Raw genomic sequence first — 84,419 nt, forward strand, 5'->3', positions numbered from 1 at the left:
TGCTCTACACCGGTGAAGGCGGGCTGGTGGCGCACGAGTGCATCCTGGACCTGCGCGAACTGACCGCCCGCACCGGGGTTACGGCCGAGGACGTGGCCAAGCGCCTGATCGACTTCGGTTTCCATGCCCCCACCCTGGCCTTCCCGGTGGCCGGAACCCTGATGGTGGAGCCCACCGAGTCCGAGGACCTGGCCGAGATCGACCGCTTCATCGAGGCCATGATCACCATCCGCAAGGAAATCGACCAGGTCGAGGCCGGCGACTTCACCCTCGCCGACTCCCCGCTGCGCAACGCACCGCACACGGCCGCCGCCGTCGTCAGCTCCGACTGGGACCGCGCCTACCCGCGCGAGCAGGCCGCGTTCCCCACACACCACGAGCAGGACAAGTACTTCCCGCCGGTAGGCCGGATCGACGGCGCAGCCGGCGACCGCAACCTCATCTGCTCCTGCCCTCCGCTGTCCGAATTCGAGAACTGATAATCGGTGGTTGAGCTGGCCGAAACCGGGTTTCGACCAGCTCAACCACCCGCCGCTCCCTTAAGGACTTCCCATGACTGAGAACTACACCGCCCTGTACAGCGAGCACCAGAAGCTTGGCGCGTCCTTTACCGACTTCGGCGGCTGGCAGATGCCCCTGAAGTACAGCTCCGAGCTGGCCGAGCACCACGCCGTGCGCAACGCTGCCGGCCTGTTCGACCTCTCCCACATGGGCGAAGTCTGGGTCACCGGCCCGGACGCCGGCGCCTTCCTGGACTTCGCCCTGGTGGGCAAGATCTCGGCCATGCCAGTGGGCAAGGCGAAGTACTCGCTGATCTGCACTCCGGACGGCGGCATCATTGATGACCTCATTACCTACCGCCGCCCATCGCCGGCGGAGGGCGGGGACCGCTTCCTGGTGGTTCCGAACGCAGGCAACGCCAAGGTGGTGGCCGAGGCTTTGCAGGAACGCGCCGCCGGCTTTGACGTGACCGTAGTGGATGCCTCGGCGGAAACGTCGCTGATCGCGGTCCAGGGACCCAACGCGCAGGACCTCCTGCTCCGGCTGGTCCCCGCGGCCCAGCACTCGGACGTCACCGGGCTGAAGTACTACGCCGCGGTGGAAGTCACGTTCCTGGTCAACGGTGCCGGCCTCACCCTCCTGCTGGCCCGCACCGGCTACACCGGCGAAGACGGCTTCGAAATCTTCGTCCCCAATAGTGACGCCGTCGGACTTTGGCAGGCACTCCTAGCGGTCTCCGACGTCGGTGAGCTCACTCCGGCGGGCCTCGCATCCCGGGATTCGCTCCGACTGGAGGCCGGAATGCCCCTCTACGGCAACGAACTCTCCCTGCAGGGCGACCCGTACTCCGCCGGGCTCGGTCCCGTCGTCGCGCTGTCCAAGGAAGGTGACTTCGTCGGCAAAGCCGCCCTGGCTGCAAAGAAGGAGGCCGGCGCAGGATCGACCACCGGCCGCCGCCTGGTGGGCCTTAAGGGAATGGGCCGCCGCGCCGGCCGCGCCCACTACCCTGTCCTTAAGGACGGGGCAGTGGTTGGTGAGGTCACCTCCGGGCAGCCTTCGCCCACCCTCGGCTACCCGGTGGCGCTGGCCTACGTCGACGTCGAACACACCGAAACTGGCACCACCCTCGACGTCGACCTCCGCGGCAAAGCCGAACCGTTCGAAGTCGTCGCCCTGCCGTTCTACCGCCGCGTCAAGTAGGCCATCGCGGTGGTTGCTCCCGCGTCGGCGGACCGGACATTTTCACGCGTGCTGCTCGTTCCTCGCTTTGACGCACGCTTTCGAAAAGTCCGGCTCCGCCGACGCTCAGCCGGTTCCCTCACTTTGGTGAGCGGCTTTCGCGACTGGACGGATTCCGGAGGCGTGCGTCTAAGGGAGCGTCACGTCCGCGCAGCGGGCGTCTTCGCGACCGAGCACGCGGAGGAGTCCGGTCAGCCGCACCCAACCCCGCCACGAAATCTCTAGTTAGGAAACCCCGTCATGGCTGTTGGCGTCTTTGATCTGTTTTCGATCGGTATTGGGCCTTCGTCTTCTCATACTGTGGGGCCGATGCGGGCCGCTGCTGTTTTTGCGGAGGAGCTCAAGCGCCTTGGGGTCCTGTCACGGGTGGCTTCGTTGCGGGTGGATTTGTATGGGTCGTTGGCGGCGACGGGGCATGGGCATGGGACCATGACGGCGGTCCTGCTGGGGTTGGAGGGGTTCCATCCGGAGCTGATCCTTCCCGAGGAGGTGGAGGAACGGCTCGCGGCGATCGCCGAGACCGGGACACTGACCCTCGCCGGTGCCGGTGGTGAGGGTGTGCCGTTGCCGTACGGGGTGAAGGACATGGTGCTGCGGCCGTTGACGGTGCTGCCGCGGCACACGAACGGCATGACCTTCACCGTCTCGGACAGCGGCGGGGCGGTGCTGCATGCGGCGACGTTCTTCTCCGTCGGTGGCGGGTTCATTGTCCGCGAGGGCGAAGAGGACGCCGCGCAGCAGGAGCTGGATGCGTCCAAGAAGGAACTGCCGCTGCCGTTCCGGACCGCCGCGGAGCTCCTGGCCCATTGCGCCGATACCGGGTTGGGGATCGGCGACGTGATGCTGGTCAACGAGAAATCCTCCCGCACGGAGGAGGAGATCCGGGCGGGGCTGCTGCACATCTGGTCCGTGATGGAAGCGTGCGTGGCCACGTCCCTGAAGCGGGAGGGGGTGTTGCCGGGCGGGTTGAAGGTCCGCCGCCGCGCCCCGGACTGGTTCGACCGGTTGAAGAAGGAATGCGCCCGCCCGGGCGTCGACAGCCAGGACCTGGACTTTACCGGCTGGGACTTCCACGACCCGAAGTACTGGCAGGAATGGGTGAACCTGGTGGCCCTGGCCGTGAACGAGGAGAACGCCTCCGGCGGGCGGGTGGTCACCGCGCCCACGAACGGGGCGGCCGGGATCATCCCGGCGGTGCTGTACTACGCCCTGCACTTCGCCCCCGGGATGGATACGGCCACGCAGGAAGACCGCGACGCGGTGGTGGCCAGGTTCCTGCTCGCCGCCGGTGCGGTGGGGGTGCTCTATAAGGAGCAGGCGTCCATTTCCGGGGCCGAGGTGGGCTGCCAGGGCGAGGTCGGGTCGGCGTCCTCGATGGCCGCGGCGGGACTGGCTGAGGTGATGGGCGGCACCCCGGCGCAGGTGGAGAACGCCGCGGAAATCGCGATGGAGCACAACCTGGGCCTGACGTGCGACCCGATCGGCGGGCTGGTCCAGGTCCCGTGTATCGAGCGGAACGCGATCGCCGCGGCGAAAGCCATCAACGCGGCGAAAATGGCGCTCTGGGGCGACGGCACCCACCGCGTCAGCCTCGACGAAGTCATCATCACCATGCGCGAAACCGGCAAAGACATGTCCGACAAATACAAGGAAACCGCCATGGGCGGCCTCGCCGTCAACGTCGTCGAATGCTGACAAGCACGCCCCGGTCCGTCGTGGCCCGGGCCTGCTGCGGCTCGGCGGACGCTAATTGTTGATGGCGGCCCACACGTTCAGCGTGGAGGCATACACCAGCCAGGCCACGTAGGGCAGCAGCAACAATCCCGCCGTGCGACTGATGGGGCCGAAGTACAGGATGGTGACGACGACGGCGACGATCAGCGCCAGGATGATCACCAGAGCCAGCCACAGCGCGGGAGTTCCCAACGTGGGGTAGAGCCCGAAAAACATCGGGGTCCAGGCGAGGTTCAGGACGAGTTGGACGGCATAGGCAATCATGGCCGGGCGCGTGCGCCCGGTGCGCTTGCGCCATACCAGCCAGGCGGCCACGGCCATGGCCGTATACAGCACTGTCCATACGGGGCCGAACACAAAGTTAGGCGGTGTCCAGGGCGCTTTCTCGGCCGTGGCGTACCAGCCGTCGACGTTGCTGGTGGAAGCGAGTCCGCCAAGGCCGGCCACCAGGAAGGACGCCACCAGGAACCCTGCCAATCCGGCCACCTGGACCGCCGGCCGGTACGGGCGGGACTTTCGCTCCGACGGCAAGGTGGACTGTCCCGTATTTGGCTCCATCTCACCACCCTTGCGAATGGGGGTGCGCGAGTCAAGGCAGGCGCGCGGCGGCGTCCAACGCCTGCGGGACTGCCGTCCGGCAGAGCCCCGGGCCGGTCCCCGGGCGCGGCCCGGACCGCCGCAGGCTTTAGACTTGAGGCTGCATGTCCGCGCAGGAACGGCAACAGCAGCACCGAGAACAGCACCGAGCATCAACCCCGATTGGACACGGCCCCCTTGCGAGAATTCACCGCACGTTTTGCCACAGCCGAGGAAATTGAGAACTGGGACAAGCACGTCACGGCCAACCCAAACGGCGGCAACATGCTGCAGTCGGCGGCGTACGCATCCGTGAAGAACGGCAGCGGCTGGAAGGTCCGCTTCCTGGTGCTGGAAGGCAGCGAAACCACCAGCTACAACCTGGTCCTGGAGAAGGCCGTCCCGCTGCTGGGACGGCTCTGGTACCTCATCAAGGGCCCTGACCTCACCGACGCCGGCCACCTTAAAGCGGCGCTGGAGTCCTGTGCCGCCCTGGTTCGCGGGCACAAGCTCAACGTGTTCACCATCAAGATCGAGCCGGACATCGTTGATTCCGCTGACACCCGCGCCACGCTGGCCGCGGCCGGCCTGGCCAAGGCCCCGAACATCCAGTCAAACGACTCCACGGCACTGCTGGACATCTCCGGAACGGACGAGGAAGTCCTCAAAGCCATCTCCTCCCGCGCCCGCAACGCCGTCCGGCGCGCCGAACGGGAAGGCTGCGAGGTAGTGCGCCGGGAACCTGGGCCCGAAACCTACCGTGCCCTCTACGACCTCATGGCCGACACCGTCAAGGCCAAGGGATCCATGCCCTTGCGCAGTTACGAGTACTACGCGCAGTTCTGGGACGAATTCTGCAACCGCGGCCAGGGAAACTTCTTCTTCACATACGAAGACGGAAAACCCAGCGTCGGTGCGTTCGTCATCAACTACGGCGCCAAGGCAACCTACAAGGACGGCGGCTCCACGCAAAACCGCAAACAATACGGCGACTCACACCTGGTCCAGTGGTCCGCCATCCGCAGGATGCAGGAACTGGGCTGCACCGAATACGACTTCTGCGGCACGCCGCCGGCATCCCGAATCAAGGACAAGAGCCACAATCTCTACGGCATGGGGATGTTCAAGACCAGCTTCACCAAGACCGTCACCGACTTTGTGGGGTGCCACGACTACGTTCTTTCTCCCCTCCGGCACCGGCTGTGGGTCAAGGGCGGTGAGCGGGTATTCCGCCGTATAGAAACTGCGCGCACCGGCCAGCAGTTCTACTGACCACCTCCGCCAATCCGCTGCCCGGTAATCCACTGCACGGAAGACGACGCTCCCGCCCCAGCACCTGCCAGGCAGGCCCGCGACAAGTTCCAGAAAAGGTAATCCCTTGAACCAGGTTTCCACCACCACCGCTCCCGAATACTCGGTCCTCAGCGAAGACGAGTTTGAGGCCTTCGCCCTCAAGCACCCACAAAACAGCTTCCTGCAGTCGGCCGATTTCACCCGCTTCCAGCGGGCCCGCGGACAGCAGGTGGAGCTGTTCGGCATCCGCCGCAACGGAGAACTTGTTGCCGCCGGGAAACTGAACTTCACCCCCACGCGCCTCGGGTACACGGTGTGCGACTGCGCCAAGGGACCCCTGATGGACTACACGGACCCTGCCCTGGTGCGTGACGTCGTCGTACTTCTCCGCAAGCGCGCGGCCGAGCGCAAGGCGGCCGAACTGCGCATCTCGCCGAACCTGAAGTACATTGCCCGCGATGAAGACGGGGCCGAGCACCCGGAAACCGTGGACAACCGGCCGCTGGTGGCGCGGCTGGGCGGCCTGGGATTCCGGCACCAGGGCCTGGAGATGAACTTCGTGAACGTCAACTGGATGTTCGTCAAGGACCTCCAGGGCATCGCGGACCCCGAAGAGCTGATCATGGGCACCAGCTACCGCACCCGCAAAGCCATCCGCAAGGCCGAAAAGAACGGTGTGTTCCTGGAACAGGCCACGCTGGAAACCCTGGACGACTTCTACGGCGCGCTGAGCCGGGCCGGGGACGAGAAGGGCTTCGTCTACCGGGAACGGGAGTACTACGAAAACCTGCTCCGCACCACGTCGCCGGAATTCACCAAGCTCATGATGGCCAAGATCGACATCCCGGCCTACCGCAAGTCCATCACCGAACGGCTGGACGCCGAATCGGCCACAGCCGCGGAGCTTCGGCGCGAGGTCGAGGAGACGGGCAGCAAGAAGAAAGCCAACCGGCTCAAAGTGGTCCAGGACCTGGTGGACAGCTACGAGCGCAGCCTCAAGGACATCGAACGCTTCCCGGACTCCGTGGGCGTGGCCACCGTGGCCGCCATCCACTTTGTCTGCTACGGCGACGAAGTGGTGTGCGTCATCGGCGGCACCGTGCAGGACTACATCTACTTCAACGGCGCCACGTCGCTGTACTGGGGCATGATGCTGCACGCCCTCGAGAAGGGCTACCCGAGGTACAACTTCTACGGAACCTTCGGCATCTCCGGGCAGGACCAGGAGGGCCACGGCGGCTACGAATTCAAGAAGGGCTTCGGTGGAGAAGTGGTCCAGCTCGTGGGCGACTTTGTGATGCCTGTCCGCCCCGCCGCCTTCCACGCCAACAGGCTGGCCAGGTCCGCCGCCGGAGCTGCCCGCACCCTGCTGGGCAAGCTTCCGACCAGGCGCGCCTGACCCACATATCCGAACCAGCGCACCACACCAGCGCATCAGGGAGGAGGAGATCATGGCCGACCGGCGCGATCATCCCAAAGCTCAACCAACCGGCGCCAAGGACCGCCCGCCCACGGCGCCGTCCCGGGCATTGCCCAGCACCGAAGCCCTGCCCAAAACCGAACCGCTGACGGCCGCCCAGGTCCGCCAGAACGCTGCGGCGAAGAAGATGCTGCGCCGCCTCGTCCAAGGCGAGAATCCTCCCACCGCGCCGATGAGCATCGTGGACAGGCTGACCGGGAGCCCGTACGCCAACCCCACCATCCAGGTCAGTGGCGTGGACGCGTCCGCCCGCAAGACCCTGGACTTCGTCCTCCACCTTGCTGAAACAATGTTCCGCTACGGTGCCGGCGCCCTCGAAGTGGAGACCAGCATCATCGCCGTCACGGCGGCGCTGGGGCTGAAGTACGTCGAGGTGGATATCACCAACCAGTCCGTTGGCATCAATTACGCCCCCAAGGACCAGCCGCCCATCGCACTGCTGCGTGTGGTCCGGTCCTGGACCAACAACTACGCCGGCCTGGCCAGGGTGCACCAGTTGGTCACGGATATCGTGGCCGGGGGAGTGGGCCGCGACGAAGCCATCAGGCGGCTCAACGAGATCATCACCAGCCCCAAGCCCTTTCCGCGCTGGATGGTTACCTCGGCCTTCGGTGTCTTCGCGGCCGTGTTCGTCGGCGTGCTCGGCGGCGGGCCGGTATCGTCCGCCATCGCCTTCGCAGCGAACATCGGCATCAGCCTCCTGGCCCGCCAGCTGGGACGCTGGCGCGTTCCTGACTTCTTCATCACTGCGAGCTGTTCCTTCGTGGTGACCCAGCTGGCTCTGCTGCTCTGGCAGTTCGGCCTCACCAAGTCACCGGCCATCGTGGTGGTGGGCGGCATCCTCCTGCTGCTGCCCACGGGCCGCCTGGTCTCCTCGGTGCAGGATGCCATCAACGGCTTCCCCGTCACGGCGGCCGGACGGTTCCTCTCAACGCTCCTGACGTTCGGCGCCATAGTGGCGGGCATCGCCGTCGCCTTCGTCGTGGGTGAGCTGACCGGGGCGCAGCGGATCGATGTCACCGAAACATTCCCGCCCGCCTACGACCTGTGGGTCCTCATCATCTTCGTGGCGGTGGCCGTCATGGCCATCGGAGTCACCGAGCAGACCAGCTGGCAGCTGCTGCTGCCCACTGCGGCTGTGGGAGTAATCGGCTACCTGGTGCTGCTGGGCGGTGGCCTGCTGGGCATCGGCGACCGGTTCGCGCCCGCCCTGGCGGCCGTGGTGATCGGCCTGCTGGCCCGGGTGCTCGCCCTGCGCATGGGAGCCCCGCAGCTGGTGGTGGCAGTGCCCGCAGCGCTGATCCTGCTGCCGGGCCTGACGATCTTCCGGTCCATGTACGTGCTCACCATCGAGGAGTCGGAAATCCTGCTCGGTGCCGGCGGGATGCTCAGCGCCGGGGCCATCGTTCTGGGCACCGCGGGCGGCATCGTCCTGGGCGACACCCTGGCCCGCCCGTTCACCCGCAGCCTGGCCAGCAACGAACGCCGCCGCGCCCGGCGCCGCTAGGCTCCGGAAGGTCCAAAAAACGCGCCCCGGGCTCCTGCCCGGGGCGCGCTTTTGTTTCTCGGTTCGGCCTAAATGCTGCCGCTAGATTTTACCTACGGGGAGCTTCTTCTCCGCCTGGAAGACATCCTCGACCCGGCCCTGGGCCCAGTAGCCGGACAGCGATACCTGGCTGCGCTCAAGTCCGCGCTGGGTGAAGAAGACATCCCGCAGCGCCTTCATGTAGCCGCGCTCTCCATGGGCAAAGACGTCCACTGTCCCGGAAGGCCACTCGGCGCCGGCCACGGCGTCCACCAGCAAGCGGCTGGCACCTGCCGGTTCCCCGTTGCGGGCCAGCCACTCGACCCGCACGCCGGCCGGCGCGGAAAGGGGCTGGATGTCGGCCTGGGTATCCACTTCAAGGAACGCCAGCCCCGTGGCGTCCGCAGACAGGGCTTCCAGGCTCGCGGCGATGGCCGGCAACGCGGCCTCGTCACCGGCGAACAGGTACCAGTCGGCGGCCGGGTTGGGGTTGTAGGCGCCCCCGGGACCGGTGAACGTCAGCGTGTCACCGGGTTCCGCTGCAGCCGCCCACGGCCCGGCCAGCCCCTCATCCCCGTGGACCACGAAGTCGATGGAAAGCTCGCGTGCCTCAGGATCAACCCGGCGGATGGTGTAGGTGCGGGTGGTGGGCCACTGCTCCCGCGGCATGGTTTCGCGGATGGTGGCCAGGTCAAAGGGCGCGGGGTATTCCACACCGGGCTGCGGGAAGATGATCTTGATGTAACGGTCGGCAAAGCTGTTGTTCACGAAATCCGCGAAGCCGTCGCCGCCGGCCACAATCCGCACCATGTGGGGGGACAATGACTCCCTCCTCAGCACCGTAAGGGTGACCTGGGGGCGGCTCTTTTTCGGGGCGCCTGCAGCGGCGGGAACAGTGCTCATAAGGCAAGCCTAAGCTAGGGCAACGGCGGGAGTTCCCAGGTTACGGCTTCCGCCCCCTGCTCTTGCAGCAGCCGGCTAACCTCACTGAAAGGCCGGGAACCGAAGAAGCCCCTCGATGCCGACAGCGGGCTGGGATGGGCGCTGGACACGGCGGGCCGTCCACCCAGCAACGGGCGCACGGCCTCGGCGTCCTTGCCCCACAGCACCGCAACCAGCGGCAGGGGTGACCCGTCCGCTGACGTGCGGGCCGCGAGGGCGGTGACGGCCGCCGTCGTAATCCTCTCCCAGCCCTTGCCCCGGTGCGACCCCGCCGCCCCGGCGCGGACACTCATGACCCGGTTCAGCAGGAGGACGCCCTGGCCGGTCCAGGCGGACAGATCACCGTGGACCCTTGGCGGCAGGCCAAGATCGGATTCCAGCTCCCGATAGATGTTGGCCAGGCTGCGGGGGAGGGGACGGACGTGCCCGTCCACGGCAAAGGAGAGACCGACGGCGTGTCCCGGCGTGGGGTAAGGGTCCTGCCCCACGATCAGCACCTTGACGTCGGCCAGCGGTTGGCTGAAGGCGCGCAGGACGTTCGACGGCGCCGGGAGGACGTGGTGCCCAGCGGCCTCCTCCGTACCCAGGAACGCGAGCACCTGCCGGAGTTCGGCTTCGACTCCGGAGAGGGCGGCCGCCCAGTCCGGGGCAACGAGCCGGTCCAGCGGCAGCCCGGCAAGTTCAGCGAAGCCGCCGTCCGGCTGGGGCTCCGGTTCCAGTTCGAACAACGCATCTGATTCAGCCACCGTCCCATTCTTGCAGGGTGCCTGGAGCGCGGAACGGGCCTGTGGCCGGAGGGGGATGCCAAATGACAAGGGTGTTATTCGTCCGTAGCATAGGGGTGAGACATTTTCCGTAACCAGTGAAGGAGTGCGCCGTGGCTGAACCGGCCCGGGAACATCTGACCGGTTACCTGCCGGAGGGCGGGGGAGACGGCGGGGCAAACTCACTGTTGGCTGACTTCACCCTCAAAGATTCGCCCCTGACCGAGCGGGAGCAGCAGATCCTCGCCCTGGAGCGGCAGTGGTGGAAGTACGCCGGAGCCAAGGAACAGGCTGTCAGGGAGCTCTTCGACCTCTCCGCGACCCACTACTACCAAGTGTTGAATGCCCTGATCGACAGGGAAGATGCGCTGGCCCACGATCCCATGCTGGTTAAGCGATTGCGTAGACTACGTACGTCGCGCCACCGTGCACGCACCGCGCGGCGCCTGGGATCCGACGCCTAGGACGCCCGCCTTTTCAGCAGCCACCAGCAAGGATCCATCCCACCATGACCAAATACGCCCGCGATGAATTCGACAAGGTCCCGGAGACAGCGTCGCGACAAGGTGTCCACCGGACGGCAACCGCCCCGTCCCGCGTCCGGCTGTGGCCCATCCTTGCCGTTGGCGTTGCGGCCCTGGCCATCGGCCTGGTGTCCTTCCTGATCCTTCCCAAGCTCGGCCTTGGCGGGACCGAAAACCAGGCTTCGGCCGTCGTGTCCGAGGCGCCGCTTGCCGGCACAGGGGCCACGCCCTCCGCCGCTGCGGACACGTCAGCCGAACCGTCGGCAACGGCCCAGCCCTCCACGGAGCCCAGCGCCGAAACCACCACCGAGCCGGAACCCGTGCCCAGCGCCACAGCGTCCGTTGGGCCGGAGCTGGACAAGTCCCAGCCGGTAGCCGTCTACAACGCCGCCGGAACATCCGGACTCGCCGGCCGGGTGGGCGGAACGGTGAAGGCGGCGGGATGGACCCTGGGGCAGGTTGGCAATTGGGCCGGCGCCCCGCAGCAGGGCTCCACGGTGTACTACTCCGGAGCGGACCAGGCGGCCAATGCGCGCGAGCTGGCCAACCTGCTGGGCGTGTCCACCGTAGTGGCAAGCACCGAATTCCAGGTCCCGCTGGTAGTAGTCCTTGGGCCGGGCTACCGCTAAACCCGGACACGCTGCCGGCGGTCACGCCTGAATAACGTTTACCGCCTCCGCTGCCGGCCGCCTACAGGGCGGGGCAGCCTTTGGCTAGAGTGAAATCCAGGCTCCTGCCGGTTCCCTGCAACGCAAGTCAACGCCGCGGCACCGCAGCAGGGGACCTCCGGTCTCAACGGAAAGAGTGGGTCATCATGGCACTGGGAACCGTCAAATGGTTCAACGCCGAAAAGGGCTACGGCTTCATCACCGTAGACGGCTCCGGGGACGATATTTTCGTGCACTGGTCGGCAATCCAGGGTGAAGGCTACCGGGCGCTCGATGAGGGCCAGCGGGTGGAACTTGAAGTGGGGGAGGGCGAAAAAGGCCCCCAGGCCGAAAGCGTCCGGCCCGCCGAGTGATGCATCCTTTCTGCCCAGCGGCCCGCCGTCGACCGGTGTTAGCCGCATCCCTTGCTGCCGTCCTGGCCCTCACTGCCTGCTCCGGGGTCACCGGCAATGCCCGCGTGGACACCGTTGAGGCATCCGGGGACGGAGTCCTGCGTGTGGGCCTGATCCTGGACAACACCGGGGACGGCAGCTTCCTCAATACCTCCCAGCTCGCGGCGGCCCAGCTCGCCGTCCGGGAAATCAACGCCGCCGGCGGCCACAAAGGCCGGCCCGTGGAACTCCTTCCCATCCAGGCCGGCGGGGACACCGCCGCGCAGGCGCACGCTCTGGTCTCCGACAAGGCGGACGTGGTGATCGGTCCCACCGATTCAAGCCACGCCACCGAGGCCATCGATGTCCTGTCCCGGGCGCGGACCCCACTGATATCGCCAGCCAACACCGCCGCAGGCCTCAGCAGCGCCGAGTCGGGCGGCTACTATTTCCGGACCACGGCCGCAGACGTTGCACAGGGACCGGTCCTGGCCAAGCTTGCCAAAGACGGCGGCGCCAGGACCATCGCCATTCTCCACCAGGAGGGAACCTACGGCAAGGAAGTAGCTGCGGCAGTTGCCGACGCCGCTGCCGGTACCGGGCTGCAGGTCCTGGACAACGCCGGGTTCGCCGCCGGGGAGGCCGGGGACGCGGCCCGGAAAGCCGGGGCCGCGAAGCCTGATGCCGTCGTCGTGGTTGCCCGCGACGGGGCGCAGGGGGCACTGGCCGAGCTCAACAACGCGGGGCTCTCCGGTGCCAGCCTGCTGCTGAGCGATGGAGCGTTCGCGCGCTACGGATCGAAACTCGGTAGCAAGGCGCTGGACGGTGCCAGGGCCGTGGTGTCCGGGCAGCTTCCCAGCGCCGCCTTCCAGGCCCGGCTGTTGGGCGTGGACGAGGGGCTGAAGGATGTCTCCTACGCGGCGGAAACCTTCGCTGCGGTGACCCTTGCCGCCTTGGCGGCGGCGCGTGCGCAGGATGACGCCGGTCCTTCCATCGCTGCCAACCTCGTGGCCGTCTCCGGCGGGACCGCCGTGGAATCTGAAGCCACGGAAGCGGCGCCCTGCACTACGTACAGGGACTGCCTGCCCGCCCTCGCCGCAGGGGGCAGCATCAATTACGACGGCGAGTCAGGTCCCATCGCATTCGACACGAACGGCGACATCACCTCCGCCACCTTTACGGTGTTCACCTATGGCAGTGACAACATTCCGACGGCGACCGGCCGCGAAACCGCCGGCCGCAGCGGCAGCTGATCGCCCTCGGCGAATACGGGCGCTCGGCGAGTATCCGGGGGTCTCTTTCGCTTGCACTCTCACCGGGGGAGTGCTAATTATTGAGTTAGCACTCTGACGCATCGACTGCTAAAGGCAACGCCCGGTTCAGCCGGCGGCGCCCGGCACCGGCCGAGGAGCGAAGAAACACCTTACTGGAGTGAGGTTCCCACGCGGAGGCATACAGAGGCCGCCGTTCAGGAACCGTCCGTCGCGGGCACTGCAGCTGAGGTTCATTCTTAACGACTGTCCCGAAAGGACTACTGCCGTTATGGCCAAGATCATTGCATTTGATGAAGAGGCACGCCGCGGCCTTGAGCGGGGCCTGAACACCCTCGCCGACGCCGTTAAGGTCACCCTCGGCCCGCGTGGACGCAACGTCGTCCTCGAAAAGAAGTGGGGCGCCCCCACGATCACCAACGATGGTGTTTCCATCGCCAAGGAGATCGAGCTGGACGATCCTTACGAGAAGATCGGCGCCGAGCTGGTCAAGGAAGTTGCCAAGAAGACTGACGACGTCGCAGGCGACGGCACCACCACGGCAACCGTGCTGGCCCAGGCCCTCGTCAAGGAAGGCCTGCGCAACGTTGCAGCCGGCGCCGACCCGCTGTCCCTCAAGCGCGGCATCGAAAAGGCCGTTGACGCCGTCACCGCCGAACTGCTGAACTCCGCCAAGGAAATCGAAACCAAGGAAGAGATTGCGGCCACCGCCTCCATCTCTGCCGGTGACGATGAGATTGGTGCCCTCATTGCCGAAGCCCTGGACAAGGTTGGCAAGGAAGGCGTCATCACCGTCGAGGAATCCAACACCTTCGGCCTGGAGCTCGAACTCACCGAAGGCATGCGCTTCGACAAGGGCTACATCTCCGCCTACTTCGTCACCGACGCAGAGCGCCAGGAAACGGTCCTTGAGGATCCGTACATCCTGATCGTCAACTCCAAGATCTCCAACGTCAAGGAACTGGTTGCTGTCCTGGAAAAGGTCATGCAGTCCAACAAGCCGCTGCTGATCATCGCTGAGGACATTGAGGGCGAGGCCCTGGCCACGCTGATCGTGAACAAGATCCGCGGCACGTTCAAGTCTGTTGCCGTCAAGGCTCCCGGCTTCGGTGACCGCCGCAAGGCCCAGCTCGCCGACATCGCCGTCCTTACCGGCGGCCAGGTCATCTCCGAGGAAGTCGGCCTCAAGCTGGAAACGGCTGGGCTGGAACTCCTGGGCCAGGCGCGCAAGGTTGTCGTCACCAAGGACGAGACCACCATCGTCGAAGGTGCCGGCGACGCCGACCAGATCGCCGGCCGCGTTTCCCAGATCCGCGCCGAGATCGAGAACTCCGACTCCGACTACGACCGTGAGAAGCTGCAGGAACGCCTGGCCAAGCTGGCCGGCGGCGTTGCAGTCATCAAGGCCGGTGCCGCCACGGAGGTTGAGCTCAAGGAGCGCAAGCACCGCATCGAAGACGCAGTGCGCAACGCCAAGGCTGCCGTTGAAGAGGGTATCGTCGCCGGTGGCGGCGTGGCCCTCATTCAGGCCGGTGCCAAGGCATTTGCCAACCTGCAGTTGTCCGGCGACGAAGCAACGGGTGCGAACATCGTCCGCGTTGCCATCGACGCCCCGCTGAAGCAGATCGCCTTCAACGCCGGCCTCGAGCCCGGTGTTGTGGTCGACAAGGTCCGCGGCCTGCCTGCAGGCCACGGCCTGAACGCAGCAACCGGCGAGTACGTCGACCTGCTGGCTGCCGGCGTCAACGACCCGGTCAAGGTAACCCGCTCTGCACTGCAGAACGCAGCTTCCATCGCCGGCCTGTTCCTCACCACCGAGGCAGTCGTTGCCGATAAGCCGGAGAAGAACGCTGCTCCCGCCGGTGGCGACGACATGGGTGGCATGGGCGGAATGGGCGGCTTCTAAGCTTCCCCCCGCTGACACTCAAAATGCGGCCCCCTCTTTTGAGGGGGCCGCATTTTTCGTTTTTCCTGTGCTGCTGGAACTTACTTCTTCGCGCTGGCGAGCATTCCTTCGACTTCCTTCTTGAAGGCGTCGGCCGCTGCCTGCGGAGTTAGCCGGTCATACAGCACTTCGTCGGTGTAGCGCTTGATCACGTTCTGCACGCTGCCCGCACCCACTGGTGGAACAGGAGGCGCGTCCTTGATATCCGGCGCGATGTCCTTGAGGAAGGACACCACGGTGGTGTCTGCCGGCTTAAGGCTTGGCGTGATGCTTTCCACGATGGCAGCGTTGGTGGGGACGCCGCGGTCCGTCATCAGGATGGCTCCCGCTTCCGGGCTGTTGGTGAGGTAGTCGATGAAGGCGGCCGCTTCCTTGGGATGCTTGGAGCGCGACGACGCGGACCAGAACATGGTGGGTTTGTAGTACATTCCGTTCTTGGCTGAAGTGCCGTCCTGGCTGGGTGCGCGCAGCATCTTGATGGGGCTGCCCGTGGTGGACTCAAGGGAGCCGAGCTGGTTGGTCCACCACCAGGCCATGCCCACACGGTTGGTGCCGAAGAGGCTCTCTTCCAGGCCCGCGCCGGAGTCTTCGGTAGCCACCGTGGCCGGCGGGCTGGCTTTCGAGTCCCGCTGCTCTTTCAGCCGCTCCCAGAACGACGCGGCAGTAGCAGTGTCAAAGTCCAGTTTGCCGTCCTGTGAGTACAGGTTCTGCCCGTGCTGCCTCAGCCAGATGATGAGGTCTGCTTCGTTGCTGCCATAGGCAGCGCCGTACGTCTTCCCATCGCCGGAGGCGCTGATCTTGGCTGCAGTGGTCAGGAATTCGTCCCAGGTCCACTTCGTATCGTCCGGGACCGGGACGTTGGCCGCCTCGAAGACCTTGGTGTTCGCCATGATGACGTAGGCGTTCTGGCCCGTGCTCAGGCCGTACTGGGCGTCATCGTACTGTCCCGAGGCGAGAGCCTCCTCGTCCAGCTTCGAGGTATCGATTCCCTCCTGCTTCGACAGGTCCAGGAGCGCGCCCCGGCCGCCGTATTCCGCGATGTACTTCTGGTCCATCTGGATAACGTCCGGGGCATCATTGGCGGCGGTCTTGGTGGCCAGCTTGTCCCAGTAGCCGCCCCATTCGCCGGGCTCGGACTCGATCTTGATGTTGGGGTGGCTGGCTTCGAAGGCATCAATGACCTTCTCAGTCTGGGCGTTGAGGTATTCGTTGCCCCACCAGGCAAACCTCAGGGTCACCTGGTCGCCGCTGCCTGAACTGCCCGCGGCGCCGCAGCCTGTTGCCAGAAGCGTAATTGCCAGGGCTGCAGCTCCCAGCTGGAACCTTCGCCGGCTTACGGTTGGAATCGTCATCGATGTGCCTTCCTTAAAATCTTGGGCGCCTTCCCGGCGGCTGCATAGGCATCCTTGCCGCTCCGCCAGAACGAGAAAGCGTTTTCTCATTCGATACAGTGATTCTGTCCCTGTTGGAGGCGGGCCGTCAATACTTTTGGGTAAACGTTTTCCCGCACCAGTTTTTCTCAGCCGGCGGGGAACGGTGTCCGTCTGTAAAGCCTTGATGCCTGCCACCGTTCAGGCATTGTCGGAGAGGTCTGGCAGGATGGACCGGTGACGATTACTGCAGCGGCTGACGGTTCGGCCTTGGGAAACCCCGGCCCTGCCGGATGGGCCTGGTACGTGAATGACGAATGCTGGCGAGCCGGCGGATGGCCGCACGGAACCAACAACCAGGGCGAGTTGATGGCAGTGCTGGATTTGCTGCGCGCAACCGCGCACGTCCGGCAGGAGGACCTCCACATCCTGTGCGACAGCCAGTACGTCATCAACTCGATCACCAAGTGGATGCCCGGCTGGAAGCGGAAGGGCTGGCGCAAGGCGGACGGCAAGCCGGTCCTTAACGTTGAGCTCCTCAAGGAGCTCGACCGCGAGCTTACGGGGCGCAAATACACCTTCGAGTGGGTGAAAGGCCATGCCGGCCATGACCTCAACGAGGCCGCCGACGAGCGGGCCAGGGCGGCAGCCACGGCCTACCAACAGGGGGTTGCTGCCCGGTCCGGGCCGGGATTCCCGGGCCACCAGCACGGAGCCGAAGGCGGCGCAGCAGCGCAGGCCGGCACCCGGACGGCCCCCACGCAGGTTGCCGAAGAGCAGACTTCCACCGATCAGGGTGCAGCGTCGCAGCGTTCGGCGGGGCAACCAGCCGCCGCACGGCCTGCCGCCAAGGCCGAGCCGGATCTGTTCACTGACCCCGGGCTCTTCGGCGACCCGAAGCTCTTCAGCGAACCGAACCTTTTCAGCGAGCTGGGCAGCGAAGCCTTCGACACGGATCCAGCCGCAGCTGAGCCATCCGCCGAAGCCCAGGTGGAGGAACTCGAACGCGAGCTCCTGGGCCCCCTGGTCCGCGGAGACATGGGCCGCACAGCCGTCCTGCTGCACCCCGACTTCATGGAAATCGGCAGCTCGGGCCGGGTCTGGGCCCGGGATGCCATGATGATGGCCCTCGAAGAAGACCCGGGGGAGCGGACCGACATCGAGATCCTGGGGACCGACCGCATCGGCACCAGCGCTGTGCTGCTGACATACCGAAGCTTCGCCCGCTCCGGCACCACCCTGAGAAGCTCACTGTGGGTCCTCGACGGCGGCCGCTGGCGGTTGCGGTTCCACCAGGGCACGCCGGAGGCATAAGGGGCCTAGCTGAAGCGCTGCGTGTTTCCCTGCTCCGCCTTGGCGTAGGTGGCCGCCGCGGAGGCCAGCGCCGCGTTGATGGAAGCAAGCGAGGCCTCCACCCTGCCCTGCGTGATGGTCCACTCGGTGATCAGGGCCTGGAAGTTTGTGGCCGCGGAGCCCCGCCAGGACCCTTGGAGCTCATCGAGGCCGCGCTTCATGGACTGGACGTCGGTGCTGATCCTGTCCACGGTGGCTTGAACGCTGGCTGACTTCAGTTGCAGCAGTTCGGTATCGACGGAGATGATGCTCATGGCTGTGCCTTTCGCTCGCTGCGGGGCAACGCAGGTTGCCCTGGCCCGGCTGGTCCGGGCCGCTGAAACGAGCCTAGGGACGGGCAGTGCGGCGGGCCACGGCCACAAAGCTATATGTGGATAACCTTGCCGTCGCTGACCGCGTCCTCGCTGCCTGCCGCGGCCTCGTCACGGTAGGGCAGGCTGACCTCCATGGTGGCGCCGCCGCCCTCGGTCTCCTGTACGCGGACCGAGCCGCCATGTGAACCAACAATCGCCGCCACGATGGCCAGGCCAAGGCCGCTGCCGCCCGTGTCCCGTGTCCGCGACGTGTCTGCGCGGTAGAAACGTTCAAAGACCTTTGACGCGTCTTCCTCGGAGATGCCCGGGCCGTGGTCCCGTACCTCAACCACGGAGCGTGGCTGCCCGTCCACCGTCCGCACGCCAACAGCCAGTTCGATGGGGCTGCCTTCGGGGGTGTAGCGCAAGGCATTTCCCACGAGGTTTCCCAGCACCTGCCGTATTTTGGCCTCATCGCCGAGTGCCGGTGCGGGCTTGGCCGGTCCGTCGTCGAGCCCGGCCAGCGTGATCGCCCGGGAGCGGTCGCTGGCCTGGGTGTCCACTACGGCATCGTGTGCAAGGAGCTGGAGGTCCAGGGGTTTTTGCTGCAACGGGCGCTGCTCGTCCAAGCGGGCAAGGAGGAGGAGGTCCTCCACCATGGATCCCATGCGCTTGGCTTCGCTTTCGATCCGCCCCATGGCGGTGGCGACGTCCTCGTCCGTGGTCAGGGCTCCGTGGCGGTACAACTCGGAGAAGCCGCGGATAGTCACCAGCGGGGTCCTCAGTTCGTGCGACGCATCGGCGGCGAAGCGCCTCATCCGTGCTTCGGAGGCTGTGCGGGCCGCGAAGGCCGTCTCGATATGCGCCAGCATGGCATTCAGCGAGCTGCTGAGCCTGCCCAGCTCGGTGGCCGGGTTTTCGACGTCCACGCGGCGGGACAAGTCTCCGGCGGCGATGGCGGCGGCGGTCTTTTCCACCCTCGCCAGTGGGCGGAAGGAGCGCGAAACAGTCCAGCTGGCGATCAGTGAGGCGAGCAGGAGCGTCAGCAGGCCGACGCCGGTGACCACCAAAGTGGCATGTTTGAGGACATCGTCAACGCCCTCGAGCGGAAGGCCGATGAGCACTACCGCGGGCTGGTTGTTGGACAGGACGGGCACCGCCACAACCCGCCAGTTTTCGCCGTCCGTGCCGCCTACCTGGAAGGGCACGCTGTCGCGGGCCCGTGCTTGCTCCGGGCTGATGAAACTGACGGCCGGATGGTTGTCCGGGTCGCCGCCGAGCCTGAGTGGCTCCTGGCCCTGCCTGAAGAGAAGAAGGGAGTAATCGGTGGGGACTTCGGGGCTGGTGGCCTGAAGCTGCGAGAACGACTGCTGCTTGACTGCAAGCCCCACGGCGGCGTTGAGCTTGTCGTCAACCTGCCCCTGCAGGTAGCTGTGCAGCAGCGCCAGTGTCCCGGCCCCGGTCACCGTCAGGGCGACAATGAGCAGGGCCATGATCATGGCTACCAGTTGTGTCCTCAGGGACGAGGACTTCCACCGTTTCAGCAAGGTCAGCGCTTTTCGGCCGTTCGGAGCACGTAGCCCACGCCGCGTTTCGTCTGGATCAGGGCAGGGGCGTCGGGATCGATGTCCACCTTGCGGCGCAGGTAGGAAATGTAGGACTCCACGATCGAGGCGTCGCCGTTGAAGTCATACTCCCAAACGTGGTCCAGGATCTGCGACTTGGACAGCACGCGGTTGGGGTTCAGCATCAGGTAGCGGAGCAGCTTGAACTCGGTGGGGGAAAGTTCAATGACCGTGCCGCCGCGGCGCACTTCGTGGGCGTCGTCGTCGAGCTCGAGGTCACCCACCCGGATGATGGCGTCGTCGTCCAGCAGCGGCTGCGTGCGGCGGAGCACGGCGCGGATGCGCGCCACCACCTCGTCGAGGCTGAACGGCTTGGTGACGTAGTCGTCCCCACCCACGGTGAGCCCGGTGACTTTGTCTTCCGTGTCGTCCTTGGCGGTGAGGAACAGGACCGGGAAGTGCTTGCCCGAGGCACGCAGCCGGCGGGTAACGGTAAACCCGTCCATGTCCGGAAGCATGACGTCGAGGACAGCCAGGTCGGGGGCGTGGGCGTCGGCGGCGGCCAGGGCATCGCGGCCGTTGGCCGCGGACACCACCTCGAAGCCGGCGAACCTCAGTGACGTGGACAGCAGCTCACGGATGTTGGGTTCATCGTCAACAACGAGGAGCTTCGCTTCGGGGCCGTTCTTGTTCATGTTCCCATCATGCTCCCAGTCTCTGGGAGTTGTCTGGACGTTCCATGGATGAACGTTGCGTATCTTTGGCAGTACCGCGGGTGGGGTCACCCTGGCCCGAAACAGGGGGACTATGATCCCTCTTGCCGGACGTGCCCACAAGGGTGGAGCACCCCCTCCCGACCGCCGGTTTCCCCCTCTTTCGCGGGCGGGCCCGCGGCCTCCTACCCGTCCGCACTGGCGTTCCCCGCGTATCTCCGGCGGCTGTTTACAGTGCCTTAAACGCCGCCGTATGGTGCATCTAAGAGGGTTGCCGGAAGCCTTGGGCAAGGAAGGGTAAGCACGATGAAGAGCAAATTTGCCACCATGGCCCTGGGCGCCGGGGCACTTGTCTTCGCCCTGCTGGCGGGTGGTCCCACGCAGGCCGCACAAGCAGCCGACGAACCGCTGGTTGGACTGACGTTCGACGACGGGCCGTCGCCACAGCGTACGGCTTACGTCCTGGATGTCCTCAAGGCGAAGAATGTAAAGGCAACGTTCTTCCTGCAGGGGGCCAACGCACAGCTGTACCCTGACCTCGTGCGCCGGATCAAGGCCGAGGGACACGTCATCGGTAACCACTCGTGGAACCACGCCGACTTCCTTAAGATCAGCCAAGCGAACCAAAAGCAGCAGATAGACAGCACGAATGAGGCCATCCGGGCTGTGACAGGCGAGACCCCCCGCCTCATGCGTTTCCCGTTCGGCAACAGCACCCCGTACGCAGCGAATTACCTGCGGACCATTGGTATGAGCGGCGGGGTCCTCTGGCGTTGGCACATCGGCCAGCCCGGTGACTTTGAGTGCCCGGGAGCAGCCGGCGTCCAGAAGTTCGTCATGGATGAGGCAGCGCCGGGGGCGATTATCCTGCTCCATGATGCCGAAGACGTCCTGGCCTGCCCGGCCTCACAGTGGACATACCTCGCATCCACCATTGACGCCCTGCGTGCCCGGGGCTATGAATTCGGGGTAGTGGCTCCCTCCGCCACCCCCAACCCGCTCAACGAGGGCTCACCCGCCGTCGTGGTTCCACCGGCCGGCTCCTAGCCGGTGATCGACGCGCCGGAGCTGCCCGTCCCCAGCCTGCTTCGCCAGGACCTCCCGGCAGTGGTGGACGCTGCCCTGGGCCGGCACGGCATGGTGGTCACCGGGGCGAGGGCGGAGAGCATCATCCCTCCCGGGGCCAACATGACCACGGGCGGGCTCTGGCGGATCCAGGGGACGGCACAGGAGGCAGGCGACAAGGCGGAGGAACCTGTCCCGTTCAGCGCGATTGCCAAGCTCACCCAGTCGCCGCTGCTATGGCCGGGCATACAGGCTGTACCACCGGAGTTTCGGGAGCAGTTGGCGGAGCGCTACCCGTGGCGCACTGAAGCGCAGGCGTACGCCGACGGGGTCAGCACAGCATTGCCCTTGAACGCACGGATGCCCGGGGCTTTCCGCATCACCGAGGTGGATGCGCAGCGGATCCTTATCTGGATGGAGGACGTGGACGACGGCGGCGCCCAGGAGTGGAGCGACGAGCACTTTGCGGACGCCGCCTTTGTCCTGGGCGGCCTCGCCGGCAGCCCGGACGTGGATGCATGCGTCACAGCAGTGCCGGATGCCACCACATCGCGGCGCCTGGAGTTCTTCCTTGAGGGCGTTGGAACGCAGCTGCTTATCCCGGCGATCATGGGCGACGATGTGTGGCGGCACCCCGTGGTGGCCGGTGCAGCGGACCCCGCGGTCATCAGCGGACTGCGTAGCCTGGCAGGGAGGGCCCGGGACCTGGTAAACGTGCTCGTGGCCCTGCCCCAGTACCCCATGCACGGCGACGCCAGCCCCCAGAACCTGCTGGCCGGGGCCTCCGCAGGCGGGGACCGCGCGTTCGTCCTCATCGACTGGGGAAACTTCGGCCGGGGGCCTGCGGGCTTCGACCTGGCGCAGCTGCTGGCCGGACGGGTAAATGACGGCTACATGCCAGGCAGCGGCCTTGCCCGGTTGGCGCCGCTGTGCGTGGACGCCTACTGCACAGGGATGGCAGAGGCCGGAACCGAACCCGATGAGTCGGCAGTCGCCCGTGGCCACGCTGCCGCCATGGCCGTGTTCACAGGGCTGCAGGCCCTGCCGCTCGACCAGCTGGAGTCGCCTCGCCCCGGGCTGGAGGACGTGGTGGCAGGAAGGCTGGACATGCTCCGGTTCATCCTGGGACGGTTGGACACGCTGGGAATGTAGGCTCACGTGCCCCTTGCGTCAGGCTCACCATCCCAGCGTGCCGGGCTCACCCTTGAACGGACCCACGACCCGGTCGGTGACCCAGCCGCCGTAAAAACCTCCCGCTTGGGGGCGGGCAACTTCGCCGTCCACCTCGCAACGGTCCATTGGCCCCGCATAGACTGCCACCCGGCCCGCCAGTTCCGCATAGCCGGGAAGGGGTTGCGGGTAGGACCAGGCGGCCCGCTCCGCCGACCTGCCGCCGCCGCGAACGGTGAAGTATTGGGCCTGTCCCTTGAACTCGCACCAGCTGGATCCCTGGGACGGCTCCAACGCACCGGCAAGGAACGCAGCACGTGGAAGGTAATAGACCGGCGGATGGCTGGTTTCAAGGACCCTCAGCGATTCCGTGGTCTCGGCAATCAGTTCCCCGCCCAAGTAGATCCGGATCTGTCCGGAGCTTGGTTCCACCCTTGGCGGGCGCGGATAGTCCCACACGGACTCCTGCCCGGGGCCGGGCACAGCCGGCACGATGCGTTGACTCATGTGTCCAGTGTGCGTCGGGGAGCCCGATTTAGCACCCGGGAACCCAAAACGCGGTAAGAACGTTCGGCGTCGCGCATCTTCCCCGGCTACCGAAGCGGGAATACAGTGATGCTTGCCGGGCGTAATGCCGGCACCAGCTGTTTAACGGACCACCGCGTGCTGTTTTCATTGCTGCCGGTGGCCCCTTCCACCGGTAGTACCTGTTAGTTCCTGGCCATCGAAGGGGATAGACCAACATGACCGATCTGAACGCCACCGAAAACGCAACTGCGGGCGAACGCACCATCCGGGATTGGGCGGACCTTGCCGAGGAGATGTGGTCATATCTCACCGGCAAGGGAGCCGCAATCAACTATCAGTTCATTGACATGACCGTGGAGGTCCCACGGGACATCGGCCCCGATGCTCCACGCGCCACGTGGAAGCTCAACGGATCCCTGCGGGTGACCACCAGCGACCGGGATGCCGCCGGGTCGGACGCGAACCGCGGCTGACGGCATGCCGGAGAACCGTTTGGACATCGATCTGGACTTCACCTTCACGGACGAGTCCGGGGCGGTCACCACGGGACGGGCCCAGGCCGCCGGGACAGAAGTCACCGTATCGCTGGACGGCCTGGCCCCATTGTCCGGTGGCGGAATGCCTTCGGTGGAGGCGATCAAGCCGCTGGCCGACTTCCTGGCCCGCAAGGGGTTGAGCGTCACCGTGGCCGGACCGGATGGAAATGTCGTCAGCCTGGGCGCAGTGGACAGTCCGGCCACGCAGCGGTTGGTGACCCGGTCGCCCCACATCAAACTGGGCAAACTGGGGTCCCTGCTGCCGCTGGTCCGGCACGGCCGGCGGGCGCCCAAGGGCGGGGGATTGCTGCCGCCTTTTACCCCCATGCCCCTGTTTCCCACGGTGCAGCGGAAGGTGGTGCGCCGCATCACCACAACGCATTACGCCCGGGGCGGGGGCCGGCCGCGGCTGATCTTCGTCCAGGACGCAGCAATCTGGACCGGCCAGGTTCCCCGGGAAGTGGCACTTACGGACGATGTGACGACCATTGGCAGCAGCCCGGAATCCGGCCTCGTGCTGGAAGGCCTTGAAGAACTGCACGCCGAGATCCGGCACGACGACCAGGACGAGTACGTCCTGGTGCCGCACGGCCCCGTCAGCGGAAGTGTTGCCAGGTCCGGAGCGTCAGTACTCCGGACCGGAGCGCGGATCCAGATGGGGCAGTGGTGCCTGGCGTTCTTCCGGGAGGAATTCGCCGACCACGGCCGCCCCTTCGGTGGCCGCAGCGGCGGCGAATTCGCCTATGAACGCCCGCAGCTCGATCCTCGGACCGGGACCCTGGAGCGGGACAGCAACGAAGGGATTACCTAGCGCGCACGCTGAAGGCTACTCCCCGGCATCCACGTCCTTGGCGTCCATGATCCGGTAGGCGTACCCCTGCTCGGCCAGGAACCGTTGCCGTTTGGCGGCGAATTCCTGGTCCAGCGTGTCACGGGCCACCAGTGAGTAGAAACGGGCTGCCCGGCCGTCCTTTTTGGGGCGCAGCAACCTCCCGAGCCGTTGCGCCTCTTCTTGGCGTGACCCAAACGAACCGGACACCTGGATGGCCACCGAGGCCTCCGGCAGGTCGATGGAAAAGTTGGCTACCTTGGACACCACGAGGGTCTGGATTTCTCCGGCACGGAAGGCGTCGAAGAGCCGCTGCCGCACCTTGACCGAGGTGTCCCCCTTGATGACCGGTGCCTGCAGGCGCTCGCCGAGGTCGTCGAGCTGGTCGATGTACTGGCCAATAACCAGAAGCTGCTCGCCGGCGTGCCGTGCCAGCAGCTGTTCCACCACCAGGGATTTGGACTCGGAAGTAGAACACAGCCGGTATTTGTCCGCGTCGTCGGCCATGGCGTAGGCAACCCGCTCGTCCTTCGGCAGGTCCACCCGCACCTCAACGCAGTCCGCCGGTGCGATGTAGCCCTGGGACTCGATGTCCTTCCACGGTGCGTCGTATCGTTTCGGCCCGATCAGGCTGAAGACCTCGCCCTCACGCCCGTCCTCGCGGACCAGGGTGGCGGTCAGGCCCAGGCGGCGCCGCGCCTGAAGGTCGGCCGTCATCCGGAAGATTGGAGCCGGCAGCAGGTGCACCTCGTCGTAGATGATCAGCCCCCAGTCGTGGCCGTCCACCAGTTCCAGATGGGGGTACAGGCCACCGCGTTTAGTGGTCAGGACCTGGTACGTGGCGATGGTCACGGGGCGCACTTCCTTCAGCGCACCGGAGTATTCGCCGATTTCGTCCTCCGTCAGCGACGTGCGCTTCAACAGCTCGTCCTTCCACTGCCGCGCGGCCACGGTGTTGGTCACCAGGATCAGCGTGGTGGTGGATCCAGTAGCCATGGCCGCGGCGCCCACCAGCGTCTTGCCGGCACCGCAGGGGAGCACTACCACGCCGCTGCCGCCGGACCAGAAGTTTTCGCTGGCCAGCCGCTGGTAAGGGCGCAGCTGCCAGCCGTCCTCGTTCAGCGCGATGAGGTGCGGGGTGCCGTCAACGTAGCCGGCAAGGTCCTCAGCCGGCCAGCCGATCTTTAGGAGCAGCTGCTTCAGCTGGCCCCGCTGCGAGGCGTGAACCACCACTGTCTCGCCGTCGATCCGCGGCCCAAGGAGTGGCTGGATCTTCTTCGCCCGGATGACCTCCTCCAGCACCGGGTAGTCGTCAGTGCGCATTACCAGCCCGTGCTGGGGATCCTTCTCCAGGCGCAGCCGGCCGTACCGCGACATCGTCTCCTCGATATCAATGAGGAGCGAATGCGGTACGGGAAAGCGCGAATACTTCAGCAGCGTGTCCAGGACCCTCTCGGCGTCCAGCCCGGCGGCGCGCGCATTCCACAGCCCCAGCGGCGTGAGCCGGTAGCTGTGCATGTGCTCGGGTGCCCGCTCCAACTCCGCGAACGGCGCGATGGCATGGCGGGCCTCGGTGGCGAGTTCGTGGTCCACCTCGAGCAGGATGGTTTTGTCACTCTGGACAATCAGGGGTCCGTCGTTCACGCAGGACAGTCCTTTACTGGTGCAGTTCCTCTGCAGCCTCGATATCGATGATCCGGTGGATGGACAGGACCCGTTCCGTGTCCTTGGCGGGGTCGAAGACACGGACGCGTCCGCCGCTTACTGAAAGCGGAACAACGGTTTCCAAGGTGGCATTCCCCAGGCTGTCCACCACGTTCATGCTGATCCGCTGCTTGAGCCGGATGGCGCGCTGCAGCGCCTCCAGCCCCAGCTGGGTTGCCGCTTCCGCCTCATGGCCGGCCGCACCGTGGCGGCCGTGCGGGCCGTCTTCCTGGCGCAGCACGGCGAGTTGGGCGTCAACGTCGTCGGCTGCCGGAGCCAGGCGGGGCGCGGTATAGACGGGCCGCGGGCTTTCCTGCGGTACCGGCCCGCGCCGGAGCCGGACGGCAGAGTCCTCCACGCCATCCACCGACGGCGAGAGGCCGAGGCCGCGCAGGATCTGCACCGCTTCGCGAGGCGGCAAAGAGGACGTTAGGACGGTGGGAGCGAGCCGGACCAGGCCGAGTGCGGCCGCCCGTGGCCCGGAGAGGAGCTCCTGCAACGCTTCCTCGTCATCGCTCTGGATGAAGCTGGCGGCCGTCCCCACCCGAATTTGCCCATGGCGGGTGGCGGTGTCCTGGATGAGGTATTCGAGCGGCTGCGGCACCGCGGTGGCGGAATGCTCGCCCAGGAATTGCAGCAGGCGGCCGGCGTCATACCCGGCGTCCAGTGCGCGCCGGACGGAGGCCTCGGAGAACCGGTAGATCGTGGCTGGTCCCTGGCCTTCGGCGTCGGCCATGGCCAGCAGCTTTTCAGCCAGGCCGGGTGCCAGGTAACCAGGTGCCACCGCTGTCAGGTCGGCCTGGAGCAGCACATGGTTCAGGGCGGCCGGCAGGTGCTGGCCCAGGAGTGTCATGGCTTCGTCGGGGTTGTCACCGGCGAAGGCGGCTCCCAGCTGGGTCAGGGCTCCGGAGCCCACCAGTCCGAGCAGCTCGGCCTCTGCGAGGACCCCGCGGATCAGTGAGCTGAAGCGCCGCGCCATCCGGGGCTGCGCCCACTCGGCGCGCTGAAGGACTGCCGCCGCGTCCAGGACCGGCGCGGCGCCGTCGGTTGCAGCCGCTTCGGTGGTCAGCTCCAGCAGGATTTCCAGGATGCGCTTGCGGATGACGGGGGCATCAGGCCGTTGCGCTTCCGCAGACAACGGGACGATGGCCCCGCCGGCACCCGACCGGTGCGCAGCCGGAACTCCAGAGGTCCCGTTGGCAGGTTGGCCCACCAGCGACGGAACGCGTTCGCTGGACAGCCAGGCATTGACCAGCCACTGCCATTGCTCCTGCCGGGGCAGCTCCAGCCACTCAAGCTGCGGTGGCTGTACCCAGGAGGACGAGTCCACGTCCAGGCGGATCAGTCCGGCAAGGCCGCAGAGCTCCAGCAGGAGTCCCACCTGCGGCTGGCTGATCCGCAGCAGCTCACCGAGCCGCCGTGTCTCACGGACCCCGACGCCACCGCTGCGCAGCGTGGCCAGCGGCTGGCGCTGGACGGCGTGCAGCAGTTCACCCACCAGCCGCAGGGTGTCCGAGATGGCACTCAGGGCAGCATTCCGGCGGAGGGCTGCGGTGGTGGTGCCGAGCTCCGGCACCGGCGGGGTCAGGGTGAAGTCGTTGATGATGGCGCCGCCCCGCAGGGACACCCCTACGCTGTGCGGCAGTTCCACGTGGGCGGCGTCCAGCGGGACCAGCAGCCCCCGGGCCAGCAGCCAGTCGATGGGCCCGACGTCGGCGCCCTCGGTGGTGACGGAGGCCTTGCGTTGCGCCTGGGGGACGGCACCCATGGCCCAGTTCCGGAACCGGGCGAGCAGCGCCGTCGTCCGTTCCGGGGCATGGGCGAGGATCTCCTGCACCGCTTCCGGCGAGGACGTCCAGTGCTGCAGGGCCAGTGCCGCCTCCATCGGGGTGGTGGCACCCTGGATCTCGACGCCGCTCCGGTGCAGTTCGGAGACAAGCTGTACAGCCCGTTGGGCAAACGCCGGCTGGAGCCGGACAAGTTCCGTGTAGCTGCGGCCCAGCCCCGCGGGATAGATGCCCACTACGTCCTTGAGGCAGCCGACGGGGAGGTAGAAGCGCTGGCGGTTGCCGGACGGCGTACCGTGTGGTGGATCGGCCCGGTGCACCAGGGCAAGTTCCTGCAGGCGGTCCAGGATCCGTTCCAGGACAGGAATGGTGGAGCCTGCAATCATCTTGCGCAGCGCGGGTGCGCTGGCGCTGTGCCCGGTATCGGTGTTCGTGCACAGATGGAGGGTTTCAAGGACCTGCATCTGTGGCCTGTTGAGCCGCTCCAGGGCACGCTGGACGCTGACCCTTGAGCTGGCCCGCGCCGCCAGGGCAGGGAAATCGGGCACGGCGGGGGAGAGCAGGTCCGGCCGCGCGGCGAACAATTCCCGCAGCGAGTCGTCGCTGCGGGCCGCCAGGTCCTTGCTGAGCGCGCGAATGAGGGACATCAGTCCAACGTTACCGCTGGTCAGGTTTTCCTGCCCGGCGCCGCCCGGCAACGCTGTCGAGCACCAGGAAGAGCATGAGAACGAACGCCGCGGGCAGCCCGTACAGCGCCGTGTAGGTAACCCACGCTGGAGCCACTGACCCGGCAAAGGCAAAGGCCATGACGGCCCCCACGGCGGCGAGCGAGAGCACGGCAATGGCGGCGGCGGCAATCATGATGGGCCGCCGGTAGCGCGAGGGTGTCATGGACGTAACGCTACCGCCCCTCCGGCAGCGCGCGTGAACCCCGGCGTTCAGGTCGGCATGAAGCGGGATTCGGGCGCGGGGCAGGATAACCTTGAAGGATACAGACCAACACGGTACGCAGCTGCCATACCTTAAACCCGCACAACCGGTGCGGATGCGGTGGCGGCCGGCCGTGTCTCACAACAGCAGAACGAAGAAGGTTGATTCAATGCCTACCGGCAAGGTCAAGTGGTACGACAAGGACAAAGGCTTCGGGTTCCTCGCGGGCGAGGACGGCCAGGAAGTCTTCCTGCCCAAATCGTCGCTGCCCGAGGGCGTGACGGAACTCAAAGCCGGCACCCGTGTGGAGTTCGGCGTGGCCGACGGCCGCAAGGGTGCCCAGGCCTTGGGCCTGCGCGTCCTCGACAAGACTCCCTCCATCGCCAAGGCCAAACGGCCCAGTGCCCGCGATCTTGCGCCCCTGGTCCAGGACCTGGTGACTGTCCTCGACAATCTCTCGGGCACCCTGTCCAACGGCAAGTACCCGGACGGCAACAAGGGCAAGGCCATTGCCGCTGCCCTGCGTAAGGTTGCCGACGAGCTGGACGTTTAGGCAGCAATGAATCCGGAAGCTGAACAGCCCGACGCAGGAATGCAGGCCTCGGAGACAGCCGCTGTGCACCAGGCGGCTGCTTCGGAGCGCACCGCCGTCTCCCGTTCCGGCGCGGCCGTTAAGGCGGCTCCCCAACGCAAGGCCGGCGTGCCGGTGTGGCGGACAGGGAAGCCCGACGCATTCCTGGCCGCCGCCGTCGACGTTGCCAGAAGCGCCCTCGAGGGAATCACTTCGGCGTCTGATATCGGTCCACACCTGGCTGCCAAGAGCGAAGGTGATCGCCTGGTGACGCACCTCTTCGAATCCAGGCTGCCGGGCTACTCGGGCTGGCAGTGGTATGCCGTCCTCACCCGTAACTCCCGGTCCAAGCTGGTGACAGTCAACGAACTGGGCCTGTTGCCCTCGGAAGACTCGATCCTGGCCCCGGAATGGGTGCCGTGGGCTGAGCGGGTACGGCCCGAGGACGCCCGGGACGAAGAGCACGAGCAGGAGCGCCCGGCCCCCGACGCCCAAGCCGCCGGAGAACCAGAAGCGGAACAGGAGCCGGAAGAGGCAGGGTCTTCACGGCAGGCCGGGTCTTCGGACGCGGGCCAGGCGGATGGCGAGCAGGGCTAACCCGCCCCCCCGGGCAGTGGTTGCCTTGAGCTAACCAACAGCAAACGGCGCCGTCCGGGGTAAACCCGGGCGGCGCCGTCGTATGTTCAATCGCGGGGCTTGGCCGACGGCGGGACGCTACTTGCGCAGCTCGCCCACCACGTAGTCGATGCTGGCCAGCAGGGCCGAAACATCCTCGGGGTCGATGGCAACGAAGGTGGCGATCCGGAGCTGGTTGCGGCCCAGCTTGCGGTAAGGCTCCGTGTCCACGATGCCGTTGGCGCGCAGGACCTTGGCTACCGCGGCGGCATCCACAGAGTCGTCGAAGTCGATGGTGGCAATGACGTTCGAGCGCTCGTCCGGGTTGGTGACGAACGGCGTCGCGTATTCAGATGCCTCGGCCCAGGTGTAGATGCGGTCGGCGGAGTCGGCGGTGCGTCCTGCTGCGAAGTCCAGGCCGCCGTTGGAGTTCAGCCACTGGACCTGTGCATCCAGCGTCACCAGCGTGGACAGCGACGGGGTGTTGTAGGTCTGGTTCAGCTTCGAGTTGTCGATGGCGGTCTGAAGGTCCAGGAAATCCGGAATCCAGCGGCCGCTGGCCTTGATCCGAGCGGCGCGTTCCAGGGCGGCGGGGGAGAACAGGCCAAGCCACAGGCCGCCGTCGGAGGCAAAGTTCTTCTGCGGGGCGAAGTAGTAGACATCGCTTTCGGCAACATCGACGTCCAGGCCGCCGGCGGCCGAGGTTGCATCGACCAGGACCAGTGCGCCCTCGTCGGCACCCGCCACGCGCTGCACCGGAGCGGAGACGCCGGTGGAGGTTTCGTTCTGCGGCCACGCGTAAACGTCGACGCCGGCCTCGGCCCGGGCTGCCGGGCGGGTGCCCGGTTCCGACGTGATGATGGAGGATGCATCCAGGAAAGGTGCCTTGTTGGTGGCGGCGGCGAACTTCGACCCGAACTCACCGAACGACAGGTGTTGGGCTTTCGTCTCCACGAGGCCAAAGGAGGCAACATCCCAGAACGCGGTGGAGCCGCCGACGCCGAGGACAACCTCGTAACCCTCGGGTGCGCGGAAGAACTGGCTGAGGCCCTCGCGGACCGACCCCACAAGGTTCTTGACGGGGGCCTGCCGGTGTGACGTGCCCAGGATGGTCTTCGACGCCGCAGAGAGTGCATCGATCTGTTCCGGCCTGACCTTGGATGGCCCGGCTCCGAACCGTCCGTCCCGGGGCAGGAGGTCGGCGGGAATAGTGATGCTGGTTTCGCTCACGGGTGCTCCAATGTCGGCGGGGAGGTGGCTTTGGCCGGTCGGGCGGATAACGCCGCCCGACAGTCGGCAGTGACTGCAACGCAGGCCTTTCCCATTCTGCCTGAACAGGCGTAGGCGCGGGAGCCGGAGCCGCCAAAGTCCAAACATTGAGACACTGAAACATGGAACCTGCAACTATTCGGACAAAGTCAAAATAGGCTAAGCTTGCCTCCGGACTATGTCGCGCGCCGCATGGCGGGACTGTGCAGGACAACGCGGAACAACGCAGGGTATTTGCGCTCGAGGAGCTGAGCTGGATGACGGATCTGATCGACACTACGGAGATGTACCTTCGGACCATCCTGGAGCTGGAGGAAGAAAACATCGTTGCCCTGAGGGCCCGTATTGCCGAGCGGTTGCGCCACTCTGGCCCCACTGTGTCCCAGACCATCGGCCGGATGGAGCGTGACGGCCTGGTGGTGGTGTCCGGCGACCGCCACCTGGAGCTCACCGAGGTCGGCCGCAAGCGTGCAACGGAAGTAATGCGCAAGCACCGCCTTGCCGAACGGCTCCTGGCCGACGTCATCGGCCTGGACTGGGCCTACGTCCACGACGAAGCCTGCCGCTGGGAGCATGTGATGAGCGAGCGCGTTGAGCGCCGGATCTACGAACTGCTGGACCACCCCACCGAATCGCCCTACGGTAATCCGATTCCCGGACTGGCCGCACTGGGTGGACACCCGGAGCAGCCGTCCGCCGACGGTGCGGTCAGCCTCCTTGAGGCCATGAAGACCTACGGCCTTGCCTCTGCCGTAACCATCAGCCGGTTGGCCGAACCCATCCAGGTGGAACCCGAGCTCCTGTCCCAGCTCGACGAAGGCGGCATCCGCCCCGGAGCGGCCGTATCGCTGGAGCGTGTAGGGGACTACATTTCGGTCCGTGTTCCCGGCATCGAAGGCGCACTGGAACTGCCTCCTGAAGTGGCTGCCCACGTATTCGTAGCCGTTAGCTGATACGGTAAACGCCCCGCTTTTACCCCGTGGGAGCTGGGTCACGCAAAAATAACGGAATTGTTACTAAGGGCCTTAAGCACCTATAGTTGAACGAAAGCGTTGATACTTAAGCGTTACCTGATCTGGAGCCGAGCTCTGCCAGCGGATCGGGAGCATCAAGTCACAACTGGCAGAGGCGGGGGAACCACAACTGGCAGCGGGGGACTGCCTTGGGGTGAAGTCCGTCAGCAGCAAGCCTCTTCCAGTGAAGGAACCTTCCGGGGAATTCTCTGTGCCGCAGCTTGCTTACGGCGGACCGGGTCTGTGAACTCTCTGACCCGAATCCGACAGCTAACTTCGCAGGCTATCCAGAGAGGAACCCTTCTTGACCATGCAGACCCCCCGGGGCCGCCGACGCGCGGCGGGCCCCGCTGCTACGCCGCGTGCTCTCGAAGCCGTCCAGGCTGCTGAGACCCCGCGCCCCCGCGATCTCCACCGTGATGCGCGCCGCCGTCGGGGTCCATTCCGCCAGATAACGGAATTTGCCTCGGCCAGCGGCATTGGCCAAAAGGCCGGCATAGCACTTGCCGCCACCGGCCTGGTGCTCACCGTGACCGTCCCCGTCACCAGTCCCGTCATGGCCACCGACGCCAGCGGAACCGGTGCGGTTGCCGCCTCATCGGTAACGCCGCAGCCCGCAATTTCCGCGGAAGCAGGCGCCCAGATCGACTTCAGCCGCTCTGCCGTCGTTACCCAGGCGGACCCTGACGGCAAGCTCAAACAGTTGCTCAGCGCCCAGTCCGCAGGATCGGTCTCCCGTGCTGCGTCGGCCGGTACCCTGGGAGCCCCGCTGGCCACCATGGCCACCGCATCGCCATTCGGCTACCGCGTCAGCCCCATCACGGGCGGCACCGGCGACTTCCACCGCGGGCAGGACTACGTTGCCCAGTGCGGTACCTCCGTGATGGCTGCCGCCACCGGAACCGTGACCTTTGTGGGCTGGCACCAGTACGGCGGCGGCAACAGGGTGGTGGTGGACCACGGTAACGGCCTGGAGACCACCTATAACCACCTGTCATCGTTCAACGTGACCGAGGGCCAAACCGTCTCCCGGGGCGACGTCATAGCCCTGAGTGGGACCACCGGTGCCTCCACGGGCTGCCACCTCCACTTCGAAGTCCAGGTCAACGGCGAGGTCGTCGACCCCACCGGTTGGCTTTAGTCAAATGATGGTGGACTCTCGAATGACCGTGACCCGCCGTGACCTGAATGTGACATTCAAACAAAACTGCTGTACCGTCTAACTCGCGTCAACTTTTCCGAAGTTGACGCTCTTGAGTGGATTGCCTAACTCTGCCACCGCTCAAGGTCCGTTCGCATTTCATCGTCTGGCAGGGGCGGGGGAACCAATTTTGGCCTTCATGTTTCGAAGGCCTTGGGGTTAAGTCACGAAAGCTTCCTTGGAAGCCGTGTGGCCGGGTGACTCCCATCCGAATCCGACAGCTCACCTCGCAGGCATTGGGAGAGGCTACCTTCGTGTCTTCACGCCATAATGCTGCGCGCCACCGTGCGCAAACGGTTCGCACCAACCCTTTGGGCGCCGTGTCCAAGGCTGTTAGTGCCAATGCCGGGACAGTGGGTCGCCAGGCTGCAGTAGTTGCAGCTGCATCGGGCCTCGTCCTTGGTATGGGCCTGCCGGCCGTCGCGGACACTACCGCGGGTGTCTCGGCATCCACTGAGTCGGGTTCGGCCCAGACCGCCCTCGCCGTCACCGCGGCACCCACCGCCACCGTTTCCTTCGAGCGCCCGGTCATCAAGACCACTGCTGCTCCGAAGCCGGAGCCGGTACGCACCCAGTCCACCGCATCAGCAGCACGGGATGCCGGCAATGCCGTCACCGCAGCCGCTGACTCCACCGAAGCTGCTTCCGAGAAGCTCGCGGAGACTGTTTCTTCCGCCGCCACCTCAGGTATCGCAGCTATTGCGTACACCGGCATCGGCCACCCGTACGTGTGGGGCGGCACCAGCCCCAACGGCTGGGACTGCTCCGGATTCACCCAGTGGGTTTACGCCCAGGCCGGCATCAGCATCCCGCGCGTCAATGCCTGGAACGCCATGAAGCCCACCTCCACTCCTCAGCCTGGCGACCTCGTCATGCAGAACGGCGGAGCGCACGTTGGCATCTACGTTGGCAACGGCATGATGATCAGCGCCCTCAACCCGTCCCAGGGCACCCTTCTTCACGCGGTTGCCGCTACCGGAACCTCCTCGTTCTACACCATGAACTAGTTCCCGGGGCCCCAGGCCCCAGGAACTTTTTCTTTGCCCCCGTTTTTCGCTAAATCACACATCCCCGTTCGGGACGCGCCGACTTACCCCCAAGATGCCGGCGCGTCCAAAACCCCCGTGTTGCCTACAGGCCCGGGGACAACGAAAGAGAGAACTGATGACGACTCGTGCTACCGCACGGCATCGCGCCGAAGTCACCAAGACCAACTCAATCGCCATCATCGCCAAGGCTGTTGGCGGCAACGCCGGCGGCGTTGGGCGCCAGGCAGCGGTTATCGCCGCAGCCTCGGGCCTAGTCCTGACCAGTGGCATCGCCGCAAACGCAGCTGACACCAACGTCCAGCGCGACTCCGCTCCTGCTTCCGCTTTTGAAGTTGGATCAGCTGTCGACGCCCCGATCTCCGCGGCTTCCACCATCAACATCTCCTTCGAGAAGCCGGCCGTCAGCACCAGCCCGGCTCCGGTGGTTGAAGCAGAGCCCGAGGTTGAGGTGCAGGAAGCCGCTCCGGCTCCCGCCGCCCCGGCCGCCGCAACCCAGACCGCTGCGGCACCGAAAGTCACTGCCACCGTCACGGCGCAGCCCGCATCTGCTCCCCAGGCATCTGCCAGCGGCAAGGGCGCAGCAATCCTTTCCGCAGCGTACGCCCAGCTCGGCGTCAACCAGGACTGCACGATGCTCGTCACCAACTCGCTGGCTGCCGTGGGCATCAACTTCCACGACTGGCCCGCCGGCTACCTCTCCCTGGGCCGCACTGTCAGCGCTGCCGAAGCCCAGCCCGGCGACCTGATCTACTACGCGGACGGCGGCGCCGGCATGGCGCATATCGCTGTTTACGCCGGCAACGGCCAGGCTGTGCACGGCGGCTACAACGGCAACCAGACGGTGGTCTTCAGCGCCAACGTCGGTTCCGGACCGGTTTTCATCCGCGTCAACTGATCCCCCGGAAGGGCTGGCCGGTACAGCCGCCCTTCGGAGTCAAAGGACCCCTGCCCACGTGGCAGGGGTCCTTTGCCGTTAACGGGCGGTGCGCCCGGGATGCCATTCCTGAAGGTGCCGTGGGCCGTGATTAGCTGATCCTGCATTTTTCTGTTTACTCTTGTGGTGTCGATCCATAGCCCGAACATGCCGAGGGCAGCCGGCCCTCGTGCCCCTGACGGGTGCGGCCGTGAAGAGGTACGTGCATGCGCACTCTCGTTCTGAATGCTGGATATGAACCGCTGGCGGTTATAACTTTCCGCCGGGCGCTGGTGCTTGTGCTCACGGGCAAGGCAAGCGTGGTTGCCGAGGGCGATGATCCCGTGGTGGGTCCGCAGGAAATCCTGGGCCGCCCCTCCGTGATTCTCCTGAACCGCTACATCCGTCCCAGATACAACCATGCCACTGCCGTGAGCCGGCGCGGCGTCCTGAGGCGGGATGGGCACAAGTGTGCGTACTGCGGAAAGGCGGCGCACACGATCGACCATGTGCACCCTAAGTCACGGGGCGGGGCCGACTCCTGGGAGAACCTGGTAGCTGCCTGCCTGCGGTGCAATAACGTCAAAGGCGACCACACGCCCGCTGAGATGGGCTGGAAGCTGCGGTTCGAGCCGGCGCCTCCGCACGGCACCATCTGGCAGATCAAGGAACTGGAGAAGCCCACGCCGGCGTGGGACCCGTTCCTCCTGCCGGAGCGGGCCGCCTGACCTGCGCTGACCGCCCGGCCCGCTAATGCAGGGACTGTCCTGATGGTTCCCGGCACTGGCTACGCTTGAACCATGCAAGACGAAGTGCCGGCCTTTGATGCCCTCATCCTGGCGGGAGGCCGATCCTCGCGTTTAGGCGGCGTTCCGAAACAAGGACTGCTGTTTCGCGGAACCACCCTCCTCGACCGGGCCTTGGCGGCCGCTGAGGGAGCCCGGGCCACCGTGATTGTTGGCCCGGATCCCGGCCCTTTGCCTCCCGGAGTGCTCACGTGCCGCGAAGAACCGGAATTCGCCGGCCCGGCAGCAGCCATTGCTATGGGCCTGGACGTCCTGGACCGGGCGGGGGCGTGCGCTCCGCACACGCTTGTTTTGGCCTGCGACATGCCTTTGGTCTCCGGGGCTGTGCGTACCCTCCTGCATGAGCTGTCCGCGGGACCTGGGTCGGGCTCTTATGTGGCCTGTACCGAGGAGGGAAGCGGTACCGGGCGGATGCAGCCGCTGGCCGGAATTTATAGCACGGTCGCGCTAAAAAGGTCCGCCCGCGGGATGGCCGCCAGCGGCAGGCTGATAAACGGATCAGTCCGCTCACTCCTTGCTAGTCTGGACGTGCAGCTTGTCGCCGTTCCGGCCGCTTACACGGCAGATGTGGACACGTGGGACGATGCCGCCGCACTGGGGATTGCTGCCGGCAACCCGGACGTGGAGGACGTGGACGGGGCCGGGAGCGGCCGCATTTAGCTTGGGAGGCAAGTGGTGAAGAGCCAGGACGAAACGCTGGAGGAGTGGTGCAGGTTGCTGCTTCAGGCCTACGAGCTTGAGGATGTCCAGATAGACATCAATGCCATTCTGTCCCTCGCCGGCGTGGCGGCCCATTCGGTGGTCCGTCCCGCCGCCCCGCTGACCACGTTCATCGCCGGACTCGCTGCAGGCCTGTCCACGCGTTCCGGCGGCTCGACAGATGCCGCGACTATGGAAAAGGCCCTCGCCGTCGCCCGCGCGTTGGCGGAGGACTATGACGCTGAAGCCGCCGGGGCCCCCTCCGAATGACCGAAGCGCCGGGGCAGGAAGCCGCATCCCCCGCAGGGAACGAACACAGGCAAGAACACAGCCTCGGGCACCCGCAAGAAGAACTGCACGGACAACCGCAGGAACACCCGCAGGGACAACCGGGCGAAGGCCAGGCTGGAAGTGGCCAGAAAGTGCGAGACGGCCACCATCACCTGGCCCACACCTGGGCGGAAGCGCGCCAGGCCGCCTTTGACGCCGCAACACCCATCCCGCCCGGTCCCGTGCCGCTGGACCAGGCCCAGGCCCGCAGGTTGGAGCAGGACATCGTTGCGCTCCAGGACATGCCGCATTACGCGTCCTCGGCCATGGACGGGTGGGCAGTCAACGGGTCCGGGCCATGGATTCCCGTGGAAGCCGGGGCCCGGCTGGCCCCGCATCAGGCCAGCCCCATCGTTACCGGCGGACTCATCCCGCCCGGCGGCAAGGGTGTCCTGCGCAGTGAAAGCGCTGTCCTTGCCGAGGACGAGGACGGCCTTCCCGTCCTTGAGACCGGCGGAACCGCCCGCCCCGGCGAACCGCGCAACGGACAGCACGTGCGCAAGGCAGGCGAGGAGGCACATGAAGGGGACCTCCTCGTTCCGGCGGGGGTGACCCTGAACCCGGCGCACCTGGCACTTGCCGCGCTGGCCGGCTACGACGAGCTGCAGGTCCAAGGCAAACCCCTCGTTCGCCTGCTGCTGACCGGGTCCGAGGTGGTGGTGCAGGGCCTGCCCGCCGCGGGGAGGGTCAGGGATACGTTCGGTCATCAGCTGCCGGCCGTCGTCGGCATGCTTGGCGGCATCCCGGGCGGCCAGCAGCGCATCGGCGACTCCTACGAAGAATGGCTCGAGGCCTTGGAGGACGTGGTCCCGGACGGCCCCGACGCACCCGGGCTTCCGGCCGACGTCGTCATCACCACCGGGGGAACGGGCCGCTCCGGCACGGACCATCTCCGCCGCGCCGTTGCCGAACTGGGCGGCCGCCTGGTGGTTGATGGAGTGGCCATGCGGCCCGGGCACCCGGTGGTCCTGGCCGAACTCCCCGACGGCCGGTTCGTCCTGGGCCTGCCCGGCAACCCGCTGGCCGCCATGATGGCCCTCTTTACAGTGGGCGCGCCCCTGTTGGCCGCCCTGGGGCACGGAACTTTGCCGGAGGTCCGGGAGGTGGCCTCCGGTGCCCTCATCGAGCCGGATCCTGGCCGCACGCGCCTCATGCCGTTCCGGCTTGTCTACGGGATGGCGTCGCCGGCCCAGCACACCGGCCCGGGCATGATGCGCGGGCTTGCCACGGCCCACGGCGTCATGGTGGTTCCTCCCCACGGCGTGCAGTTGGGGGAGCAGGTACCTGCCTTCGCGCTGCCGTGGGGCCCGCCCATTCCGGCCCCGGCGGATCCCGCCAAAGCCAAACCGCGCAGCAGCAGGACGTCCCGGACGGCCGCGAAGCCCGGCCCCGCGGGGCCGGTGGACTGGAGCGCCCTGCTCGGTTGAGCCGGGGCATGGCCGGACTGGCACCCTGCAGTGCGATGATGGAAGCATGAACAGGCAGGACGGTCCATGGGACGCGTGACGCAGCGCCGCAAGGTGCATAAGTATGTCCTGGACGGCTCGCCGAAGGCGCTGGAGTTTCCGGTCCGTTACCGCGAGGATGTCCTGGCAGTGGAGGAACCGCTGGAAATCCGGCTGGGCAGCCTCTCCTATTCGGTCACCATGCGGACCCCGGGCGATGACTTCGACCTTGTGGCGGGCTTCCTGGTGTCCGAGGGCGTGATCTGGAGCCCGGACCAGCTGGTGTCCCTGCGCTTCTGCGCGGGAGAGGACGAGAACGGCGTCCAGACGTTCAACGTGGTGGAGGCCCAGCTGCGGCCGGACGTCCCCCTGCCGGAGACGGGGCGGAACGTTTACACGTCCAGTTCCTGCGGGATCTGCGGGACGGACTCCATTGAAGCAGTCCGGAAGTCCTCGCACCACAGCCCCGCGGCGGACCCCCTCACGCTCGACGCCCAGGTGCTGGCATCCCTGCCCGCCCTGCTCCGGAAGTCGCAGCGCCTCTTCGACGATACCGGCGGGGTGCACGCTGCCGGGCTTTTCCGGATTGATGACGACGGCGGCGTGCAGCTGCTGTGCCTCCGCGAGGATGTGGGACGGCACAACGCGGTGGACAAGGTGGTGGGCTGGGCCCTTCGCGAGGGACTCCTGCCACTGCGCGGCACCGTCCTCCAGGTGTCAGGCCGGGCATCATTCGAGCTGGTCCAAAAGGCAGCCCAGGCCGGCATACCCGTGTTGGCTGCCGTCAGCGCTCCGTCGAGCCTGGCGGTGGAACTCGCCGAAGCCAGTGGACTGACGCTTGCCGGTTTCAGCCGGGGAACCAGCTTCAACGTCTACGCGGGGGCGGCCAGGATCAGCAGCCCGGTAGTTGCTTCGGCACCGGCCTGACGCTCCTCCAACGCCTTCGGAGCTGCCGCAAGGGGGTTGGTTTGAGGGCTACCAGCGGGTAGATTTGTCCATCGAATGGACACGATGATCCAATTTTTTCAAGCGCTAAAGAGGGCACACATTGCATGACGACCGCAGGATCACGGAAGTCCGACTCACCAGGTTTGTGCGTGAGCGCATCGACCCCGCTGTCTACAGCCGGACCGTGCCCCTGACCCTGAGCAGCTGGGACGTGCCGGATGAGCCGGTACCCGCACTCGAAGCGATGCGGCAGCAGTTCCAACCCCTCGAGCACGGGACTGCATGGGGCAAGCCGTGGAGCACCAAATGGCTCCGGCTCCAGGGTGACGTACCGGAATCGTGGGGCACCGGCCCGGACACGACTGTCGAAGTGGTGGTGGACCTCGGATTCACCGTCCAAACCCCTGGTTTTCAGTGCGAGGGTATTGCCTGGCGGCCGGACGGCACCATCATCAAGGCAGTCTCGCCCCGGAACCGGTACATCCCGCTGAAGCTACTGGGCACCGGCATGGCAGTGGACTTCTACGTGGAGGCAGCGGCCAACCCGGACCTTGCGCAGGACTGGACCTTCGCGGCAACTCCCTACGGTGACAAGTCCACTGCCGGAACGGCCCCGCACTACCGGCTGGGAACCATCGCCATCGCCGAACTCAACCAGACCGTCTGGGAACTGCAACAGGACGTCTGGACCCTGTCGGGGCTGATGGAACAGCTGCCCCTGGAACTCCCGCGGCGGCACGACATTCTCCGGGCCCTGGAACGGATGATGGATGTCATGGATCCGGACGATGTTGCCGGAACCGCGGCGGCCGGCCGGGAAGCGCTGGCCGGGGTGCTGGCGCAGCCCGCCTACGCTTCCGCCCACCAGCTGGTGGCCACCGGCCACGCGCACATCGACTCGGCCTGGCTGTGGCCGGTACGCGAAACCGTCCGGAAGTGCGCCCGGACTTTCTCCAACGTGGTGGCCCTGATGGACGAGAACCCGGACTTCGTCTTTTCGTGTTCCTCAGCCCAGCAGCTCTCCTGGATCAAGGAGTCCTACCCGGAACTGTTCAGCAGGATCCGGGAGAAAGTCCGCGCCGGGCAGTTCGTTCCGGTCGGCGGCATGTGGGTGGAGTCTGACACCAACATGCCCGGTGGCGAGGCTATGGCGCGGCAATTCATTGAGGGCAAATCGTTCTTCCTGTCCGAATTTGGCGTCGAGTGCAGGGAGGCCTGGCTGCCGGACTCCTTCGGCTATTCCGCCGCACTGCCGCAGATCGTGAAGTCCGCGGGAAGCCGCTGGTTCCTGACGCAGAAGATCTCCTGGAACCAGACCAACCGGATGCCGCACCACACCTTCAACTGGGAAGGCATCGACGGTACCCGGCTCTTTACGCACTTCCCCCCGGTGGACACCTACAACGCCGAGCTCAGCGGCCGCGAGCTGGCGCACGCGGAACGCAACTACAGGGATCACGGCCGGGGCACCGTGTCCCTGGTGCCGTTCGGCTATGGCGACGGCGGCGGCGGACCTACCCGGGAAATGCTCAGCGCCGCCGCCCGCACCGCAGATCTTGAAGGCTCACCCAAGGTCCGGATCGGATCCGCTGAGAGCTTCTTCCGGCAGGCCGAAGAGGAATATGAGGCCCTGCCCGTGTGGGTGGGAGAGATGTACCTCGAGCTGCACCGCGGTACCTACACCAGCCAGGCGCGCACGAAGAAGGGAAACCGGCGCAGCGAGCACCTGCTCCGCGAAGCCGAACTATGGTGTGCCACGGCAGCCGTCCGCACCGACGGCGCCTTTGGGTACCCGGCAGCTGAGCTGAAGCGGCTTTGGCAGCTGGTCCTGTTGCAGCAGTTCCATGACATCCTGCCGGGCAGCTCCATCGCCTGGGTACACCAGGACGCCGAACGCAACTACCAGGCCATCGAGTCCGCACTGGAAGGCATCATCAGCAAGGCCGCAGCGGCGGCTCTGGGAACCGGGGAACGGACATTCCTGCTCAACGCCGCCCCGCATGCCCGGAACGGAGTTCCGGCGCTGGCCGCCGCCGAGCCGGCGGCCCAGTATGGACCGGTCCGGGCCGGCAGCAAGGACGGCGGATACGTCCTGGACAACGGCGTGATCCGGGCGGTCCTGGACGCGGACGGCCTGGTCTCATCCCTGCAGGACTACGCCTCGGGCCGCGAAGCCATAGCACCCGGACAGCGCGGCAACCTGCTGGAACTGCACCGGGACACTCCCAACGAGTGGGATGCCTGGGATATTGACGAGTTCTACCGGCGCAACGTCACTGCCCTGACCGGCGCGGAGTCGGTCCGGCTGGAGGAGGGTCCCGGCGGCGCCACTGTTGTGGTGGAACGCTTGGCCGGTACCTCGCCCATCACCCAGCGCATCACCCTGGCACCTGGCAGCCCCTCCCTGAGCATCACCACATCAGTGGACTGGCAGGAACGGGAGAAACTGCTCAAGCTCGGGTTTGCCCTTGATGTGCGCGCCGATCGGTCGGCGTCGGAAACCCAGTTTGGCCATGTCTACCGGCCTACCCATACGAACACGTCCTGGGAAGCCGCGAAGTTTGAGATCTGTGCGCACCGGTGGATCCACGTGGGGGAGCCCGGCTACGGCGTCGCCGTTTCCAACTCGTCCACCTACGGCCACGACGTCGCCAGGAACATCAGGGAGGCCGACGGCGGCACCACCACCACTGTGCGCCTCTCGCTGCTGCGGGCGCCCAAGTTCCCGGACCCTGCGGCCGACCGCGGCCAGCATGAGCTGACCGTCACCATCCGGCCCGGTGCGGATATTGGGGCCGCTGTGGAGGAGGGGTACAGGACCAACCTTGCGCCCAGGCTGGTCGCTGGGGCCGCGCCGGTTGAGCCACTGGTCTCGGTGGGCACACCGGGCCTGGTCATCGAAGCAGTCAAGCTTGCCGAGGACGGCTCAGGCGACGTCGTGGTCCGCCTCTATGAGTCGCTGGGGCAGCGCACTGCCGGGCGCATCACGGCGAATTTCCCCGTGCGTGACGTTGTGGTGACGGACCTGCTGGAGCGGCCCACCGAGGCTCCCGGCGTGTCCGCGGCTGAGGATGGCGCGGAACTGCGGCTCCGGCCCTTCCAGCTGGTGACTCTGCGCTTCGTCCGGTAGTACCGCGGAGCCGTTGTCCAGGTCTGGGGGTCCATCGGGCCCGCAGGCCTGGACAAATAATCGCGGCGGAGACGCGCCTCCGCTGCTCAAAAGCCCCTTAAATAGGCTGAGTGGGGGCGGTCCCCAACGGCCGCCACCACTCATCCCCCCAATGCGTGTGAAGGCCCCCGAAGCAGGGCTTCGTCCAAGAATTTATCCCCGTTCAAAAACGCGCCGTGCCTCACCTTCACACATTCATGATTGTTTCACATTCTAATGATTTTGTGAAAGGCAGTTTGGTTACTTTTCGGTAAATGACGCGGTTCCGGCCAGCGGTTTGCGCCGGCGAACCTTGGCAACCCAGATCAACGCCAGGCCCACGATGTAGCAGAGGACGGCTGTGTAGTTCACAACGAACCGCATCGCGCTCCAATCCGGCGGGATAAAGGGAAAGAGCAGGCTCAGTCCAATCGCCGCTCCGCCGACTCCCAGCAGCAGCGCTGCAACCCGCACCAGGACGGGAAGCCGGCTTCCGATGGCCTTGACCATGGCGGGGATGAGCGCGACCCCGACGAAGGCAGGGTAAGCGCGGCCGGCTGCTCCGTAGTACTCCACCAGCAGCATGTGACGGTCATCCTTGGCATAGACCGTGCTAAGCCCTGCCGAGGAGCCCTCAGTATCCATCAGGAAGAAGACTGCTATCACCAGGGCCGAGAGGACGAGCAGCACCAGGATCCCTGGCCGGCCCGTGATCAGGCGGTAAGTTCCGGTTGCACCAAAACCCTTGGCCACCCGGATGCCCAGGAAGAAGATTGCACCGAAAATGACGAACCGGAGCAGCAGGTTAGCCAGGTTGATGCCACCCAAGGCCTGGTCGATGGCGACATAGGGAGCCTCGATGCTGAGCAGGATGGCGAGGGTCATGAGGGCGAAGATGCCGAACAGCGACCTGTTTTCACCCCGAACAGCACTGGGGACACGGGCGAGGGCCACAAGTCCGCAGACAGCCAACGTGGTCCATTGAAGGATCGTGATCATCCCAGGTTCTCCCAAATCTTTTCCGTCTGTGCCTGATCCTGCTCCTGGCGGCGCAATACCTTGCCCAATGCCTGCATCCTGTCGCCCACCAAGGCGGTGAGGTCGCCGTCGGACATGCTGTCCAGCGCCTCCTGGCGCGCTCCCGGCGCCCACCCCGCTTCCTCTTCCGTGATCAGGCCGGTGGCTACCAGTCCGCTTGCCGGGCCCACGCCGGCCGCCACCGAGGTGGCCACCGCCAGCTCCGGCGACAGCCTGTTGGCCGTCAGCTGGGCGGAGTAATTCTGCGGCGCGATCCCGGTGGCGGATGACACCCGGTGCCGGACCTCGCCGTCGTCTATCGCGTCCACCCAGTTCTTCACCGAGGAGGCATGCGGCACGGGGCTCAAGGGCGGCGGTGCAGCGCCCCGGCGGCCCAGCGGGTCCATGGCCGGCCGGGCGAGCGCTGCACGCAACAGGTCCGCCGTCGAGATCTGGCTGACCAGCTCACACCGGGTGGGCGGCTGCGGCGGCCCGGCAAGGACGCTGTAACTGTCAAAGCCCGCGAGGGCGGCCACCGGGTTGATGTTGTACGCCCGGCTGATGCTCACCACCGTGGAGACGGAAACCTTGCCGCGTACCAGCTGTTGGGCGAGCGTGGTCCGCTTGATCCCGGAGACCCGGCAGACGTCTGCCGTGCTGGCATCAGGGGCGATGCCTTGCAGCCAGCGCTGGAACGCCTTGGCGGGAAGGGTCATGAAGTGCTCTCTGCTGAACGGATGGTGAGTCGATTTTACCGTGCCGCGGGACTCCCGATTTTACCCCGGGAGGTGTTTCGACTATGCTTGATGGTCGAGCCCGTTGGTCCGTACACCCCCCAAGTCCGGACCAGCGGGTTCTTTCATGCCCGCGGCCCGGAGCGCCTTTACCGGGACTGTCCGCACGGCATCGCCGGGCCCGTTCCGGCATGGGACCGGTTGCGCATGCACCCGGGCGAAAGGACGCATCGATGACTGCAACCCTTGTTGCCAAAGACCTCTCCGGCGGCCACGGCCACCGCACGCTTTTCGACAATCTTTCCTTCACGGTTGCGCCGGGAGACGTGGTGGGCGTCGTGGGCGCCAACGGTGCCGGGAAATCCACGCTGCTGCGCCTCCTCGCCGGCGTCGACCAGCCCCAGGGCGGCTCCGTCAGCCTGGCCCCCGCCGATGCCTTCGTGGGGTGGTTGCCGCAGGAACACGAGCGCGTGGCCGGCGAAACCGTGGCTGCGTACATTGGCCGGCGCACGGGCTGCACACAGGCCACCGCCGAAATGGAATCCGCCGCAGAAGCCCTGGGCGCCGGAGCTCCCGGCGCGGACGATGCCTACGCCCGCGCCTTCGACCGGTGGATGGCCTCGGGCGCCGCGGACCTGGACGAACGCATCCCGCCTGTCCTCTCCGACCTCGGCGTGGCAACGGGCGCCGATGCCCTGATGACCGGGCTGTCCGGTGGCCAGGCCGCCAGGGTTGCCCTGGCCGCACTGCTGCTGAGCAGGTTCGACGTTGTGCTGCTGGACGAGCCCACCAATGACCTGGACCTTGCCGGGCTGGCCAAGTTGGAGGACTTCGTCACCAACCTGCGCGGCGGCGTGGTGCTGGTCAGCCATGACCGCGAGTTCCTGGCCCGCTGCGTCACCACCATTGTTGAACTGGACCTGGCCCAGAACGCCGTGGCGGTCTACGACGGCGGGTACGACGCTTTCCTCGAGGAGCGCGCCGTGGCACGCCGGCACGCCCGCGAGAGGTATGACGAATTCGCCGCCACGAAGGCGGACCTGGTGTCCCGTGCCCGGACCCAGCGTGAATGGAGCTCCCAGGGCGTGCGGAACGCCATGAAGAAGAGCCCTGACAACGACAAGATCCGGCGCGCAGCCAGCACCGAATCCTCCGAAAAGCAGGCCCAGAAGGTCCGCCAGATGGAGTCCCGGATTGCCCGGCTGGATGTGGTGGAGGAGCCCCGGAAGGAGTGGCAGCTCCAGTTCAGCATCGGCCAGGCACCCCGCTCAAGCGCCGTTGTGGCAACCCTGCGCAACGCAGTGGCACGCCAGGGCAGCTTCACGCTGGGGCCGGTGAACCTGCAGCTCAACGGCGGCGAACGCATCGGGATCACCGGGCCCAACGGCGCCGGGAAGTCCACGCTCCTGCGCCTCCTGCTGGGAACGCAGGCACCGGACGACGGCGATGCCTCCATGGGTGCCACTGTCGCCGTCGGCGAGATTGACCAGGCCCGCGGACTGTTGGACGGCGGCTCGCCGCTGGGCGACGCAGTTGAAGCGGTCCTGGCGGACTGGAACAGCGCAGACGTCCGGACGCTCCTGGCAAAGTTCGGCCTGAAGGCGGACCACACCTCGCGGACCGTGGATTCCCTGTCCCCGGGGGAGCGGACCCGGGCTTCCCTGGCGCTGCTTCAGGCACGGGGCGTGAACCTGCTGGTGTTGGACGAACCGACCAACCACCTCGACTTGCCGGCCATTGAGCAGCTGGAAGAGGCCCTTGAAAGCTACGAGGGGGCCCTGCTGCTGGTCACCCACGACCGGCGGCTGCTGGAAAACGTCCGGCTCGACTACCGGTGGCACCTCGAAGACGGCACGGTCCGGCAGCTCCACAACACTGCAAGCCAGGAGAAATAACCATGAGCATGGACGGCGTGGCCTGGAGCTCGCTCTACAAAATCAGCACCGCAAAGAGCGGCTCCAAGCCGTTCTCCAAGGAAACCCTAAAAAGGGTCCTGGCCTTTGCCGCCCCGCACAAGGGCAAACTCATTGCCTTTGTGATCGCGTCCATCGCAGGGGCGGTGCTGGCCGTGGCCACCCCGGTGCTCGCCGGCCAGGTGGTTGACGCCATTATTGCCAAGGCAGCCGCCGGGACTGTGATCTGGCTTGCCGTGCTGATCGCCATCGTGGCTGTGGGGGAGGCCGGCGTGGGGCTGCTGACCCGCTGGTTGTCGTCGAACATCGGCGAAGGCGTCATCGTGGACCTGCGCACCCGGGTGTTCGACCACGTGCAGCGCATGCCCATTGCCTTCTTCACCCGCACCCGGACAGGAGCGCTGGTCAGCCGGCTCAACAATGACGTCATCGGGGCGCAGTCCGCTTTCGCCGGCACCCTCTCCGGCGTGGTGAGCAACTCCGTGGCCCTGGTCCTGACGCTGGTCGTAATGCTCAATACGTCGTGGCTGGTGACAGTGCTGGCCATGGTGCTGCTGCCGATCTTCCTGATCCCGGCCCGGCGCATGGGCTCCAAGCTGGCAGACCTGCGCCGCGAAGCCGCCGCGCACAACGCCGCCATGGGCACCCAGATGACGGAGCGGTTCTCCGCACCGGGGGCCACGCTGGTCAAGCTGTTCGGACGCCCGGATGAGGAATCCCGCGAGTTCGCTGCCCGCGCAGGCAGGGTCCGGGACATCGGCGTCCGCATGGCAATGCTGCAGTTCACCTTCGTCACGGCCCTGACGCTGGTCTCCGCGCTCGCGCTGGCGCTGGTGTACGGACTGGGCGGCTGGCTTGCCCTGGGTGGCCAGCTGGCCCCCGGTGACGTGGTGGTCCTTGCGCTGCTCCTGACCCGCCTCTACGCTCCGCTCACGGCGCTGTCCAACGCCCGGGTGGAAGTCATGAGCGCGCTGGTCAGCTTTGAACGCGTGTTCGAAATCCTGGACCTGAAGCCGCTCATCCAGCAGAAGCCGGACGCCCGCCCGGTTCCGGCCGGGCCGGTGTCCGTGGAGTTCGACGACGTCCGGTTCGCCTACCCGTCAGCGGACAAGGTCTCCCTGGCCTCCCTTGAGGAAGTCTCCACCCTGGACACCAGGGGCGGCGAGGAAGTGCTGCACGGTGTCAGCTTCCGGGTGGAGCCGGGACAGACGGTAGCGCTGGTGGGCTCATCCGGCGCCGGCAAGTCCACGATCGCCCAGCTGCTGTCGCGGCTGTACGACGTCGACTCGGGCGCAGTGCGGCTGGGCGGAACCACGCCGGGAACCGGGATCGACGTCCGCGACACTACCTTCGATTCGTTGCGCGACACACTGGGAATGGTGACCCAGGACGGCCACCTGTTCCACGAAACCATCGCCTCAAACCTTCGGCTTGCGCGCCCGGATGCGACGGACGATGACATGTGGGACGTCCTGCGGCAGGCACGCCTCGAGGCCATGATCCGGTCCCTGCCGGACGGCCTGGAAACAGTGGTGGGGGAGCGCGGCTACCGGCTTTCCGGCGGCGAACGCCAACGGCTCACCATCGCCCGGCTCCTTATCGCCCAGCCCCGGGTGGTCATCCTGGACGAGGCGACGGCTGCACTGGACTCTACGAACGAAGCCGCGGTGCAGGCAGCCCTTGGCGCCGCACTTGAGGGGCGTACCGCCGTCGTGATTGCGCACCGCCTGTCCACCGTCCGCGCGGCGGACGCCATCCTGGTGGTGGAGGGCGGCCACATCGTGGAGCGCGGGACGCACACCGAGCTCCTGGCCGCCGAGGGCCGCTACGCGGAGCTCTACCGGACACAGTTCGCCGAGGCCAAGGCGGTGGCGGCAGAAGCCGTCCCGGAGTCCTAGCAGCCCTTACGGGGCTCCAGGGTCGATCAGTGGCCCGGCAGGGTGGCGTCGGGCGAAGCCAGCGCGGGCAGGATGTGGTCCGTCAGCAGCGGGGCGAGGTCGCCGGGAAGCGGAGCGCCGGCACCCAGCCCGGAAGCTTCCGAACCAGCGGCTTCCGGAGCGGCTCCGTCCCGGCCAGCAAGGTCCAGCCAGCGGATCTCCGCTATCTCGGCGGACGGGTGGGCCTGCCATGTCCCGGGCGCCATGAATACGGTGGCCTCGATGTCCGTGTCGGCTTCGTTGGCGGCATCTGCGATCCATACCCCCATCAGCCGGAGCTGGCGTGGATCGATAACGATACCCACTTCCTCCTCCAACTCTCGGGCCGCCGCCTGCACGGCTGTTTCGCCGGGCTCCGGTTTGCCGCCGGGGTGCATGAACATGGCGGTGCCGCGCTTGCGGACGGTGAGGAGGCGGCCGGCGTCGTCAAAAACGCAGACGGCGGACACCACGATCCGGTGCTTCACGAGTCCCCATTCCGGGTCAGGTGCGAGGTCAGGAGCAGGTCCTTGTGCGGCCCGGTCACGTCCCAGCTGTAGCTGAACCGGTGCGGACCCTCGAACGCGTAGGCCACGCGGTAAGTATCGGGATCGCACCAGTGGTTGTCCAGGTTGGCCTCCGGAGCGAAACTCATGCGGTGGAACGGCCGCCCGTCCGGGAAAAAGACGTCAAGGGCGTCCGCCCGTCCGCTGGGCCTGAGCAGGTAGTCGCGGGTGGCGGGTCCGGTGAAGGTGGGCCAGCGCATGGTGCCTTCCTCGCGAAGGTCCAGGCCGGCGTCGGGCGTTGGCGTGAAAAGTACGACGCCGGAAAAGGTTCCGCGGGTGCCGTCGGCCCGGTCCCACAGGTCCCGTTCGACAGTCCAGCGGCCGAGGCGCCCCGTATCCGTTGTCCCGGCCGGTTTACCGGCGGGGCCGAGCAGGTAGGCGCGAAGGTCAAACGCCGGGGACTCAAACGCCGGGGACTCGAAATTCAAGTGCCCTCGATTGGAATCGAACCAACGACACCGGCTTTAGGAGAGCCGTGCTCTATCCACTGAGCTACGAGGGCGGGCATCCTGGGGATCGGCGGCGCCGGTCCGGACGGACACGCATACCAGCATACAAGGTACGGAGCCGTACTACGCTCAAGGCATGAGTCCAGCCCCGTCCGCCGCTCCCGCTGCCACCTTTTTACCGGACACAGCGTCCACCCGGCAGTACATCGGCGCGTGGTCCGTCCTGAGTGTTCTCCAGTACTTTGCGGCGGAGGCTGCGGTGGTCATGGCATGGGCCGGTCCGCGCCCCTACGACCTGCGCACCGGTTACATCAGTGACCTTGGCGCCCTCAACTGCGGTATCTACGACGGCCGCCAGGTGTGTTCTCCGTTGAACTGGCTGATGAATGCCTCGTTCGTGGTGCAGGGGCTGGGGATGCTGCTGGGTGCGGTGCTGCTGACGTCCGGGCTGCTGTGCGTCGCAGCCCGTCCCGGAACCCGGGTTGAGCCGGGCCCGCGCAGGCCGTGGCTCGCGGCCGCCGCGGTGAGGGTGCTGACAGGAGCGGCAGGGGCAGGAACCGTGGTGGTGGGGCTTGTCCCCGAGGACGCGGGCTCACCCTTGCACTTCATCGGGGCTGTCACGTACTTCCTTACCGGCGCTGCTGCGCTGCTGGTGTTGGGCTTCCTGTGGCTGCGGAAGGCCCGCATGGCCTGGTTCCTCCTGGCCTGCGGAACCGTCTCGCTGGCGGCGCTGGCAACCGGCGGCCTGACCGGGATGGATGTTCCCGAGCCCGGCACGCTGGAGCGGCTGATGGGCTATCCGGTGACGGTGGGCATGGCAACAGCGGGCATCGTCATCGCACGGCGGGTCCACCGGCACCGGAAGTACCTGAGGGCTTCAGCGATTGCCCCGTAGCCGCCGATTTGGGTGTCCAAAAGGCAGTTACGGAGCAACGGATAGCGTTAACCGGCCGTTGCTGCCTTGCGCTTCCGCGTTCCGATGACCACCGCGGCCACTCCGGCCAGAAGGCTCAGGATCAGCAGCACCCACCCTGCCACCGTGAGACCGGACGCGAGGGCCACCTGGCCGGTGCCGGGAGCGTCCGGTCCCATCAGCCCGTCAATGGCCACGTTGGCCCACAGCCGGACCACGACGAACAGCATGGGCAGGGCCCACAGCGCCCAGCGCAGCGACTTCCTGGCCACATTGGTGCCGATCAGCAGCAGCCAGGTGAACCCGAAGATCAGCGGAAACAGGATGCCGGCAGTCTTATGGACGTAGTTGAGCTGGCCGCGCGCGTCGTCATCCATGACGCCGCGCAGGTCGTCGATGTAGGCAGGATCGAAGCCGCCCACCAGGGAGTCCGGCATGGGTTTGCCAACAGAGAGTTGGGTGAGCTGGTCCATGGTCAGCAGGTGCAGGTACCAGAACAGGAACAGGCTGGCCACCACGCCCGCGATCAGGATGAGGTTGCTGTTGTTCTGGGCTTTCTCGGGAGTGCGCGCGGTAGTGGGGTTCACCACCGGCGGGAGATGGTGCTGCGGCACGGCAGCCTTTGCACCGTGCTTCTTGATCCGCTGGGCAGGGGTTTTGGCCATGGCTCCATTATTCCGCCCCATAGACTGAAGCCATGACCATTGGCCGACACAGCGCAGCTGTACTTGACCCTGCACTGGACGACTACGATCTGGCGGCGGCGCTGGTCCGCGAAGCCGGGCAACTGGCGCTCCTTATGCGGATGGCAGGACTGCAGTCCCAGCAGAAGACGTCCGTTTCCGACGTTGTGACGGCGGCGGACCACGCTGCGGAGGAGTACGTCCTCTCGCAGCTGCAGCGGTGCCGGCCCCAGGATGGCATCCTGGGGGAGGAAGGCGCCTCCGTGCAGGGGACCAGCGGCCGCACCTGGGTCATCGACCCCGTGGACGGCACCTACAACTTCCTGCACGGCTCCACGTACTGGTGCTCGGCCATTGCGCTCAAGGACGAGCATGATGTCCAGCTGGGGGCCATCTTCCAGCCTGAGGAGGACAAGTTGTGGCTGGGCGGCAGCAGCCGGAAGGCCACGCTGAACGGCGATACCATCACCGTGTACGGCGACAACCACGGGGAGCGCAACGCCACCCCCGCCGCCCAACTGGGCGCAGCCACCTACATCCACCCCACCTGGCTGATGGACCCGCTCTGTGCCATGCCCTGGCACGCAGCGGCGACCTCCGCGGCGGCGCTGCGCATGCTCGGATCCGGCTCCTGCGACCTGGGCAGGGTGGCCGACGGGCAACTCGGCTGCTGGTTCCAGCACAGCTGCCCCGAATGGGATTGGCTGCCCGGCAAGGCAATTGTCCGCGCCGCCGGCGGCGCCGTTGACACCGTGCAGGTCAACGGCCTGGAGTGGTTCATGGCCGGGGGCACGACGGCGGTGCGCGAGTTGCGTGCCGCGCTTGAATCCGGCTCGGTGGCCTAGGCCGTTCCAGGCTCTCCGGGGAGCGTCATCCACAGGCCGGGAGGTGGGTGTCGGTCCCAACGCCTAGACTTGTAGGCACCATGGATATGTTGTTTGACCCGTACTCTGACGGACCGTTCAAGGCCGCCCCCGCATCTGCCACCCATGCAAGGACCCGTTCCGACGCCGTGGCTACCGCGGCCGGGCCGGGCGGTTCGGCGTCCGGCGGCCACGCCGCAGGCGAGCACCCTGGGCAGCACCAGTCCGGGCAGCACCACGGCAGGCGCCTGGATCCCGCGAAGTTGACGGAGGGCCTGAATCCCCAGCAGGAGGAAGCGGTCAAGCACGCCGGATCGGCATTGCTGATCGTCGCCGGTGCAGGCTCGGGCAAGACCCGTGTGCTCAGTAACCGGATTGCCTACCTCATCGCCACCGGGCGCGCCCACCACGGCGAGATCCTGGCGATCACCTTCACCAACAAGGCCGCCGCGGAAATGCGGGAACGTATCGAAGCCCTGGTGGGCGGCCGCGCCAAAATCATGTGGATCTCCACGTTCCACTCCTCCTGCGTCCGGATCCTCCGCCAGGAGGCGGCCAACGTTGGTTTGAAATCCAACTTCTCCATCTACGACTCCGCGGATTCGCTGCGCCTGGTCACGCAGGTGTCCAAGGCCCTGGACCTGGACCCCAAGAAGTTCGCACCCAAGGCCATCCAGCACAAGATCTCCGCGCTGAAGAACGAGCTCATCGACGCTGATTCCTACGCCTCGGACGCCAATTACAACGATCCCTTCGAGCAGGCCGTCGCCGAGGTTTACAAGGGGTATACCCAACGGCTTCGCCAGGCCAACGCCATGGACTTTGACGACCTCATTGCCGAGACCGTGTTCATGTTCCGCGCGTTCCCGGCGCTCGCGGAATCCTACCGGCGCCGGTTCCGCCACGTCCTGGTGGACGAATACCAGGACACCAACCACGCCCAGTACGCGCTGGTCCGCGAAATCGTGGGCGAGGGCCCCGGGGCCTCGGAACTTACAGTAGTGGGCGACTCGGACCAGTCCATCTACGCCTTCCGCGGGGCAGACATCCGCAACATCGTGGAGTTCGAAAAGGATTACCCCGAGGCCCGCACCATCAAACTGGAGCAGAACTACCGCTCCACGCAGAACATCCTCAGCGCCGCCAACTCGGTGATTTCCCGCAACCCCAACCGCCCCGAAAAGCGGCTGTGGACGGCCGAGGGCGAAGGCCACAAGATCATCGGCTACGTGGGCGAAAACGAACACGACGAAGCCCAGTTCATCGCCAAGGAAATCGACCGGCTCCAGGACGAGGACAACCTCCGCCCCGGCGACGTCGCCATTTTCTACCGCACCAACGCGCAGTCCCGCTCCATCGAAGATGTCCTGGTCCGCGTCGGGTTGCCGTACAAGGTAGTGGGTGGCACCCGCTTCTACGAGCGCAAGGAAATCAAGGACGCCCTCGCCTACCTGCGCGTCCTGGTCAACCCGGACGACGACGTCAACCTCCGTCGGGTGCTCAACGAACCTAAGCGGGGCATCGGGGACCGTGCGGAAGGGGCAGTGGCGGCGCTTGCCAGCCGCGAGCGGATTTCCTTCATGGCCGCTGCCCGGCGCGCCGAACAGGCTCCCGCCATGGCCACCCGCTCCGTCAACGCCGTCCTGGGCTTCGTGAAACTCCTGGACGATCTCGCCGAGGTGGCTGCCGGCTCCGGCGCTGCCGCCGCACTCGAAGCAGTCCTGGAACAGACCGGCTACCTCGCCGGCTTGCGGTCCAGCACCGATCCCCAGGACGAGTCCAGGGTGGAGAACCTTGCCGAACTCGTTGCCGTGGTCCGCGAGTACGAGCAGGAAAACCCTGAAGGATCGTTGGGAGCGTTCCTGGAGCAGGTGTCGCTGGTGGCTGACGCCGACCAGATTCCCGATGCCCCAGGCGCCGACATTGACGCCGCCGTCGCTGAAGCCAAACGGCTGGGCGTGGTGACCCTCATGACTTTGCACACCGCCAAGGGGCTTGAATTCCCTGTCGTGTTCCTGACCGGCATGGAGCACGGACTGTTTCCGCACCAGCGGTCTGCCACCGATCCGAAGGAACTGGCCGAGGAACGCCGGCTGGCCTATGTGGGCCTGACCCGCGCCCGCAAACGCCTCTACGTCACACGCTCCGAAGTCCGCAACATGTGGGGCCAGAGCCAGTACAACCCGGCCAGCCAGTTCCTCGAGGAAATCCCTGCGGAACTGCTGGAGTGGAAGCGCGAGGGAACCAGCCGGCAGGCCGCCTGGGGCGGGGGATCGATCAGTTCCGGCCGCTACAGCGGCTCCTTCTGGGGTGCGGGTACCTCCCGCGGAGCCGCCGCCGATCCTTCGGCGGGATTCAATGCTGACGTTCCGGCGGCAATCGCACGGAACAGGGTCCAGCCACAGAAGGAAATTATCGCCGTCAGCGTGGGGGACAAGGTCAACCACACCAGCTTCGGCAACGGGACGGTCCTGGCGCTGGAGGGTGCCGGTGACAAGACCGTGGCGAAGGTGAAGTTCGACGTTGGCGAGAAACGCCTGCTGCTGCGTTATGCTCCGCTGACCAAGGTGGAGGTCCAGTAGCCCGGGGGATATTCGCCTGCATTGGCCGCCGGAAGAGCAGCGCGGCCCTTGCCGCCGCCTGGCCGCAGGGCTACAGTTCAGGAACTTTCTGACGCCGAGCCCAAAGCATCGGAGCGGACCATGCGGATTCTCTTCGCCAGCCAGGCCATTGACGGGCACTTCAACCCGATGACCGGCGTCGCTGTCCGGCTGCGGGAGCGCGGCCATGACGTGCGGTGGTACACCGGCCCCGTCTTCGCCCCGAAGCTGGCAGTGCTCGGCATCCCGCTCCTGCCATTCGAGCGCGCCATCGAACACCGGGCTGACAACCTGCTGGAGCTCTATCCCGAACGGGCACGGCTTAAGGGTCCCCGCGCCATAGGTTTCGACGGCGAAAAGATCTTCGCCAGCAACGTCACCAACTTCTTCGAGGACATCCGCAGTCTGGCGGTTGACTTCCCCTTCGACGTCGCGGTGGTGGACAGCACCATGTTCATCCACCGGCTGACCTCGCGGCTGCTCAACAAGCCCCTGGTCAACTTCGTGGTGCTGCCCAACATGGAGAGCGACCCGCTGGTGCCGCCGCTGTTCTTCGGGTTCACGCCGCCCCGGAACCCGGCGGAGAAGATCCTGCAGGCCGCGGCCGGGGTCCTGTCCGACCATGTCATCCTTCGGCCCGCCGGACAAAGCTACCGCCGCCAGCACGCCGCCTACGGACTGGCGGTACCCAAACGGGGACACCTGGTCGACGAGCCCTACCGCTGCTCAGACGCAGTCATCCAGACAGGCCCGGAAGCCCTCGATTTCCCCCGCAGGCAAACCAACCCCAAAGTCCACTACGTTGGGGCGCTCCTGCCGCACCGGCCCCAGCCCAGCCAACCCGGCCAGTCCAGGGAATCCGGCGCCAATACCGCGGAAAGCGAATGGCCGCGCTACCCAGCCACCTTCCTGGTGACGCAGGGAACGGTAGACAACACAGACCACGGCAAGCTCATCATCCCCGCACTGGAAGCCGTTAAGGACATGGATGCCCTGGTGGTGGTTGCCACCGGCGGCCGCGGCACGGAGGAACTCCGCGCCCGCTACCCCCAGGCGAACGTTGTGGTCCGCGACTATGTGGACTTCGCCAAGGTCCTGGAATTCACCGACGTGTTTATCAGCAACGGCGGCTTTGGGGGCGTCCAGCTCAGCCTCTCCAAAGGGGTGCCCCTGGTGGTCTCCGGAATCAACGAAGGCAAAAGCGATGTCAACGCCCGCGTTGAGTACGCAGGAGTGGGGATCAACCTGAAATCAGAGCACCCCAGTCCGGCGGCCATCACCCGGGCCGTGACCGCCGTCCTCAGCGAACCCCGCTGGAAGGCCCGCGCCCGGCACATGCGGGACCAGTTTGTTGGCGCCGACCCCGCAGCGGCAGCGGCCGACGTCGTGGAAGGTGTGCTCCCGCCGTCGTCCGCCTGAATCCGCCATGGAGCATAATGGAGCCCATGCGACGGACTGCTTTGGGGATGCTCGCCGCCCTGCCTCTTGTGACCCTCCTGTTCACCGCCACTGCGTGCACCGTCACCACTGAGGACCCTAACTACGTCCCGCCGGCGCCGTTGGCACCCATGGCACAGCTGGAACAGGCCCCGCTGGCCAACCCCGAGGACTTTGCCGGCGGCGGGGAGGACATCCTGTCCTTTGCCACTGAAGACCGGAGCATCGTCTGCTCGCTCACCTCGGCGAGGGGGGAGCACGTCAATCTTCCCTACGAAGAGAACAGCTTCAGCGACGCCGCCAACAACAAACTCGCAACCGTCCCCGTGGCCCACTGTGAGCTGGCCACCTACGCCGAGCCGGCCCGCGAGGACGTCAAGGATGACTGCGCTGGAACCAACCTCGGCTACCTCGGCGGCGTGGCGCTGCTGACCCCAGACGCTGCCCGGTACGGGGAATGCCGTTCCGGCGTCACACAGGCGGAAGCCACCTACGGGCCGGACGGCAGCAAGGCCGGCCCACTGCTTCAGGTACGCGCTTTGGCGGATGGGCAGAACCTGGAGCGCAACGGCCTGCGCTGCTCGGCCTATAACGGCGGTGTGGCATGCGGAAACGTGTCGGCCGGTGTTGGATTCTTCGTCTCTCCGCAGAAGTATGAACTGATTTCCGCCCCCGCGTCCGGCCCTGCTACAGCGCCCGCGGAGGCCCCAAAATCCCCGTGATTCCGCGGTTTTTCTACGCTCCATAGAATAGTGTCGTTACTCACATAAGCGGTACTCTGGGACGGCTCCGTCCTTCCAAAGGACTAGAGTTCCCCATGGAGCAACAACGCCGCGTGGCTCGTTTCCAACAGGCCGCCGGTGCGTGCATACCGCAGCAAGGTCACCGTCTATCGATGGTGTCTGGCTGTATAGAAACTACTTCGACGTAGAAGGACACTAAACCGTGGACCTGTTTGAATACCAGGCGCGCGATATGTTCGAGGCGCACGGTGTACCCGTGCTGGCCGGCATCGTGGCGTACACCCCTGAAGAAGCAAAGGCAGCTGCCGAAAAGATTGGCGGCGTAACCGTCGTCAAGGCACAGGTCAAGGTTGGCGGCCGCGGCAAGGCCGGCGGCGTCAAGGTTGCAAAGTCCGCAGACGAGGCTCTTGAGCACTCCACCAACATCCTGGGCATGGACATCAAGGGCCACACCGTCAACAAGGTGATGATCGCCCAGGGTGCGGACATCGCCGAGGAATACTACTTCTCCGTCCTGCTGGACCGGGCCAACCGCAACTACCTGGCCATGTGCTCGGTTGAAGGCGGCATGGAAATCGAACAGCTCGCCGTCGAACGCCCCGAGGCCCTGGCGAAGATCGCCATCGACCCCGCCGTCGGCATCGACCAGGCCAAGGCCGACGAAATCGTCGCAGCCGCCGGCTTCGCTGAGGAACTGCGCGGCAAGGTCGCCGACGTCATCCTCAAGCTCTGGGACGTCTTCAAGAAGGAAGACGCCACCCTGGTGGAGGTCAACCCCCTCGTCAAGACCGGCGCCGGTGACATCGTCGCCCTGGACGGCAAGGTTTCCCTGGACGAGAACGCCGAGTTCCGCCACGCCAAGCACGCCCAGCTTGAAGACAAGGATGCAGCGGATCCCCTCGAGGCCAAGGCCAAGGCGCAGGACCTCAACTACGTCAAGCTCGACGGCGAAGTGGGCATCATCGGTAACGGTGCAGGCCTGGTCATGTCCACCCTGGACGTCGTTGCCTACGCCGGTGAAAACCACGGCAACGTCAAGCCCGCCAACTTCCTGGACATCGGCGGCGGCGCCTCGGCAGAGGTCATGGCCGCTGGCCTGGATGTCATCCTGGGCGACGAGCAGGTCAAGTCCGTGTTCGTCAACGTCTTCGGCGGCATCACTGCCTGCGACGCCGTCGCCAAGGGCATCGTCGGTGCACTGGCCGAACTGGGCAGCTCCGCCAACAAGCCGCTGGTAGTCCGCCTCGACGGGAACAACGTCGAGGAAGGCCGCCGCATCCTCAACGAGGCCAACCACCCGCTGGTTACCCTGGCCGCCACCATGGACGAGGGCGCCGACAAGGCCGCCGAGCTCGCCAACGCAGCTAAGTAAAGGGACGCACCATGTCTATCTACCTCAACAAGGACTCCAAGGTCATCGTCCAGGGCATCACCGGCGGCGAAGGCACCAAGCACACCGCCCTGATGCTCAAGGCCGGCACCAACATCGTCGGTGGCGTCAACGCCCGCAAGGCAGGCACCACTGTGCTGCACGGCGACAAGGAAATCACCGTCTTCGGCACCGTCAAGGAAGCCATCGCGGAGACCGGCGCTGACGTCTCGATCGTCTTCGTGCCGCCGGCATTCACCAAGGCTGCCGTCGTTGAAGCCATCGAAGCAGGCATCGGCCTGGTCGTCGTCATCACCGAAGGCGTGCCGGTCCAGGACTCCGCCGAATTCTGGGCCCTGGCCCAGGCCACGGTGGACGCCGACGGCAACCAGGTCACGCGCATCATCGGACCGAACTGCCCCGGCATCATCACCCCCGGCGAAGCACTGGTGGGCATCACCCCCGCCAACATCACCGGCAAGGGCCCCATCGGCCTCGTCTCCAAGTCGGGCACCCTGACCTACCAGATGATGTACGAACTGCGCGACCTGGGCTTCTCCACCGCCATCGGCATCGGCGGCGACCCCATCATCGGCACCACCCACATCGACGCCCTGGCTGCGTTCGAGGCCGACCCCGAGACCAAGGCCATCGTCATGATCGGTGAGATCGGCGGTGACGCTGAAGAGCGCGCAGCCGACTTCATCAAGGCCAACGTCACCAAGCCGGTTGTCGGCTACGTGGCAGGCTTCACCGCTCCCGAGGGCAAGACCATGGGCCACGCAGGCGCCATCGTCTCCGGCTCCGCGGGCACGGCACAGGCCAAGAAGGAAGCCCTCGAAGCCGCTGGCGTAAAGGTCGGCAAGACGCCGTCTGAGACCGCCAAGCTGCTGCGCGAGGTCTTCGCAGCCCTCTAGGCTGCACCAGTACGCAAAGCGGCGCCGCCTGCTGTCCTCCGGGACGGCAGGCGGCGCCGCTTTTTGCGGTTAAGGCCTTTCTGCTGCGTACGACGACGGGAACGAGCCCCTGGCGCGGATAGTCGCCAACCGTCGTCGTACTTTTCTCCGCCCGGACGGGGCGCTAGACCTTGGCCCCGCTGAGCAGCTCGTCCAGCCGCTCGTAGCCTTCGGTCATGCCGCCTTCCATGCCGGACTGCGCCATGCCGTCCCGTGCTTCCAGGCTGGGGTAGACGGAGTGGCCACGGAGCCTGCACCGGCCGCCGCCGAGGTCCTCGAAGGTCATGTACTCCAGGCTCACCACGTCCGGGTAGCCGCCAAATTCAAACGTCTGCAGGGCGAATTCATTCTCGCGGACCGTGTGGAAGATGCCGCGGAACTCGTAGGGGACCCCCTCGGGGCCGGTGTGGATGTAGCGGTATGTCCCGCCGCTGCGGAAATCGTAGTGGTCCATTTCCATCTTCATGCCGCGAGGGCCCAGCCACTGGGTGATCAGGTCCGGTTCCTTGTGGGCTCGGAAGACGTCCGCCACAGGAAAGTCGAACTCGCGCTCATAGTCGATGAAAGGCAGGCCTTCGGGGATCGAAAGCTTCAGGGAGTTGCTCATCATTGTTCCTTTGCCTTGGCGCCGCGTTGCCCGGCGCTGGATTGAAGAACGGCATCGAGGTTGCGGAATTGCCCTTCGCGGACCAGCCGGTACTGGTCGATCCACGCTGTGAGCGCCTCAAGCCGTGCAGGGTTCAGGTGGACGGGCCTGCGCTGGGCGTCCCTGGTGCGGGTGACCAACTGCGCCTGCTCGAGTACCTGGATGTGCTTTGAGACCGCCTGCTTGGAGATCTCGAATGGTTCCGCCAGTTCATTTACCGTTGCGGGGCCACGGCTCAGCCTGGCGATGATGCTCCGCCGCACGGGGTCGGCCAGGGCCAGGAAGGCCGAGTCCAGGGCCGTGCTGTCGGAAATCATGTGCTACCCCTAGTCAACTATCTTATTTATCAACCTTTCGGTTGATTAAGAATAGATCCACCAACGGGGCGATTCAAGGGGGTGGGCCTTGTCTTCTAATTTCTTACTTTGTTAGTATGTCAGTACAAACCTAACGGAGGAGAATTCTTATGCCACTGGTCCGCATCGACGTCAACGAAGGCCGCGCCCCTGATGAGCTGCGGCGCCTGAGCCGGGCAATCCACGACGCCATCCTGGCTGAATATGGCATCCCTGAACGCGACTACTTCCACATCCTCACCGAACACCCCCAGGGCCAGATCCTTGCCCAGGATGCCGGCCTGGGGTTTGAGCGCAGCGGGGGAGTGGTGATGATCCAGATCTTCACGCAGGGAGGCCGCTCCCAGGAGGCCAAGCAGAAACTCTTTGCGGCCGTGGCGGGCAAGCTCTCGGAGGAGGGTGTTGCCGGCGAAGATGTCTTCATTGGCTACGTGGAGAATACGGCCGGCGACTGGTCATTCGGCTTTGGCCGGGCGCAGTACGTGACGGGCGAATTGGCTGTACCCAAGAGGTGATGCCCGCCAAGTTTTAGCGCGCTCTAAATTTGTTGTAAGTATGTCAGTACAAACCTTTGACAGGACATTCGATCTAGGGCAAAGTAGTGCCTGTGGCCCACGCCACGGCCTGCCAGTCCCGGAGCGCCAGCCCTATGAAGGACTACCGTTCCACACCAGAAAGGTCCACGATTCACCGTGACCCATGAGCTTCTTACGATCGGGCGCATCAGCGTTGATATCTACCCGAACGACATCGGGGTAGGCCTGGAGGACGTCAATTCCTTCGGCAAGTACCTTGGCGGTTCACCGTCCAACGTCGCCGTTGCAGCCGCCCGGCATGGCCGCCGGACCGGCGTCATCACGCGCACCGGGGATGACGCGTTCGGCACCTATCTGCACCGCGAGCTGCACAAGTTCAATGTCGATGACACTTTCGTGACCCCGGTCCAGGATTGGCCGACAGCCGTTACCTTCTGCGCCATCAAGCCCGCCACGGACGAGTTCCCGCTCTACTTCTACGGGCGTTTTCCCACGGCACCGGACCTGCAAATCAAAGCCGAAGAGCTGGATCTGGAGGCCATCCGCGAGGCGGGGATCTTCTGGTCCACGGTGACCGGCCTGTGCCAGGAGCCCAGCCGTTCCGCGCATATCGCCGCGCACGAAGCACGCCCCCGGACGGGGCTTGCCGAGGGCCAGTTCACCATTCTGGACCTGGACTACCGGCCGATGTTCTGGGCTTCCGAGGAGGATGCCCGGGCGGAGGTTGCGAAGATCCTGCCGCATGTCACGGTCGCGATCGGCAACGACAAGGAATGCGCCGTCGCCGTCGGCGAGGGAACTCCGGATGAGCAAGCGGACCGCCTGCTGGCCGCGGGCGTGGAGATCGCCGTCGTCAAGCTCGGCGCGGAGGGCGTGATGGCCAAGACCCGCACCGAGCGCGTGGTCTCCGCGCCCGTCCCGGTGGAAACCTTGAACGGACTCGGTGCCGGGGATTCGTTCGGCGGAGCCTTCTGCCACGGCCTGCTCTCCGGCTGGCCGCTGGAACAGGTCCTGGACTACGCCAACGCAGCCGGCGCGATCGTCGCCTCCCGTCTGTCCTGCGCTGATGCCATGCCGACGCCGGATGAAGTCACCTCGCTGCTGGCCGAACGCGGCCGCAAGGTGCCAGGCACTTCCGTTCCCGAAGGAGCAGCACTGTGACTCTCACCCCGATTGCCTCGAGTAACGCCGTGGACGACGATCCGCGCCGGTACGAGCACCTGAGCACCATCCGGCTCGAAGACCCCGAAGCGGTGGCCCGTGCAGCCAAGGCCCGCCGGCGCCACCCGGGCCTGAAAGCAGGGCGGCAAAACTTCATCGTCGCCGCTGACCACCCGGCCCGCGGCGCCCTGGCTGTCGGCAACGACCCGGTGGCCATGGCAGACCGCCGGCAGCTGCTGGACCGGCTCCAGATCGCCCTGGCCAACCCGGCTGTGGACGGCATCCTGGCCTCGCCGGACATCATGGATGACCTGCTGCTGCTGGGCGCCCTGGAGGGCAAGCTGGTCTTCGGCTCTATGAACCGCGGCGGCCTGGCCGGCCTGGTCAACGAGTTCGATGACCGGTTCACCGGCCACACAGCCGCCGCCCTCGAAGCGCTCGGTGCTGACGGCGGCAAGATGCTGACCCGCATCTGCCTGGGAGACCCGGACACCGTGGCCACCCTGGAAGCCACTGCCAAAGCCATTGATTCACTGGCGGAGCGGAAGCTGATCGCCATGGTGGAGCCGTTCCTGTCCGTCCGTGAAAACGGCCGGGTACGCAACGACCTGTCCACCAACGCGGTCATCAAGTCCATCGGCATCGCAGAAGGCCTCGGCTCCACCAGCGCCTACACCTGGATGAAACTGCCGGTCGTAGCGGAGATGGAACGCGTGATGGCCGCCACCACCATGCCCACCGTCCTCCTGGGCGGGGACCCGGACGGATCCCAGGACGAAGTCTTCGCCACCTGGGGAGCTGCCCTGTCCCTGCCGGGCGTACAAGGCCTCACCGTAGGCCGGACGCTGCTCTACCCCGCGGACGGGGACGTCGCCGGCGCTGTCGCCGCGGCGGCCTCGCTGCTGCACCACACCACAGAAGCATCGGAGTAACAGCCATGGGCACAACAGGCACGCGCAGGATGACGGTGGCGCAGGCCGTCGTCGAATACCTTTCCCAGCAGTACACCGTGGACACGGTTAACGGCGTGGATTACCGGGAGCGGCTGATCCCGGGCACGTTCGGGATCTTCGGGCACGGCAACGTGGCCGGTGTGGGCCAGGCGCTGAAGCAGTACCAGCAGCTGGACCCGGCGATCATGCCGTATTACCAGGGCCGGAACGAGCAGGCCCAGGTCCACCAGGCCGTCGGCTACGCCCGGCACACCCGCCGCCGCCAAACCTTCGCGATCAGCACCTCCATCGGCCCTGGCTCGTCGAACCTGCTGACCGGCGCCGCTTTGGCCACCACGAACCGCCTCCCGGTCCTGCTGCTCCCGAGTGACACGTTCGCCACCCGTGCCGCTGACCCCGTGCTGCAGCAGCTGGAGCAGCCGTACGCTTACGACATCACCGTCAATGACGCGTTCCGGCCGCTGTCCAAGTTCTTCGACCGGGTCACCCGGCCCGAGCAGCTGTTCTCCGCGGTCCACCACGGCCTGCGCGTCCTGACCGACCCGGCCGAGACCGGTGCGGTGACCATTTCGCTGCCGCAGGACGTCCAGGCCGAGGCCTTTGACGTGCCGGTGGAGTTCCTGGCCGAGCGGGAGTGGCGGATCCGCCGTCCCGACGCCGACGACGAGGACATCGCCCGCGCCGTGCAGGCGATCAAAGCCGCGAAGCGTCCGCTGATCATTGCCGGTGGCGGTGTCCTGTACGCCTACGCCAACGACGAACTGGCAAAGTTCGCCGAGCTGACCGGTATCCCGGTGGGCAACACCCAGGCCGGCGTCGGCGTCCTGCCGTGGGACCACAAGCAGTCCTTGGGCGCGATCGGTTCCACGGGTACGACGGCGGCGAATGCCATCGCTGCCGAAGCTGACCTGATCATCGGTATCGGCACCCGCTACGAGGATTTCACCACGGCGTCCCGCACCGCGTTCCAGAACCCGGACGTGAAGTTCGTGAACATCAACGTCGCCCCGATCGACGCGTACAAGCACGGCACTACGTTGCCGATCGTCGCCGACGCCCGCAAGGCCCTGGTCAAGCTCAACGCAGCACTCGGCGGCTACCGCATCGGCGCCGACCTCGAACAGCAGGTCACCGCCGAGAAGAAGCGCTGGGACGCCACCGTGGACGAAGCCTTCGCCCAGGACTATGCGCCGCTGGTGAGCCAGAATGCCATCATCGGCGCCACCAACAAGGCCATGGACGCCCGCGACGTCGTCATCTGCGCTGCAGGCTCGCTGCCCGGTGACCTGCACAAGATGTGGCGGGTCCGTGACCCCTTCGGTTACCACGTCGAATACGCCTACTCCTGCATGGGCTATGAGATCCCCGGCGGCCTCGGCGTCAAGCGGGCAGCGATCGCCGAAGCATCGGGCACGACGGCGGCCGGCGGCACTGGCGGGACCGGCGCCGCTGAGGTGCGGGACGTCGTCGTGATGGTGGGGGACGGCTCCTACCTGATGATGCACACCGAACTGGTCACCGCCGTCGCAGAACGCATCAAACTGATCGTGGTCCTGATCCAGAACCACGGATACGCCTCCATCGGCTCACTCTCCGAGTCCCTCGGCTCGCAGCGGTTCGGCACCCAATACAGGGCCCTGAACGAAGAGCAGCACAGCTTCGACGCCGGCGAAACCCTGCCCGTGGACCTGGCCCTTAACGCCGAATCCCTCGGCGTGAAAGTGGTCCGGATCGAACCCGGCGAGAAAGTCATCGCCGAACTCGAACAGGCCATCCGCGACGCCAAGGCCGCCCCGGAAGGAACCGGACCCATCCTGATCCACGTCGAGTCCGACCCCCTGCTGGACGCGCCGTCCTCCGACTCCTGGTGGGACGTGCCCGTCTCCCAGGTCTCCGAGCTGGACTCCACCAAGGCAGCCTTCCAGACCTATACCGACCACAAGTCACGCCAGCGCAAACTGCTCGGCTGACCCCGTACCTCAGCCCCCTTCGAAACCACTCAAGGAAGAGTCCCATGACTGCCACCACCACCGAAACCACCGTGATCAACCACTTCATCAACGGCGCCGAGACCGCCGGCGAGGGGGACCGGACCACCCCGGTCTACAACCCGGCCACGGGCCAGGTGTCCGGCGAGCTTCGCCTGGCCAACCGTGCCGATCTCGACGCCACCGTCGCGGCCGCCCGCGCCGCAGCGGATTCCTGGGGTGATATTTCCCTGGCCAAGCGCACCGCCGTGCTGTTCAGGTTCCGTGAACTCGTCGCCGCCCACGTGGACGAACTCGCCCAGCTGGTTACCGCAGAGCACGGCAAGGTCCTCTCCGACGCCAAGGGCGAAATCGGCCGCGGCCTCGAAGTCATCGAGTACGCCTGCGGAATCCCCACCCTGCTCAAGGGCGACTACTCGGACCAGGTCTCCACCGGGATCGACGTCTTCTCCTTCCGCGAACCCCTCGGCGTGGTCGCCGGCATCACGCCGTTCAACTTCCCGGTGATGGTGCCGCTCTGGATGGCGCCGATGGCCATTGCCACCGGCAACGCCTTCATCCTCAAGCCCTCCGAACGCGACCCCTCCGCGTCCCTGCTGCTCGCCAAGCTCTGGAAGGAAGCCGGCCTGCCGGACGGCGTGTTCCAGGTCCTGCACGGCGACAAGGAAACAGTGGACGGACTGCTGACCCACCCGGACGTGGACGGCATCAGCTTTGTTGGGTCTACCCCGATCGCCCAGTACGTCCACGAGACCGCCACCAAGCACGGCAAGCGCGTCCAGGCCCTGGGCGGGGCGAAGAACCACGCCATCATCCTGCCTGACGCCGACCTCGACAACGCCGCCGACCACCTCGCCGCCGCAGCCTTCGGTTCCGCCGGGGAACGCTGCATGGCCATCTCCGTTGCTGTCGCCGTGGGGGATGCCGCCGACGCCCTGGTCGCCAAGGTCCAGGATCGCGCCGAAGCCGTGAAGGTCAACAACGGCACCGAACCCGACGCCGAAATGGGCCCGGTGATCACCCCCGCCTCGAAGGAACGCATCCTGAAGATCGTCTCCGAAGCCGAAACTGCCGGCGCCGCCATGGTGGTGGACGGCCGCGACCTTGTGGTCCCCGGCCACGAAGACGGCTTCTGGGTGGGCCCCACCGTCCTGGACCACGTCAAGACCGAAATGACCGCCTACCGGGAGGAAATCTTCGGACCTGTCCTTGTGGTGGTCCGCGTGGACACCCTCGAAGACGGCATCAAGCTCATCAACGCCAACCCCTACGGCAACGGCACCGCCATCTTCACCTCCTCCGGCGCCGCCGCCCGCAAGTTCCAGCGCTCCGTCACGGTCGGCATGATCGGCATCAACGTTCCCCTGCCCGTCCCCGTGGCCTACCACTCCTTCGGCGGCTGGAAAGCCTCCCTCTTCGGCGACAAGCACATCTACGGCCCCGAAGGCGTATCCTTCTACACCCGCGGCAAAGTCATCACCTCCCGCTGGCCCGAAACCCACCACGCCTCCGGCGCCTCCTACAACTTCCCCTCCAACTGACACCACCAGGTTTCGGCAAGCTCAACCATCGTTGGTTGAGCCCGTCGAAACCGCTCGAAGGAACAGACAATGACTGAGAACAAGCTGATCATCGGCACCGCTCCTGATTCCTGGGGCGTCTGGTTCGCGGATGACCCCCAACAGACCCCGTGGGAGCGCTTCCTCGACGAGGTAGCCGAATCCGGCTACAAGTGGATCGAGCTGGGCCCCTACGGCTACCTGCCCAACGATCCCGCCCGGCTGGCGGAGGAGCTGAAGCAGCGCGACCTCAAGGTCACCGCCGGCACCGTGTTCACCGCCTTCCACCGCGGCCTGGACCAGTGGGAGACCGCCTGGGAGCCGGCCCGCAAGGTAGCCGAACTGACCGCAGCAATGGGCGGCGAGCACATCGTGGTCATCCCGGCCATGTGGCGCGATGACGTCACCGGCGAGGCAGTGGAAAGCGGCACGCTGAGCGAGAAGGCCTGGAGTGACCTGTTCGACGGCCACAACCGGCTGGGCAAGACCCTGCTGGAGGACTTTGGCCTCAAGCAGCAGTTCCACTCGCACGCAGACTCGCACGTGGGCGCGCAGGCGGACATCGAAACCCTCCTCGGTGCCACCGACCCGCAGTACCTGAACCTCTGCCTGGACACCGGGCATGCCGAATACTGCGGTGCTTCCAGCCTGGAGCTGATCAAGAACTACCCGGACCGGATCGGCTACCTGCACCTGAAGCAGATCAACCCGGACATCCTCAAGAAGGTCAACGAGGAAAACATGACCTGGGCCGCGGCAAACCTGGCCGGCGTCATGACCGAACCGCCCAACGGGCTGCCGGACCTCCGCGCCGTGATCGAAGCCGTAGAGGCCCTTAACCGGCCCATCTTCGGCATCGTGGAGCAGGACATGTACCCGGTGGCCTTCGATGTGCCCATGCCCATCGCCAAGCGCACCCGCAACTACCTGCTGTCCTGCGGTTCCCGCACCGCCGTCAGCTAATTCCTTCCCGCCAAGAACCAAAAGGACAGAACAATGACTGAAACCCTCCGCGTCGCCGTCATCGGTGCCGGACGCATGGGCGCCGACCACATCCAGCGCCTCCACCAGCGGATCCACGGCGCCGAGGTGGCCGCCGTCGTCGACGTCGACCTTGCCCGCGCCCAGGCCGCTATCGAAGGCATCCCCGGTGCCGTGGCCCTCGCCGATGCCGAGGAAGCGCTCAACAACGGCGACGTCAACGCCGTCCTGATCGCTACCCCCGGCTTCCTGCACGAGGACATCCTGCTCAAGGCCATCGCCAAGGACATCCCCATCCTCTGCGAAAAGCCGCTGACCCCGGACGCAGAGTCCTCGCTGAAGATCGTCGAAGCTGAGGTGGCGCTCGGCCGCAAGCGCATCCAGGTGGGCTTCATGCGCCGCTTCGACGCCGAATACGCCGCCCTGGGCTCAATGATCCGCAACCAGGAACTCGGCGAACTGCTGATGCTGCACCACCAGCACCGCAACCCCACCACCCCGGCAGGTTTCACCAACGAGATGCTGATCAACGACTCCGTGGTCCACGAGTTTGACGCCATCCGGTTCTTCACCGGCGAGGAAATCACCTCCGTCCAGGTCCGCCTCGGCAAGGCCACGAAGAACGCACCGGCCGGCCAGCACGACCCCCAGCACGTCCTCATCGAAACCGAGTCCGGCGTCCTGGCCGACGTCGAGATCTACGTCAACGCCAAGTTCGGGTACGAGGTTGCCACGCAGGCCTCCTTCGAGGACGGCATCGTCAGCATCGGCGGCGACAAGGGCCCCTACACCCGCAGTGCCGGCCGCTGGGGAGGCAACGTCACGCCCGGCTTCGAGGAACGCTTTGGCGCGGCGTACGACGTCGAAATCCAGTCATGGGTTGACGCTGCCCTCAAGGGCGAGATCGGCGGCCCCACCGCCTGGGACGGCTACGCCACCGCAGCCTGCTGCGAAGCCGGCGTCGAAGCGCAGAAGAACGGCGAGAAGGTGGCCGTCAAGCTGGCAGCCAAGCCGGACCTCTACAGCTAGTTCCACCTTTCCGGCCTTCCTGATCCACAATGGAGTGTTTACGTGAAAATCGCACTTGACCCCACCCCGTACCACCACTCGCACAGCCTGCTGGAGTTCCCCAAGGTGGTGGCGGACCTTGGCTACAAGTACATGCAGATGACCCCGCACCCGGACTTCATCCCCTTCTACAACCATCCCAAAGCGGACGACGAACTGGTGGGACAGCTGAAGAAGGCCTGCACGGATGCGGGCATCGAAATTGCCTCCATCCTGCCGGTGCTGCGCTGGTCCGGCCCGGACGAGGATGCCCGCGAAGCCGCGGTCCGCTACTGGAAGCGGGCCATCCAGATCGCCGTGGACCTCGGCGTCAGCACCATGAACACCGAGTTCAGCGGCCGGCCGGAGAAGGCCGAAGAGTCCGAACGGGCGTTCTACCGGTCCATGGAGGAACTGGTGCCCATCATCGAGCGGGAAGGCATCGACCTGCTGATTGACCCGCACCCGGATGACTTCGTGGAGGAAGGCCTCGCCGCCATCCGCGTGATCCGGGGCGTGAACTCCAAGAATGTTGGCATGGTCTACGTGGCCTCGCACAGCTTCCACATGAAGGACTCCCCGCTGGAGATCATGCGGGCGGCGGGGGACCGGCTGCGCCTGGTCCACGTGGCTGACACCATGGACCACCACGCCTCGCACGGGCTGCGCTACATCACCAACCCGCCGGGCAACCCGGTCCGCGTCCACCAGCACCTGAAGGTGGGCGACGGTGACGTGAACTGGGACGAGTTCTTCGGCGGCCTGAAGGAGATCGGCTTCCTGGACCGCGAGGACACCGTGATGGTTTCCAGCGTTTTCGCCGAGGACGAGAACGCCGATGAGGTGTCACGGTACCAGCTGGACACCATGAAGCAGTACGTGCAAAAGGTCAGCGTATGAGTGTGCCTGCGCATACGGAAACCAAGCCCGGGAACCATAAGAAGGCGCTCCGGACTGTCACTATCATCTCCACCTTCGGCGGCCTGCTGTTCGGTTACGACACGGGTGTGATCAACGGCGCGCTGCCGTACATGCAGGAAGACCTGGGACTGACGCCGCTCACCGAGGGGCTGGTGACGTCGTCGCTGCTGTTCGGTGCAGCCTTCGGGGCCCTGTTCGGCGGCCGGCTGGCTGACCGCAACGGGCGCCGGAAGATGATCATGGTCCTGGCGGTCATCTTCCTCATCGGCACGCTTGCCTGTACCTTCTCGCCGAGCACCGAGGTGATGATCGCCGCCAGGTTCATTCTGGGCCTGGCCGTGGGCGGCGCCTCCGTCACGGTTCCGGTTTACCTGGCCGAAGTGTCCCCGAGCGACCGCCGCGGGCGGATCGTCACGCAGAACGAGCTGATGATCGTCACCGGCCAACTGCTGGCCTTCATCTTCAACGCCTACCTCGGCAACACCTTCGGCGAGTCCGGCGGCATCTGGCGCTGGATGCTGGTGATCGCTACCCTTCCCGCCATTGCGCTGTGGATCGGGATGAACTTCATGCCCGAGAGCCCGCGCTGGCTCGCTTCGATGGGCAGCTTCGGCGAAACCCTCAGCGTGCTCCAGCGCATCAGGTCCCAGGAGGAGGCACGGAGGGAGTTCGAGGAAGTCAAGGCCATGGCCGTGGAGGACTACAAGTCCAAGATGGGCACCTGGAAGGACCTCGGCATCCCGTGGCTCCGCCGGATCTTCTTTGTGGGCCTGGGACTGGCGGTTATCCAGCAGATCACGGGCGTGAACTCCATCATGTACTACGGGACGCAGATCCTGTCCGAGTCCGGCTTTGGCCGCGAAGCAGCCCTGACCGCCAACATCGCCAACGGCGTTATCTCGGTCCTGGCCACCTTCGTGGGCATCTGGCTGCTCGGCAAGGTGGGGCGCCGCAGGATGCTGATCACCGGGCAGGCAGGCACGACGACGGCGCTGCTGCTCATCGGGCTCTTCTCACTGATCCTGCCGGAAGGGTCCGTCCGGGGTTTCGTCATCCTGGCGCTCACCGTGACGTTCCTGGCCTTCCAACAGGGTGCCATCTCCCCGGTCACCTGGCTGATGTTGTCCGAAATCTTCCCGCTCAAGATCCGCGGCCTGGGCATGGGCGCGTCCGCGTTCCTGTTGTGGATTGTGAACTTCCTGGTGGGCTTCGGCTTCCCGCAGCTCCTGGCCGCCATTGGGCTGTCCAACACGTTCTTCGTCTTCGCCGTGCTGGGGGTCGGCGCCATCGCATTCGCCGCGAAGTACGTTCCGGAAACCAAGGACAAGAGCCTCGAGGACCTGGAGCACTACTTCAAGAACATTGCCGGGCAGAAGGCCGGGGCAGCCGCCGGCAAGGCGATTTAGCCAGCCCGCAATACGGTTCCTCCAGAAAAGGCGATGCCCCTCCGTTCATCTTCGGAGGGGCATCTTCTGTTGGTGGCGGAAGGTGGGGCCGTACTTACGCCGGAACGTGCAGCGTGGGCAGCGCGCCCACCAGGGTCGCAAGTTCCGGCAGCGCCTGGGCCTGTTCAAGCGCCCTTTCCAGCGTGGCGTCGTGGACCGGGCGGGCTTCGGCCAGCAGCGAGCTTCCGCTGGGGGTGAGCTCGGTGTAAATGCCCCTCCGGTCGTCATCGCAGAGGATCCGGGTCAGCAGGCCCCGGTCCTCAAGCCGGTTAACCAGGCGGGTGGTGGCGCTGGGACTCAGGGCTGTGGCCCGGGCCAGCTGCTGCATGCGCATATGCCAGCCGTCCTGCCGGTTCAGTGCGTCCAGGACGGTGTACTCCACCACGGACAGTTGGGACTCAGCCTGCAGGGACCGTTCCAGCTCACCCTCGATCAGGCCGTGCAGGGCTGCCAGGGTGCGCCAGCCCTGCGCGCGGACCTCGACGGCGTCGTCCTTGATGCCCATGGTTGCTCCTTCCGGGAAGCCGGCGACAGAGGATCGGCGGCGGTGCACACAAGTAGTTGCTTGCGCGGTATATTTGCATGTGCAACAATAAATACCGCGCCTGCAACTATTTTAGGCGCTATTCCCGCAGGGAACAACCAACCACAAAGCTCAAAGGAGCATTGACATGCCTGTTGGCCTGATTGCCCTCGCCCTTGGAGGGTTTGGCATTGGACTCACCGAATTCGTGATCGCGGGCCTCCTGCCCGACGTTGCCGCAGACTTCGGGGTGAGCGAAGCGTCCGCCGGATGGTTCATTTCGGGCTACGCGCTCGCCGTGGTGGTGGGCGCCCTGGGGTTGACGGCGGCTGTCACCCGGCTGGATCGCAAGCCCGTACTGGCCGGCCTGCTGGTGCTCTTTATCGCCGGGAATCTGCTGTCCGCAACGGCTGCGGATTACTGGCCCATGATGCTGGGCCGGGTCATCGCCGCACTCGCGCATGGTGCCTTCTTCGGCATCGGCGCTGTGGTGGCCGCCGGCATGGTGCCGCCCAGCAAGAAGGCAGGAGCCATTGCGCTGATGTTCACCGGGCTCACTGCCGCCAACGTCCTGGGTGTACCTTTTGGCACCTTGCTGGGCCAGGCCGCTGGTTGGCGGGCCACGTTCTGGGCCATCACCGTGATCGGCGTGGCGGCGCTCGCCGGCATCCTGGCCCTGGTGCCCCGGCAGGCCGGCGCAGCCGAAGCCGGCGGAAGCCTGCGTTCAGAGCTTGGCGCGTTCCGCTCCGGCCAGGTGTGGCTTTCCATTGTGGTGACGGTCCTGGGCTTCGGCGGCATGTTCGGCGCGTTCACCTACATCGCCTACACCCTCACCGAAGTGTCAGGCTTCGCTGCCTCAACGGTGCCGTGGCTCCTGATCGTGTTCGGCGTGGGGCTGTTCGCCGGTAACACCCTCGGCGGCAAGGCGGCGGACCGGAACGTGGACCGTACCCTGCTGGTGGTGCTCGCCGTCCTGGTTGTGGTCCTGGTGGCGTTCGCCCTGGTGGCAGCCAACCCGGTCCTGACGGTCATCTCCCTGGTGCTGATGGGCGGCTTCGGCTTCGCCACCGTTCCCGGGCTGCAGATGCGCGTGATGACATACGCTCCGGGCGCGCCCACCCTGGCCTCCGGCGCCAACATCGGCGCCTTCAACGTGGGGAACGCCCTCGGTGCCTGGCTGGGCGGCGTCACCATCACGGCAGGCTTCGGATACACGTCACCGATCTGGGCCGGAGCCGTCATCACCTTGGCGGGCGTGGCCGTCATGGCCTTCGCAGCGGCCGCCGCCAAGCGGAGCGCAACCCGCGTTGAGGCACCGGCCGAAGCCCCGGACGGTGCGGCGGCTGAGGCCGCAGGCGTGGTCCGCGTCTGAACCATCCACCAGGTACCGAGCAGTGCTCGGATGGGCCCTGGCTGGTTCGTTGACACGCACGATAGGAGACCTTTCACCGGTCGCACTACAGGCTTTCAACGGGCAGATAGATATACCCCTGTGATTCGATGGACCATGACCACAATCGAAGTTGTCGAGGTAGAAGACCTAGCTTTGAGTGATGTGCTCGCACTGTATGGCGCAGTGGAATGGCTGGCGTACACCAAGGATCCGGACGCCCTCCAGCGAGCCCTGCAAGGGTCCTCCACTCTTGTCGCTGCCCGTGATGGTCAGGTGCTTGTGGGGCTGGCGCGAGTGATCTCCGACGGGGCTTCTATCTGTTATCTCCAAGACATCCTGGTCCTGCCGTCACACCACCGACGAGGTATAGGGCGAGCTCTAGCCGAAAGAGCCCTCGAAGAGTACCCGCATGTGCGGCAGAAGGTTTTGATCACTGATGATGAGCCGAAACAGAAGGCATTCTATGAATCGCTCGGCTATGCCCAGACAGACGAATTTCGTGGAGGATCCGTCCGGGCCTTCGTGAAATTCGACTGAACCTCTAAATACGGTCAGGGATCCTTACCGGACATCCATAGGAACCGAACGGCCGTTGGGACCTAGCCCTAAAGTTCACCTTAAGAAAACCCCGATGCGAGGTCGTAAAACCTAGACTTGATCCATGGGGAAGTCGGCGTGGGTAGTACCGGCCCCGCTCGTGGCTTTGGCCTTACTGACTACTGTTAGCGCCTGCGGGCCAGCCAGCTGCCCCACGATGCTGGTGATGACAACGCTCTCCGTGGATTTTTCGCGGATGGACATCCCAACATCTGACTTGGAGTACACTCTTCACTGCCCGGAACTCGGTTCCTGCGTTTATGACGAGACGCAAACAGCGACTGTCTACGCCGCCGATACCGAATACCCCGTTAACATCATTCCGAGCCTCAGGTCGGTCCGTATCGTCGTTGTGCAGATAAGCACATCGCAGACGGTTGCAGATATAGATGCTGATCTGGAGTGGGCGCCACGGCAAGATCCGACGGCCTGCCAAACAGCTTCCAACGCTGAGGTGAGAATCTAGGCCGCCCGCCTGCTACGGCCGTGGCAGACTTGCAGTCCAAAGCCTATCTCCAGCGTGTAGGAAAACCCACGCGCTGTGAGGGATCGTTCCGCGTGCACCTGCCGGATGCAAGGGATGCAACCTACCCATAGATGCGACAGGTCTTCAGCCTTATGATGCGACTGTGAGGAAAAACGTCGGGATAGCTGGAGTTACGGTCGCTATCGTGTTCACTTCGGCGTCATGTGCGGTGCAGCCAGCGTCCACCGGGATCGTGCCAAGCGGTAGTGCTGAGCCTTGTCACGGCGCCTTTGTTGCTGACGTTGACACGAGCGTGCCAGGAGAACCAACCCCTGAAGGTGCCGCCCTGATGTGGGCTAAGTCGGTGAGCGCGCCTTCCGGTGCTCCAACCGAGGGTTGGAACGTGGTGGATGAACAGACGGTGCGCAGCAGTGACTGGATTGTCGGTGTAAGCCCGACCATTCCTGGCGGGTGGGTAGTTTCTGGCTTACGATGCGGCGTCTCCGAGACCTGACTGGGTGGGCCCTACTCTTAGGCAGTTTGCTCACACCGGAAAAATGCGCGCACTCGCGGCCAGCGGTCATTCATGACGGAAACATATCGCGGGCTAAGACCGGCAGGGTCTGCCCGCAAAGGATCGCTCATAGAACCTAATGCGGACACCCCTCGTCTAAGCTCGGGGTCCTGCAGAAGAGTGCCTCACTTACTCGTTGTGTCAGCACCATGATCACGTCACGAGATCGGAGCCATTCTTCTACGTTTGCGGGGACCTCGTACGCTGCGCATTGCGACGGATGAGGTAGACAGTGAAGAACACGAGAGACAACACAGCAAGCGCGATTGCGCGCCACCCGAAATCATGCGCGTTGGTAACGTCACCCCTGCTCTCAATTTCCTGGAACAGAATTAAAGTCAATCCTGCCGTGAGTAGCGCCAACACTCCGCTGGCGATCGAGCCGTGAAGAAGTATTTTCAGCCAGTTGCGCTGTTGCCTCATACTGCGATAAATCGTATTCATTTCGAATCAAACTCCTCTGGACATCATGCAGATGACCCTACCCCTGCTGCTTGTCAGACGATCCTGCCCGCTGAGGGACCGGCATACGGCGCCCGGCTGCTGGTTGCCGGCATCTGGTAGAGGACGTCAACCTTTTTGATGCTGTACACGAGCCGGAGTTTCCTCTAGGAATATGTACACGATTGATCGCGGCATGAACCTGGCAACATAAAAATGCGGTGGTGCACTATCCGGTGCGCATAGGAGGGGAATGTACGTACTTCTGGGCCTGTCGGCATTTGTCGTCGGCTTGCTTGGCTCTTGGCAGCGTAAACGGCTGATGGATTGGAGTACCCGTTGGAACAAGCGATCCGGGCCACCGGGGGAAGTCTTTAACAAATTCCAGTCAGAGCGTGGCTATCTACTCGGAGGACTGGGAATGGTTCTGGCGGGCCTCATCACCATTGCGTACGGATTTACTACCGGACACTAGCAACTTGCGTCAGCCTGAGCCGCCCTAGGTAAACCCCCTGTGGGCCCCAGGCTGTGCGAAGACTCGTCTGGTCCCTAGGATGTGCAGACCTAATAGGTTAAGCACCTTGAGCACCAGGAGAAACTATGCAGCCACTAATCGGTCCTGATCTTGGAGGCGGGGCAGAATATGTCGGCCTCGTTTTTGCACTTGCAGGCATTGCCCTAGTGGGGATTATCATCACGGGAATTGTGGTTCTTCGAAGAAAAAACAAGAGATAGGGCAACAGCAGGTGCCAACCCATCAAAACTAGGGTGCATTCACCGGGTCTCCCACCCGCATCATGCTTGGCGGGACGCTGCCCGGTAGAGGATCCTCCAAGGGACGTTTGTCATCGCCTCAACTTGTTACCCCCGATGTTCGGATCGGGACCGCCTTCAGGCGCCTGGAGATGCCTTTGCTGCCGTGGCAACCATTTCCAACAACTCGTTGAGCCGGTCCTCAAAGCTCTCGCGAGCTCCGAAAAATGCCTGATCAGTCAATCGGAAGCCGAAGGTATCAAAGGCATGAGCCTCAATTTCGGCTCCCTGCTTAGCTGCTCGAACTCGGATCGTTATCGCAGCAGGCAGGTTCCTGCGCCCCACTGAGAATAAATTGCCCCAGAGGCGGTACTGCAAGTTTGATCCAGTCCGTATGTCGAGGACGTTTCCGTCCTGGCGTACCTTTGCCTTCTCTGGGGCGAAAGCTGTGGAGACGGCCGCCAAGACCTCACCCGGAGAAAGCGGCGACAGCCACTGATCGGTCTTCTCGAACATCGGTTTGGTTCGGCTTCGCGCGATCTCCATTTTGTCCTCTCCTACAACTAGGAACGTGACGACAGCCTAGTCTTTGCAACAACAAAAGGAGAGTGACCTTTCCAAGACAGCTGCCCGTAAGGCGATCGTCTTACTGGCAGCGTGAGAGCTCAACAGGAAAATTGATTCAAGGCCAGCTTCGCACTTAAATACACGCAAACCCGACGGTCTAAGTATCCTCCTTGGGGTCATTGGGATCAGAGCTCCTAAGGTGTCTACGTTCAATGCCCACAGGTATTGCAATACCCAGTGCCACGACCGTAAGAAAAGCGACGGAAGGCCAGAATTCGAGATGGGGAGGATTAGCGAGGAGATTCCAGGATGTCGCTACGACACATAGAATCCACAGCGCTGCTAGCAGCAACCGTTTCCACCTTGGCTGGGGATTTTGGCCATCTTTTGGGCGACTCATGGTCTAGGGTATGTCCGATCTAGCGTGGAGGGTATGGCGTGATGTTGTGCCATCTCCGAAGAGCCCTGAAAGTGGTTTAGTCCGGCGGTCCAGAGGACACCGGCGTCCGCTGGACGATCCCCTAGCGGGACGGCTACGTAAAACTGCGTGAACGTCTGTGTTTCCGCTCCTACACACTTGCCGGGCGATATGAGCATGAGGTCCTAAAACCTCAGCATCGCCTTGCCTGGCACCGCACAACTGTTGGGCTTGGTGGGCGGATCCCATGGCACTGGATCAAGAGTCTTCTCAAAAATTGCGGACTGCCGGCCTTTTTCAAAGACAACCACGTGGACGCTGTTGATACCAGGCCACACCTCGACTTCATTTTAAGTGGCAGCGTCGAATCGAGCCCCTGCGGACTTCTCAAAGCACTCAGTCTTACCGGGACAGTCAATCTCGAATTCGAGGTCGGCCGCAGGTCTCCCCATCCCCGAGAAATCAATCGAGAGGATATTAGGTTCCAGCAAAGTGGCACAGGAAGGCCTGTAGCAACCAGTCAGAAACAACGTTGCGAGAAGCAGCACAGATGATAGAGGCACGCTCAGAGCACGGGGCATCTATTCACGGTAACCCGCCAAACAACTATCTCTATCGCATTGATTTAGGTCGTTTCTGCCAACGACCGTGGCCTGGGGCGCAGGGTGCCCGCTGGAGGATCGGCTTCCGCGCACTAATCTGGTTACCCGACGCCGTGATAAACCCTCTACGTTTTGGGATGCTGGCCCCTGGACAAGGGCTAGGGCTAGGGTGGAGCGGAGCGTATCAGGAAGGGGTCACCTGTGCCATATGTTCCTGCATCCATGAGCGGGGCAAAGAGATTCGAGGGTTACTGGCTTCTCGAGGTGAGTGGGCAACTCATCCTGCAACTTGTCCTGGATTTCCAGGTAGCTCTGGTTCTCGAACAATTCAGAATCACCATCGAGGAAAGCTTCGTTCTTGAGCACCCCGATGGCACTTCTCATGTAGTCGAACCGGGCGGCGGTTTCGATCAGCTCAGTCCTGTACTGCCACTCTCACGCTCCCAGGTGGTTGCTGAGGCAAGGGCCTTCGACGACGGACGGCTAGAAATTGTCACCCAGGACGGCTTCCGGCTGCGTGTGGTGCCCGAACCCAAGTCGGCGTACGAAGCGTGGAACGTCACTGGTCCAAACGGATTACTGATTGTGTCTACGCCCGCAGGTGAGCTATCCCTCTGGGACGGCCCGTAGAGGAAACCCCCTACCCGTCGCCGCTGGGAAAACCTACCCCGTGGCGCGGTCTCATCGATGTTTTCCTTGGGTAGGCTCAGCTCGTGACCGATTACCGGCAACATCCCAGCGTCGTGGCGCACTGGCGAGATGCTTTGCTCCAGCCCCTTCCAGAAGCCCTGGAAGCGCGAGAGACCATATGGTTTGCGGTGCCACCTGAACCTGACGTGGAGCAAATGTGGGAGGGACTTCTCGGTCGCTTGGAAGCGGACGGCACTGCAACTGTTCTAGGAGTCCCCGCTTATCTCTACGACCTCAATTTCGGCGACCGAGTAAGCGTGATGCGATCCGCTGAGAATGCGCTCGTTGCCACTGGCCTGGAGCACGACGCTCGCAATTTCACATTCAGAGTCCAGCTGAATACCGATGAACCCAACGCATCGCATCCCCTGGCCGCTGAACTTGCCGAGAATGGCTGCCTAATTGATTTCATCTCTCCGCAATTCTTCGCCATATCCTGCGGTGAGCCTCAAGCGCAGGAAGTCGCCGACAGACTGTCCGCATTGGAACACGACGGCGTCCTTCATTACGACACTGGTCGAACACAGCAGTTGGGGTAGGCACCCGATGGGCGGGCCGGTGGAGGATCCTTCAGCGTTCCACAGAAGGGCCGGTTTACCCGTCGGCCATCACCCTTATTTGACGCGACGGTACAGAGAGTCCTAGTCCAGAACCCTAAGGGAACAGAGCTTGAGTCCGGTTTGCTGGTGCTGGGCTGTGAAAGCCCGGGCTATCAAACGTGCAGATGCTCTCGATCCCTGCTCGCGTTCATTTGGAGGAATAACGGTCGGTTCGTCCGAAGCCTCCAGTTCCCATTGCTCGTTATAGCGCTGTGTCGCTTCGAGGTCATCAAGCTCTACCTCCAGCGAGAAGGTGAAGACTTCTTTGGGTGCCATACGGTCATTCTGCTTGAACGGACCATCAACTGCCGTGTCTGCCCGTTGTGTTCGGCATCTAAACCCGTTGAGGTTGAATCGCTATTTGGGCCCTCAGTTACGAGATGGCGCCCGCCCGTAGGGGGATCCTCAACCGGACGATCGCGACGTCCGATGGGCGGCCAGCTTGAGGGCTGCGTCGGGCCAGTAAAATCCATATATGGGGCGCGTGGAGGTGGAGTTGATTTATGGGTGATCCTGCTTCATTGCTTTCGGAATACGAGGAACTGGCGGTTGCCTGGAATTCTGAAACTAACTCTGGCAAGGCCAACAAGATTTTCGACCGGATTCACGCGCTCGCCTTGCAGCTCAGGTCTGGGGAAGAGGGCAAACAAGGACTAGAGAGGCTCCTGTGCCATCCAGTCCGTGGCGTCCGTCTGAAAGCGGCTGCGGATTGCTTGGCGTGGAACTCCAGTGCTGCGGTAACAGCATTGGAGGATCTCCTCACTCCTCGGGGAACCCACTCGTTGAGCGCGGAGATGACCCTTCGTGAATACAGAGCCGGGCGTATGAGGTTCGATTGGTAAGAGTAAAGCGCAAGGATGTCTTTGTACCTGCACCTCGGTTGCCGGGCCCGCTAAAGGATCCTCCAGCGTGACACTAACGTCCCATCAAAGACTAGGTGTTGAACCCCTAGTTTTGCGCATGACAAGAGCAGCCACTATTGAGTAGCTACGGCGAGGAAAGTCGCAACAAGTGAAACTGCTGCCAGAACTAATGTTCCAACTAGCCATGGCCGATAGGGGCTTAGGTCCATCTTCTTGCCTGGGTGGCGAAGGACGAAAATTATCGGAAGCAGAATGGCTACGGCTACAGCCGCAACAGCTACGAAAATATATGTACCTTGCACATCAGCCTTTCCTGGCCGTCTCCTCTAACCAGAGTGCCACATCGGTAAGCCGATCCCTCACCGAGTGCTGAGGAATTCGTGGTGATTCCAAGCAACAGAAAGGCCACCAACCAGAGGGAGCTCCAGACGCGGATCCCCGGTTCTAACTAGACACATCATGCGATGGCCGAATAGCGCGGCATAAGTTGCCTGCCTGGCAAAGATGTCTAAGAGGTGGTGTGCTGTTGACGCGTCCTTGCCTTTGAAGGCTTCAAACCCATCAATCACGAGAACAAGCCCGGCATCCGATGCCGTCCATCCATAAGCTTGAACGGCTACGTCGCCGAGGCAATCGTTGAGAGCATCCAGGTTGGAGCCGTAGTAATCAGGGAAATCAAGAGCCCGGGCAACGTCTTGGTGGAGGTCAACCGTAGATTGCCAGGCAGCGGCGTCAACCTTAACGACCTTGTAGCGGTGGTTTCGCAGCCACGACGTTGCTTCGTCGAGGACGGCTTGCTGATGGAAAAGACTGATAAATCCGTTCTGGATCAAGAGAAAGTCCAGCGGATGATTCAGCTCGTCAGTCAGGTCCCAAATTGCCATGAGTGAAACTGTATTGCTCTTCGGTTCTCTTCATGCGGATGCCGGCTTGGCTATCTTCCGGCGGTGCGTGCGGAGGAGGATCCTCTACCGGGCGGCGAAGCGAACGCTTGGCCACCGCTTTACGGACATAGTGGCGCGAGCAAGAAGAGGCTCCCATGTAGACAGGGCGTAGGCAAGAATGGGCGGGTGCCTCCCATTCCCGATGCCCACCTTGCAGCATTCAATCGCCTGATGCTCCGGGCACGACAACTCTTCGGTAATGCCGTTAGAGAAGAACTGGTCGCCCCGGATACACATCAACTACCCAGCTTCCGGGTCGGCGACCTGATGGTGATCGGTGAGCAGTGGCTCGTAGTCGCAATCACACCTGGCTCCTATCCGTTTGTTTACGCTCGGAGGTGGGAGTTTGACTGGGACTCCGATCTCGATGAGGCGATTGCGGTGCTCGAGAGTTATCAGAAGAGGTTCTTGCTGGCTCCCAGTGCTGGGGATATTTTCGCGGCCCGACTTATCGCACTGGTGGGCAGCGATGGTGAGGTGGATGTGGCAACGGATCAGCCTGAGTTTGACCGGAGCCTGACAGTGCGACCAAGGCGTTCCGGGGCAATTCCTTTCAAGGTCCACATCATCAGCGGTTACCTCATCGTCATCTACAGTGACCACCTCGGTTGGTGGACTTTCGGGGGTGATTACAAGTCCGACGGGATCGCTGAAGCGTGGAAAGTGATCGAGCAGTTAGTCGTTCGGAGCGGCATTGTTCACAGCACACGTCGCTTTTCGCAACTTCTAACCCCTGAAGGTGACGTCGTCAGCGGACCGCATAGCGACGGCGTGCGCACCCGGCGCACTCAGGACCTCCACTATGCTCCGTACCGTTAGCACGCGATGGTCCGTATCGAACCGCGGGATCTCGGTCCTGCTGATGCCCTAGAAAACGACCGGGTTGTCTCAGTGGAGGATCCTTCACCGGACAAAGGCAGAAGCAAGCGCTCGGGCGTTTACCTCGACTCGCGTTCTTCATCGCCAGCATCGTTCTCATCCGAAATGTCGGTGAGGCGAGCCTGTCCGGAAGCCTTAGAAGTACGATCTCGGCTAACGACAACGGGCGCACAGAGGCCAGTCACCGCACCGCCGATCACGACTACCGCCCATTGCGGAAGCGCAGGAATAAGCGCTGCGGCGGTGAGGGAGACAACCACGCCCGTAAGGATTGCCAAGGTTCCGTGCAATACAAATCGGGGCCGATTCATGGCTTAGCATAACCGTCTAACGGTTGGAAGCTGGCGCGTCCTCACAACTCGTGGGTCACAGTCCACAGGTCTGCGTGCTCGACCGTCCGCAAAGGGATCTCTTATCGTGCTCTTAAGCGCACGATCGGCCACAGGCTATTCGGGCACGGCTATCGAGTCTCCGAACGCGGTGAGCTAACGACCTCGGAACGATCTGCGCCATGATTGTGCCCCCGGCCGGCATTGCTACGTTTAGCGGCTACGCAGGAAATTCATCGCTGCTCAAGCTCGTCGGGCTGCGTTTTGAAGCCAGCGCCGGAAAGCATCTGTCTCGATATAGCGGCCGCGGTGGTGGGCGGCCAATGCGTCGACGTCTATTGGAATGCCACGAACCTCTACCGTTCCGTACACGGGAATGGACCCACGGTGCTCGATGATCCGGTGGGCGTAGGTAGCAACCGTGCGATCGATATTGATGTTTGTTCGAAACTTCGGGTCCTCGGTGGAAAACCCCATGATGACGTGTCTTTGGTAAGCGACGCTGGTCTTACCCCATGTGAAGAACTCCCAGCGCAAATTGGGATGGCGCTCAATCATCACATCTCCTAGGAAAAGTGCGACGTCGTGAACGACTGAATACCACTCCGGGAGCAACCGACCAGGGTGCTCGGGGTCTGCCTCGACGTGGGCGTAGAACCAGTCGTTGAGGCGTTGGACGTCGTCATCGGAAGTCCCTAGCTCGAGTCCGTTGGCCTCCAGCAGTCGCCTGAGCATCTCTAACCGCGTGGGCTTGGTCTGCATGCATTGTTTGAATGCCTGCCGCGCCTCAGCGCGGGAGAGACTGCGGGTTGCCGGCGACACCAGGATCGTAAATTTCGTAGCCGCTTCCCCAATCGACAGTCGTAGTCCCACACTTCACAGGATCTTCTCCTTGCTCTTGGCGACCAAAAGTCCCAATTCTGGGTTTCGGCCCAACTCTATTCCAGCGATATTGCCAACCGTGAGCAGAGAAGCGCCCAGGTCGTGAGTCAGCGACGAGTGACAAGCTTCGGGGCGCCGACAGTGGACTTGCCAGCCTCCCAAACAAGCCACCGGTGAGAGCGGCGTTCCATTTCCTGAGAACTGGGACCCGAGATTGCGGAGCTGACAGGGGCGCGCTTAGCTTGTGACGTTCAGCGGTAAATGGCGGGGTTTTAACAGCCCTATTTAGCGCATGGGGTAGTCCGGAAGGGGATCCCTATCGGACGTGCGCAGCTGCTGAGGATAATCCGGGCATGAATCAAAAAAGCGCTTCCCCGCGGAGAACGCGCTCTAGGTCTGCGCTGTTGAGGCTGCTTGCTTCCAGAACCCAGCCCAGGCCATAGCCGGCATTACTTGCAGACCTGATTTCTTCACCAAGTACCAGGGCAGCAGCCTTGGATGCCTCGGTGGCTTCCCGCAGCTTTGCGACAGCCGCTTCCAGAGGACGACGAATATCTTCAGGCGGAACAGAGTACTGAGCGCTTTCGTCGCCAATGCGGAAATTCCAGTCGGGCTCCATATGTCCTCCAAAATGATGCTTGGCTTTCGGCCAGCTTAGACACTTTGGCGTAACGGTACCCCTCCAAAACTCCGGGGCTGGATAAGGATGGGTGCCCGGTAGAGGATCCTCCACCGGGCACCATAAGTGGAACAGATTTAATCGGGACAGAACTCCCTGCATAACTCCTATCGGTGCACGTCGATAGGAGTTGGCTCCGTTTTCGCCGTCGCGGTTCCAGGTGTTTGCCACAGCCTAATGAAATCAAGGATGTTTCTGCCGTGTTCTGACCGGGACGAGATGACACTTGGCGGGGATGTTGATTCTCTCCAGAGCTGGACCAGGTGCTGCTCGGTCGGGGCGTCCACAACCAGGTCAAAAGCTGCGTCTCGGCCGGTAGCGTGGAGCCGCGCACGGTAGCTGCCCTTTTCGTCCCTCGCTACGTTGCCGATGTCCGCTATCTCCCAATCCGTGGGGGTATTGAAGTAAGCCCGTCCTTCCGGCAGTGTCAGGGATACTTCGTGAACGTCTTCCCAAGCAGGAGAGGCTGCTTCCGGATGTTCCTGCAAAATTTCGACGGCTAATTCGACTGGTCCTGAATGAACTCCGGTGAACACCAAAGGCACTCGTAGGGGTTGAGGGACTTCACCCCGCCTCGCAGCTTGCAACGCCGCCATTGGGTCTGTCGGAGGAAGAGGCTCGACAACGAAATCCACGGCGTGGCCAACGGCGCGTATGACAAAGGCGGCTGACTCGATCACCACGTCAGCCTAACCTCCGCGCCCGGGTCAGGAGACACATTGCCTCGTTTCGGAGCAGGTTCATCTGTCCGTAGGGGATCGGCTTAGGGGCGCTTCTGCGAACTGCGGTACAGCATGAAAGACTCCAGTTCATGGTGACCGCTGTCCATTACTTCGCGACTCTTGAAGATCAATGATGCTGCTCGATTACTTGGGTGAACCGGGAACGGTGACCTTGCATCCATGGCCACTTATCAAGATGCCACTGACGGCCTTGAGCCGGGAAGAAGCGCTTGAGCAATCACCCGTGATGGTTGTTGATCACCAGCTCGGCTTGCCCATTCCAGTACGTCAGGGTGATGCAGCCATGCAAGGTGGCTCCGTGTCCAGCGTGCTCAATAGATTGAACTGGGAGCGGCTAACGCCGGCTGAGGATGAAGCCTTGATAGATTCCAATGCTTCGCCCACCATCTTGTGGTCTCCTGCTCGTCTGGATGCAGAAGTGATCTTGCCCAGTTCGCTGGGGTCACAAGCAGATTCGATGGCGCAAATCTCCAAGGACTATGAAAGATGGGTAAATCGCAGTATGTCGTGGATTCGGCGCAAGGGAACTCGCGTATGGGGGTTGGAAGGGCGACAGATGCGGCCAGACTTGAACATCGACCTCAGCTTTATCAACACCGTCTTTGCACTCCCAGGTGCCTTACAGTCGCTGGAATCTGGAACACCAGGCCGCAACTCTGACGCAAAAAGAGCTGAACCAGCGGTCGGAAACGGGCAATGACAATTAGTGGTGCGCATGCAACGGCATTTTTCGAGGAAGTCGTCCGCGAACAGCAAGTCTGGACGATCAGGGATGCTAATGGCTTTCCAGCCCCGCTCGGAAGCGATGGACTACGTAGCATGCCCTTTTGGTCAATGAGCTCACGAGCAGAGCGCATCATCTCCAAATGTCCAGGATTATGCCGGCTTCGAAAAAGTCATGATCCCTCTCAGTGAGTGGCAAGCAAAGTGGCTGCCCGGCCTGGAACGAGACGGGATTGTTAACGCCAACCGAAAATAGGGCCAGTTTTGCCAACTGAAAACAGGGCCACGGGTTGTTGTTCTATTGTGCCTTGAGCTGGGT

General features: G+C 64.7%; 79 protein-coding genes, 1 tRNA gene, 4 pseudogenes and 2 riboswitches. Of the genes and pseudogenes, 57 read left to right on the top strand and 27 right to left on the bottom strand.

Annotated features, from left to right (window positions below; all coding sequences use genetic code 11):
- The 3 genes and pseudogenes from UC32_RS16680 to UC32_RS16690 form a co-directional block, all read left to right on the top strand.
- Nucleotides 1-479 (top strand): annotated as a pseudogene (locus UC32_RS16680) (glycine dehydrogenase (aminomethyl-transferring)); the annotation flags it as partial.
- A 73-nt stretch (nucleotides 480-552) separates the two neighbouring features.
- Complete coding sequence (gene gcvT, locus UC32_RS16685) at nucleotides 553-1,701, top strand: glycine cleavage system aminomethyltransferase GcvT (protein ID WP_045732319.1); 1,149 nt, start codon at nucleotides 553-555, stop codon at nucleotides 1,699-1,701.
- 279 nt (nucleotides 1,702-1,980) lie between these two features.
- Complete coding sequence (locus tag UC32_RS16690; protein ID WP_045732320.1) at nucleotides 1,981-3,435, top strand: L-serine ammonia-lyase; 1,455 nt, start codon at nucleotides 1,981-1,983, stop codon at nucleotides 3,433-3,435.
- A gap of 51 nt (nucleotides 3,436-3,486) precedes the next feature.
- Here UC32_RS16690 and UC32_RS16695 read toward each other — a convergent pair whose 3' ends face one another.
- Nucleotides 3,487-4,032 (bottom strand): TspO/MBR family protein, encoded by a 546-nt coding sequence (locus UC32_RS16695; RefSeq protein ID WP_045732321.1) that lies wholly within the window; start codon nucleotides 4,030-4,032, stop codon nucleotides 3,487-3,489.
- A gap of 216 nt (nucleotides 4,033-4,248) precedes the next feature.
- On the opposite strand from UC32_RS16695, the gene UC32_RS16700 reads away from it, so the two are divergent.
- The 3 genes from UC32_RS16700 to UC32_RS16710 all read left to right on the top strand — a co-directional run bounded on the left by UC32_RS16700 (nucleotide 4,249) and on the right by UC32_RS16710 (nucleotide 8,330).
- Nucleotides 4,249-5,322, top strand: a complete 1,074-nt coding sequence (locus UC32_RS16700) for a lipid II:glycine glycyltransferase FemX (protein ID WP_045732322.1) — start codon at nucleotides 4,249-4,251, stop codon at nucleotides 5,320-5,322.
- Between the two features lie 106 nt (nucleotides 5,323-5,428).
- Nucleotides 5,429-6,742: a peptidoglycan bridge formation glycyltransferase FemA/FemB family protein gene (locus tag UC32_RS16705; protein ID WP_045732323.1), complete on the top strand. Its 1,314-nt coding sequence runs from the start codon at nucleotides 5,429-5,431 to the stop codon at nucleotides 6,740-6,742.
- Nucleotides 6,743-6,794: 52 nt separating this feature from the next.
- Nucleotides 6,795-8,330, top strand: coding sequence for a threonine/serine exporter family protein (locus tag UC32_RS16710; protein ID WP_045732324.1), 1,536 nt, complete (start codon nucleotides 6,795-6,797; stop codon nucleotides 8,328-8,330).
- A gap of 81 nt (nucleotides 8,331-8,411) precedes the next feature.
- On the opposite strand, the gene UC32_RS16715 is transcribed toward UC32_RS16710, so the two are convergent.
- Together UC32_RS16715 and UC32_RS16720 are read right to left on the bottom strand one after the other, a co-directional pair.
- Nucleotides 8,412-9,251 (bottom strand): siderophore-interacting protein, encoded by an 840-nt coding sequence (locus tag UC32_RS16715; protein WP_045732325.1) that lies wholly within the window; start codon nucleotides 9,249-9,251, stop codon nucleotides 8,412-8,414.
- A gap of 14 nt (nucleotides 9,252-9,265) precedes the next feature.
- Nucleotides 9,266-10,036, bottom strand: coding sequence for a uracil-DNA glycosylase (locus UC32_RS16720; protein WP_045732326.1), 771 nt, complete (start codon nucleotides 10,034-10,036; stop codon nucleotides 9,266-9,268).
- 131 nt (nucleotides 10,037-10,167) lie between these two features.
- On the opposite strand from UC32_RS16720, the gene UC32_RS16725 reads away from it, so the two are divergent.
- From UC32_RS16725 to groL, 5 genes are all read left to right on the top strand, one after another.
- Complete coding sequence (locus UC32_RS16725) at nucleotides 10,168-10,518, top strand: DUF3263 domain-containing protein (RefSeq protein WP_045732327.1); 351 nt, start codon at nucleotides 10,168-10,170, stop codon at nucleotides 10,516-10,518.
- 44 nt (nucleotides 10,519-10,562) lie between these two features.
- Nucleotides 10,563-11,207 (top strand): LytR C-terminal domain-containing protein, encoded by a 645-nt coding sequence (locus UC32_RS16730; RefSeq protein WP_045732328.1) that lies wholly within the window; start codon nucleotides 10,563-10,565, stop codon nucleotides 11,205-11,207.
- A 185-nt stretch (nucleotides 11,208-11,392) separates the two neighbouring features.
- Nucleotides 11,393-11,599, top strand: coding sequence for a cold-shock protein (locus UC32_RS16735; protein ID WP_015936110.1), 207 nt, complete (start codon nucleotides 11,393-11,395; stop codon nucleotides 11,597-11,599).
- On the top strand, nucleotides 11,599-12,870 hold the full coding sequence (locus tag UC32_RS16740) for an ABC transporter substrate-binding protein (RefSeq protein WP_045732329.1): 1,272 nt from the start codon (nucleotides 11,599-11,601) through the stop codon (nucleotides 12,868-12,870). The genes UC32_RS16735 and UC32_RS16740 overlap by 1 nt, the downstream gene beginning before the upstream one ends.
- A 289-nt stretch (nucleotides 12,871-13,159) precedes the next feature.
- A complete protein-coding gene (groL, locus tag UC32_RS16745) occupies nucleotides 13,160-14,794 on the top strand; it encodes a chaperonin GroEL (protein ID WP_015936112.1) in 1,635 nt (544 codons plus the stop codon).
- A gap of 80 nt (nucleotides 14,795-14,874) precedes the next feature.
- Here groL and UC32_RS16750 read toward each other — a convergent pair whose 3' ends face one another.
- Nucleotides 14,875-16,185, bottom strand: coding sequence for an ABC transporter substrate-binding protein (locus UC32_RS16750; RefSeq protein ID WP_045732330.1), 1,311 nt, complete (start codon nucleotides 16,183-16,185; stop codon nucleotides 14,875-14,877).
- Nucleotides 16,186-16,440: 255 nt separating this feature from the next.
- On the opposite strand from UC32_RS16750, the gene UC32_RS16755 reads away from it, so the two are divergent.
- Nucleotides 16,441-17,517: a ribonuclease HI family protein gene (locus UC32_RS16755; protein ID WP_045732331.1), complete on the top strand. Its 1,077-nt coding sequence runs from the start codon at nucleotides 16,441-16,443 to the stop codon at nucleotides 17,515-17,517.
- A 5-nt stretch (nucleotides 17,518-17,522) separates the two neighbouring features.
- Here UC32_RS16755 and UC32_RS16760 read toward each other — a convergent pair whose 3' ends face one another.
- The 3 genes from UC32_RS16760 to UC32_RS16770 all read right to left on the bottom strand — a co-directional run bounded on the left by UC32_RS16760 (nucleotide 17,523) and on the right by UC32_RS16770 (nucleotide 20,109).
- The gene (locus tag UC32_RS16760) at nucleotides 17,523-17,810 is read right to left on the bottom strand and encodes a WXG100 family type VII secretion target (RefSeq protein WP_045732332.1); all 288 of its coding nucleotides are present in this window, start codon (nucleotides 17,808-17,810) and stop codon (nucleotides 17,523-17,525) included.
- A 110-nt stretch (nucleotides 17,811-17,920) separates the two neighbouring features.
- Nucleotides 17,921-19,396 carry a sensor histidine kinase gene (locus UC32_RS16765; protein ID WP_052690608.1) on the bottom strand — a complete coding sequence of 492 codons (1,476 nt, stop codon included), beginning with the start codon at nucleotides 19,394-19,396 and terminating at the stop codon, nucleotides 17,921-17,923.
- A gap of 2 nt (nucleotides 19,397-19,398) precedes the next feature.
- Nucleotides 19,399-20,109 carry a response regulator transcription factor gene (locus UC32_RS16770; protein WP_045732334.1) on the bottom strand — a complete coding sequence of 237 codons (711 nt, stop codon included), beginning with the start codon at nucleotides 20,107-20,109 and terminating at the stop codon, nucleotides 19,399-19,401.
- Nucleotides 20,110-20,433: 324 nt separating this feature from the next.
- Here UC32_RS16770 and UC32_RS20110 point away from each other — a divergent pair, with 324 nt between their 5' ends.
- Both UC32_RS20110 and UC32_RS16780 read left to right on the top strand, forming a co-directional pair.
- Nucleotides 20,434-21,174 (top strand): polysaccharide deacetylase family protein, encoded by a 741-nt coding sequence (locus UC32_RS20110; RefSeq protein WP_052690609.1) that lies wholly within the window; start codon nucleotides 20,434-20,436, stop codon nucleotides 21,172-21,174.
- Between the two features lie 3 nt (nucleotides 21,175-21,177).
- Nucleotides 21,178-22,344: a phosphotransferase gene (locus tag UC32_RS16780; RefSeq protein WP_045732335.1), complete on the top strand. Its 1,167-nt coding sequence runs from the start codon at nucleotides 21,178-21,180 to the stop codon at nucleotides 22,342-22,344.
- 24 nt (nucleotides 22,345-22,368) lie between these two features.
- Here the strand turns inward: UC32_RS16780 and UC32_RS16785 are convergent, their stop codons facing one another.
- Nucleotides 22,369-22,869: a DUF427 domain-containing protein gene (locus tag UC32_RS16785; RefSeq protein WP_045732336.1), complete on the bottom strand. Its 501-nt coding sequence runs from the start codon at nucleotides 22,867-22,869 to the stop codon at nucleotides 22,369-22,371.
- A gap of 236 nt (nucleotides 22,870-23,105) precedes the next feature.
- Here UC32_RS16785 and UC32_RS16790 point away from each other — a divergent pair, with 236 nt between their 5' ends.
- Nucleotides 23,106-23,363, top strand: coding sequence for a hypothetical protein (locus UC32_RS16790; protein WP_045732337.1), 258 nt, complete (start codon nucleotides 23,106-23,108; stop codon nucleotides 23,361-23,363).
- A gap of 4 nt (nucleotides 23,364-23,367) precedes the next feature.
- The gene (locus UC32_RS16795) at nucleotides 23,368-24,237 is read left to right on the top strand and encodes an FHA domain-containing protein (protein ID WP_045732338.1); all 870 of its coding nucleotides are present in this window, start codon (nucleotides 23,368-23,370) and stop codon (nucleotides 24,235-24,237) included.
- Nucleotides 24,238-24,252: 15 nt separating this feature from the next.
- On the opposite strand, the gene UC32_RS16800 is transcribed toward UC32_RS16795, so the two are convergent.
- Genes UC32_RS16800 through UC32_RS16810 form a run of 3 tightly spaced genes read right to left on the bottom strand, consistent with a single transcriptional unit; the run spans nucleotide 24,253 to nucleotide 28,637 of the window.
- Complete coding sequence (locus UC32_RS16800; RefSeq protein WP_045732339.1) at nucleotides 24,253-25,899, bottom strand: DNA repair helicase XPB; 1,647 nt, start codon at nucleotides 25,897-25,899, stop codon at nucleotides 24,253-24,255.
- A gap of 13 nt (nucleotides 25,900-25,912) precedes the next feature.
- Nucleotides 25,913-28,393: a helicase-associated domain-containing protein gene (locus UC32_RS16805; protein WP_045732340.1), complete on the bottom strand. Its 2,481-nt coding sequence runs from the start codon at nucleotides 28,391-28,393 to the stop codon at nucleotides 25,913-25,915.
- Nucleotides 28,394-28,403: 10 nt separating this feature from the next.
- Entirely contained in the window at nucleotides 28,404-28,637 is a 234-nt protein-coding gene (locus tag UC32_RS16810) for a hypothetical protein (RefSeq protein WP_045732341.1), read from the bottom strand.
- A 208-nt stretch (nucleotides 28,638-28,845) separates the two neighbouring features.
- On the opposite strand from UC32_RS16810, the gene UC32_RS16815 reads away from it, so the two are divergent.
- Both UC32_RS16815 and UC32_RS16820 read left to right on the top strand, forming a co-directional pair.
- Complete coding sequence (locus tag UC32_RS16815) at nucleotides 28,846-29,229, top strand: cold-shock protein (RefSeq protein ID WP_015936126.1); 384 nt, start codon at nucleotides 28,846-28,848, stop codon at nucleotides 29,227-29,229.
- A gap of 6 nt (nucleotides 29,230-29,235) precedes the next feature.
- A complete protein-coding gene (locus tag UC32_RS16820; RefSeq protein WP_045732342.1) occupies nucleotides 29,236-29,844 on the top strand; it encodes a DUF3027 domain-containing protein in 609 nt (202 codons plus the stop codon).
- A gap of 117 nt (nucleotides 29,845-29,961) precedes the next feature.
- On the opposite strand, the gene serC is transcribed toward UC32_RS16820, so the two are convergent.
- The gene (serC, locus tag UC32_RS16825) at nucleotides 29,962-31,092 is read right to left on the bottom strand and encodes a phosphoserine transaminase (RefSeq protein ID WP_045732343.1); all 1,131 of its coding nucleotides are present in this window, start codon (nucleotides 31,090-31,092) and stop codon (nucleotides 29,962-29,964) included.
- A 296-nt stretch (nucleotides 31,093-31,388) separates the two neighbouring features.
- On the opposite strand from serC, the gene UC32_RS16830 reads away from it, so the two are divergent.
- From UC32_RS16830 to UC32_RS16875, 11 genes and pseudogenes are all read left to right on the top strand, one after another.
- On the top strand, nucleotides 31,389-32,084 hold the full coding sequence (locus UC32_RS16830; RefSeq protein WP_045732344.1) for a metal-dependent transcriptional regulator: 696 nt from the start codon (nucleotides 31,389-31,391) through the stop codon (nucleotides 32,082-32,084).
- A gap of 148 nt (nucleotides 32,085-32,232) precedes the next feature.
- A riboswitch (cyclic di-AMP (ydaO/yuaA leader) is annotated at nucleotides 32,233-32,444 on the top strand.
- Nucleotides 32,445-32,454: 10 nt separating this feature from the next.
- Complete coding sequence (locus tag UC32_RS16835; protein WP_045732387.1) at nucleotides 32,455-33,285, top strand: M23 family metallopeptidase; 831 nt, start codon at nucleotides 32,455-32,457, stop codon at nucleotides 33,283-33,285.
- A 128-nt stretch (nucleotides 33,286-33,413) separates the two neighbouring features.
- Nucleotides 33,414-33,595: riboswitch (cyclic di-AMP (ydaO/yuaA leader) on the top strand.
- Nucleotides 33,596-33,665: 70 nt separating this feature from the next.
- Nucleotides 33,666-34,352 carry a C40 family peptidase gene (locus tag UC32_RS16840; protein ID WP_045732388.1) on the top strand — a complete coding sequence of 229 codons (687 nt, stop codon included), beginning with the start codon at nucleotides 33,666-33,668 and terminating at the stop codon, nucleotides 34,350-34,352.
- Nucleotides 34,353-34,509: 157 nt separating this feature from the next.
- Nucleotides 34,510-35,289, top strand: coding sequence for an NlpC/P60 family protein (locus tag UC32_RS16845; RefSeq protein WP_045732345.1), 780 nt, complete (start codon nucleotides 34,510-34,512; stop codon nucleotides 35,287-35,289).
- Between the two features lie 245 nt (nucleotides 35,290-35,534).
- The gene (locus UC32_RS16850; protein ID WP_045732346.1) at nucleotides 35,535-36,035 is read left to right on the top strand and encodes an HNH endonuclease; all 501 of its coding nucleotides are present in this window, start codon (nucleotides 35,535-35,537) and stop codon (nucleotides 36,033-36,035) included.
- Nucleotides 36,036-36,107: 72 nt separating this feature from the next.
- Nucleotides 36,108-36,569: pseudogene (locus tag UC32_RS21015) on the top strand (NTP transferase domain-containing protein); the annotation flags it as partial.
- Nucleotides 36,570-36,641: 72 nt separating this feature from the next.
- Entirely contained in the window at nucleotides 36,642-36,773 is a 132-nt protein-coding gene (locus UC32_RS21085; protein WP_268747960.1) for a hypothetical protein, read from the top strand.
- Between the two features lie 15 nt (nucleotides 36,774-36,788).
- On the top strand, nucleotides 36,789-37,082 hold the full coding sequence (locus UC32_RS20850; RefSeq protein ID WP_045732348.1) for a DUF6457 domain-containing protein: 294 nt from the start codon (nucleotides 36,789-36,791) through the stop codon (nucleotides 37,080-37,082).
- Entirely contained in the window at nucleotides 37,079-38,569 is a 1,491-nt protein-coding gene (locus tag UC32_RS16865) for a molybdopterin molybdotransferase MoeA (RefSeq protein ID WP_082072192.1), read from the top strand. Before UC32_RS20850 ends, UC32_RS16865 begins: the two co-directional genes overlap by 4 nt.
- A gap of 66 nt (nucleotides 38,570-38,635) precedes the next feature.
- The gene (gene fdhD, locus UC32_RS16870; RefSeq protein ID WP_045732349.1) at nucleotides 38,636-39,514 is read left to right on the top strand and encodes a formate dehydrogenase accessory sulfurtransferase FdhD; all 879 of its coding nucleotides are present in this window, start codon (nucleotides 38,636-38,638) and stop codon (nucleotides 39,512-39,514) included.
- A 121-nt stretch (nucleotides 39,515-39,635) separates the two neighbouring features.
- A complete protein-coding gene (locus UC32_RS16875; RefSeq protein WP_045732350.1) occupies nucleotides 39,636-42,665 on the top strand; it encodes an alpha-mannosidase in 3,030 nt (1,009 codons plus the stop codon).
- A gap of 279 nt (nucleotides 42,666-42,944) precedes the next feature.
- Here UC32_RS16875 and UC32_RS16880 read toward each other — a convergent pair whose 3' ends face one another.
- Nucleotides 42,945-43,682 carry a hypothetical protein gene (locus UC32_RS16880; RefSeq protein ID WP_045732351.1) on the bottom strand — a complete coding sequence of 246 codons (738 nt, stop codon included), beginning with the start codon at nucleotides 43,680-43,682 and terminating at the stop codon, nucleotides 42,945-42,947.
- A complete protein-coding gene (locus tag UC32_RS16885) occupies nucleotides 43,679-44,416 on the bottom strand; it encodes a hypothetical protein (protein WP_045732352.1) in 738 nt (245 codons plus the stop codon). Before UC32_RS16885 ends, UC32_RS16880 begins: the two co-directional genes overlap by 4 nt.
- Nucleotides 44,417-44,667: 251 nt before the next feature.
- On the opposite strand from UC32_RS16885, the gene UC32_RS16890 reads away from it, so the two are divergent.
- Nucleotides 44,668-46,329: an ABC-F family ATP-binding cassette domain-containing protein gene (locus UC32_RS16890; RefSeq protein ID WP_045732353.1), complete on the top strand. Its 1,662-nt coding sequence runs from the start codon at nucleotides 44,668-44,670 to the stop codon at nucleotides 46,327-46,329.
- A gap of 2 nt (nucleotides 46,330-46,331) precedes the next feature.
- Nucleotides 46,332-48,245, top strand: a complete 1,914-nt coding sequence (locus tag UC32_RS16895) for an ABC transporter ATP-binding protein (RefSeq protein ID WP_045732354.1) — start codon at nucleotides 46,332-46,334, stop codon at nucleotides 48,243-48,245.
- A 26-nt stretch (nucleotides 48,246-48,271) separates the two neighbouring features.
- Here the strand turns inward: UC32_RS16895 and UC32_RS16900 are convergent, their stop codons facing one another.
- The 3 genes from UC32_RS16900 to UC32_RS16910 all read right to left on the bottom strand — a co-directional run bounded on the left by UC32_RS16900 (nucleotide 48,272) and on the right by UC32_RS16910 (nucleotide 49,331).
- Complete coding sequence (locus UC32_RS16900; RefSeq protein ID WP_045732355.1) at nucleotides 48,272-48,751, bottom strand: NUDIX hydrolase; 480 nt, start codon at nucleotides 48,749-48,751, stop codon at nucleotides 48,272-48,274.
- Nucleotides 48,748-49,257, bottom strand: coding sequence for a DUF6314 family protein (locus UC32_RS16905; RefSeq protein ID WP_412178033.1), 510 nt, complete (start codon nucleotides 49,255-49,257; stop codon nucleotides 48,748-48,750). Before UC32_RS16905 ends, UC32_RS16900 begins: the two co-directional genes overlap by 4 nt.
- A 1-nt stretch (nucleotide 49,258) precedes the next feature.
- Nucleotides 49,259-49,331: transfer RNA gene (locus UC32_RS16910), tRNA-Arg, on the bottom strand.
- Nucleotides 49,332-49,414: 83 nt separating this feature from the next.
- Here UC32_RS16910 and UC32_RS16915 point away from each other — a divergent pair.
- Nucleotides 49,415-50,173, top strand: a complete 759-nt coding sequence (locus UC32_RS16915; RefSeq protein WP_045732356.1) for a DUF998 domain-containing protein — start codon at nucleotides 49,415-49,417, stop codon at nucleotides 50,171-50,173.
- Nucleotides 50,174-50,220: 47 nt separating this feature from the next.
- Here UC32_RS16915 and UC32_RS16920 read toward each other — a convergent pair whose 3' ends face one another.
- Nucleotides 50,221-50,856 (bottom strand): hypothetical protein, encoded by a 636-nt coding sequence (locus tag UC32_RS16920; protein ID WP_045732357.1) that lies wholly within the window; start codon nucleotides 50,854-50,856, stop codon nucleotides 50,221-50,223.
- 32 nt (nucleotides 50,857-50,888) lie between these two features.
- On the opposite strand from UC32_RS16920, the gene UC32_RS16925 reads away from it, so the two are divergent.
- The 6 genes from UC32_RS16925 (at nucleotide 50,889) to sucD (ending at nucleotide 58,803) form a co-directional block, all read left to right on the top strand.
- Nucleotides 50,889-51,719 carry an inositol monophosphatase family protein gene (locus tag UC32_RS16925; RefSeq protein ID WP_045732358.1) on the top strand — a complete coding sequence of 277 codons (831 nt, stop codon included), beginning with the start codon at nucleotides 50,889-50,891 and terminating at the stop codon, nucleotides 51,717-51,719.
- An 86-nt stretch (nucleotides 51,720-51,805) separates the two neighbouring features.
- Nucleotides 51,806-54,319 (top strand): DNA helicase PcrA, encoded by a 2,514-nt coding sequence (gene pcrA, locus UC32_RS16930; protein ID WP_412178034.1) that lies wholly within the window; start codon nucleotides 51,806-51,808, stop codon nucleotides 54,317-54,319.
- 120 nt (nucleotides 54,320-54,439) lie between these two features.
- The gene (locus UC32_RS16935) at nucleotides 54,440-55,756 is read left to right on the top strand and encodes a glycosyltransferase (RefSeq protein ID WP_052690610.1); all 1,317 of its coding nucleotides are present in this window, start codon (nucleotides 54,440-54,442) and stop codon (nucleotides 55,754-55,756) included.
- 17 nt (nucleotides 55,757-55,773) lie between these two features.
- Complete coding sequence (locus UC32_RS16940) at nucleotides 55,774-56,496, top strand: hypothetical protein (protein WP_082072194.1); 723 nt, start codon at nucleotides 55,774-55,776, stop codon at nucleotides 56,494-56,496.
- Nucleotides 56,497-56,719: 223 nt separating this feature from the next.
- Complete coding sequence (sucC, locus tag UC32_RS16945; RefSeq protein ID WP_045732361.1) at nucleotides 56,720-57,889, top strand: ADP-forming succinate--CoA ligase subunit beta; 1,170 nt, start codon at nucleotides 56,720-56,722, stop codon at nucleotides 57,887-57,889.
- Nucleotides 57,890-57,900: 11 nt separating this feature from the next.
- On the top strand, nucleotides 57,901-58,803 hold the full coding sequence (gene sucD, locus UC32_RS16950) for a succinate--CoA ligase subunit alpha (protein ID WP_045732362.1): 903 nt from the start codon (nucleotides 57,901-57,903) through the stop codon (nucleotides 58,801-58,803).
- 163 nt (nucleotides 58,804-58,966) lie between these two features.
- Here sucD and UC32_RS16955 read toward each other — a convergent pair whose 3' ends face one another.
- Nucleotides 58,967-59,449, bottom strand: coding sequence for an SRPBCC family protein (locus UC32_RS16955; protein WP_045732363.1), 483 nt, complete (start codon nucleotides 59,447-59,449; stop codon nucleotides 58,967-58,969).
- A complete protein-coding gene (locus UC32_RS16960; protein ID WP_045732364.1) occupies nucleotides 59,449-59,805 on the bottom strand; it encodes an ArsR/SmtB family transcription factor in 357 nt (118 codons plus the stop codon). Before UC32_RS16960 ends, UC32_RS16955 begins: the two co-directional genes overlap by 1 nt.
- A 149-nt stretch (nucleotides 59,806-59,954) precedes the next feature.
- On the opposite strand from UC32_RS16960, the gene UC32_RS16965 reads away from it, so the two are divergent.
- From UC32_RS16965 to UC32_RS17005, 9 genes are all read left to right on the top strand, one after another.
- A complete protein-coding gene (locus UC32_RS16965; RefSeq protein ID WP_045732365.1) occupies nucleotides 59,955-60,359 on the top strand; it encodes a tautomerase family protein in 405 nt (134 codons plus the stop codon).
- 177 nt (nucleotides 60,360-60,536) lie between these two features.
- A complete protein-coding gene (gene iolC, locus UC32_RS16970; protein WP_045732366.1) occupies nucleotides 60,537-61,541 on the top strand; it encodes a 5-dehydro-2-deoxygluconokinase in 1,005 nt (334 codons plus the stop codon).
- A complete protein-coding gene (locus tag UC32_RS16975) occupies nucleotides 61,538-62,473 on the top strand; it encodes a Cgl0159 family (beta/alpha)8-fold protein (RefSeq protein WP_045732367.1) in 936 nt (311 codons plus the stop codon). The genes iolC and UC32_RS16975 overlap by 4 nt, the downstream gene beginning before the upstream one ends.
- A gap of 29 nt (nucleotides 62,474-62,502) precedes the next feature.
- Nucleotides 62,503-64,464, top strand: a complete 1,962-nt coding sequence (iolD, locus tag UC32_RS16980; protein ID WP_045732368.1) for a 3D-(3,5/4)-trihydroxycyclohexane-1,2-dione acylhydrolase (decyclizing) — start codon at nucleotides 62,503-62,505, stop codon at nucleotides 64,462-64,464.
- Between the two features lie 44 nt (nucleotides 64,465-64,508).
- A complete protein-coding gene (locus tag UC32_RS16985; RefSeq protein ID WP_045732369.1) occupies nucleotides 64,509-66,023 on the top strand; it encodes a CoA-acylating methylmalonate-semialdehyde dehydrogenase in 1,515 nt (504 codons plus the stop codon).
- A gap of 69 nt (nucleotides 66,024-66,092) precedes the next feature.
- Nucleotides 66,093-67,004 (top strand): sugar phosphate isomerase/epimerase family protein, encoded by a 912-nt coding sequence (locus UC32_RS16990; protein WP_015936159.1) that lies wholly within the window; start codon nucleotides 66,093-66,095, stop codon nucleotides 67,002-67,004.
- 33 nt (nucleotides 67,005-67,037) lie between these two features.
- Nucleotides 67,038-68,051 carry a Gfo/Idh/MocA family protein gene (locus UC32_RS16995; RefSeq protein WP_045732370.1) on the top strand — a complete coding sequence of 338 codons (1,014 nt, stop codon included), beginning with the start codon at nucleotides 67,038-67,040 and terminating at the stop codon, nucleotides 68,049-68,051.
- Nucleotides 68,052-68,093: 42 nt separating this feature from the next.
- Nucleotides 68,094-68,969, top strand: coding sequence for a sugar phosphate isomerase/epimerase family protein (locus UC32_RS17000; RefSeq protein WP_045732371.1), 876 nt, complete (start codon nucleotides 68,094-68,096; stop codon nucleotides 68,967-68,969).
- A complete protein-coding gene (locus UC32_RS17005; protein ID WP_045732372.1) occupies nucleotides 68,966-70,396 on the top strand; it encodes a sugar porter family MFS transporter in 1,431 nt (476 codons plus the stop codon). Before UC32_RS17000 ends, UC32_RS17005 begins: the two co-directional genes overlap by 4 nt.
- A gap of 94 nt (nucleotides 70,397-70,490) precedes the next feature.
- Here the strand turns inward: UC32_RS17005 and UC32_RS17010 are convergent, their stop codons facing one another.
- Nucleotides 70,491-70,940, bottom strand: coding sequence for a MarR family winged helix-turn-helix transcriptional regulator (locus tag UC32_RS17010; protein ID WP_045732373.1), 450 nt, complete (start codon nucleotides 70,938-70,940; stop codon nucleotides 70,491-70,493).
- Nucleotides 70,941-71,106: 166 nt separating this feature from the next.
- Between UC32_RS17010 and UC32_RS17015 the strand changes: the two genes are divergently transcribed.
- The 3 genes from UC32_RS17015 (at nucleotide 71,107) to UC32_RS17025 (ending at nucleotide 73,414) form a co-directional block, all read left to right on the top strand.
- Nucleotides 71,107-72,330 carry an MFS transporter gene (locus UC32_RS17015; protein WP_045732374.1) on the top strand — a complete coding sequence of 408 codons (1,224 nt, stop codon included), beginning with the start codon at nucleotides 71,107-71,109 and terminating at the stop codon, nucleotides 72,328-72,330.
- Nucleotides 72,331-72,465: 135 nt separating this feature from the next.
- A complete protein-coding gene (locus UC32_RS17020; protein ID WP_045732375.1) occupies nucleotides 72,466-72,888 on the top strand; it encodes a GNAT family N-acetyltransferase in 423 nt (140 codons plus the stop codon).
- A 226-nt stretch (nucleotides 72,889-73,114) separates the two neighbouring features.
- On the top strand, nucleotides 73,115-73,414 hold the full coding sequence (locus tag UC32_RS17025; RefSeq protein WP_152642650.1) for a hypothetical protein: 300 nt from the start codon (nucleotides 73,115-73,117) through the stop codon (nucleotides 73,412-73,414).
- Between the two features lie 754 nt (nucleotides 73,415-74,168).
- Here the strand turns inward: UC32_RS17025 and UC32_RS17030 are convergent.
- Nucleotides 74,169-74,432: a hypothetical protein gene (locus tag UC32_RS17030; RefSeq protein WP_045732377.1), complete on the bottom strand. Its 264-nt coding sequence runs from the start codon at nucleotides 74,430-74,432 to the stop codon at nucleotides 74,169-74,171.
- Between the two features lie 888 nt (nucleotides 74,433-75,320).
- Complete coding sequence (locus UC32_RS17035; RefSeq protein ID WP_045732378.1) at nucleotides 75,321-75,728, bottom strand: hypothetical protein; 408 nt, start codon at nucleotides 75,726-75,728, stop codon at nucleotides 75,321-75,323.
- Nucleotides 75,729-76,991: 1,263 nt separating this feature from the next.
- Between UC32_RS17035 and UC32_RS20115 the strand changes: the two genes are divergently transcribed.
- The gene (locus UC32_RS20115) at nucleotides 76,992-77,399 is read left to right on the top strand and encodes a DUF6188 family protein (RefSeq protein WP_052690611.1); all 408 of its coding nucleotides are present in this window, start codon (nucleotides 76,992-76,994) and stop codon (nucleotides 77,397-77,399) included.
- A gap of 83 nt (nucleotides 77,400-77,482) precedes the next feature.
- Entirely contained in the window at nucleotides 77,483-77,998 is a 516-nt protein-coding gene (locus UC32_RS17045; protein ID WP_152642651.1) for a DUF4265 domain-containing protein, read from the top strand.
- Between the two features lie 102 nt (nucleotides 77,999-78,100).
- On the opposite strand, the gene UC32_RS17050 is transcribed toward UC32_RS17045, so the two are convergent.
- Nucleotides 78,101-78,334, bottom strand: coding sequence for a hypothetical protein (locus tag UC32_RS17050; protein ID WP_045732380.1), 234 nt, complete (start codon nucleotides 78,332-78,334; stop codon nucleotides 78,101-78,103).
- Between the two features lie 227 nt (nucleotides 78,335-78,561).
- Here UC32_RS17050 and UC32_RS21200 point away from each other — a divergent pair, with 227 nt between their 5' ends.
- Nucleotides 78,562-78,900: a DUF2019 domain-containing protein gene (locus UC32_RS21200; protein ID WP_045732381.1), complete on the top strand. Its 339-nt coding sequence runs from the start codon at nucleotides 78,562-78,564 to the stop codon at nucleotides 78,898-78,900.
- A gap of 380 nt (nucleotides 78,901-79,280) precedes the next feature.
- Here UC32_RS21200 and UC32_RS17060 read toward each other — a convergent pair whose 3' ends face one another.
- Complete coding sequence (locus UC32_RS17060) at nucleotides 79,281-79,805, bottom strand: barstar family protein (RefSeq protein WP_045732382.1); 525 nt, start codon at nucleotides 79,803-79,805, stop codon at nucleotides 79,281-79,283.
- A gap of 186 nt (nucleotides 79,806-79,991) precedes the next feature.
- Between UC32_RS17060 and UC32_RS17065 the strand changes: the two genes are divergently transcribed.
- Nucleotides 79,992-80,684, top strand: a complete 693-nt coding sequence (locus UC32_RS17065) for a hypothetical protein (protein ID WP_045732383.1) — start codon at nucleotides 79,992-79,994, stop codon at nucleotides 80,682-80,684.
- 632 nt (nucleotides 80,685-81,316) lie between these two features.
- Here the strand turns inward: UC32_RS17065 and UC32_RS17070 are convergent.
- Both UC32_RS17070 and UC32_RS17075 read right to left on the bottom strand, forming a co-directional pair.
- Nucleotides 81,317-81,835 carry a hypothetical protein gene (locus tag UC32_RS17070; protein ID WP_152642652.1) on the bottom strand — a complete coding sequence of 173 codons (519 nt, stop codon included), beginning with the start codon at nucleotides 81,833-81,835 and terminating at the stop codon, nucleotides 81,317-81,319.
- A gap of 478 nt (nucleotides 81,836-82,313) precedes the next feature.
- On the bottom strand, nucleotides 82,314-82,574 hold the full coding sequence (locus tag UC32_RS17075; RefSeq protein ID WP_045732385.1) for a hypothetical protein: 261 nt from the start codon (nucleotides 82,572-82,574) through the stop codon (nucleotides 82,314-82,316).
- Between the two features lie 912 nt (nucleotides 82,575-83,486).
- Here UC32_RS17075 and UC32_RS20625 point away from each other — a divergent pair.
- From UC32_RS20625 to UC32_RS21210, 3 genes and pseudogenes are all read left to right on the top strand, one after another.
- Nucleotides 83,487-84,077: a hypothetical protein gene (locus tag UC32_RS20625; protein ID WP_152642653.1), complete on the top strand. Its 591-nt coding sequence runs from the start codon at nucleotides 83,487-83,489 to the stop codon at nucleotides 84,075-84,077.
- Nucleotides 84,074-84,199 (top strand): annotated as a pseudogene (locus UC32_RS21205) (DUF2750 domain-containing protein); the annotation flags it as partial. The gene UC32_RS20625 and the pseudogene UC32_RS21205, both read left to right, overlap by 4 nt.
- 31 nt (nucleotides 84,200-84,230) lie before the next feature.
- Nucleotides 84,231-84,356, top strand: a pseudogene (locus tag UC32_RS21210) (hypothetical protein); the annotation flags it as partial.
- Nucleotides 84,357-84,419 lie beyond the last annotated feature (63 nt).

The organism is Pseudarthrobacter chlorophenolicus, assembly GCF_000962805.1.
Lineage (GTDB): Bacteria > Actinomycetota > Actinomycetes > Actinomycetales > Micrococcaceae > Arthrobacter > Arthrobacter chlorophenolicus_A.

Excerpts from the sequence above, each read along its gene's own strand:
- UC32_RS17030 (WP_045732377.1), bottom strand. The coding sequence starts at position 74,432 with ATGAATACGATTTATCGCAGTATGAGGCAACAGCGCAACTGGCTGAAA.
- UC32_RS16925 (WP_045732358.1), top strand. The coding sequence starts at position 50,889 with ATGACCATTGGCCGACACAGCGCAGCTGTACTTGACCCTGCACTGGAC.
- UC32_RS16995 (WP_045732370.1), top strand. The coding sequence starts at position 67,038 with ATGACTGAAACCCTCCGCGTCGCCGTCATCGGTGCCGGACGCATGGGC.
- fdhD (WP_045732349.1), top strand. The coding sequence starts at position 38,636 with ATGGGACGCGTGACGCAGCGCCGCAAGGTGCATAAGTATGTCCTGGAC.
- UC32_RS16985 (WP_045732369.1), top strand. The coding sequence starts at position 64,509 with ATGACTGCCACCACCACCGAAACCACCGTGATCAACCACTTCATCAAC.
- UC32_RS16885 (WP_045732352.1), bottom strand. The coding sequence starts at position 44,416 with ATGACCCTTCCCGCCAAGGCGTTCCAGCGCTGGCTGCAAGGCATCGCC.
- UC32_RS16760 (WP_045732332.1), bottom strand. The coding sequence starts at position 17,810 with ATGAGCATCATCTCCGTCGATACCGAACTGCTGCAACTGAAGTCAGCC.
- UC32_RS16785 (WP_045732336.1), bottom strand. The coding sequence starts at position 22,869 with ATGAGTCAACGCATCGTGCCGGCTGTGCCCGGCCCCGGGCAGGAGTCC.
- UC32_RS17015 (WP_045732374.1), top strand. The coding sequence starts at position 71,107 with ATGCCTGTTGGCCTGATTGCCCTCGCCCTTGGAGGGTTTGGCATTGGA.
- UC32_RS16730 (WP_045732328.1), top strand. The coding sequence starts at position 10,563 with ATGACCAAATACGCCCGCGATGAATTCGACAAGGTCCCGGAGACAGCG.
- pcrA (WP_412178034.1), top strand. The coding sequence starts at position 51,806 with ATGTTGTTTGACCCGTACTCTGACGGACCGTTCAAGGCCGCCCCCGCA.
- UC32_RS16740 (WP_045732329.1), top strand. The coding sequence starts at position 11,599 with ATGCATCCTTTCTGCCCAGCGGCCCGCCGTCGACCGGTGTTAGCCGCA.
- iolD (WP_045732368.1), top strand. The coding sequence starts at position 62,503 with ATGACGGTGGCGCAGGCCGTCGTCGAATACCTTTCCCAGCAGTACACC.
- UC32_RS16820 (WP_045732342.1), top strand. The coding sequence starts at position 29,236 with ATGAATCCGGAAGCTGAACAGCCCGACGCAGGAATGCAGGCCTCGGAG.
- UC32_RS16770 (WP_045732334.1), bottom strand. The coding sequence starts at position 20,109 with ATGAACAAGAACGGCCCCGAAGCGAAGCTCCTCGTTGTTGACGATGAA.
- gcvT (WP_045732319.1), top strand. The coding sequence starts at position 553 with ATGACTGAGAACTACACCGCCCTGTACAGCGAGCACCAGAAGCTTGGC.
- UC32_RS16710 (WP_045732324.1), top strand. The coding sequence starts at position 6,795 with ATGGCCGACCGGCGCGATCATCCCAAAGCTCAACCAACCGGCGCCAAG.
- UC32_RS16810 (WP_045732341.1), bottom strand. The coding sequence starts at position 28,637 with ATGACACCCTCGCGCTACCGGCGGCCCATCATGATTGCCGCCGCCGCC.
- UC32_RS16845 (WP_045732345.1), top strand. The coding sequence starts at position 34,510 with ATGACGACTCGTGCTACCGCACGGCATCGCGCCGAAGTCACCAAGACC.
- UC32_RS16715 (WP_045732325.1), bottom strand. The coding sequence starts at position 9,251 with ATGAGCACTGTTCCCGCCGCTGCAGGCGCCCCGAAAAAGAGCCGCCCC.
- UC32_RS17050 (WP_045732380.1), bottom strand. The coding sequence starts at position 78,334 with ATGGCACCCAAAGAAGTCTTCACCTTCTCGCTGGAGGTAGAGCTTGAT.
- UC32_RS21200 (WP_045732381.1), top strand. The coding sequence starts at position 78,562 with ATGGGTGATCCTGCTTCATTGCTTTCGGAATACGAGGAACTGGCGGTT.
- UC32_RS16865 (WP_082072192.1), top strand. The coding sequence starts at position 37,079 with ATGACCGAAGCGCCGGGGCAGGAAGCCGCATCCCCCGCAGGGAACGAA.
- UC32_RS16830 (WP_045732344.1), top strand. The coding sequence starts at position 31,389 with ATGACGGATCTGATCGACACTACGGAGATGTACCTTCGGACCATCCTG.
- UC32_RS16880 (WP_045732351.1), bottom strand. The coding sequence starts at position 43,682 with ATGATCACGATCCTTCAATGGACCACGTTGGCTGTCTGCGGACTTGTG.
- UC32_RS16890 (WP_045732353.1), top strand. The coding sequence starts at position 44,668 with ATGACTGCAACCCTTGTTGCCAAAGACCTCTCCGGCGGCCACGGCCAC.
- UC32_RS16955 (WP_045732363.1), bottom strand. The coding sequence starts at position 59,449 with ATGAGCAACTCCCTGAAGCTTTCGATCCCCGAAGGCCTGCCTTTCATC.
- groL (WP_015936112.1), top strand. The coding sequence starts at position 13,160 with ATGGCCAAGATCATTGCATTTGATGAAGAGGCACGCCGCGGCCTTGAG.
- UC32_RS16805 (WP_045732340.1), bottom strand. The coding sequence starts at position 28,393 with ATGTCCCTCATTCGCGCGCTCAGCAAGGACCTGGCGGCCCGCAGCGAC.
- UC32_RS16750 (WP_045732330.1), bottom strand. The coding sequence starts at position 16,185 with ATGACGATTCCAACCGTAAGCCGGCGAAGGTTCCAGCTGGGAGCTGCA.
- UC32_RS20115 (WP_052690611.1), top strand. The coding sequence starts at position 76,992 with ATGAGCGGGGCAAAGAGATTCGAGGGTTACTGGCTTCTCGAGGTGAGT.
- UC32_RS16940 (WP_082072194.1), top strand. The coding sequence starts at position 55,774 with ATGGAGCCCATGCGACGGACTGCTTTGGGGATGCTCGCCGCCCTGCCT.
- UC32_RS16795 (WP_045732338.1), top strand. The coding sequence starts at position 23,368 with ATGCCGGAGAACCGTTTGGACATCGATCTGGACTTCACCTTCACGGAC.
- UC32_RS16990 (WP_015936159.1), top strand. The coding sequence starts at position 66,093 with ATGACTGAGAACAAGCTGATCATCGGCACCGCTCCTGATTCCTGGGGC.
- UC32_RS17075 (WP_045732385.1), bottom strand. The coding sequence starts at position 82,574 with ATGGAGCCCGACTGGAATTTCCGCATTGGCGACGAAAGCGCTCAGTAC.
- UC32_RS16790 (WP_045732337.1), top strand. The coding sequence starts at position 23,106 with ATGACCGATCTGAACGCCACCGAAAACGCAACTGCGGGCGAACGCACC.
- UC32_RS17070 (WP_152642652.1), bottom strand. The coding sequence starts at position 81,835 with ATGCAGACCAAGCCCACGCGGTTAGAGATGCTCAGGCGACTGCTGGAG.
- UC32_RS16835 (WP_045732387.1), top strand. The coding sequence starts at position 32,455 with ATGCAGACCCCCCGGGGCCGCCGACGCGCGGCGGGCCCCGCTGCTACG.
- UC32_RS17025 (WP_152642650.1), top strand. The coding sequence starts at position 73,115 with ATGACAACGCTCTCCGTGGATTTTTCGCGGATGGACATCCCAACATCT.
- UC32_RS16695 (WP_045732321.1), bottom strand. The coding sequence starts at position 4,032 with ATGGAGCCAAATACGGGACAGTCCACCTTGCCGTCGGAGCGAAAGTCC.
- UC32_RS20625 (WP_152642653.1), top strand. The coding sequence starts at position 83,487 with ATGATGCTGCTCGATTACTTGGGTGAACCGGGAACGGTGACCTTGCAT.
- UC32_RS17005 (WP_045732372.1), top strand. The coding sequence starts at position 68,966 with ATGAGTGTGCCTGCGCATACGGAAACCAAGCCCGGGAACCATAAGAAG.
- UC32_RS16965 (WP_045732365.1), top strand. The coding sequence starts at position 59,955 with ATGCCACTGGTCCGCATCGACGTCAACGAAGGCCGCGCCCCTGATGAG.
- UC32_RS16895 (WP_045732354.1), top strand. The coding sequence starts at position 46,332 with ATGAGCATGGACGGCGTGGCCTGGAGCTCGCTCTACAAAATCAGCACC.
- UC32_RS16735 (WP_015936110.1), top strand. The coding sequence starts at position 11,393 with ATGGCACTGGGAACCGTCAAATGGTTCAACGCCGAAAAGGGCTACGGC.
- UC32_RS16915 (WP_045732356.1), top strand. The coding sequence starts at position 49,415 with ATGAGTCCAGCCCCGTCCGCCGCTCCCGCTGCCACCTTTTTACCGGAC.
- UC32_RS16960 (WP_045732364.1), bottom strand. The coding sequence starts at position 59,805 with ATGATTTCCGACAGCACGGCCCTGGACTCGGCCTTCCTGGCCCTGGCC.
- UC32_RS16935 (WP_052690610.1), top strand. The coding sequence starts at position 54,440 with ATGCGGATTCTCTTCGCCAGCCAGGCCATTGACGGGCACTTCAACCCG.
- sucD (WP_045732362.1), top strand. The coding sequence starts at position 57,901 with ATGTCTATCTACCTCAACAAGGACTCCAAGGTCATCGTCCAGGGCATC.
- UC32_RS17035 (WP_045732378.1), bottom strand. The coding sequence starts at position 75,728 with ATGGAGATCGCGCGAAGCCGAACCAAACCGATGTTCGAGAAGACCGAT.
- UC32_RS17060 (WP_045732382.1), bottom strand. The coding sequence starts at position 79,805 with ATGGCAATTTGGGACCTGACTGACGAGCTGAATCATCCGCTGGACTTT.
- UC32_RS20110 (WP_052690609.1), top strand. The coding sequence starts at position 20,434 with ATGAAGAGCAAATTTGCCACCATGGCCCTGGGCGCCGGGGCACTTGTC.
- UC32_RS17020 (WP_045732375.1), top strand. The coding sequence starts at position 72,466 with ATGACCACAATCGAAGTTGTCGAGGTAGAAGACCTAGCTTTGAGTGAT.
- UC32_RS16920 (WP_045732357.1), bottom strand. The coding sequence starts at position 50,856 with ATGGCCAAAACCCCTGCCCAGCGGATCAAGAAGCACGGTGCAAAGGCT.
- UC32_RS16690 (WP_045732320.1), top strand. The coding sequence starts at position 1,981 with ATGGCTGTTGGCGTCTTTGATCTGTTTTCGATCGGTATTGGGCCTTCG.
- UC32_RS17010 (WP_045732373.1), bottom strand. The coding sequence starts at position 70,940 with ATGGGCATCAAGGACGACGCCGTCGAGGTCCGCGCGCAGGGCTGGCGC.
- UC32_RS16815 (WP_015936126.1), top strand. The coding sequence starts at position 28,846 with ATGCCTACCGGCAAGGTCAAGTGGTACGACAAGGACAAAGGCTTCGGG.
- UC32_RS16850 (WP_045732346.1), top strand. The coding sequence starts at position 35,535 with ATGCGCACTCTCGTTCTGAATGCTGGATATGAACCGCTGGCGGTTATA.